This window comes from Collinsella sp. HCP28S3_E9 (genome assembly GCF_052065455.1).
In the GTDB taxonomy this organism is placed as follows: domain Bacteria; phylum Actinomycetota; class Coriobacteriia; order Coriobacteriales; family Coriobacteriaceae; genus Collinsella.
In genome coordinates this window covers 1-115,343 of record NZ_JBQHTZ010000002.1, presented here as the reverse complement: position 1 = coordinate 115,343, position 115,343 = coordinate 1, and the positions used below count along the sequence as shown (strand labels likewise).

The window sequence follows — 115,343 nt, the reverse complement described above, 5'->3', positions numbered from 1 at the left end:
CGTCTTAGCGGCCTCGCGACCGTTGCCGAGTTTGTCCTCACCATAGGCAAACCAAGACCCCATCTTTTTGCATATGCCGCACTCGACAGCCATATCCAGAATCGAGCCCTCTTTAGAAATGCCGGTGCCATACATGATGTCAAATTCGGCCGAGCGGAACGGAGCAGCCACCTTGTTCTTAACGACCTTGGCACGTACGCGATTGCCGATAACCTCGTCCTTGAGCTTGATGGTATCGATCTTGCGAATATCGATACGCACGGAAGAGAAGAACTTGAGTGCGCGGCCGCCTGTGGTGGTCTCGGGGTTGCCGAACATGACGCCGATCTTCTCGCGCAATTGGTTAATGAAGATGCAGGTTGTGTTGGACTTGGCAAGCGAGCCGGCGAGCTTGCGGAGCGCCTGACTCATCAAGCGAGCCTGCAGACCCACCGTCGTGTCACCGATCTCGCCCTCGATTTCGGCACGTGGAGTCAAAGCGGCAACAGAGTCGACGACGATAGCGTCGATGGCACCGGAACGCACAAGCATGTCAACGATCTCGAGCGCCTGTTCGCCCGTATCGGGCTGGGAAATCAGCACCTCGTCGATATCGACGCCGATGCGCGCGGCGTAGGTGGGATCAAGCGCATGCTCAGCGTCGATAAAAGCCACGACACCGCCCATGGCCTGCGCCTCTGCAAGAATCTCGAGCGAAAGCGTTGTCTTACCGGAGGACTCGGGGCCATAAATCTCAACGATACGGCCGCGCGGCACGCCGCCGATACCCAAGGCGGCATCGAGCGCCAGAGAGCCCGTCGGAATAGCCTCGACCTCGAGCTCGGGACCGCCGTCGCCATACCTCATAATAGAACCCTGGCCGAACTTCTTCTCGATCTCGGCCTTGGTAGTGGCGATCATCTCGTCGCGCTCTTTACCCGTCGTGCGCGTATGAACGGTACGTACGGGACCTGAATTCTTGGCCATGAATAGCCCTCCTCTTAACAACCTGAATCGATGATAAACGAACGGCTGTTCGTGGTCAACCGTTCAGGTTCATCATATGCACCCGTCCATTCCAAAACCCGACCAAACGCCGACCAATCACCGACCAAACGCTTGACCATGCCAATCGCAAATACGAGTGTTCGTACAAATTAAAGACATGTGCCAGCGCAAGCGCATTCCTTGCCAAAGGTCCCTATCTCCACAATTAAGGGGCCCTAAGGCCCCTTAAAACACGTCTATTCCATGGAATTGAGCACGCGGACAATGCGTTCCAAAGCCTCAGCGACCGCATAGGCACGGACGCACGACCGATCACCCTCGTAGTGACAGCGCGCAGACTCAACGACCGTCGCTCCCCCATCGGCCGCACGATACGCCCAGCCGATATAGAACGTGCCGGCGGGGTCTTGCTCGGTACCGCCGCCGGGCCCAGCGTAGCCCGTTGCGCTCACGGCGACATCGCTCTGATAGAGGTCCAGCGAGCCCGCGGCCATCTCACGCGCCGTCTGATGCGACACGGCGCTAAACCGATCGAGCGTTTCCTGCTCGACGCCGAGCACGCGATGTTTGATCTCATCGCAGTAGGTCACCGAACCGCCACGAAGCACCGCCGAGGCACCCGGGATATCGGCAATCGTCGAGGCGATCATGCCCGCCGTCAGCGACTCCGCCGTCGACACCGTCACGCCACGGGCACTCGCGCGCTCGACAATATCGCGCGCCAGCTCCTCGTTGTTTGCGGCGATCTGCAAATAAGGCTCCGTCATACCCACCAGGACCTAGACCGAAAAGACGATCTTACGGCAGTTCCAGAAGTACTGGGCACCCGAGATAATGGTCAAAATGACGGCGATGACGTACAGGAAGCGCGACACCGAATAGACACCGAGCAGCAGCGACGCCGGCCCCAGCTGAAGACCGGCCATCGCAAAGACGCACAGATAGCCACAGATGGAGACCATCGTGGTCGCCGTCTTGTACTTGCCGAGCTTATCGGCGGCAACGACCACACCGGCAGCACTCGCGACCATGCGAAGTGCGCTCACCAACAGCTCGCGGAACAGGATAATGAACACGGACCACACGGTCACCGCGCCAAAATCCAAGAACAGCAGCAAGGCCGAGAACACCAGCAACTTGTCGGCGATGGGGTCCAAGAACTTGCCGAAATCGGTGATCTCGTTGCGTGAGCGCGCCAGATAGCCGTCGACCTTATCGGTGCACGACAGGATCACATACAGAATGAAGGCAGCGGCGGCGAGCGGGCCGTCGAAGGTGCTCCAGTCCGTACCGGCAACGCTCGCGTGAGACAGGGCCGAGACGATCATGAACACCGGAATAAAGACGATGCGCACGCACGTCACGATGTTGGCGGGCGTCCAAACGCTCGTCAGTTCCTTATTGCTCTCGTTTGCCACGACGCTCTCCTACTCCACAACATGGCCGATAAGCTCATAGCAGAAGCTATCGGTAAACTCGACGGTCAAAATATCGCCCACGGACGCCTCGCTGGCGTCCAGATGCACCGCGCCATCGGAATCGGGCGCCTGGAACCAGGCATGACCGATCAGCTCGGCGCCGTCCTCGGTCTCCTCGATACCGTCGACGATTACCTGGGTGCGCTCGCCCACATGGGCTGCTGTGGCGGCAAAACCCAGCGACTCGGCCAGATCCATGGCCTCCTGGGCGCGCTCGAGCTTGACCTCCTCATCGACCTGGCCCTCCATATTGGCGGCCAGGCTGCCCTCCTCCCGCGAGTAGGCAAAGACGCTCGTATAGTCAAAGCCGACGGTGTCCATAAAGTCGATAAGATCACGGAACTCGTCGTCGGTCTCGGTCGGAAAGCCGACCATGGCCGTGGAGCGAATCACGATGCCGGGGATACGATCACGAAGATCGCGGAACAGTTCCTCGAGCTCCTGACGCGAACCGGAGCGACGCATGGCCTTGAGGATGCGCGCGTCGCAGTGCTGCACGGGGATATCGATATAGGGCAACACCTCGGGCGTATCGCGAATCGTCTCGATAAGCTCGTCGGTCATGCCCTCGGGCTGCAGATAGAGCACACGAACCCAGACGTTGTGCGGGCGTACAGCCTCGGCGACGGCACGCAGCAGCTGGGCCAGATTGCGCGGTGAGGCCTCAGCGGCGTCCTCATCGGCAAAGTCGGTGCCCCAAATGCCCGTGTCCTGGCCGATCAGCACGATCTCGCGCACACCGCCGGCAACCAGGTCGCGCACCTCGGAGATAATGCTTTCGGCATTGCGCGAATGATAGCGACCGCGAATGTAGGGAATCATGCAGAAGCTGCAAAAACGATTGCAGCCATCGGAGATCTTGACGTAGGCGACAGCGCCCTCGACGGTACGCTTGACCTGCGGGATATAGGCAGCGATTTCACGCTCCACACCAAGAACGCCATCGATGACAGAGACGATACCGTCTTCCTCATCGGCCTTCACAAATGCCGCGACCTCGGGCAGCTCGTCGGGCAGGTCGTCGCCGTAACGAGACGGCACGCAACCGCACATGACAATGGGGCAGGAGCGAACGCCGTCCTGTACCTCGTTAGCGAGCTCGAGCGTGGTCTCGATGCTCTCAGACGTCGCCGAGGTAAGAAACGAGCACGTATTGACAATGGCGATATCGGCATCCTGAGGATCGAATGCCTCCTCGTAGCCCGCAGCGGTCAGCAGCGAACGCATGCGGTCGGTATCGACCTCGTTCTTGGCGCAGCCAAGCGTGATATAGAGTACGGAAACCAACGGAGTATCCATGTTGGAGAGCGGTCCTTTCGAGTAAATTAGCGGTAGTTGGTAAACTGCAGCGGCTGGCCGTAGTCCTGGTCGCGCAGGAACTGAATCACCGTCTGTAAAGCGTCCTTAGAAGCCGAGGAAACGCGCAGCTTATCGGCCTCGATGGTCACCTTGACCTTAAGCTTTTGATCCTTGATGTCTTTATTGATCTTCTTTGCGGTCGCCTGGTCGATGCCCTCGACGATATGACCGAGCACGCGCACGGTACCGCCCGAAGCCGCCTGCGGGGTGTCCCAAGAGACAGCCTTGAGGTCGATACCGCGCTTGATGAGCTTGGAGCTCAAAACATCGATGATCTGCTTGGAGACAAAATCGGCCGGAGCGCTAATCGTAAAGAGCTTGTCGCCCTTCGAAAGCTCGATGGTGGCGCCGGAGTCTTTAAGGTCATAGCGCTGGGAAATCTCGCGGGCGGTCTGCTGGAAGGCGTTATCGACCTCCTGCATGTTAACCTCGGACACAACGTCAAAGCTGGAATCTTTAGCCATGGTTCTTCCTTTCGGTACGGGGAGCCTTAGTAGCTGTCGTACGAATAGTCATCTGTATCGTTCACTGTCTGGTCGTCGGATGCCGTGTCGGTGCCGACGGTAGACTGGGCATCGGTGCCGTCGGCATTATCGGCACCGCCGGCATTATCGCCGTTCGCGGAGTCAGCGGTCTCCTTCTTAGGAACGGTAATGGTCACGCGCGCCACACCCGATGTCTTGGTGTCATAGCGAACCTTTTCACCATTCTTGGTGACCGTGACATCGGAGGGCTTGGACGTGGTGATCTCAATCGAGGACTCGGGCGTGTACTCCTGCTCAAAAGGACCGGTCGCTTGAGCGCCATAGACCGATTTACCGTCGACCTTGACCTCGATCCAGGCGGTCTTGCCCTTGGCAACAGAGACCTTGACCTTGGTGACCTCGTCCTCTTCCGTTTTGACCGTCGCCTTGGCGGCATCGGAACCGGCCGCATCCGTCGCCTCGTCGGCGTCTTCGTCCTCGTCAGTGGAATCGGTCTTCTTGGAAGATTTCTTAGTCGTCGTCTTGGTAGCCACGGGTGTCTCGGGCGTCGGCTCGGGTGCAGCAGAGCCGCAACCACGCAGGAGTACCACGATGAGCAAAATCAACAGCAGCACCACGGCACCGATGCCGACGTAAATAATGCGCGGATCGATCGTGTTGTATTGAGAGGCGCGCCCAACGCCGCGTCCGCGATTGGAGCTACCACGACCATTACCCTGCGGTATGCGGCCGCGACCGCTATCGGGACGACCACGATAGCTACTCTGGCGCTGCGAACCCCGCCGGCCCGGACGCGGCGCGAGCTCGCCACGGCCCTGATAGCCGCGCTGGCCAGAGCGAGGCACCGAAGAGCGCTGCCCATAGGGCTGGGATTGCGAACGGAGGCGCGGCGTCACCTGCGTGGTATCGGCGTCGGAATAGCCATCGCGGGAACGCCCGGCGGGTACTCCGCGATAGCTACGACCGGAGTATCCACCGTCGCCGTAACCGGCGCGAGGATCGCGACTCAACCCGCGAGCGGCGGGAAGCGCACGGTCATCTGGCAGGGGCGTACTGCGAAAACGATCTCGCTGAGAACGAATTTCCTCGCTGGAGCCCGTCTCGGTGATATAGCCCGCCTGCGGAGGGCGCTGGCCGTACCGTGTCGTACGACCACCCTGAACCATCAAAAAACGACCGTTATCGACCGAAGAACGCGAGTTAACGTAGCCGGCAGCATCCTGAAAACGACCGCCCTGCTGCGAGGTATCGCGTTCATATGCCATGAGGTCGTCAAAATAAGCGTTGACGACCTCGCGCGGGTTAAGCCCCAAAAAGCGAGCGTAGCTCGAAATCATGCCCTGCGCATAGCCACGCGGGGGCATCGATGCAAAGTTACCAGTCTCGAAAAACTCGATGATCTGCGGCCTGATTTTGATGGTGTTGGCGACCTGCTGGATGGAAAGGCCCATCCGGCGACGCTGCTCGAGCAGCATGTCACCAAAGCGTGCAGCCATCAGAATCCTCCAAACTCACGATCTTCACGTACCATCTCGGCGTCGACAGACTCCAGCGCGGCAAGCCCTTCGTCATCCAGCAGGACCTCGCGCGGCTTGGAACCGTCGGGCGGGCCGACGACGCCCTTTTCTTCCAGCATGTCCATAATACGCCCGGCGCGCGCATAGCCAACCTTGAGGCGGCGTTGCAGGCCAGATGTGGAGCCAAGCTGCGATTCCACCACAATATGGGCGGCCTCCCAGATAAGCGGGTCGTCATCCTGCGGCTCGGCAACGCCCGTGCGAACAATGCCGCCACCAGCCATGGACATGGAAGCAGGCGCCACGGCAGACAGAATCTCCTCGTGATAGTCGGGCTCGCTTTGCGACTTAACGAACTCGACGATCTCGTTGATCTCATCATCCGAGACAAAACAGCCCTGGATACGGCGGGGCTTGCCCCAGTCGACCTTGGAGAACAGCATGTCGCCCAAACCGGTGAGCTTTTCGGCGCCCATCTGGTCGATAATGACGCGGGAATCGATGCCCGTGGCCACGTTAAAGGCGATACGATTGGTGATGTTGGCCTTAATGAGGCCCGTCACCACGTTGGAGCTGGGGCGCTGCGTAGCCACGATAAGGTGAATACCGGCGGCACGGCCCAGCTGGGCGATACGAACGATCGAGGCCTCGACATCCTTGCCGGCAACCATCATCAGGTCCGATAGCTCGTCGATGATAATGACCAGATAGGGCATCTTTTGCGGCGGGTTATCGTAGTGTTCGAACTCGCCGGCGGCCTGCTTTTCGTTATACGTCGAGATCTTGCGAACGTTGAGGCGCTCGAAGACCTTCAGGCGACGCTCCATCTCGGAAACAGCCCATTGCAAGGCACTCGCAGCCTGCTTGGGTTCGGTCACCACGGGCACATAGAGATGGGGCAGGCCGTTATAGCCGGCAAGCTCAACGCGCTTGGGATCGACCATGATCAAGCGAACGTCCTCGGGAAGCGCGCGCATGAGCAGGGTCGTGATGATGGAGTTGATCATGACCGACTTACCGGAACCAGTGGTACCGGCAATAAGCAGGTGGGGCATCTTGGCGAGGTCGGCGACGACGGGCGTGCCCTCGGCATCGCGGCCGATGGCCAGCTCGAGCGGACCGCCCTTCACATAGGGAAGCACGTCGCCCAGGTTAACGTTCTGGCGCTTGCGATTGGGAATCTCGATACCCACAAGCGAGGTGCCGGGAATCGGCGCAAAGATACGCACCGACTGGGCGGCAAGCGAAAGCGCGATATCGTCCTCGAGGCTCGAAATCTTGCTCACGCGCTCGCCCTCGCCGGGCTGCAGCTTAAAGGTCGTCACCGTGGGACCGGCAATCCAGCCGACGACGCGAGCGCTACGGCCAAACTCCAGCAACGTGGACTGCAGCGACTCGGCAGTCTGCTCCAACTCCTTGTCAGAAGACGCGGCGGACGCCGACTGCGGGTTGGCGTGCAGGATTTCGAGCGGCGGGAGTTTGAGGCCATCCTCTTGCTCGCCCTCGACATCGGCAGCAGTGCCGTCAGCTCCCCCATCGCCGGCTGCAACAGGAGCAGCGGAAGCCGTTGGGGTGGAGGCGTCGGCAACCTTGGGGTGTTTCAGGAAATCGGGGATCTGCGGAGCAGCAGACACGGGGTTCACGGCAAACGGCGGCTCGGACTCGTCGACCTTGTCCGGGTCGTCTTCCATCGAAAGCTGTCCGGTGACCTGTCCGCGCCTGTCTTGGCGACGCGGAAGCAAAGTTGTCTTGGCGGTATCGAGCGGACACTCGTCATCCTCGTCATCGCCCGCGGTGAGTTCGATTTCGCTATCGGACCAAGACGGGTCGGGCTCACTCGTGTTGAGCTTGGGCGCGGACTTGCCATTCTTGGCATGGCGACGCGGCAGCAGCGTAGTCTTGGCGCGCTCGGCCTCCACGGCCTCGGACACGTCGACAAACGGATCATCGTCCTCGTCGTCATCGTCCAAAACCGGGTCCGCGTCATTGCCCATGACCGTGGTCACGGCCATATCGGAGCCCTTCTGACGAAGAATGCTCAGGTGCGGACGGGCGACGCCGGGAACCGACAGGGCCTCTTCGTCGCCCCACGGGCTCGCATTGACATCGGCACGACGGCGCTCGGCAAAATCGGCAGCGCGATCGCGCGCAGAGCGCAAAACGCCACCCACCGAAAAGCCGATGATGACAAAGCCAACGACGGCCAAACCCAACAGGACCACCATCGCGATAGGTTTACCCAGGGCATTCTGCAGCGCACTCGCAATAAACGCACCGATGTAGCCGCCCGAAGCGGACAGGTTTTGCGGCACAAACATGAGGTCGCACGAATCGCTCGTGCCCGGCACCATCAACGAAAGAATGGAGACGACGGCGATAAAGACAACGGCGCCACCCGCGACCGAGCGAATGTTGAGCGGCGAGTCCTCACCCAAAAAGAGCGTGGCGGCAAACAGCAAAATGACGATCGGCAGCACGTAGGCGCCCAGTCCAAAGCCAAGATGGTAGAAACCGGCAACCACTGCCGTCACGGGTGCCGTTGCCGGAGAAATCACGGCAATGAAAGACGCAATCGCCAAAACGGCAATAACCACGCCGGCGATATCGCGGTTGGCCGAAGGCTCGACCAGGGGCTCAACATCGTCGAACTCGGCCTCGTGGCCCTTATTGGCACGAAGATGGGAACCGGCACCCTTAGTAGATGCCGGTTGGTTGTTGGCTTTATTGCCTTTGGCGTTTTGTGCAGATCCGCGCGCCAAACTAAACCTCCATGACGACCGGGATGATCATCGGACGGGTGCGCGTACGGCTCCAAATGAAGTTGGAGAGCGAATCGCGCACGGCCTTGCGAATGGCATCGGAGCCGCTGCTCGTAAAGCTAAACTTGCCCTTCTCGATCGTCTTCATGATGGATGCGGAGGCATCCTCGGAGAACTGATCGTCGATGGCAAATGAAACACCACGGCCCGAGAACTCAATAGCCTCGATCTTCTTATGCTTGAGCGAAACGATGGCGACAGCCGTGACCATACCGTCATTGGCGAGCTTCTGACGATCGCGCAGGACGATGGGGTCGGTATCACCGATGCGCAGGCCGTCGACGTAGACGACGCCGGACTCGACGGGCGTGCCGCGCTTGACAATACCACCGCGCATCTCGAGCGTGTCACCGTTATCGAGGATAAAGATGTGATCATCCTTAATACCCATCTTACGGGCAAGCTGGGCATGGGCACGCAGGTGCACGGCCTCGCCGTGAACCGGCATAAAATAGGTGGGCTTGGCCATGGCCATCAGAAGCTTGAGCTCTTCCTGGCTGCCGTGACCCGAGACATGGACGAGGGCGCGGTTCTTGTCCCACACGTCGCAGCCAAGCTTGGCCAGGCTGTTGACGACCTGCTGGACGGCCTTCTCGTTGCCGGGAACAGGGGTCGCCGAGAGGATGACGGTATCGCCCTCGTGGATGGAGAGCGTCTTGTGCTCGCCGTTGGCCATGCGGGACAGCGCCGACAGCGGCTCGCCCTGAGAGCCGGTGCACATGACGACGATCTTGTCGTCAGGCAGGTTATCGATATCGAAGGCATCGATGATATCGGCATCGTCGATGTTGAGGTAGCCCAGCTCGCGCGCCACGCGGGTGTTGGTGAGCATGGAACGTCCGGTCACGACGACCTTGCGGCCGCACTTGCGGGCGGCGTCGCAGATCTGCTGCAGGCGATGGATATGGCTCGAGAACGACGCGACGAACACGCGGCCCGGGGCATTCTTGATGGCGTGCAGCAAGTTGGGACCGACCTCGGCCTCGGACTTGGTAAAGCCCGGAACCGTGGCGTTGGTGGAGTCGGAAAGCAACAGGTCGATGCCCTGCTTGGCAAAGCGACTGATGGCGGCATAATCGGGCGTGACGCCATCGATGGGCGTCTGGTCGAGCTTAAAGTCGCCCGTGTGCATAACGGTGCCCTGGTTGGTGCGAATGAATACGCCCAAAGCGCCCGGAATTGAGTGCGTCATAGAGAAGAAGTCGAGCGAAATGCCACCAAGATTGACATGGCTACCGCCCTTGACCTCGCGGAACTTGGGCGCGCGGATGCGGAACTCGGAAAGCTTGCCCTCGATGAAACCAAGCGTCAGCTTGCTCGAGAAGATGGGCACCTTGTTGTTGAGGTCCTGCAGCAGGTACGGAAGCGAACCGGTATGGTCCTCGTGGCCGTGGGTGACGATGATGCCGCGGAGCTTCTCCTCGTTCTCCAGAACATAGGTGTAGTCGGGAAGCACCAGATCAATACCGGGCTGGGAGTCGTCGGGGAACATAAGGCCGGCGTCGACGAGCACCATGTCGTCGCCGCACTCGAAGACCGTCATATTCTTACCGATGCCGTCAAGGCCTCCGAGCGGAATGATCTTCAAGGGAGATGATTTTTTAGCTGCCATAGGTTCGTGCGGTTTCCTTTCTTCGAAACGGGTCTGGAACAACCGACGGGGCGCTTCTGGCAAACCGACCGCCGGGAACGTACAAACATGCATCACGGAGTCGATGCAGTAACCGCATTATGATACCCATTTGCCCACCAACAGACCACCCATGCATCAAAGCCCCATCTGAAGCCGTGTATCCCGCCGGTCTGGGGCCATCGGGGGCCGGGGCGGGTTAAGTTTGCTGCTCTACAGTCCTGCGCAAGACGGAAAGCACATTAAGTGCTTTCCTTTGCGTGCGGAACTCGCGACAAACTTAACTCGCCCCGGCCCCCGATGGCCCCAGACCTGCCAAAAAGGGACAGGTTTATTTTGGTCGGTTTTATCTGGGGTAATGCCGCACATGCGATTATCTAAAGATCTGAATTCAGATAACTGAATAGACTATCTGACAAAATCGAAACCCGCACCCACCAGCCCTTTTGCTATTCCCGGCGGGGGCCGCGGGTAAAGTTTATCGCGAGTTCCGCACGAGCCGGAGAGCACTTAATGTGCTCTCCGTGCGAGCAGGACTGTAGAGCAGGAAACTATACCCGCGGACCCCGCCGGGAATAGCAAAAGGGCGACCCCTGTCCGGAGTCGCCCTTGTTGAGCCGCTTATGTGTAGCTGTTACTCGGCGTCGTGGTGACGGCGGGGCTTACGGCCTCCGTTGTCACCGGGACGGCGCGGACGGTCGCTGCGCTCGGAGCGCTCGCGACGCGGACGCTCACGGCGCTGGAAGTGCTCACCGTCGCCCTCGGAGGCACCCTCGGCACGAGCCGGGGCCTCGGGCTTATCCAGACGATCGAGCGAGATCTTGCCGCGATCGTCGACCTCGATGACGACAACCTTAACCTCGTCGCCCACGTTGAGGACGTCCTCGACCTTCTCCACGCGGCCCTTGGCGACGCGGGAAATGTGCAGCAGGCCGTCCTTACCGGGCAGCAGGTTGACAAAGGCGCCAAAGGGCTGGATGGAGACCACGCGACCGGTGTACTCCTCGCCCGGCTCGGGAACCTTGATGATGAGCTTAATGCGCTCGACAGCCTGGTCGACGGACTCGCCGGTGCCACCGACAAAGACAGTGCCGTCCTCCTGGATGTCGACCAAAGCACCGGTCTCGTCTTGGATGCCGCGGATGACCTTGCCGCCGGAACCGATGACGTCGCGGATCTTGTCGGTCGGAACCTGGATGGAGACGATGCGCGGAGCGGTGCTGCGCGTGGTGTGGCGCGGCTCGGGGATCACATCGAGCATCTTCTGCAGAATGAAGGCGCGACCCTCCTTGGCCTGCTGCAGGGCGCGGGCCAGGATGTCGAAGGTAAGGCCGGTGGCCTTGTTGTCCATCTGCAGAGCGGTAATGCCCTCGGTGGTGCCGGTGACCTTAAAGTCCATATCGCCCAGGAAGTCCTCAAGACCCTGGATGTCAGACAGGACCACGGTCTTGCCCTCCTCCTGGATCAGGCCCATGGCGATACCGGAGACCGGGCGCTTAATGGGCACGCCGCCGTCCATAAGGGCGAGCGTGGAGCCGCAGGTCGAAGCCATCGAAGAGGAGCCGTTGGACTCCATGACCTCGGAGACCACGCGGATGGCGTAGGGGAACTCGTTCTCGTCGGGGAGCACCGGAAGCAGGGCGCGCTCGGCCAGGTTGCCGTGGCCGATCTCGCGGCGCTTGGGGCTACCCATGCGGCCGGTCTCGCCGGTGCAGAACGGCGGGAAGTTGTAGTGGTGCATGTAGCGCTTGCCCTCGGTGGGCTCGATGGTATCCAGACGCTGGCCCTCGTTGAGCATGCCGAGCGACAGGACGGAGAGCACCTGGGTCTGGCCGCGCTGGAACAGGCCGGAGCCATGAACGAGCGGCAGGTAGTTGTCCTTCACCATAATGGGGCGGATCTCATCGGCGGCACGGCCGTCGACGCGCTCACCGGTCTCGACGACCATGGTGCGCATGGCCTTCTTCTCGAGCTTCTTGAGTGCCACGGGGATCTCGCGCTCCCAAGCGGCCTGCTCCTCCTCGGTGAACTCGGCACGGATGGACTCCTTCAGAGCCTCGACCTTGCCGATACGGGAGAGCTTGTCGGCGTCGCGAAGGGCGGCTGCCATCTCGTCGTAGTGGGCGAAGATGCGCTCCTGGACCTCCTCGACAGGCTGGTCAAGCGGGTACTCCTTCTTGACGATAGCGCCGTTGACCTGCTCCCACTCGGCAACGAACTCGTCCTGAGCCTGGCAGAAGGCAGCGAGGGCCTCCTGGCCAAACTTCATGGCGGCGAGCATATCGTCCTCGGAGATCTCATCGGCGCCGGCCTCGACCATCGAGATGAAGTCGGCAGAGCCGCCCAGCTCCAAGTCCAGATCGGAGTTCTCGCGCTCCTCATAGGTGGGGTTGACGATAAACTCGCCGGTCTCCACGTTGCGGCCGATGCGCACGCACGCAAGCGGGCCCTCGAAGGGCACGCCGCCGAGCGTCATGGCCAGGGAGGCACCCATGACGTTGATGACGTCGAAGGGGTTGACCTGGTCGGCAACGAGCGAGGTGGCGACGATGTGCACCTCGTTGCGGAAGCCGTCCGGGAAGCTCGGGCGAATAGGACGGTCGATCATGCGGGCCGTGAGCGTGGCCTTCTCGCTGGGACGGCCCTCGCGCTTGAGGTAGCCACCCGGGATACGGCCGGCAGCGTACATCTTCTCGTTGAAGTCGACGGTCAGCGGAAAGAAGTCGTAGTTCTTGCGCTCCTTGGAGACGACCACGGTGTCGAGCATCGTGGTGTCGCCCTGCTTGACCAGACAGGCGCCGGTGGCCTGCTTGGCAAGTTCGCCCGACTCAAAGGTGTAGGTCTTGCCGTACAGCTCAAAGGTCTTGGATACGAGTGTCATTGTTCTCCTTTACCCCGCAGGCCCCTTGCCTGCGGGCTTCTCATGTGACGCGGGCCCCCTGCCCCCGCCACGCTTCAGAGCGTGATTGTTCACGCCCTTACACAAAAAGAGCGCCCCGCTGCGCAGGACGCTCTTAGCATGTACAAATCCTTACTGGATATTGTCGCGGATGCCCAGAGCCTTGATGAGCTCACGATACTCGACGACGTCGTTCTTCTTGATGTAGGAGAGAAGACGACGACGGCGACCGACGAGCATGAGCAGACCACGACGGGTGTGGAAGTCCTTCTGGTGGGACTTCATGTGCTCGGTCAGCTCCTTGATGCGCTCGGTCAGGATGGCGACCTGAACCTTGGGGTTGCCGGTGTCGACCGGGGTGTTACCGAACTGGGCAGTCAGCTCCGCCTTGCGCTCTTTGGAAACAGTCATTGTTTCACCTTTCGTTTCGCGTCGCCCGCGGGCGACTCTATTCGCCTCGGACTGGGAAGCCGCCGGTGGAGCGAGCATCCAAGGTCGAGGTACCAACAGGTCGGTATGTTACCACAAGCGGACCGCGTATGCCCATCATCACCGACCCAACATGAATTCCATCGCGCGAAGACGCTGATCGGTGTGCGTCGCAGCCCAAACATGCGAAAGCCCCAGCAAAAAGGCGGCAGTATGGGGATCGACCCTCTCGGCCATGAGCGCATCGAAGGTCATGGACATGAGGGCGCGCAGCCATGCGACCTCGCCGGTCGACACCAGCTCGGCACCCGGAACGCTCGACGCGCACGACCCGCACATGAGCCCGCCCGCCTGGGGCGAAAAATACGACAGCATGGGGTCTCCGCACAGTACGCAGGCCGAAAAATCGGGTCGATAGCCAACGTGCGACAGCAGCTTAAAGACATATGCCGCCACAAGCAGATCCATATGTGCCGTATCGAGCCTGCTGCCCACCAGGGCAAGTGCTCGCTGCGTAATGGCAAAGGTAAACGGGTCCTCAGCGTCCTCGAACGAGCACACGCGCGCGACCTCGGCGATCGCGCTTGCGGCGCAGGTCGTCTCGTAATCGGGCGCGGCGCCGAGCGGCGCCTCCATAAGCTCGGCCTGGGAAACCACGTCGAGCGACCGTCCGTGCGCGAGCAGCATATCGACGGTACAGAACAGCTCGCAGCGCGCCGCCAGGCGCCCGCCGGGTTTGCGCGCGCCCTTTGCCACGGCACGGACCTGCCGACCCCGCTCATCAAGCATCGTCAAGATCAGATCGGTCTCCTTGAGCTTGGTCTTATCGAGGACGAGTACCTTTGTGCGATATGTCCGTGAGCCTGCCATGAGCGCCGCGCGCCCTTAGTCCTCGGCGTTGTAGCCAAAACGGCGAATCTGGGCCTCGTCGTCACGCCAGCCGGCCTTTACCTTCACGTCCAGCTCCAAAAAGACCTGCGTGCCAAAGATGCGTTCAAGATCGCGACGGGCGTCGATGCCGATATGCTTGATCATCTCGCCGCCCTTACCGATGATGATGCCCTTTTGGCCCTCGCGCTCAACGTAAATGGTGGCATGCACGCGCAGCACCTTCTTGGTCTGTTCGAGCGCATCGCAGATTACGCCAACGGAGTGCGGAATCTCATCACGGGTGCGGCGCAAGACCTTCTCGCGCACAAACTCGGCAACGAGCGTCTCGTCGGAAGCGTCGGTACCCATGTCCTCGGGGAACCAACGCGGGCCCTCGGGCAAAAAGTGCGCAACGGTCTCGATGAAGGCATCGACGTTAAAGTTCTTGACCGACGACGTCACGATCTCATCGTCATATTCCATAAGCTCGTGGGCGGCCTTAAGCTGCTCCATGACCTGTGCGGGATCGGCTTCATCGGCCTTGGTGAGCACCAGGACCTTCTTGGAACGGGCGCATCTGACGCGCTCGGCAACCCAGGCGTCTCCCCTGCCGATCGGTTTGGTGGCATCAATTAAAAACGCGACGACATCGACATCGTTTAGCTCGAACAGCGCGCTCTTGTTGAGCTCGGACCCCAGACCGTCCTTGGGCTTGTGGATACCCGGGGTATCGACAAAAACCAGCTGGTAACCGGGGCGATTGACGACGGCGCGCATGCGACGGCGGGTCGTCTGGGCCACCGGCGAGGTGATGGCGACCTTTTTGCCATAGCAGGCGTTGAGCAGCGTGGACTTACCGGCGTTGGGGCGGCCGACCAGGGCCACGAAGCCGCTGCGAAAACCGGGCTCAACGTCGCCAAAGCCCGCGAGGCTGTCGCCCTCGTCGCACAGGGCGTCGAGCTCCTCGTCACTCATGCCCTCAAACGGGTCGAACTCCTCGACCTCGCAAGCCTCAGTCGCTTCGGCATCCACAGCATCCAGGGGCTCGTCGTCCAGCGTTTCATCGATAGGCTGCATATTGTCGGACATGAAAATCCCTTTCTAAATAAAGCCGAGCGCGTGGGCAAATACCAACAAGCCCACAATCGCGGCGGTGATGGAAAGAACGTATACGGAGGCGGCGGCGATATCCTTTGCACGCTTTGCCAGCGGATGGAACTCCTGGGTCGCCAAATCGACAATCGCCTCCATGGCGGTGTTGCACAGCTCGCCGTGAATCACCAGGCCGCAGCAAATGATAATCGTAGCCCACTCGGCAATGTCGAGCCCCACGATGCAGCCGGCAATGACAGTGCACACACCCGCCACGAGCATGACCTTAATGTTACGCTCGGTCTTGACGGCGGTAACGAAGCCCTCCATGGCGTAGGAGAACGACTTTAAAAAGGACGGATGGTCCTTGTTCGATCCGGGAATCATAGACGGCTCCTAGTCGTGGGCATGGTTGGTGATGGGGCCGACGTGAACCAGCTTGGGGTCCTCGCCGCGCTCGAGCGCCAGATCGCGCAGGATGGCGTCCTCGCGGGCCTCCATGACCTCGGCCTCGTCGTCCTCGATATGATCGTAGCCCAGTAAATGCAACATGCCATGCACGAGCATCAGGCGGCACTCATCGGCAGGGCTATTGCCAAAGCCGGGGGCCTGACGGGCAATGACCTGCGGGGCCAAGATGATATCGCCGAGCTCGAGCGTCTCGTCGGCTGGGATATCCTCGTCAAAGACCGAGTCGCATTCGAACGAGAGGACATCGGTGGTACGGTCGATACCGCGCCACTCGTGGTTGAGCTCGCGCATCTCATCCTCATCGATATACGAAAGGGAAATCTCGACTTTTCGCTCAACGCCCTCGGCAGCAAGCACGACCTCGCAGATGTGCTCTACCTCCTGCGCGTCAAGCAGCGTATCGAGCTCGGCATCGTTGCTGATCAATACACTCAACGGGACTCCTTTCGGTCGCGCACGCGTTTCTCGCGCACGTCATCATAAGCATCATATGCCTCGACGATTCGCCCCACCAAGGCGTGACGCACCACGTCGGCACGCTCGAGGTGCGAAAACGCAACATCGTCGACACGACCCAAAATCTGCTCAACGTCGGCAAGACCGCCGCGACGACCTACCAAGTCACGCTGGCTCAGGTCACCGGTAATCACAAACTTGGAGTTAAAGCCCAAGCGCGTCAGGAACATCTTCATCTGCTCGGGCGTGGTATTTTGAGCCTCGTCGAGCACCACGAAGGCATCGCTCAGCGTACGACCGCGCATGTAGGCAAGCGGGGCGATCTCGATCACGCCACGCTCCATAAGCTCATCGGTGCGCTCGCGATCCATCATGTCAAAAAGGGCGTCGTAGAGCGGACGCATGTAGGGATCGATCTTTTCCTCGAGGGTACCGGGCAAAAAGCCCAAGTTCTCCCCCGCCTCGACAACCGGACGCGTCAAGATCAGACGGCCCACCTCGTGACGCTTGAGCGCGGCAACGGCAAGCGCCATGGCCAGATAGGTCTTACCGGTACCGGCAGGACCCAAGCCAAACGTGATGGTATGCGAGCGGATGGCATCCACATAGCGCTTTTGACCGAGCGTCTTGGGGCGAATGGCACGACCTCGATACGACAGCAGCACATCATCGCGAAGCGACGTAGCCCCGTACTCACCGTCGCGCAAGACGGCCAGGCAGCGAGAGACATCGTCGACAGACAGCGTCCGTCCGGCGGCAGCCTCGCGAAAAGCATGCTCGAAAAAGCGCGCCACGAGCTCGACCTCGTCCGGGTCACCGCACACGGCGATACGGTCGCCACGGGCGACCACGTGGGCGCGAACCAAGCTCTCGAGCGCACGAAGGACGCCGTCGCCGGCACCCAAAACGCGCGAGGGATCAATTCCATCGGGAACGGTAAGTCTAATCTTCGAGGCTTCCATGAACCTCCCTGCGTGCATGGACCAAGCCGGAATCATCGACTCCGATGATAGCAACATCGAGCAGGCACGGGGCTGTGAGTCCGCAGGTATCGTCAAGACGGGCATGATGGAACGAACCGAGCGTCAGGTTGTCGCCACACTCGAGCACGGCACGCTCGACGGTGCCCACGCGACGGCGGGCGTCGGCAATGGCGAGTTCCTGCGCCGCGGCTCGCATACGACGGCTGCGCTCAGCCATAACCTCGGGCGGCACCTGGTCGGGCATATCGGCAGCAAGGGTACCGGGACGCTTGCTATAGCGGAAGACATGCATGCGCGAAAAGCCCACGCGACGGCACAACGCCAGCGACTCCTCAAATTCCTCGTTCGTCTCGCCGGGAAAACCGACGATGACGTCGCACGAAAGGGACGCCTGAGGCAAGTTGGCGCGGATCATACGCACCGTCTCCTCAAATGCCTCGGCGCTATAGGGACGGCCCATGCGATGCAGGGTCGCCGTGCAGCCAGACTGCACGGGTAGGTGCAAAAACGGGGCGATGCGCTGCGGATAGCGCGCCATGACCTTAAGCAGGGGCTCGGAGATATCCATGGGCTCGACCGAGGAAATGCGCACATGAGGAATAGACGTACGCTCCATGATGGCCTCGAGCAGCTCGTCGATCTCGACGTGTTCATCGGTCGCACTCTTGCCATCGTAGGCGCCCAGGTTCACGCCCGTCAGCACCACCTCGGGCACGCCGGCCTCCTGAGCCTCACGAACTTGTTCGAGCACAGACTCGACCGGCACGGAGCGCTCGGGGCCGCGGGCCTTCCACACAATGCAATAGGTGCAACGATGGTTGCAGCCGTCCTGGATCTTCACACCCAGACGCGAGCGACCGAGCGCGTCGACCACGTCGCCGTCGCTGCAGGCGGCCACGCTATCGGACTCAACGCCCAGCACCTCGCAGACGCGTTCGGCGACATCGATCTTAGACGGCTCCGCGATCACGCGGTCCGAAAGCTCCAGAAGCTCCTCGGGGTGCAAATTGACAACGCACCCGGTCACGACCACATAGGGCTCTTTTGGATGAGCCAGCGCATGGCGGACGGCCTTACGGGTCTTGGCCTCGGCCTCGCCCGTAACGGCACAGGTGTTAATGACGATCAGCTCCGCATCCTGAGGCTCCACCATTGCAAAACCCAGGCGCATAAGATCGGCAGTGATACGGTCGGACTCAACCCGGTTGACACGGCAGCCGAGGTTGACAACAGAGATATGAGGTGCGAGCACGCGGGCTCCTTAATCGAGGATGTCGTCGAGAGCGCTCTTAATGCGATCGGTCACCGATTTCTTGCCGGAAGCGACATCGTCGCCCGACTCGGCGGCGAAAGCCTCGAGCAGCTCGCGCTGCTTGGCGGAAAGGTTCGTGGGGACGAGCACGCGCAGCTGAACGATCAAGCGTCCACGCGAGCCGCCACCGCCGATACGGGGCATACCGTAGTTGTTGACACTCACGGTGTCGCCGTACTGCGTACCGGCGGGGACGCACACCTTGACGACCTCGTCGGGTAAAATGCCCTCAACCTTAATCTCGCAGCCGAGTGCAGCCTGCGCAATCGAGATATCGCTCACGAGGTACAGGTCGTCGCCGTTGCGTTTAAAACGCTCGTGGTCGGCGAGGCGCACGTTGACGATCAGGTCGCCCGAGGGTTCACCACGAAGGCCTGCCTCGCCAAAGCCGCTCACGCGCAGCTGGCGACCGGTCGAGACGCCGGCAGGGATATCGATGTCGATCTTTTCATGCGAAGGCGTGCGGCCCTGACCGTCGCAGGTCTCGCAGGGATGGTCGATGACCGTGCCTTCGCCATGGCAGTCGGGGCAGGGCGAAGAGGACTGAACCTGACCCAGGAACGAGCGCTGGACCGTTGTGACATAGCCCGTGCCGTGGCAACGGCTGCACTGCTTTTCAGCCGCACCCTCGGCCCTTCCGGTGCCATTGCAATCATCACAGGGGGCAAGGCGGTCATAGCTGATCGTCTTTTTGCAACCGAGCGCCGCCTCCTCAAGGGTCACCGAAAGGGAGATGGCCATATCGCGGCCGCGACGACGCTCGCGGCGATTTCGGGCGCCACCGCCGGCACCGCCGCCAAAGAACGACGAAAAGAGGTCGTCCATGCCCATGCCGCCAAAGATATCGTTAATGTCGACATAGCCGGAGCCACCGGGGCCGTCGGGCGAACCGTAGCGATCGTAGTTTGCACGCTTCTGCTCGTCGGAAAGAACGGAATATGCCTCGTTGAGCTCTTTGAACTTGGCCTCGGCATCGGGGTCGTCCGAAACGTCCGGGTGTACGATACGGGCCTTCTTTAGAAACGCGCGCTTAATCGTCCGCGCGTCGGCATCCTTGTCGACGCCAAGTACCTCGTAGTAATCCCTATTTTCCGACACGACCGAATCCTTCCGACTTTCATTATTGTCACAGTGCGTCCTATACCCAAGCTGGGCCGACCGCAAACAAAGGGTTTGATGTTATTGCATTGCGTAGGGCGAAAGCATGGCACGTTGCGAGCAGCTCGCAAACCAAACCGACACGAGAGCAAACATAAATCCGTTGGCAAAACCGTTGGCAAACTGCATCGCGCCGCGCTTCCACCACAGCAGGCTGCGGTGAAGCACGCCGTCCGAGAGCACCATGAACAAGCCCATGGCAAACGGAACAAAGCACATCATGGCAAAGGCCGAGAACACGCCCGAGATGGCCGACAGCACCAAAAAAGGCGCCACGATGCCCATCAGGTAAAAACCGGTACGAGCCTTGCCCTCCAGGCGTTCGGCCTCGACATGGGCGCGCCCGACCAAATCGCCGCCCGAGGCACCGTTGGTGCCGGCGTGACCCATGCCGTCAATATGGACCTCGTCGCCATCATGCGTGCCGGCGGGAAACTCAATCGTCTGCTCGGAGGTCACACGGGTCCGTCCGCTGCCACCGCAATCGGGGCAGGGGTCGGCGACGACCTTACCGGAACCGCCGCACTCGGGGCAGACCGACTGGAACGTGCCGGCACCAAACAGGAAGGACAGGTCGACGTCGATGTGGCCGCGACCGCCGCAGCTCGGACAGGTATGTGCATGCTCGGACGAGATAGAGCCCGAGCCTCCGCAATGACCACAGGTATCGAAGCGCGTATAGCGGACGGTCTTGCGGGCACCGCCCTTGGCCTCCTTGGCGTCGAGCTTAATATCGACGACCACGTTGGCGCCGTTCTCGGGATTATAGGCAGCCTGGCTGCGACGCTGCTGGCCCCAGGCGCCACCAAAGGGAAAGCCGCCCTCAAAGGGATTGCCATAGCCCGCGCTGCCGGCGTAGCCGCCGCCATAGGGCGAAGCAGAAGGAGCGCCGGCGAAGGGATTGCCCGAGCGCATGGCATCATAGCGCGCACGCTTCTGCTCGTCCGAAAGCACGGCATAGGCCTCGGAAACCTCTTTAAACTTTTCCTCGGCATCCGGCTCTTTGTTGACATCCGGATGGAGCTTGCGGGCCTTTTGCTGAAAGGCCTTCTGGATATCACGCGAGGTGGCGTCCTTGGAGACACCCAAGATCTCGTAGTAATCTTTTTCGTTCATCGTCGCCATGCGCGGCAACCTCCTGCTCACAGCAGCGTATATATTGCGGTAATTCTACCCGAGCGGCCTAAGCTAGACCCCAAAACAGCTCGAACAGCATATTTCCATCGAGCCAGCCCAAGTGGGTGGGCGCTAAACGGGCGCGGGCGCGACCTGCTACAACATCTTTTGAGGTGATGCGCCCCGCATGCCCCCCGACATCATCGGGTACCCAGGTGGCAAGGCCCAACTCGAGCGCACGGTCACAGGACGCCGCCAGCTCGTCTGCAGGAATCACGCTTGCCGAGCGAACCAACAGGTCGGGCCCAATGCCACGCGTCATGCGGCAGGCAAGCATCAAATCCTCCGCCGCCGCCTCGCGCCGCGACAGATACTCGGCATCAAACGTCGTCGCGGCATCGTCGCGTTGCACCAGACGCACGCGATACGCATCGCCGCGACCGGGCACGTCGGGATAAAGCCCGGCCAAGCGATCGAAATCCTCGGCGTCGAGCATACCGGCGGCAGAGCGACCCAGGCCCAGATAGCCCCGTCCGGTCCAATAGGCGATGTTATGCGAGCACTCATGTCCGTCGAGTGCATAGCTTGCCACCTCATACGGGTGATAGCCGGCCGCGCCCAGACGCTCGCGCGCCGCTTCCATGCACGCAGCCTGAAAATCCTCGTCGGGCTCGAGCGACTCGTCGTAAAACGCCATGCGGTAGAGCGGCGTGCCTTCCTCGAGCGTGAGCGGGTACACCGACACATGATGCGGCGGCGCCGTCAGCACGCCATCGAGCGTGCGCTTCCAACTCGCTGCGGTCTGCCCGGGAAGGCCGCACATAAGGTCGCACGACACGTCGAGCCCAGCGTCCTTAACGATCGTGATGGCAGCGAGCGCCCGATCGGCATCGTGAATGCGGCCGATGGCGGTAAGTTCGGCATTATCGAGCGTTTGCACGCCCAGAGAGACGCGTGTGACACCAACCTTGGCAAGCGCAGCGGCAAGCTCGGCGGTCAGCGACTCAGGATTAGCCTCGCAGGTAAACTCAACGGGCTTGCACCACATGCAAATACGCCGGGCAAGCTCCACCAGACGCTCTCCCGCCAGCGACGGTGTGCCGCCGCCAACATAGACGGTGCGGACCTGTGCAAGCGCCCCGGTGTCTCCAAAGGCATCAAGGCGCGCATACAGCTGCTCAAAATAGGCATCGAGCGCTGCGCTCAGGTCGCACGGAGCAAAACCGCGTGAGTCAAAGTCGCAGTACCGACACTTTTGAGCGCAAAACGGCACATGCACGTACAGCGCGGTAACGGCCACCGTTAGGCCTCCAGCGGATGAGCGGGCACCGACTCGCCAGCGGCAAGCGCGGCCTCGCAGGCCACCACATCGCGCTCGATATCATCGACCAATGCCATGAACTCCTCATATGTGGAGCAACGCACCACCTGGGCACGCCAGGCGGCGGCATGGGGCATGCCCTTTAGATACCAACTCGCGTACGTACGGGCACGCGACATGAGCGGCAGAAGCTCATGCGTCAGTGTGAGATGCTCGCGCAGGGCGTCCAGGCGCTCGACAGAGCTGCGCACCGGCACCGGTACGCCATTGAGCGCAAGGGCGCGAGCATCACCAAAGACCCAGGGATTACCGTAGATACCGCGTGCGATAAACACCGCGCTGGCACCCGAGTTGCGCAGATGCTCCGCGGCATCCTCGGCCGAGAACACGTCGCCCGAACCGATGACGGGAATCTCGACGGCATCGGCCACCTCATCGACGACCGACCAATCGGCCTGACCCGTATAGAGCTGCGTGGCACAGCGACCATGCACCGCCACAGCAGCGGCGCCCGCCCCCTCGAGCATCTGGGCAAACGTCGCGGCATTGCGATCTTCGGCATAAAAGCCTTTGCGAATCTTAACGGTCACGGGCACGTGCGCCGCTCCCACCGCCGCCTCGACGATCTTCTCGGCCAGCTCGGGCGTGCGCATGAGCGCCGAGCCCTCGCCTTTGGTGACGACCTTGCGAGCCGGGCAGGCCATGTTGATATCGATCAGCGACAGGCGATCGCCCACACGCTCCTCGACGGCAGCGACGGCGCTCGCAAATTGATCGGGCTTGGAGCCAAAGAGCTGCACGCAGATCTGCCGCTCCTCGTCTGCCGGCAGCACCAGGCGCCACGTCTTATTGCTGGCATAGGCAAGGCCCGCCACGCTCACCATCTCGCTGTAGGCAAGATTGGCGCCGCGGCGGCGGCACATGATGCGATAGGCGGGATCGGTCACGCCGGCCATGGGAGCCATAAGGAACGGCTGCTCGGCATAGGCACCCAGCAGCCGCGTACTGTATTCGGAAAGCGCCATGGAACTACTCGTCCACCTTGAGGATAGCCATAAAGGCCTCTTGCGGGACCTCGACCGAACCGATGGCCTTCATGCGCTTCTTGCCCTCTTTCTGCTTCTCGAGCAGCTTGCGCTTACGCGAGATATCGCCGCCATAGCACTTGGCCAAAACGTCCTTGCGGCGCGCCTTGACGGTCGAGCGGGCAATGATCTTGTTGCCGATGGCACCCTGAATGGGCACCTCGAACAGCTGGCGCGGAATAATTTCCTTAAGCTTGTCGCACAACCCGCGGGCCAGGCCATAGGCCTTGTCCTTGTGCACGATAAACGAAAGCGCGTCCACCTCGTCGCCCGAAAGCAGGATATCGAGCTTGACGAGCTCGGAGGGACGATACTCGTTGAACTCATAATCGAGCGACGCATAGCCCTTGGTGCGGCTCTTGAGCTGGTCAAAGAAGTCCAGGATGAGTTCGGCGAGCGGCATGTCGAAGCGCATCTCGACCGATTTGCTCGTGAGGTGGATCATGTCGGTCGTAATGCCGCGGTGCTCGATAGCGAGCTGCATGACGGCTCCCGTATACTCGGGCGGGCAGATAATCTTGGCCTTGAGGTAGGGCTCCTCAATGCGCTCGATGCGCGTAGCCTCGGGCAGATCCTGCGGGCTGCGGACATCAAGCATCTCGCCGTCGGTCTTGTAGACGTGGTAGTCCACCGAAGGGCTCGTGGCGATGAGGTCCAGGTTGAACTCGCGCTCCAGGCGCTCCTTGACGACCTCCATATGCAGCAGGCCCAAGAAGCCAACGCGGAAGCCAAAGCCGAGCGCCACCGAGGTCTCGGGCTCCCACACCAACGACGGGTCGTTGACATGCAGCTTATCGAGAGCGTCACGCAGGTTCTCATAATCCTTGTTGTCGATCGGGAACAAGCCCGTGTAGACCATGGGCTTGGCCTCACGGTAACCGGGAAGCGGCTCAGGGCAGGGATTCGACGCCCACGTGAGGGTATCGCCCACGCGAACGGCCTCAGGGTCCTTCAGGCCCGTGACCACGTAGCCCACCTCACCGACCGTCAGCGAGTCGACCGGAGTCTCGGCGGGACGCTTGACGCCCACGCCATCGACCAAAAAGTCGCCCTCGGCCTGCATCATGCGCAGGGTATCGCCCTTCTTGATGGAGCCGTCAAAGACGCGGACCGTGGCGACGACACCGCGGTACTCGTCAAAATACGAATCCAGGATGAGCGCCTTGAGCGGCGCCGTCGCATCGCCCTTGGGCGGTGAGATCAAAAAGACGATGGACTCCAGCAGATCATGGATGCCCTCGCCGGTCTTGCCCGATACGCACACGGCATCGTCGGCAGGAATCGCAAGGTCATCCTCGATCTCGGTCTTAACCTCGTCGGGGTGTGCCGACGGCAAGTCGATCTTGTTGATAGCGGGCACGATATCCAGGTTGGCGTTCATGGCGAGCGTCGCGTTGGAGACGGTCTGCGCCTCGACGCCCTGCGTGGCGTCGACGACGAGCACCGCACCCTCGCAAGCGGCAAGCGAACGCGAGACCTCGTAGGTGAAGTCCACGTGGCCCGGCGTATCGATCAGGTTGAACTGATACGTCTCGCCATCGTCGGCGTCATAGGAAACGCGAACGGCATTGGACTTGATCGTGATACCGCGCTCGCGCTCGATATCCATGGTGTCGAGCAGCTGCGATTCCATGTCGCGCTCGTCGACGGTATGGGTGAGCTCGAGGATACGATCACTGATCGTGGACTTGCCATGGTCGATATGCGCAACGATCGAGAAGTTGCGGATGTGGGAAATGTCAATTGAAGTATTCATGCGGACTATCTTACCCGAGCGGTACAAAAAATGGAGCCTGTTCCATAAAACAGGCTCCATTTATGCGCGTAATCTATGTGGTGTGAAATTTACAACTTAGGCGTTGATGCTGTTCACGAGCTTGGCAAGACCGGACTTGCGGTTGGAAGCCTGGTTCTTGTGGATAACATGCTTGGCGGCAGCCATGTCGAGACGCTTAGTGACGGTCTTGAGGGCAGCCTGGGCCTTCTCGGCGTCGCCCTCGGCGACGGCGGACTGGACGTGCTTGGTCAGCGTCTTGAGCTCGGACTTGACAGCCTTGTTACGCATGCGAGCTGCCTCATTGGTGCGGATACGCTTCTTCTGAGACTTGATGTTTGCCACTTCTGGAGTTCCTTTCGAGTTCCTTGCAAAAAATGTATGACACCTCTGAGACACGGTGAGGTCATGCAAGCGCCTACTATAGCACGCTCCCCCTCAAAGGGATAGAACGAATTTGTCAAATAGACAGGTATCATCACGATTTTCTCAAGATGTTCGTAATCCAGAGCAAAATCGCGTTCTGAGAATCGGCCGAACCCTTAAGAGCGAGCTCAACATCGACCGCGCCCTCGAGCGCCGCGACGAGCTCCGCCATCGAAAAGCGGCGTGCCCAGGTCAGGTGATTCTTAACCTGCCAGGGTTGAAGCTTGAGCGTCGCGGCAAGCTCGCGACCCTGCCCACGCGCATCGAGCGCCTTGGCGACGATAAGCTCGCGAATGCGTCCGCACAGCAGCGTGTAGGTCCACACATAGCTCTTGGCGGGTAGCAGCCCAAAGAGCTCAAGCGAGCGGCGCATATCACGAGCCGAGACCGCGTTGAGAAAATCCCAGGGCTGAACTTCGGCCGTGCGCACGATCCAGCGTTCCACATCGGCAAGCTCAATTTGCGGCGCATCGACCATCTGGGCAAGCTTGGCCAAGTCGTTATCGAGCATGCGAGTGTTTTCACCCGAACGCGAGACGAGTTCCTCGGCGGCCGCCGTCGAGATCGACTTGCCGTGCTGCGTCGCCATCTGCTGCACGCGGCGCGGTAGCTCCCAGCGCTTGGTGCCGGAGCAATCGATCACGGCCTTCTTGTCGATCTTGGCGATCGCCTTATACAGGCGCGTGTTCTTGGCAAGCGAGTCGGCGATGATGAGACAGACCGTTGTGGGGCTTGGACTCGCTAAATACTCGACAAGCGGCTCCGAGACCGCCTTGGCGAGCTTTGAGCAGCCGTCAAGGATTACCAAGCGAAACTCGCTGCCCATGGGAAAAGTGTTGAGCGATCCGATAATGGACTCGATATCGGGGTCCTTGGTCATGTCGCGCTCGTCGAGGTTGAACTCGACCATACCCGACTTTTCCAGACGTGCTTTCATACGCGAGACGGCGTGGTCGCGCTTGACTCCGTCGGTACCGACGATCAGATATGCCGGCAGCAGACCGGTTTCAGACATCGCGCTCCCCTCCCGCAGGCTCTCCTGTTCGTACCGTGCCATTCTATCCCACGGGTTGGTCCCGCGCCAACGGCAGCATCACGGTCGCTGACATCGCATGGCAAAACCGGCCGCAGTCGGCGAGACGGTAATGTCGCCTCTCTCGATAGTGCATGCGAACGCGCCGCCCGCATCGCTAACGGCATCGATGCAGGCATCGGATGGATGGCCGTAGCGGTTGCCCTCGCCCGCGCTCGCAATAGAGAGCTCGGGCTTAAGGGTTTCCAGCAAGTCTGTATCGACAGAATCTTTTGAGCCGTGATGCCCCAGCTTGAGCACATCGATATCACCCACCTCCTGTACAAACTCGCGCTCCTGATCGAGCTCGGCATCACCAGTGAGGAGCATACGCAGGCTTTTGCCTTCCTGAGCATAGGAGAGCAGCAAGACAAGCGAGTCCTCATTGCCCTCACCGTCAACCGTATCAAACGGCCACATCACACGAGCCCGAAATGCGCCGATATCGACTGTGTCTCCGCGAGCCACCTGCCGATACGTGACGCTTGGGCGATTCAGGACCTCAGCAGGCGCACTGCCCAGCGCATCCGCCGCAACCGCAATGGTTCCTACCGAAAACCGATCGAGTACGTCGGGAAGACCGCCCCAATGGTCTTCATCCCAATGCGTCACGAAGACGGCGTCGATATGGTGGACGTTATTGCGAACCAACGCCGACACCACGCGCGCGTCGAGCCCACAGTCGACGAGCGCCACGGCGCCACCCTGACGAACCAGAATCGCATCGGCCTGGCCAACATCAAGGACTGTCACCGAAGGCGGCGCACATCGATCCCAATAAACATACGGAACGCCCGCCGCAAGCATCAAACACAGCAGCCCCACTGCCATGGGCCGCGCGCTGGGGCGTGGCCACAAGACCAAGAGGACCACCAGCGAAAAAGGCACCACGTATACCAAGGGCGTATCGGGCGGCACGCTTACGGATGCGCCCGGAACGGCAGCAAAGAGCTGCTCAAAGAACAGGGCACAGCGAGCGATAGCCATGGGCACCACAAGCGCCCCGTGACGCAAGAGCGGCACAAGCGAGCAAGGCACCAGCACAACCGAAGATGCGAGCAGCACGCTTATCACCGGACCGATCACGGCATTTGCAAGCGGGGCAATGAGCGAAAACATCCCAAATGCGGGAATGGTTACGGGAAGTGTCGCGATCTGCGAGCACAGCGTGACGGACAAAATACTGGCAACCCCCGATGGCACGCCCAGCTCGCCCAAGGCGTAGGTAGCGTAGGGGCAAAAACAAAGGATGGCAAAAACACTGGCGCACGATAGCTGAAAACCCATCTCGAACAATACTGTCGGCCGCAGCAACATAAAGATTGTCATGGTCAAAAATAGAGCCGAAAGGCCATGCCGACGACGTCCGGCGCCGTTGACGACAAGCGTCACCGCCACCATACAGCACGCGCGCACGGCCGAGGGCGAAGCGCCCGTAAAGACGGCATAGGCAGCGAGGGCCAGCACCAGCAGCCCTCTCTGCAGCCCACGAGAGAGGCGAGTCTTTTGCAGGGCGCTCTCAATCACAAACCCAACGATGGCAAGATGGCTGCCCGAGACGGCGATAAGATGTGCGGTGCCCGTTACCGAAAACAAATCGCCCGCCGGCTGAGCACGCAGCTCGGAGGAGCGTCCGCAGACAACGCCGGCAATGAGCGAGCGCGCCGGATCGGTCTCGGGCGCGATAGTGGCAAGGAGCTCGTTTCGCAGCCAAGGCAACAGCCCCGGAAAGCCCTCGTCAACCGATACCAACCGGATGACCTTAACTTTTCGAAGCTCGCCCCGAAGCACGCGTGAGCGCCCATACGCATCATTCTCAAAACGCGAAATTCGACCGACAGCATGCACATGCGAACCGGCACCGAGCTCACGATCACACGACAGCCGTATCTCGCCCAAGCGCTTTCCACCCGCATATGAATCACAGGTATAGGAGTACGTCCCGTCATTGATGGATGGATCACCCTGTACAACAAACTCGAGACTGCTCGCAGCTCGATTATCCAGTGCCGTCGAAGCACGCAACGCCCCTATCGCCCAACCCGCGGACACGACCGCTCCCGCCAGGAGGCCGAGGGACGCGGCATACAGCCATCGCCTCCACCGCACAAGACGCATACAAAACCGAGCCAATACGATGCACGCGGCAGCCGCAACGGGAATGGCCATAAGCAATGTGACGGGCGCTGCCCGCTCTCCCAGCAGCAAATCGGCTGCCACGTTAAGTACCAGGCCGCAGCTCGCACACAAACCAGAACAAAGGGCCATCGTCCACGGCATCAGGGGCCGCGGCGGCATCACATGCTCGCGCTCGGACACACTCATACGCAGATGCAATCTTTAATTTTGGCGAGCTTTTTCTCACCGATCCCCGATACGCGCATGAGGTCATCGACCGAGGCAAAGGCCCCGTTTTGAGTCCGCTCATCGATAATCGACTGGGCCGTAGAAGGCCCGATGCCCGAAAGCGTCTGCAGTTCCGCCGCACTTGCCGTATTGATATTCACAAGCCCCGACGAAGACCCCGCACCAGGAGCCATGGCAGCACCGCTTTCGACCCCGCCGACCGCCGCAGCCGCTTGTTGCTCCCCCACCATCGGAACATAGATTTTTTGACCATCTGTGATCTTGGACGCACGATTAAGCCCTGTCACATCCGCCTCAGCCGTGAGCCCTCCGGCGGCATCGATCGCTTGGGACACCCGCGCTCCGTCTTTGAGCCGGTACACGCCAGGCCTCGCAACGGCGCCATCGACATCGACGTACACCTCAGCAGCAGAAGAACTCTTGGCAGACGACTCATCGGCATCATCAGGTAACCCATCCCCGGCCCCGCGCACATCCGAGGCGCCCGCCTCATCACTACGCTCAAACGACACGCCGCTGGAGCGGCTACCAAAACTTGCCATCGACAAGCCGCTCGCGGCGGCAATGACAATCAGAATCGCCACGACCATCGCCTTATGGCCGAGCAGCTTTTCTGCCCAGCGGTCCATCCGTTTAACCCGTTCGTGTTGCTCTCGTTGCGCCATAGCAAACACCTCCCAACACCATCGTGTCAGGAAACGAGCGCCGTAGCCTCCGCACGCCCACACCGGTTATCGAAGTCAAACCAAAAGCTGACCAAAACCTTGCAGGATAGTGTCCATTTATTCAGATACACGTCGACAAATGAACCGTTTATCGCCTAATGACCAGATAGAAATAGACCGACGATGCAAATGCACCGCCGGTCTATACACAACATTATTCGTGATCTTGGTAAATCTCACGTGGAGCAAGCTGAGGATGTTTACGTTTTAAGGTCTTAGGGGCCTTGTACGTGTTGCTCTCGAAGTCGATGTACTCGGTCTGTTTGAGCAAGCGCTCAATCATCTCCTCGTGATCGAACAGCTCCCACGCCTCATGCACGGCATCGAGTTTTGCGTGCGTCTCGGGGCGGCGCGGCATAAAGAGCGTGCAGCAATCGGGAGCAGCCTCGGTCGAGATATCGAAGGTACCGATTTCCTCGGCACGCGCGATGATCTCCTGCTTGTCCGAACCGATCAGCGGGCGGAACACGGGGATCTTGACGGCCTCGTTGACGGCCATAATGTTCTCGAGCGTCTGGGAGGCAACCTGACCGAGCGATTCACCGGTCACGATAGCCTTGGCGCCCTCGATATGCGCAATGCGCTCGGCAACCGAATACATAATGCGGCGATACATGATCACGCGCAGGTTGCTGGGGCAGGCCACGGAAATCTCACGCTGGCAATCGCCAAACGGCACCACGTACAGGCGGCCGATCTGGACGCCCGGCGCAAGCGCACGGATAATGTCCTGCACCAAATACTCGCTCGTATCGGGTGTCTGCGGACGACCGGAGAAATGTACCGGCACGCACACCGCGCCGCGACGCGCGAGCATCCAGGTCGCCACCGGAGAATCGATGCCCGACGACAGGAGCGTCACAACCTTGCCGGCGGAACCCACCGGCAGACCGCCCACGCCGCGCTCGGAGCGCGCATACACGTAAACGCTACCCTGGACCACCAGTACGTGCACCATCGCGTCGGGGTCGTGCATCTGGACCCTTTTATCGGGGAAGGCCTCGCACAGTACCTCGCCAACCTGACGATTGATATCAATCGAGGTGAGCTCGTAGTCGGTGTTAGAGCGTTTGGCATGCACCTTAAACGAATCGAAAGGACCAAACTCGCGCAGCGCCTTCACGGCGGCGGCGCAGTACTCCTGCGGGTCGCGGTTGGTGTGATATGCCAGGGACACGCGGGCAACGCCGGGGACGGTGCGAATGACACGCGCCGCCTCGTCGGCCTGATGCTCGTTAAAGGTCACGAGGATATAACCGGAAATTCGAGACACGGCATTCACGGAAAAGGCGGCCAAGGCCGCCTTGATGTTATCCATGAGGATATGCTCAAAATGTGCGCGGTTCTTGCCCTTCAGTCCAACCTCGTGATAGTGGACCAGGCAGACGCGAGCTGCCATTTAGGCTTCAGCAACCTTGTGACCGAGCGCCTTCTTGTAACGAGCCTCGTCGTAGGAGATATCGCCGTCGACAATCTCGTCCATAGCCATCGAGATGGTATCGGCGCCGGAGAGGCCAATGGTAATGTCATCGACATCCTGAACGGCAAGCACGCGGTTGTGCTGGCCACGCAGCATGCTGTTAATATCGCAGGCGCGCTTGGAGGCAAGCGAGGCGAGCAGGAAGCGGTTGTGATCGGTCTTCTCCAGAAGATCGTCAATACAAGGCTTTACAACGGACACGGACCTCAGATCCTTTCATGCATATCGAGAACGCGAACGAGTTCATCGGTCGCGCGGTCGAGATCATCATTCACCACGACGTCGTCGTAGCGGTCGGCAAGGGCAAGTTCATCGGCGGCGTTTGCCATACGCAGCTCGATCGTCTCGGGCGTCTCGGTACCGCGACCGACCAGGCGATCGCGTAACACCTCAAGCGAAGGCGGCTTGATAAAGATCAACACGGCCTCGGGGAAACGCTCCTTGACCTGCAGGGCACCCTGGACATCAATCTCCAAAATCAGAGACGAGCCAGAGGCGAGCTTGGATGCGACCTCGCTCACCAACGTGCCGTAGCAGTTACCGTGGACCTCGGCCCACTCAACAAACTCACCGTTTGCCACGCGGCGGTCGAACTCCTCGCGCGTCAGGAAAAAGTAGTTGACGCCGTCGACCTCACCTTTACGTGGCGCTCGCGTGGTAGCCGAAACCGTCAGGCCCAGGTTCGAGCGGCGCTCGCGCACACGAGTGACGAGCGTGCCCTTGCCTGCACCTGACGGTCCAGAAATCACAAAGAGCTTTGAATCCTGAGCGCTCACTTATTTGGTCAGCTGCTCGAGGAGCTGCTCGCGCTGACGGACGCCGAGGCCCTGGACGCGACGGGTAGCGGAGATGCCGAGCTCCTCCATGATCTTGGCGGCCTTGGCCTTGCCATAACCGGGCAGAGACTCGATGAGGGTGGAAACCTTCATGCGGGAAGCGATGGGGTCATCGGAGTTGAGCACGGACTCGAGAGACTTCTCGCCCTTCTTGATCTGCTCGCGAAGCTCAGCGCGGGCGTGACGTGCGGCGGCAGCCTTCTCAAGAGCCTGCTTACGCTGCTCGTCGGTAAGCTGAGGGAGTGCCATTCGAACCTCCAAATAGTTGGGTTATATCTGATGCAATAATTGGCATTTTAGCACGTCAAACGCACTAAATGCCCAATCGACGGCTCCATAGGTTAGACGATACCTGCGAAAAGTGCAATATACGGAGGTCAAAGTTGAGCCCCTGACCTGTGATTCCACACAAAGGATGGGAAAGTTTTCGCAGGCACAAGGGCTAATTTGTGCTAATAAGACCCAAAAGTGGTGACTTGAGGGAATCTTTTACGCGACGTTTTCGACCAGCTCGGCGACGATGGCGTCAAAGGCCGCAACCGGATCGTCGGAGCCGGTAATAGGACGGCCCACCACGATGTGGCTCGCACCGCGCTCGATAGCCTGGGAAGGTGTCGCCACACGGGATTGATCGCCCAGGGCGGCACCCACCGGACGCACACCCGGAGTCACGATCAGCGCGTCGGGGCCGAGCAGCTCACGCATGTCGTGAGCCTCCATCGGCGAGCACACGATACCGTCGATGCCGTTGGCCTGAGCGAGCTTTGCCAGGCGAGCGGCCTCCTCGGCCACGGGCGACTCGACGCCGATCTCCGCCAGCGCATCCTGATTCATGCTCGTAAGTACGGTGATGGCGACGAGCTTGGCGCGGTCCTCGCGCGCCTCCTCGGCACCCTCGCGGCAGGCAGCGAGCATGGCGCCCGAACCCAAGCCGTGGACCGAGAGCAGGTCGGCACCGGCAAGCGAGGCCGAGCGAACGGCACCGCGCACCTGATGCGGAATGTCATGGAACTTGAGGTCGAGGAAGACCTTAAAGCCCAAATCCTTGAACGTCTTGACGATCTCGGGACCCTCGGCGTAATAGAGCGTCATGCCCACCTTGAGCCAGGCGGCATGGCCCGAAAGCTCGTGAGCGAGCTCGAGTGCGCGCTCACGGTCGCAGTCGAGGGCAACGATAACACGGTCGCGGGCATCGGTCTCTAGCATTCGAACGCACCTACCAGCTCGTTGATGTCCTTTACGCCCTGGGACTCCGCCCAGGCCTCGAGCTCGTGCGCGATCTTAAGCGAAGCACACGGGTCGACGAAGTTGGCCATGCCGACCGACACGCAGGTGGCGCCGGCCAGGATAAACTCGGCCGCATCCTCGCCGGTCATGACACCGCCGACACCGTTGATGGGGATATCGACGGCCTGGGCGACCTCCCAGACCATGCGCACGGCGATGTGGTGGCACAGCGGGCCCGAAAGGCCGCCCTTGGGCTTGGCCACACGGGACTTGCGGGTGTGCACGTCAATGGCCATGCCCTGGATGGAGTTGATGACCGAAAGGCCGTCGGCGCCGGCAGCCTCGAGGGCGCGGGCGATCTCGGCGACGTTGACCGGAGCCATCTTAACGAACAGCGGCTTATCGGTCACCTTGCGGCAGGCAGCCATAACGGAAGAGGCGCCCTCGGGCGTGGAGCCCATGGCGGCACCGCCGGCGGCAATGTTGGGGCAGCTCACGTTGATCTCATAGCCGGCAGCCCAGGGGCACAGCTCGACATACATCTCGAGCGCGCGCACGAACTCATCAACGGAGTGACCGGCAACCTGGCAGATGACCTGGCAACCGTCCTTGGAGAGCTGCTCGAGCCACGGACCGGACTCGCGGGCGAAAGCGGCCACACCGGGGTTCTGCAGGCCCACGGAATTGATCATGCCGCCGGGGATCTCGGCCATGCGGGGTGCAGGATTGCCGGGCCAGGGCTCGGCAGCGCAACCCTTGGTGGTGATGGCACCCAGCTGGGAGACATCAAAGAAGTTCTGGAACTGCCAACCGTAGCCAAAGGTACCGGCTGCGGTGTTGATGGGGTTCTGCATCTTGACGCCGCCGAAATCGACGGACATGTTCACGGTACCCACTAGAAGACCACCACCTTGGAAGCATCAAACACGGGGCCGCACATGCAGGCACCCTTCATACCGTCGACCGTCTCGACATTGCAGGTGTTGCAGGCGCCAAAGCCACAGCTCATCATGCGCTCGAGCGACACCTCGCAGTACGCGCCGGCCTCGGCGGCAGCGGCGGCGACTTTCTTCATCATAGGGGCGGGACCACAGCTGGCGACGTAGTCGTAACCGCCCTTGCCGAGCAGCTCAGCGGCAGGATCGGTGCAAAAGCCGTGCGTACCCAACGAGCCGTCGTCGGTGCACACGTTGACCGCGGCTCCCAGCGCGCGGAACTCATCGACGCCCACGACCTTGGACGCAGTGCCAAAACCCAGGCACACGTCAACGGCCACGCCCTGCTCGGCAAGCATGCCAGCGAGGCACAGCACGGGCGGAACACCGATGCCGCCCGCCACGAGCAGCGCCTTCCTGGTGCCCTCGGGTACCAGCCAGCCGCGGCCGCCAGGGCCCAACAGGTTGGACTTGGAGCCGGGGCCCATCTGCGACAGACGACGGGTGTCGTCGCCCACGACGGCGTACCACAGCTCGACGGTACCGGCCTCGGCGTCAGAGCGATAGAAGCTCAAGGGCACGCGAAGCAGCGAAGAGGCATCGCCGGGCACGGCGATGTTCACAAACTGACCGGGCTTGAGCGCACTTGCAAGCTTGGGGGCCGAAATAACGAGCGAGAAGATGCCGTCGGCGATCTCCTGGTTCGAGACGACCTCGAAGTCGTGCATGCGTGCAGTGGAAGGTGTGGGCATAGACGCTCCAATCCCCCATGCAGTTGCATGGACCAAACGAACAGAAAGCGCGGCACCGCAAGGGCACCGCGCGCAAAAGCGATAAGGCTATGCTAGCAGATGCAGCCGTCGGCAAGCGTCTGTTTACCGCCGACAAACACATCGGTGGCACGACCGGTGAGCGTGCGGCCGGCAAAACCGGAGTTCTCGGCGCGCGACTCGTAACCGTCCTCGCCGACCGTCCAGGTGACAGACGCGTCGAAGACGGTCAGGTCGGCAACAGAGCCCGCCTTGACCTGAACCTGATCAAGGCCCAGGATCTCACGCGGCTTAATAGCCATGAGCTCGACCATGCGGCCCATACCCATCTTGCCCGTGTTGACCAGCTCGGTGAGCACGAGCGACAGCGAGGTCTCGAGGCCGATCATGCCAAAGGGCGCGAGCTCGAACTCACGGGCTTTCTCCCACGGCGTGTGGGGAGCGTGATCGGTGACGATGACGTCGACGGTGCCGTCGATGACACCCTGGCGGATGGCCTCGGCATCCTCGTCGGTACGCAGCGGCGGGTTAACCTTGAGCGAGGTGTTGTAGGTCTCGTCCAGGTCGTTCTCGGTCAGGAACATGTGATGCGGGGTGGCCTCGCAGGTAACCTGAACGCCAGCGGCCTTGCCGGCACGCACGAGCTCCAGGCCATGGGCGGTGGAGATGTGCTGGATGTGCAGCTTGGCACCGGTCAGTTTTGCGATCTCGATGTCGCGGGCGATCTGGAGCTCCTCGCCGGCAGCCGGCCAGCCCTCGAGGGCCAGACGAGTCGAAACCTTGCCCTCGTTGATCTGGCCGTGGCCGACCAGGTCCTCGTCCTGGCAATGGCTCATGAAGACCTTGCCGAACATCTTGCCGTAGTCCATGCAGCGACGGAGCATGCCTGCACCCTGCACGCCGCGACCGTCGTCGGTGAAGGCGACGGCGCCGTGGGCGACCATATCGCCCATCTCGGACATAGCCTCGCCCTTAAGACCGCGGGTCATGGCGCCGGAAGGATAAACGCGGCAGTGGCCGACCTCGGCAGCGCGGGACTTGATGAACTCAACAACGGTACCGTTATCGGTAACGGGGTCGGTGTTGGGCATGGCGCACACGCCAGTGAAGCCGCCCTTGGCAGCTGCGCGGGTGCCGCTCTCGATGTCCTCTTTGACCTCGTAGCCGGGCTCGCGCAGGTGGACGTGCATGTCCACCAGGCCAGGGACAAGGTACTTACCGGAAAGGTCGCGGACCTCGGCTCCCTCGGCGGCGAGGTTCTCGCCGACCTCGGCGATCTTGTCGCCGTCGATCAGGACGTCAACGACCCCGTCAAGCTCGACGGACGGATCGACGACGTGGGCATTCTTAAGAAGCAAGGCCATTATCGGCACCTCCAAGCAGCAGATACAGGATAGCCATACGCACGCAGATACCGGCGTAGACCTGCTCCAGGATGACGGAGCGTTGCGGGTGGTCGGCCATATAGGAGTCGAACTCGACGCCGCGGTTGATGGGGCCCGGGTGGCAAATGATCGCGTCGGGCTTCATGAGCTTCTCACGGTCCTTGGTCAGGCCGAAGAGCTTGTGGTACTCGCGAATGGTCGGGAACGGGGCACCCTCGAGGCGCTCCTGCTGTACGCGCAGCATGTAGACGACGTCCAGCTCGGGCAGGACGGAATCGAGGTCGCTCGTCACGTGGTCGCAGCCCAGAACCTCGGGCGCCGGCGGCAGCAGCGTGCCGGGGGCGACGGCGTAGGTCTCGCAGCCCATGATCTTCAACGCGGGGATCAGCGAGCCGCAGACGCGGGAGTGGGCGATGTCGCCGACGACGGCGACTTTCAGACCATGGAAGTCACCCTTGTGCTCCCAGATTGTGTACAGGTCGAGCAGAGCCTGCGTGGGGTGGTTGTGCTTACCGTCACCGGCGCAGATAACACTCGCAGGCGAATTCTGCGTGACGATGTAGGGAGCACCGGCATGTTTGTCGCGCACGACGATGCAGTCGATCTTGTAGGCGTTGAGCGTCTCGACAGTATCGACGAGGCTCTCGCCCTTGACCGTGGAGGTCGAGGAGCCGCCAAAGTTGAGGCTGTCGGCCGAAAGACGCTTCTCGGCGAGCTCGAAGGAGCTGCGGGTACGCGTCGAGGGCTCGTTGAACATATTGACGATGGTCTTGCCCTTGAGCGTGGGGACCTTCTTGATGGCACGCTCGTTGACCTCGGAGAACGCCTTGGCGGTCTCGAGGATGAGCTTGATGTCCTCTTCGGAGTACTCGGTAATGTCGATCAGGTGCTTATGATTGAACGCCACGGTACTACTCACCTCCCAGCGGCGCGGAGCCCACGTGGGAACCCGGCGCGACGTCGTTGATCTCGACAGCGGTACGGCCGTCGACTTCCTTCATATATAGGTGCACGTTCTCCTCGTGCGACGAGGGAACGTTCTTGCCGACAAAGTCCGGCGAGATAGGGAGCTCGCGGTGACCGCGGTCAACGAGAACTGCCAGCTCGATGCGGCTCGGACGGCCCAGGTCCATAACGGCGTCCAGAGCGGCGCGGATGGTGCGGCCCGTGTACAGGATGTCGTCCACCAAAACGACGCGCTTGCCGTCGACGCTGAAGGGAATGTTGGTAGCGTGGATCGCGGGAGCGAAGTTAGTCGCATAGTCATCGCGATAGAAGCTGATGTCCAGGCTGCCGAGCGGAACGTCAACACCCTCGATCTCCTTGATCGCCTCGGCGAGCTTCTTTGCCAGAAGGTCGCCGCGCGTGACGATGCCGACCAGAGCGAGGTCTTCACAGCCCTCGTTGCGCTCGAGAATCTCGTGCGCGATGCGGGTCATCGCTCGGTTGACGGCGGTCTCGTCCATGATGACCGCCTTGGGGGAAGTCGTGCCCATCGATCTCCTTCCTCACATGTCTTGACTGCTGATACAGTCAAAAAAATAGATGCCCGACCGCTCAAAGCGGACCAGACACCCACAGGAAGAACTGCTCTATGGCAGCAATATAAATCCATGTGGGTATCTCGTACCCCTTTAATGGTCAAGGGATAGTGTAGCCAACCCCGAGCTTAATTGCGAGCATTAATACGGAGCAATCCGCAAACGGACTCAACGCTCCATAAACCTATATATATTTGCGGGACAAGCTTGAAAACGTCGATGCGAGCTGGCATAATCCCCTCTGCTACACGCAAATCGGATCTACGTCCAGGGCCGTAGCGTGGGCACTATCGCCATAAGAGAAATATCTCTGTGTAGATTACGCACAGGGAGCTGCTTCTGTGCTATAGTTCAGGCTTGTTTGTTAACGCGACATGTTCGTTTGTCGCCCAAGGAGGGTCAGTTATGTCCAAAGTTTGCGAAGTTTGCGGTAAGCACCCCGTTGCCGGTCGCTCCATCAGCCACTCTCACCGCGTCACCAACCGTAAGTTCCGCCCCAACATCCAGCGTGTCTACGTCGTCGTCGATGGTCACCGTCGCAAGATGAACGTTTGCTCCACCTGCCTTAAGTCTGGCAAGGTTGCGCGCTCCTAAATAAGGTCTTACCAACAAGTACCTCGGACTCTCCGGGTCAAAGACCTCGCGTTCACATAGAACTTACCAAAGGCGTCCTCTCTTGTGGAGGGCGCCTTTTTGCACTCATTGGGGACAGACTTACATGGGTGTTTTCACTCATTGGGGACAGACATGATGCATGTCTGCGGCGCCCCGACTAGCTCCGGCCCCTGCCTCACGCAGCTTCCTTCCAGCCCGCGGTGGCCTTGGTCACACTTGTAGCGCCGATACCGGTGATACGGGCAATTTGCTTGACCGTGAGATGTGCCTGCCGGAGCCTCAGCAGGCAGGCATCGCGTTCGGGGCGTGGCAGGGCCTTAAGCAGCGTAGGATCTATGCTCGGCAGGACTTCGCGCGCAACGGAAAGGGCCTCCTCATCGGGGATCCGACGGCGTGGAAGAACCTCCACCGACCAAGTGCGCCCGGCAGCTTCCTTGAGATGTTCGCAATAGCAACGGGAGCCTCCGACAATATCGAGCATAGGGGCCGCATCACAAATGTCAAAGGGATCGTAGCCCAGCTGATATGCCTTGAAGCTTGACCATCGGTACGCCTCGAGTGAGTCGAGCGAACCTTTCACAGGATTGAGATGGATATAATCGAGCAGCTGCACCGCCATAACAGGTCCAGAACAGCGAAATGGCAAAACTATGTCTGTCCCAAATGAGTGAAAGCACTCATATAAGTCTGTCCCCAATGAGCGGGCCGATGCAAGGCTGATATTTTTAATTAAAACGCTTCAGTAGATTGAAGCGTTTTAGTGTGCCTTTTACGGGAATCTTACCGTTCGCCGAATAATTTCTTGCTATCATGCAACACGTAGGGTAAATCTCCGATCGCAAGGAGACACAAATGGTGAAAAAGTCACCGGAAAACACTACTCCCGCAATTGTGGACAACGTAGAGGCGCTTGAGGCTAAGCTCGCTCAGATGCGAGAGGCCCAGGCGCTTTTTGCTACGTACACGCAGGAGCAGGTCGACAAGATCTTCTACGAGGCCGCCATGGCCGCCAACAAGGCTCGTATCCCGCTGGCGAAGATGGCCATCGAGGAGACCGGTCGCGGCGTTCTTGAGGACAAGGTCATCAAGAACCACTATGCCGCAGAGTACATCTACAACGCTTACAAGAACACCAAGACCTGTGGTGTCATTGAGCGCGACGAGGCCTACGGCATCACCAAGATCGCTGAGCCCATCGGCATCGTGGGCGCCGTCATCCCGACGACCAACCCCACCTCCACCGCGATCTTCAAGACGCTGATCAGCCTGAAGACCCGCAACGCCATCATCATCTCCCCGCACCCGGCTGCCGCCAAGTGCACCATCGCCGCCGCCAAGCTCGTGCTTGACGCCGCCGTCAAGGCCGGCGCCCCCGAGGGCATCATCGGCTGGGTCGATGTCCCCTCCATCGAGCTGACCAACATGGTCATGCGCGATGTCGACATCATCCTCGCCACCGGTGGCCCGGGCATGGTCAAGGCCGCCTACTCCTCGGGCAAGCCCGCCCTGGGCGTTGGCGCCGGTAACACCCCGGTCGTCATCGACGACACCGCCGACGTGCTGCTCGCCGTCAACTCCATCATCCACTCCAAGACCTTCGACAACGGCATGATCTGCGCCTCCGAGCAGTCCGTGACCGTCATCGACACCATCTATGACCAGGTTAAGGCCGAATTCCAGAAGCGCGGCTGCTACTTCGTCAAGCAGGGTGCCGAGATGGAGGCCCTGCGCGGCGCCATGTTCAAGAACGGTGCTCTCGATCACCGCATCCCCGGCATGGCTGCCGCCAAGATCGCCGAACTCGCCGGTATCGAGGTTCCCGCCAAGACCAAGATCCTGATCGCCGAGGTCACCTCCACCGACCCCGCCAAGGAGGAGTTCTCCCACGAGAAGCTCTCCCCTGTCCTGGCCATGTATCACGCCAAGGACTTCCAGGAGGCCGTCGACAAGGCCGAGCACCTGGTACTCGCCGGTGGCCCGGGCCACACCGCCTCTCTGTACGTGCATCCCGCCCAGGCCGAGAAGATCAGCCTGTTCGAGCATGTCATGAAGGCCTGCCGTATCGTCATCAACACCCCGTCCTCGCACGGCGGCATCGGTGACCTGTACAACTTTGGCATGAAGCCGTCTCTGACCCTGGGCTGCGGCTCCTGGGGCGGCAACTCCGTCTCCGAGAACGTTGGGGTGAAGCACTTGATCAACGTTAAGACTGTGGCCGAGCGCCGTGAGAACATGCTGTGGTTCCGCGCTCCCGAGAAGGTCTACTTCAAGAAGGGTTCCACGCCCGTCGCTCTCGACGAGCTGGGCAGCGTCATGGGCAAGAAGCGCGCCTTTATCGTCACCGACCAGTTCCTCTTCAAGAATGGCAACACCCGCGCCATCGAGGCCAAGCTCGACGAGATGGGCATCGCCCACGACTGCTTCTACGACGTCGAGCCCGATCCGTCGCTGCAGTGCGCACGTCGCGGCGCCAAGCAGATGGCTCTCTTTGAGCCGGACGTCATCATCGCCGTCGGCGGTGGCTCCGCTATGGACGCCGGCAAGATCATGTGGATGATGTACGAGCACCCCGAGTGCAAGTTTGAGGACATGGCCATGGACTTCATGGACATCCGCAAGCGTATCTTCACCTTCCCCGAGATGGGCAAGAAGGCCTACTTCGTCGCCGTCCCGACCTCTTCGGGCACCGGTTCCGAGTGCACGCCGTTCGCCATCATCACCGACAAGGAGACCGGCATCAAGTGGCCGCTCGCCGACTACGCGCTGCTCCCCAACATGGCTATCGTTGACGCCGACAACTGCATGACCGCCCCGCGCGGCCTGACCGCCGCCTCCGGCATCGACGTCATGACCCACGCCATCGAGTCCTATGTCTCCATCATGGCCTCCGACTACACCAAGGGCCTCTCCGAGCGCGCTGCCAAGCTCGTCTTCGAGAACCTGCCCTCCAGCTTCGAAAACGGCGCCAAGGACCCGCATGCCCGCGAGGAGATGCACAACGCCTCCTGCATGGCCGGTATGGCCTTCGCCAACGCCTTCCTGGGCCTCAACCACTCCATGGCCCACAAGCTCGGTGCCTTCCATCACCTGCCCCACGGCATCGCCAACGCCATCATCCTGACTCGCGTCATGCGCTACAACGCCGCCGAGGCCCCCGTCAAGATGGGCACGTTCTCCCAGTATCCTTACCCCAACGCGCTGCACAACTACGCCGAGATGGCCAAGTACTGCGGCATCGAGGGCAAGGACGACAAGGAGGTCTTCGAGAACTTCATCACGAAGCTCGAGGAGCTCAAGGACTTCATCGGTGTCAAGAAGACCATCGCCGACTACGGTGTTGACGAGCAGTACTTCCTCGACACCCTCGACGAGATGACCGAGCAGGCATTCAACGACCAGTGCACCGGCGCTAACCCGCGCTACCCGCTCATGAGCGAGATCAAGGAGCTCTACCTGGACGCCTACTATGGCCGCGAGCCCCAGGACTACGCCGTCTGCTAGTTTTTAGCACGGTTATTTCGGCGGGGGTGAACGGGCGCACGCACGCCCCCGCCGCCGCTTCTATCGCATCGTTGAAAGGATGCAATCATGCTGCTCCCCGAATCCAAGACCGAGCTCGTCCGTCGCGGCAACAAAGTCGTTTACGACCTGGGCGACAAGATCGTCAAGGTCTTTAACGAGACCAAGCCCGTCTCCGACGTGTTCAACGAGGCTTTGAATCTTGCCCGCATCAATGAGTGCGGCATCCGCAGCCCCAAGGCTCTCGAGGTTTCTCAGCTCGAGAACGCCAACGGCTGGGCGCTCGTGACCGAGAAGGTTCCGGGCACCACCCTTGCCGAGAAGATGACTGCCGAGCCCCAGCGCTTTGGTGAGTACCTCGAGATGTTCGTCGACCTCCAGATCGAGATCCACGGCTACACCTCCCCGCTGCTCAACCGTCAGCGCGACAAGTTCGCCCGCATGATCGACAGCCTCGATCAGCTCAATGCCACCACGCGCTACAACCTTCAGGAGCGTCTGGACGGCATGACCAAGGAGTTCAAGGTCTGCCACGGCGACTTCAACCCCTCCAACGTCATCGTTGGCGACGACGGCCAGCTGTACGTCTGCGACTGGGCACACGCCACCCAGGGCTCCCCTGCTGCCGACGTTGCCACCACCTACCTGCTCTTTGCCCTCAACAGCAAGGACCAGGCCGAGGCCTACCTGGAGCTCTACTGCGATCGCGCCGACATGCCCATGCAGGTCGTGCGTCAGTGGACGAGCATCGTTGCCGCTTCCGAGCTCGCTCGTAAGCGCAACGTGAACGATGAGTTCCTTAAGAACTGGATCGACGTCGTCGATTATCAGTAATATCTGAGCGATTTATTTCGCATCGGAGGCACAAAGGAAAACCCCGCAGCTCGCATGGGCTGCGGGGTTTTCCTTTTAGCAACAACTGTCCCTTAGACGCAAAAGCGGCCCTGCATCTCTACCTCGAGAGACGCAGGGCCGCTTAACAAGTGCACTAAACGCAGCGGGCTCGATTAACGGCGTGCTGCTTTCACAAGCTCAGCGACCTTGGCGACAACCTCATCGATCGCCACATCCTCGCGCTCGCCCGTGGCACGATCCTTGAGCTCGACGGTGCCGTTCTTAAGGCCGCGCTTGCCGAGCACCACCTGATAAGGGAAGCCCATAAGGTCGTTGTCGGCAAACTTAAAGCCGGGACGCTCGTCACGGTCGTCTACGACAACCTCGATACCCTCGGCGCACAGACCCTCGACGATTTGATCGCAAACAGAAGCGCACTCCTCCTTCTTGGGGTCGAGCGGAATCACCGCAACCTCGTACGGGGCAACGGAGACCGGCCAAACGATACCGTGCTCGTCGTTGTGCTGCTCCACGACGGCAGCGAGCGAGCGGGAAACGCCCACGCCGTAGCAACCCATGATAAGCGGCTTCTCCTTGCCGTCCTCGTCCATAAAGGTGGCACCCATGGCCTCGGAGTACTTGGTGCCCAGCTGGAAGACCTGGGAAACCTCGATGCCGCGAGCAGCGGAGAGCGGCTTGCCGCAGTGCGGGCAAGGGTCGCCGGCAACGACGGTAACCAGGTCGGCCCACTCGTCGACGGTAAAGTCGCGCTCGGGGCAGGCACCGGTAAAGTGATAGTCGACTTCGTTGGCACCGCAGGCCCACTGCTTGGACTCGCGCAGGCTCTCGTCGCAGACCAGACGAATGCCCTCGGGCAGGTTAACCGGTCCGATAAAGCCCTTATGCAGACCGTAGGTCTGGAGCTCCTCGTCGGTCATCATGCGATAGCCCTTGCCAAAGACATGCTCGGCCTTGCAGTCGTTGAGCTCATGATCGCCCGGAACGATGGCCACAACCGGCTTGCCCTCGGCGTCGATGAGAGCCAGCGACTTGCGCGTACCGTTCTCGGGGAAGCCGAAGAACTTGGCGACGGCCTCGATGGTGCCCATACCCGGAGTCTCGACCTTGGTGAGCGTGCCGTCGCCGGGGCCCTCGGTCACAACGACCTTGGTGCTTGCCGCCTCGTCATCGGCAGCAAAGCCACAATCGTCGCAGTAGACCAGCGAAGCCTCGCCGGCATCTGCCAGCGCCATGAACTCGACGGAGGTGTCGCCACCGATCTCGCCGGAATCGGCGACGACGGGCAGGGCCTTAATGTAGCAGCGCTCGCAGATATTGGCGTAGGCCTGCTTCATCTTGTCATACTCCTCCTGCAGGCTCTCCTGCGTGGCAGAAAAGCTGTAGGCGTCTTTCATGATGAACTCGCGACCGCGCATCAGGCCAAAGCGGGGACGGAACTCGTCGCGGAACTTGTCTTGGATGTGATAGAGATTCACCGGCAGTTGCTTGTATGAACGCAGCTCGTTGCGCACCAGGGCAGTCACGGTCTCCTCGTGCGTGGGGCCGAGCACGAACTCGCGGCCGTGGCGGTCATCAAAGCGCACGAGCTCCTTGCCATAGGCATCGATACGGCCGGACTCACGCCACAGCTCGGCATCGACCATGATGGGCATCATGAGCTCCTGGGCACCGGCGGCGTCCATCTCGTCGCGCACGATGTTCTCAATCTTGCGAATCGAGCGCCACGCGAGCGGCAGATAGGAATAGAGACCGGCGGCCTCCTTGCGGATCATACCGGCACGGAGCAGCAGGCGATGGCTCGCAAGCTCAGCGTCGGCCGGATCCTCTTTGAGCGTCGGAGCATACAGCTTAGACATATACATTGGTCGGGTCATTTATTTCTCCTCAATAAGCTTGTCGACCTCGGCCATAAGCGCGTCGACAATTTGGTCCTCCGCTACTTTACCAATGATCTGGCCGTGCGAAAAGAGCAGGCCCTGACCACGTCCGCAGGCAACGCCCAGGTCGGCATCAGAAGCCTCACCGGGGCCATTGACGGCACATCCCATGACGGCAATCGAAAGCGGCGCGGCATAGTTCTTAAGCCGCTCGGTTACTTCCTCGGCGATTGCGATCAGGTTAACCTGACAGCGGGCGCACGTGGGGCACGAGACAATCTCGGGGCCGCGGCGACGCAGGCCCAGCGACTGCAAAATTCCCCAGGCGACCGGCGGCTCCTCAACCGGATCGGCCGTGAGCGAAACGCGCATGGTGTCACCGATTCCCTCGGACAGTAGGATGCCAAGGCCCACCGAGCTCTTGATGGTACCCTGCAGCGTGGTGCCCGCCTCGGTTACGCCCAGGTGGAGCGGAACGTGGGGAATCTCACGCGACAGGGCACGATAGGTGTCGAGCGTCGTCTGCACGCTATGGGCCTTGGCCGAAAGCACAATGTTCGTAAAGCCGCGGTCTTCAAAATGCTTGACAAAACGTTCGCTCGACATCACGAGCTTTTCGGGCTGCGTGAGGTCGTCGCGCTCAGCGATATCCTGCTCAAGCGAACCAGCATTGACGCCGATACGAATCGCACAGCCCGCGGCACCCGCAGCATCGATCACCGCGTCAACCTTGGCCCAATCGCCGATATTGCCGGGATTGATGCGCAGCTTGGCAGCACCGGCCTCAACGGCACCAATGGCGAGCTTATGGTTAAAGTGGATGTCGGCAACGATCGGCACCGGAGACTCGGCGCAGATGGTGCGGAAACCCTCAAGCGCGGCCTCGGTGGGCACGCTCACGCGCACGATATCGCAGCCAGCCTGCGCCAACGCGCACACTTGCGCAAGCGTTGCCTGGGTATCAGCGGTATCGGTGCAGGTCATGGATTGGACCGCCACCGGCGCGCCTCCACCGATCTGCACGCCGCCCACATGCACGGGGCGCGTCAACTCGCGAGGCAAAGGATGGGATAAAGACAATCCAAACACTCCCCTACAGAATAAATCGAAGGATGTCGGAACGAAGCATATAGACAAACAGCAGCGCAAAGAGCGCGATGCCCACATAGCTCACGATCGTCTGGACCTTGAGCGGAAGCTCGCGGCCCGCAATCTTTTGAATGATCTCGATGACCAACTTGCCGCCATCGAGTGGTGGGATGGGCAGCAGGTTCATAAAGCCAAGCGAGAACGAAATGAGGGCAGCAAACGAAAGGAACGTGGCAGGGCCGGCAGCAGCAGCTTGCGAGGACATAACGCTAATACCCACGATCGAAGAGGACTGATCGAGAATCTCCATCGTATGCTGAGGCTGGAGCAGGCGCATCACGCCCTGCGCTGTCTGCACGACATAGGAGAACGACAGGCGAGCCGACGTGATGGGGTCTAAACGGACCACCTGCGTAGAGACATACACACCTAGGCGTTCGTCCTCTTTGAGCGCAACCGTGGTCGAATGCTTCTTGCCGTCACGCTCGTACTCAATGGCGATATCGTCCTTACCGGCAGCCTTGCCAATGGCATCGTAAACGTCCATCCAGGTAGAGCACGATACTCCGTCGACCGAAAGAATCGCGTCGCCATCCTCGATTCCCGCCGCGGAGGCAATCGAGCCTTCGTCAACCTGGCCGATCACATTGGTGTCCACCGGCACCGTGACACCCGCGATGGAATAGATGCTCATAAGGAGCAAAAAGCCCGTCAGGATATTGACGATAATGCCCGCAAGCAGCATAAAGGCACGCTTGACAAAGCCCTGACCCAAATAGGTGTGCGAGCGCTCGCGTGCAAGGAATTCGGTCTCGCCGCACGGCAGTTCCCATACATCGCCCTCGGCAGTCGCGTGCTCGCGATCGAACCGACGGCCGTCAAAGGTGGTATAACCCGCCGCGTCACGCGGCAGGGTCTGGTACTTGGTGGGATAGTAACCAGGCGAAGGCTTTTCCCCTTCTTCATACCAGGGAGCTATGGATCCCCAACCCAGCAGCAAAGCACAGGCCTCGAGCACATCCTCCTCGGACAGCTCAAGCTCGACGGCAAGATCGGCCACCGTCACACGGCCGTGGCGATAGATGGCGGCAAGCACGCGATCGGCATACGAGACATCGGTCGGATCCATGCCACAGATGGCAGCATACCCACCCAGCAACAGCGGGGTCACGCCAAACTTGGTGCCGATCCGACGAGACGTATGGTGAATATCAAAGCGACACGGCAGGCCCAAAAAGAACTCAGTCACCCGGACGCCGCAGGCACGCGCCGCCAAAAAGTGGCCGCCCTCGTGCAAAAACACGAGGACGGAAAGCATCAGCAGGCCCCAAAAGACCGATGAGAGAACGCTCAGAACAGTTTCCATAAAACGAAAAAGCAATCCTTATGGGTTAAAAACGGGTTGCGGCGAGCACTTGCGCGGCCTTTTCACGCGCCCACGCATCGATACCGCGAAGCTGTTCAAACGAATCGACCGTCTGCGCATCATGCGCATCCATACAGGATTCCACAATGCGATCGATATCGGTAAAACTGCAGCCATCATGCAGGAAGGCATCGACGGCGACCTCGTTGGCAGCATTGAGCACGCACGGCATGGTGCCGCCCGTCTTGCCCGCACGCTCGGCCAGCGCCAGGCAGCGGAACGTATCCATGTCGGCCGTATCAAAGGTAAGCTGACCCAACTCGCGGAAATCGATGCGCGGAGCCGGAGTATCCCAGCGCTCGGGATACGAGAAGGCAAACTGGATGGGAATGCGCATGTCAGATGCCCCGAGATGCGCCATCACGGAGCCGTCGGCAAACTCGACCATCGAATGGATCTTTGACTGGCGCTGAACGACCACGTTGATAAAGTCGAGGTCGCAACCGAACAAGTGCATCGCCTCGATACGCTCCAGGCCCTTGTTCATGAGGGTAGCCGAGTCGATCGTGATCTTGGCACCCATAGCCCACGTAGGGTGCGCCAGGGCATCGGCGCGCGTCACACGGTCGAGTTCCTCGCGCGAACGGCCAAAGAACGGACCGCCCGAGCAGGTAAGCCAAATACAGTGAGCCTCGCGCGGATTCTCACCCAGATAGCACTGGTAAATTGCAGAATGCTCGGAATCGACCGGGATAAGCTGACCGGGCTGTGCCAACGGCATCAGCAGGTCACCGCCAACAACGAGCGACTCCTTATTGGCAAGGGCAAGGCGCTTATTCGAGATCAAGGCAGCATGGCTTGCCTCGAGACCAGCCGCGCCAACAATGGCTACGAGCACGCAGTCAACATCGTCGCGACGCGCGAGCTCGCAAACCGCTTGCGCACCAACGCCGAGCTCCGTTCCCTCGGGCAACTCCTGCAGCACGGCGTCATCGCCATGAGCGACATCGGCCACGGCAACCGCCGGAACCGAGAACTCGCGGGCAGCGGCAACGAGCTCGGAGGTGCTGGAACTAACGGAAAGAGCCGTCACCTGCAGACGATCGGCATGCTGACGGCAAACATCGAGCGCCTGGGTACCGATGGAGCCCGTACAGCCCAGGATGGCAACACGGAGACGTCCATCGGAGCCATAGGTCGTCTGGAAGGACATTACAGCACGCCTCCGATCATCAGCATCAGCTGCGCGGTGATGCAGCCGAAGATAAGCGAGTCGCTACGATCGAGCATGCCGCCGTGGCCCGGGATAAGGTTACCGGAATCCTTGACGCCCACACCGCGCTTGATGCGCGACTCGATAAGGTCGCCGATAACGCCCAGGATGGACACAACCACGCCGCAAAGCAGCGCATAGGGCAAGCTCAGCTTATAGAGATGCGTCACCCACAAAATGAGCCAGATGAGAACCGAGCCCAGAATGCCGCCGACAAAGCCCTCCCAGCTCTTGTTGGGAGAGATCTTGGGGACCATCTTGTGTTTGCCGATACGGCTGCCCACGATGTAGGCAAACGAATCGGAGACCCAAAGGGACGCGCAAACACCCACTGAAAGCAGGGCGCCGGCAAAACCGGGCACGGCATCGCGCAGCAGCACAATAGCCGACAGCATAAAGCCTGTGTAAATGGGACCCATGAGCGTCACGGCCACATCAGAGATGCGGGTACGCGGCGACCAAACATACCAAATGCCCACCGCGAGCATCAGTGCAAAAAGCAGGGCGTTCAGCAAAAGCGAATCGCCAAGCGCCGATAACGGAAAGAGCACGGCGGCAATAATGCCCAGATGCTCGTTGGCGACCTTGCCATCGAGCCTCGTCATACGGAAAAACTCAAAGCAGCAAAGCCCGCTCATGACAGAGACAAAAATGGCGGTGGGCACGATACCCAAAACCAGGCACAGGATAAAGACGACGGCGTAGACGATACCGGCGGCGGCACGGGTAATAAAGCCCGCAAGCCACGAACCGGTGCCGCTCTTCGCTGCAGGCGCTCCCGCAGTGGCAGCTTTGCGCGCAGGCGTCTTGGGAGCAGATGCCTTGGGACGATCGGACACGATTAAGCCTCCTCGGTCTTGCTCAGTCCACCAAACCTACGGTCACGGCCCTGATAGGCCAAAATGGCGTCGACAAGGCCCCAACGATCAAAGTCAGGCCAATAGGTATCGGTGACATAGAACTCGGAATAAGCCACCTGCCACAGCAGATAGTTCGAAAGGCGAAGCTCACCAGAGGTGCGAATGACCAGCTCGGGATCGGGAAGACCGGCGGTGTACAGGTGCGAAGCAACCATATCATCGTCGATAGCAGCAGGGTCGATCTTGCCGGCGGCGGCATCGAGCGCAAGCTGACGGGCGGCACGGGTAATCTCGGCACGAGCGCCGTAGTTGACGGCAAGCGCCAGCGTCATACCGGTGTGATCGGCGCACTCGGCAAGACCGCATTCAAAAACGTCGCGGGTCTTCTTGGGCAGCGCAGAAATATCGCCCAAAAAGACAACACGCACGTTTTCGCGCTTCAGAAGCGGCAGCTCATCGATAAACGTCTTGGCAAACAGATGCATCAAGACGTTAACCTCATGCTGCGGGCGGTTCCAGTTTTCGGTTGAAAACGCATAGGCGGAAAGCACGTCGACGCCCAGACGCACGCAGGCGGTAATGACCTCACGAAGGGAGACGATACCCGCCTTGTGGCCCTCGGTACGGGCAAGACCTCGCGCCGTAGCCCAGCGACCGTTACCGTCCATGATGCAAGAGATATGGCGCGGAATGTTATTGAGGTCAAGGTCGGAAAAACCGACGCCCGCAGGGGCGTCGGCAAAGTACTCGACCAGCTTGTTCTCGTCGTATTGCACCTTAGATCTCCATGACCTCGGCTTCTTTTTCCTTCAGAAGCTCCTCGACCTTGGCGACATACTCGTCGGTATGCTTCTGCACCTTGGCCTGTTCGCGACGGACGTCGTCCTCGGTGAGCTCCTCATCGCGCTCGAGCTTGTTGTTAAAGTCGCGACGGATGTTACGGATAGACACCTTGGCCTGCTCGGCGTACTCGCGGCACTCCTTGACGAGCTCGCGACGGCGCTCCTCGGTGGGAGCCGGGAACGGAAGACGAACAACGGTGCCATCGGAGTTGGGGGTAATACCCAGATCGGAAGCGCCGATGGCCTTGACGATGGCGTTGATAAGCGCCTTATCCCACGGCTCGATGAGCAGCATGTGGGCCTCGGGGGTCTTTACGGCGGCAACCTGCGTGACCGGCGTGGGAACACCGTAATAATCGACGGTGATGTCGGACAGAATGTTAGCGTTGGCTCGGCCGGTACGGACCTTGGAGAAGTTATGCTTGAGGGACTCGAGCGACTTGTCCATGTGGGCGGTGATGTTCTCTGCCATGCTTAATCCTCCTGATAGACGAGCGTGCCGACGGGCTCACCCGAAAGCGCGCGCTTGACGTTGTCCTCGCCATCGATGTTGAGGACCAAAATGGGCATACGGTTATCCTGGCACAGGGCCGTAGCCGTGGAATCCATAACCTGCAGGCCGCGGACGAGCACCTCGTGATAGGTGATCTTGTCAAAGCGGACGGCATCGGCGCACTTGACGGGATCCTTGTCGTAGATACCGTCGACCTTGGTGGCCTTAATCAGAATCTCCGCACCGATCTCGCAGGCGCGAAGGGCCGCGGCGGTGTCAGTCGTAAAGTACGGATTGCCCGAGCCGGCCGCGAAGATAACGACATTGCCCTTGGAGAGGTGATTGATGGCGCGACGACGAATATAGGGCTCGCAAATCTCGTTCATCTGGATGGCACTCATAACGCGGCAGGGAACATCGTTATGCTCGAAGGCATCCTGCAGGGCGAGCGCGTTCATAACGGTTGCAAGCATGCCCATGTAATCGGCCTGAGCACGCTCCATACCGCCGGCAGCTCCAGCCATGCCGCGGAAAATATTGCCGCCGCCGACAACGATGCCGACCTCATGGCCAACGGCGAGCAGCTCCTTGACCTGCTTGGCAAGATGGTCGGTAACCTTGGGGTCGATGCCATAGTGGCCATCGCCCATCAGTGCTTCGCCGGAAAGCTTCAGAAGCACGCGTTTATATCGGATGTCGGACAAAGCGATCCTCCTTTAATTAGACTCTCAATATGATATCAAAGGCTCTGCTTGGAGCCATGAAAAAGCAGGCTGTGAGTAAAACCCACAGCCTGCTCATTACCAGCTACAAGAGCTTATTTACTCGCCACGGACCAGACGGTCGAAGGCAACGACGGTAATGGTATCGCCGAGCTCCTTGGAGACCTGCTCAGCGTACTTCTTGATGGTGAGGGAGCTGTCCTTGATGAACTCCTGCTCGGTGAGCACGGACTGCTTGTAGAACTTCTCCAGACGGCCAACAGCCATCTTCTCCTGGATGGCCTCGGGCTTGCCGGACTCGGCAGCCTGAGCCATGTAAATCTGCTTCTCATGCTCGACGGTCTCGGCCGGAACCTGATCGCGGGTAGCGCAGATCGGAGCGACAGCGGCAACCTGAAGGGCAACGTCGTGGGCAAAGGTCTTGAAGGACTCAGCCTGAGCGGTCTCAGCCTTCTCGAAAGCAAACTCGACGAGGACGCCGATCTTACCACCCATGTGGATGTAAGAAGCGAGAGCGCCGTTCTCGACCTTGCGGGCGGCGAAGCGGGAGATCTTCATGTTCTCGCCCATGATGTGAATCATCTCGGTGAGCTCGGAGGAAACGGTCTCCTCGCCCATCGGCTGCTCGAGCAGAGCGTCGACATCGGCCGGCTCGGTGGTGGCGACAACCTCGGCGACCTTGGAAGCAAAGCCGGTGAACTTGGCGTTGGAGCCGACGAAGTCGGTCTCGCAGGAGAGCTCGAGCAGAGCGCCGGTCTTGCCATCCTCGGAGACGAACGCGGCGACAGCGCCCTCGTTGGTCTCGCGGCCAGCCTTCTTGGCAGCCTTAGCGAGGCCGTTCTTACGCAGAACGTCAACAGCGGCGTCCATGTCACCGTCAGCCTCGACGAGAGCCTTCTTGCACTCCATCATCGGGGAGTCGGTCATCTCGCGGAGCTGCTTGACCATAGCGGCGGTAATCTGGGCCATTGTGGTTCCTTTCAAAGAGATGAAAAAGACTTAATTAGGACTGATTTACTCGGCCTTGGGCTCAGCGGCCATCTCGGCCTCGGAGACCTGCTCCTTGCCGGAGCCAGCGAGGCAAGCGTCGGCCATGAGCTCGCACATAAGGGTGACAGCGGAGATGGCGTCATCGTTGCAGGGGATGCCGTACTCGACCTCGTCGGGATCGGAGTTGGTATCGATCAGAGCGACGACGGGGATGTTCAGGCGCTGGGCCTCCTTGATGGCGTTCTCCTCGCGCTTAGTGTCGATGACGAAGAGAGCCTGGGGCAGACCCTTCATGTCGCGGGCGCCACCGAGGTTGGTCTGGAGCTTAGCGAGCTCCTTACCCAGAACAGCCTGCTCCTTCTTGGGCAACACTGCCATGCGGCCGTCCTCGACCATGGCCTCGAGCTCCTCCATGCGGTTGATGCGGGAGCGGATGGTGACGAAGTTGGTCAGCATGCCGCCGAGCCAACGCTGGTTGATGTAAGGCATGTTGGCGCGCTCAGCGGCGTTCTTGACGGCCTCCTGAGCCTGCTTCTTGGTGCCGACGAACAGCACGTTGCCACCCTTGGCAACGTTCTTGACGAAGGTGTAAGCCTGGTCGGCGTCAAGAATGGTCTGCTTGAGGTCGAGGATGTAGATGCCGTTGCGCTCACCGAAGATGAACGGCTTCATCTTGGGGTTCCAGCGACGGGTCTGGTGACCGAAGTGGCAGCCGGCCTCGAGCAGGGTGCGGATATTAATCTTGGTAGCCATGTTAAACCTCCTGTGGTTTGCCTCCGCGCGGGGTCATCCTCCAAAACCAACCCGGACATGTGCTACCAAAGCCCGGGCACCACGGTATGAAGTAGCCGCGCGTGCGTGATAAAAACCTGTTGCCGTGAAGCAACCCGATGAATGATAGCAGGATTACATCTTTCTGCCAACCCGAAATCAAAACCACGCACACGGACGCGCGATCGATTGGATAGAACCCCTCTCCTGCCTTACTCGCCGCGCGGAAGGGCTTGGGTAACGGCGCGTTTGAGCCGATCGGGCGTGAGATGCGTATAAATCTGCGTGGTGGACAAGCTTGCATGCCCCAGCAACTCCTGGACAGAGCGCAAGTCCGCTCCGCCCTCGAGCAAATCGGTCGCAAAAGTATGGCGCATCGCATGCGGGGCGATATCGGAAGGGATACCCGCAAGCGTCGCCAACATATGAAACCGTCGCCTAAGCATGGCGGCGCTCATACGGTTGCCGCGTGCCGAGATAAACAGCGGATGCACACCGTTCGTACCGTCGCCACGCTTTGCCTGAGCAAGAAGCTCCGGTCTTCCTTCCTCAATATAGCGGTGGGTCACATCGAGAGCACGCCGATACAGGGGCACGATACGCTCCTTGCTCCCCTTACCCCAAAGCCGCAGCGTTCGCTCGGACCAAGCAATGGACTCAACATTGAGTGCCGCAAGCTCAGAGATGCGAGCCCCAGATGCATAGAGCAATTCGAGCATCGCCGCATCGCGCAGTCCCGCAGGCGTTGAAACGTCTGGCGATGCAAGCAGTGCCTTAACCTGCTGGGTGGTCAGCACTCCGGGCAAATCGCGTGGAAGCTTGGGCGAGGCAATCGCAGAGACAGCGTCTCCATCGATAAGACCCTCGGCAGCCATCCATCGATAGAACGAACGAATGGCAGACAGGTGCGCCGCAATCGTCCTGGGCGCCACCTGCTCGCGCGACAGCTCTGCCAGATACATGCGAACGGTACGTACGTCCGCCGTGCGTGCATCGATATCCCCACGCTCGCACCAAGCGGCAAAACGCTCCAGACGAGAGCCGTAAGCGATAACAGTGTTAGAAGAAAGCCCCTCGACGCGTGCAATATAGGCTATGAACGAGTCGACGGCACCGTACAGGTCAAAGGCTATGGCCGGTCGCCCCCAAACAGGTCGGAGCGTGATTCCAGATAGGAATCCAAGGCCTTAAGGGCGCGATCCGCATAGGCCTGATAGCGCTCACGTTTGCTGCGGCGTTTACCGTCCTCGAGGGGAGGCACCAGGCCAAAATTAACATGCATGGGCTGATATCCGACCGTAGCAGGATCGGTCGCATAGCCCACGAGCGCGCCGAGAGCGCCCACGCGCGGCAGCTCGACAGGAGCAACCTCGATAGCCTCGGCATAGGTATTGAGCGCAGCGAGGAGACCCGTCGCGACCGCTTCCATGTAACCCTCCGTACCGGTAATCTGTCCGGCAAGGCGCACGCCCGTGCCGGGCACGGCGAAGGTCCCATCGAGCACATGGGGAGCATCGACAAAGGTATTGCGATGCATGACGCCATAGCGGAAAAACTCGGCATTCTCCAGACCGGGAACCATATGAAAAACGCGCTTCTGCTCGCCGAAGGTCAGGTTGGTCTGAAAACCAACCAGGTTATAGGCGGTCTTCTCCTTGTTCTCGGCGCGCAGCTGAATCGCCGCCCAGGGACGGCGACCGGTGCGCGGGTCGGTGAGCCCGACGGGCTTCATAGCGCCAAAGCGGATGGCATCCTTGCCCGTGCGCGCAACCTCCTCGGCTGGCTGACAGGCCTGGAAGAGGTCCCCGCCCTCAAAGTCCTTGAGCACCACGCGATCGGCCGTGGTAAGCGCCTCGATAAAGGCCTCGTACTCCTCCTTGTTGAGCGGGGCATTGAGATAGTCGCCACTCCCCTGCTCCTCGTAGCGCGACTGCGAGAACAGCACATCCATATCGAGCGTCGAGGCATCGACAATCGGGGCCGCGGCGTCAAAAAACGCCAGGGAATCACCACCGACGAGCTTCATGACCTCCCCGCTCAACGCCGGCGAGCACAAGGGACCCGCGGCGATAACCACATGGCCCTCGGGAATCTGGGTGACCTCGCCGTGAACGACCTCGATATTGGGACGGGCGGCAACCTCGGCCTCGACGAGCTCGGAGAATTTAACACGGTCGACCGCCAAGGCGCCACCAGCGGGAACGGCAGCGCGATGAGCGCAGTCGAGCAGCACCGAACCCATACGCTCGAGTTCGGCCTTCAACAGGCCGGCGGCGGAATCGGGTCGGGTCGACTTAAACGAATTGGAGCAGACGAGCTCCGCCAAGTGATCGGTATGGTGGGCAGGAGAGGTCACCAGCGGCCGCATCTCGCACAGCTTTACGGCAAACCCGCGATCTGCCAGCTGAATCGCGCATTCCGATCCCGCCAGACCGCCACCGATAACCGTCACTTGATCAAACAGCATCTGCAAACACCTTTCTAATTGACACGCTTTCCATTGTGACCGAAGGGCGTCTGAGCGTGAAGCGCAAACTTTGAGGGCGCATACCTTCCATCCATCATGCGCTCGATGAGTCCCTCGAGCTCGAGTGAGCCCAGGAGTTTGAGCACGCCGACGGCATCGAGGGAGACGAGCGCGGCAATGTCATCGACCTTGAGCGGCGAGGCAATGAGCGCGTGCATCACGGCCTGCTGCGTGGGGTCCAGATCGGCGATACCGGGCGCATCGGGACGTGAATAACGCAGGGTGCCGTATATTCGCGAGATGGCCATCTCAATAGACTCCTCGTCAACAATGCAGCAGGCCCCGTTGGCGATGAGGTAGTTGGTCCCACGCGACTCTGGTGACAAAATGGAGCCCGGTACCGCGAGCAGTTCGCGCCCCAGGTCCATGGCGGCCTCTGCTGTCGAGAACGTGCCCGAGGGCATGCCGGCCTCCGACACGAAGAGCGCCTGCGAAAGCGCGGCAATCACCCGGTTACGCCGCGGAAAGGCAAACTTGCGTGGCCCCATACCCCAAGGCGAGATGGACACGACCGCGCCGCCCGTATCGATCGTGCGCGCGATGAGCCCTGCACTCGAGCGCGGGTAAACCACGTCGGCGCCCGTACCCAACACCACGACGTGCCTGCCACCAGCGTTGACCGCGGCCCAACCCGAGGCCTGGTCGCAGCCGACCGCACCGCCCGAGACCACCGTCACCCCCGCCTCGACCGCAACTTTCGCGGCCAGCTCTGCCACGGCAAGGCCGTACGGCGAGGCCTTGCGAGCGCCGATGATGGAGAGCGCGGGCGTCGACAGTGCGGCGGGGTCGCCACGCACATAAAGCGTCTGGGGTACATCAGAGAGCTCCAAAACGGTAGCTGGATACAACGCATCACCAGGATGCAGCTCAAAAGTCTCCTCGGGCATTACTGGTCCCTCCTCCCCTGGTACATCGCCGCCTCGAGCACGTGGTCTTGGGTTACCCGCTCACTTTCGGCGACATCGGCGATCGTGCGCGCGATACGCACCAAGCGCACGATGCCGCGCCCTGTGAGATGTGTGCGCCTCGACAGGCCGAGCACGCACTTTTCCGCCGCCCCATCGAGCGCAAAGGTCGAAACGACGCCGTCGATGGAACGTGACTCATCGTCCTCGGCCTCGGCATCTGCATCGTCCATACGGGACTCACGCCAGGCACGAAATGCCCGACCCCGCACAACATAGTCACGTAGTTCAGCTGACGACATACCCTCGGCGCCCTCGATAATTACCTGCGGGTCGGGTCGGGTCACGTCAATCATAAGGTCAATACGATCGGCCAAGGGACCACGTAGCTTAGACCGATAGCGCTCAACCATCGAAGCCGAGCAGCGGCACGGTACCTCGCGATCGCCCAAAAAGCCGCAGGGACAGGGATTGCTCGCGGCAAGCAGCTGGAACCGCGAGGGAAACGTGAAAGCTCCATCGACGCGTACGATCTTGACGTAGCCGCGCTCTATGGGCTGACGGAGTGTCTGCAGCACGCTGTTGGGAAACTCGGCAAGCTCGTCTAAAAAGAGCACGCCGCCGTGCGCTAGGCTAATCTCGCCCGGGTGCACCGGCCGTCCGCCGCCAATAAGGCCCGCAGTCGAAATGCTGTGGTGGGGGCTACGGAACGGCCGGTGTCCCGCCAGCAAACCATCGATGTTCTCGCCCAAGACCGAATGGATGCACAGCGCCTCTTGCTGATCCTCGAGAGAAAGCTCGGGCAAGATACCCGTCATGCGGCGTGCGAGCATGGTCTTGCCCGAACCCGGCGAGCCAATCATAAGCAGGCCGAGCTCCCCCGCCGCCGCAAGCGCAATGCCGCGCTTGGCAACCTCCTGCCCCAGCACATCGGCATAATCAAGTTCTGGCTCAAACGACGCCTCGACACCCTCGGAATCCAGATAATGCCGAGCCGCCTCGCCCATACCGCGGGCGAGCTGAGACAGATGGTCGATAAAGCCACAGTCCACACCGGCAAGCGGTACATGTTGATCCGACCTTCCCGCAATAAAGGACAGGCCCATATCACGCGCCAACAACTGAAACGCAACCTCGCCTTTTACGGGCAGCACGCTACCATCCAGCCCAAGCTCACCGGCAATAAGGCAATGGTCTAGATGGTCGCGGGGAATCTGCCCATCGGCCGCCAGTACCGCGATGGCAATCGGCAGGTCAAAACCACTGCCCGTTTTACGGATGTCGCCCGGAGCCAAGTTGACGGTAATGCCCGCCCGTGGAATCTCAAATCCCGCCGAGCGCATTGCGCAGCGTATGCGGCCACGCGACTCCATCACCTCCATACTTGGAATGCCAAGCATTTGGATACCCGGAATACCGCCGGCAAGCGAGACCTCGACCGTGACGGGAATCGCCTCGACGCCACGAATACATGCAGCGTGGACGGCAAAGGTGTCAAACGCCATCACGATACCTGCCAATCGAATGCGTTGTATTGATGCTCAATCTCCGCAATATGACCGCCGCGGATAGTAACGCCCACCGCGTCGAAGCGAATCGCCTTAAGGGGATAGTGATCCATAAGGTAACAACTCGCGATACGGCGGTAGCGACGCTGCTTTTGGGCGTCCACCGCCTCCTCGGGAAAGACCCGCGTGTTGCAATCTAGGGCGACGCGCCTTGTCTTGATCTCAGCCATCACCACGACATCATCAAGTTCATCAAGAAGTACCAGATCGGCCTCACCCTCGGGACACCGGTAGCCCTGTTCCAAGAGGGCATAACCGCGCTCGCGAAAGTAATCGATTGCAATAAGCTCGCCCAGCATGCCCAGTTCTCGAGGACTGAGGCCCTTAATGAACCCAGGCGTAATCGACGCGCAATCAATCTCCCCGTTCTCCCAAAGCTCTTTGAGCTGTTGCGTCTTGCTCTTTGCACTTGCGGCGCACATGGGGTCTCCTTTCCCGCGCACGATATTGACCCGATCATGGGGCCGCCTTTCTTGCGGGTAAGCACCAAAAGAAAACCAAAGTCCAACCAAAAACAAACAAAAAAGGGACCGCATGCAACAATTGCGTTGCATGCGGTCCCCACCAGCTGGTTTATAAAATCCCAGAAGTCCCTGTCTCCATATTTGCCTTAAAAAAGACGCTCCGTCTGCAAAAAATTTCCGCAGAAGCTCACACGATGCAACGGAGAAAGGCCATGTTTACGAATAGCCTCAATGTGCTCGGGGCTCGCATAGCCCTTTGACTCAGCAAGATGATATTCGGGATACTCGGCATCGTACTCGACCATCATCTCGTCACGCGTGACCTTGGCCATAATGGAAGCAGCGGCGATGCAGGCGATTTTGGCATCTCCCTTGACCACATCGCGCTCGTTGGGGACGGCGCCCAAGGGGTTGCCGTCCATAAGCACGCAATCGGGCTCGAGCCCCGTATCCGCCACCGCACCCGCGACGGCAGCGCGGATGGCGCGGGCCATGCCCATCTCATCGATGTCCGCAGGCGCGATATGGCAAAAACCAATGGCCGTAGCCACCTCGGCAATCTGCACCGAGAGCAGCTCACGACGGGCAGGCGTGAGCTTTTTGGAATCGTTAATGCCCCAAACGCGCGGCTCCATGGGAAGGCAGACAGCGCAGACCGTCAACGGGCCGGCGACAGAGCCGCGCCCCACCTCGTCAACACCAACGACCACGCCATCGCCGCCGAGCTCATGCATAAGCTCGTACATGCCGTTGACGCGCTCGCGCTCGGAAAGTTCCTTGGCATGGCGCTTAAGTGCGCGTTCGCAAGCCTTGATCACCTGCTGGCGCGGATCCTCGCGATAGTGCTCTACGAGGGCGGGAATCTCCTCGAACGTGGCACTCGCCAGCTCGCCGGCAACCTGCGATGCCGAAATCGAGCTCGTCATATTGGCCATACCAGGCCCTCCTTGCATGGAAATCAGATAAAAAGAAGGGCCACCCGAAGGTGACCCTTGTGTCCAAACGAGTGGACAGACGCTGCGATCTTCTTAGCGCTTCTCGGGGATGCGAGCAGCCTTGCCCACCTTGTCGCGGAGGTAGTACAGCTTGGCGCGACGGACGCGACCATGACGGACGACCTCGAGCTTGGCGATCTTGGGGCTGTGAAGCGGGAAGGTACGCTCAACACCGACACCGAAGGAAATCTTGCGGACGGTGAAGGTCTCACGGGCACCGGCGCCGGCCATGCGGATGACGTCACCCTGGAAAACCTGGATGCGCTCGCGGTCGCCTTCCTTAATGCGGTAGTGAACCTTGACGTTGTCGGCGACGCGGACCTGCGGGATGTCCTCGCGGATCTGCTGACGCTCGATTGCGCGGATGTAATCCATGTGCAATTCCTTACTCTTCTAGAGGTGCCGTACCACCTTGGCCGGCACGTAGTTGAACAAACGTATTCGAGTATACACGCCACGACCTTGGCTGCAAGAACTATTTTGCCCGTAAGCAAAAAGACAAAAATACGCACTCTTTCTGCACTTATGCGCCGTCCGCAGCATCAGTCGTCGGCGTCGTCACGGTCGTTCCGGGCGCGATATAACCGTATTCGAGCAGCACCGAAAGCGCATGCTGCTTCCAGGTGGCAAGCTCTTCGTCATTATAGTTGTCATGAGCCCATTCATTCATCGCATCCTCGGCGTCTTGGGGCACCAGGTCCTGGCTGTCCGCCATCAGATACAGGATGCCTAAGATGTCGAAGTCCTGCTTGGTCATCTCTTCCTTGTTTGATGTGCCGATGAGGCCGTGATCGATACCGTAGCGGCAGATGTCGGTCAAAACGGTAACGAGGCCCGTAGGAATCGGCGAGGCATCTTTTGCGGCAGCGGGCGCGGTGTCGTCAGTCACTGCAGTGGCATCGTCGCTCGCCGGAGCAGGCTCGGACGCGTTCGCATCGGAAGCCGCCTGCTCTCCCTGGGCAGGAGCCGCGCTATCCGTCGTTGCCGAAGAATCCCCCGAAGAAACGGACGTAACGCTCACCGGTGTCTCGACCACGGTCGTCATCGGGTCGACCGGTGCGGGTGCGGCGATGACCTCGGCCCAATCGGAATACACGCCGTCAATAAAGGCGCGAACATGGAAGGTGCCCGGTTGCGAGATGGTCATCGTGCCGTCCGTCGCGACCGAAATGCCCTTGCTCTCGAGCTCCTGGGCCTCCCAGCTGCAGACCCTATCGACTTCCTTGCCCGTCGTGTCATAGACCGTAGCCGTTAGGCCGTCGATGCCGTTGAGATTCTCCTCGACTCCGACGACAGTCTGTGCCGAGCCCTCGAGTTTGATGCTGCCGTTAAACGACTCGGGCGCCACGTCGCTTACCTTATATTTGTAGGCCGCGGCGTCGATCTCGTCATTGGTCGAAACATGCCCGTTCACGTCCACATAGGTGTCCTCGGGGATAAAGTACTTTACGTAGGCGGTGCCGGCCTTTTTACCCACCACGACTTGCTCGTGGGTGACAGGGTCGGTCTGGATCTCGATGACGTCGGACTTGCATTTCTTGCCGTTTTTATCGACCACGCGCCAGTCGCCCGACGACTTCACAAAGCCGTAATAGTCAACATCGTCCTCGTCCCTTGCACGCACGCGATAGGAAGAGATGGGGTCTTCGTCTCCCACCGTAAGCCTTCGGGTCTTATCGGTCTGCAGCGATACGAGAATCTTGGAAATAGGCTTAATGGGCTGCGGCGTGCCCAACTGGGTATCGACCGTCACCGACTCAAACGACAGATTGGAACCCGTAATGGACATGAGGTAGGTGGCGGCCATGTCGTTGAGCACATTGCACGTGCGCGGGGCGCCGCCGTTGCGCGAAGGCACCTCGCGATCGGCCAGGACAGAATTCCAATCGATGGCGCGCACCATGTGGTTGTTGGTGCGATGCGACCAGCTCGTAACGTTTCCGGCGGTGGTATCGTAGCCGTCGTCGCCACGATGGGCGATTGAGCGCAGGAACAGGTTCTGCACGGCGTCGGTCGACTGATCCCCAAAGGTGGTGTAGAACGAGCGCTGGTCATAACCGGCGGTATGGAACTCCTGCACGGCGGCGTTGTCGTCGTAGCACTCGCCGTTCATGTTAAAGATAATCACGTCGAACGTCACGCCCACCGGCTGGTCATAGTCCTCGGACAGCGTCGTGGTAGAACTCGTCTGCTTGCTATTGACCTGCGTGTGCGCAGGGATCGTCATTTCGACGGTGACCGACTGATTGTCCGTTGTGGTGATCGACTGTTCCTCGGTCTTGCTCGCCTCCCACAACTGGGACATCGTGGCTTCGGCCGAAAACGAGGTCTCGATCTCCTCGCTCGCTGTTGCGGGCACGCCCAGCGACTCCTTGAGGCTCACCGATGCGCCCCACGAGCCGCCTTTGGAATACGATGCGGATTCAGAAGTGCTCGTGCCGACCGTCTCCTCGGTACCGCGGGCGAGCGTGATGCTCTGCGAGGCGTCCTCATAGCCGACGTTAAGAGCCGAGGTAACGAGCTCCTGCTCAGTCTTAGAATTGACAAAGGAATAGCCCGGCGCGTCCTCGGGCGCACAGTTAAGCTTGTTCATGCTGTTGAGCTGCTGAACTCTAAAGTTATAGAACGCGATGCCAAAGCCATTGAAATCATACTGATAGGTGCCGCCGAGCTTGTCGACACAAGCAATGGTGGCATAGATGACGTCCTGCTCGGTCGTGTCTTTCGACAGTCCGTCGAGCGGCACGTTTTTACGGAAATCGGAGCCCTCCAGCTTGTGACCGATACAGCCGGCGATATCATCGGTCAAGCGATCGTAGACAGCTTTGAGGCTTTTTGCAGATGTCAGACCACTCTGTTTCGATTTGTCGGCGCCGTCGGAATGCTCACCGTTGCCGCCCGAAAGCGCATCATACAGATAGATGTAGTGACCCTTACCGAAGTCCTTCTCAAAGCCCTTGCCGGCGTGGTCCCAGTACAAAAAGTCCCCGGAGTCGTCGCCTCCACCATAGCCAAGGATGTTATAGGCAAGCGATGCCCAGTTGGGCAACACCTTTTTGACGGCGGCCGTATAGAACGAGACGTTGTCGTACATCGAGGTACGGCCCTCGAGCTTGCCGTCATCGATATCTACAAACGTGCAGTCGCGATCGTTGACCGTAATGGTGAGCGGGTTGACCACGTCACCATAGAGCTCGTCGCGCGATTCATCCTGAAGGGCAAAACCGGCCGTCGGCATCCCGCAAAGCGCCGTGACCGCAACGACCACCCAGCACAGGGTCATCTGTGCTCCCCGACACGCTCGTTGCAAATACCTGGTGAGGTTTTTCATCGCAGTCCTCCCGTCAGTTGCCAATGTATTGAACCAACAGAATCAATATAAAACGCCGCCGCGTCCACAGGGGGCGCGGCGGCGCGAAGGGGGGCGTAAGAGGCGCAAATGGAACGCGACTCAGTTAAGCGGAACGCTTGGCCTCGAGCTTGGCCTGGGCGGCAGCCAGTCGTGCGAGGGGTACGCGATAGGGCGAGCAGGACACGTAGTCCACATCGGCCACGTTGAACAGGCCCTTGATGGACTTGGGGTCGCCGCCGTGTTCGCCGCACACGCCAAAGTGCATATCGGGGTTGGCGGCGCGACCCTTCTCGACGGCCATACGCACCAGCTCGAGCACCGCCGCGTCGATGGTCTCGAAGGGATTATCCTTCAGGATCTTCTTGTGCATGTACAGCGGGATGAACTTGGCCTCGGCGTCGTCGCGCGAGAAGCCGAAGGTTGTCTGGGTGAGGTCGTTGGTGCCAAAGCAGAAGAAGTCGGCATGGTGGGCGATCTCGTCGGCGACCATGCAGGCGCGCGGCAGCTCGAGCATCGTGCCCACGGGAATATTGAGCTCGACGCCCTCCTCGGCGGATACCTCGGCGATCACGCGCTCGATGACCTCGCGGGTCTGGACATGCTCGGCTGTGATGGAAACGAGCGGGACCATGATCTCGGGGCGCGGGTCGACGCCCTCCTTGATAAAGCGGGCAGCAGCCGTGGCGACGGCGCGAACCTGCATGAGCGGCAGATCGCCAAAGACAACGGACAGGCGCACACCGCGCAAGCCGAGCATCGGGTTGGACTCAACCATGCCGTCGATTCGACGCAGGCGGGCACGCAGGGTGGCAAGCTCTTCCTCGCTGGCGCCGGCGGCTTCCTTCTTGGTGATGGCGACCTCGAGCTCGCGAGGATTATCCAGGAACTCATGCAGCGGCGGATCGAGCAGGCGAACGACCACATCGCGACCGAACATGGTCTTAAACATCGCCAGAAAGTCCTCGGTCTGAACCTTGAGCAGGTCGGCCAGGGCCTGCTGCTTCACGGCCTCGTCGTCGGACAGGATAAAGCTCTGGATAATGTTCTTGCGGTCGCCCAGGAACATGTGCTCGGTGCGGCACAGGCCGATGGCCTCGGCGCCAAACTCGAGTGCGAGCGCGGCATCCTCGGGGTTGTCGGCGTTGACGCGCACGTGGTTGGCGTGACCGTCGGTCTCGTCCAGGCGAATCTCGTCTGCCCAGGACAGAATGGTGTCCAGATCGCCGGTGAGCTCGGCGGAGACCAGATCGACGGCGCCGTCGACGACAATGCCCTGGGTGCCGTCGATGGAGATGATGTCGCCCTCGTGCAGCACGCGATCGCTGCCCTCGATGCGCACGACCTTCTCGGCGGCGTCAATATGGAAGCGCTCAACGCCGCAGACGCAGGGCGTACCCATACCGCGGGCGATAACGGCGGCGTGGCTCGTCTTGCCGCCGTGGCTGGTAAGGATGCCCTCGGCAGCGACCATGCCCTTCAAGTCGTCGGGGTTGGTCTCCCAGCGGACCAGAATGACCTTATGGCCCTCGGCAGAACGTGCGACGGCATCGTCGCTCGAGAACACGACCTCGCCTACGGCGGCGCCGGGGCTGGCGTTAAGGCCGCAGGCCAGGGCCTCGTACTTCTTGGAGGAGTCGAACTGCGGATGCAGAAGCTGGTCGAGCTGCGCGGGATCGATGCGACTCACGGCCTCCTCGCGGGTGATGAGACCCTCCTCGACCATCTCGATGGCGATGCGCAGCGCGGCGGTTGCGGTACGCTTGCCCACGCGGGTCTGAAGCATCCAAAGTTTACCCTGCTCGATGGTGAATTCGATATCGCACATATCGCGGTAATGATCCTCGAGCGTCAGGAAAACGCGCTCGAGCTCCTCACCAGCGGACTCGAGGCCCGGGGTGGTCTTGAGGTCGGCGATGGGCTCAGTATTGCGGATGCCGGCGACGACGTCCTCACCCTGGGCGTTAACCAAAAAGTCACCGTAGAACTCTTTGGTGCCATCGGCCGGATTGCGCGTAAAGGCGACGCCGGTCGCAGAGGTCTCGCCTTTGTTGCCAAAAGCCATGGCCTGGACGTTGACGGCAGTGCCGAGCTCGTCGGAAATGCCATGCTGTTTGCGGTAGATACAGGCGCGCTCGTTCATCCAGCTACCAAAGACGGCCTGGATGGCAAGGCGCAGCTGGAGCTCCGGATCGTGCGGGAAGACGGGCTTGCCGTCGACAACCTCGAGCTCGGGATACAGGGCAGCCTCGACGTTCTCGGAGAAGATGCCCTTGAAGGTCTCGACGAGCTCCTGCAGGTCCTCGGCCGAAAGCTCGGAATCGACGCGAACGCCGGCGACCAAGCGAGCCTGCGTTAGGGCGTTCTCAAACAAGTCGGCATCGACACCCATAACGACGTTGGAGAACATCTGGATAAAGCGGCGGTAGCTATCCCAGGCAAAACGCGGGTTTTGCGTCTGGGCAATGAGGCCCAGAACGGAGTCGTCGTTAAGGCCCAAGTTGAGGACCGTGTCCATCATGCCGGGCATGGAGAATGGAGCACCCGAGCGAACCGACACGAGCAGCGGGTCGGATGCGTCACCAAGCATCTTGCCGCAGCGGGCCTCGAGATCGGCCTCGGCGGCAACGATCTCATCGAGTGCACCTTCGGGCCACACGTTGCCGGCACCGGAGTACTCGACACAGGTTTGGCAGGTAATGGTAAAGCCACCGGGAACCGGCAGGCCGATGCGGCTCATCTCGGCAAGATTTGCACCCTTGCCGCCAAGCACGAAGTTCATGGACTTGTCGCCCTCAGTGACACAGGTGCCCTGGGCGTCGGTTCCAAAACGGTAAACCCTCTTGCAATCGCTCACGATACTCCCCTTCCATGCGCTGTCGCGCACGACCGTGGTAACGAATCGACCCGCCGGATGCGAGCCGTGAGGGTACTATACGGTGGGTATTGGAAGTGCTTGCGTAGAGGGTGCGAGGTTTGGTAAACGTGGTAAAACTGACGGTAAACGGTAGATAAAGGTGGTTACCTTATGAAGATACCAGTGTAGGAGACTTGCAGGTCAACTGAAAGAACTTTGCTAAATCGCTTTACCATAAGTAGCTAATTTGGGACGGGGCTTTTTTAGCCACCCCGTCGGCAATCGGCCAAAAAGCTCGCGGCCTCAGCCGGGGTAGCTAAAAAAGCCCCGTCCCAAATTAGCTACTTTTGTTGGGCTCGGCGAGCGGCACGACGGGCTCGAGCTTCTTGGATTTCCTCCAAATGACCGATGATCTCGGATGCACTCTCCTCAATCGCCTTACCGTCGGTACGCACCACAAAGCAGCCTAGGCGCTTCATGAGGGCACGGGCTTCCTCAAGCTCGCTGCGCACACTCTCGGGCTCGGCATAGGAGCCGGCGACGGCGCGGGCGTAGTCATCGCCCAAGCGGCTGTCGCGAATCTCAGAAATTACGTCAACGGTCGAAATCAGGCCGAACAGGCGCATCGGGTCGACCTCGTAAATCGACTTCGGCGGCTCCATGCCGTGCGCCAGCGGAACGTTTGCGACCTTGTAACCCTGATAGGCCAAATACATCGACAGCGGCGTTTTGGACGTACGCGACACGCCCAGCAGCACGATATCGGCACCCGACAGATCGTCGCAACCGCGCCCGTCATCGTGCTCAACGAAATACTCCATAGCCTCAATGCGGTGGAAATAGCGGTCATCCGTTTTGTGAATAACGCCCGCAACGCCCTTGGGCGGCACACCGACGAGCGACGACAATACGGCAAGGGTCGGACCGATCAGGTCGACAGAGCGAATATGCAGCATACCCAGGTAATCGAGCACGCGGGCGCGAAGCGCCGGATCGACGATAGTGTGGAACACGGCGATATCACGATGGTCCGCATCGACGCGCGGGCCCACAAACGACTTGACCTGCTCCACCGAGTTCACTTTGGGCAAGCGCAAGAGACGAAAAGCCCCTTCATCAAATTGCCCGGACGCCGCAAGCACCACCTCACAAGCGGTATCACCGAGCGAGTCGGAGATAACGATAACGGTGGGACGAGCGGTGACCGGGCAATCCATGCGGGGCTCCTTTTGCGCTTATGCGCAGGCTAGTTTACTTTTTGCGGGCAAGCTCACCGATGTTGGCGATGCCAGAGAAAACGGCCTCGAAGCGGTTGAGCAGCTTAAGGCGATTATCGCGGAGCTGCTCGTCCTTGTCCATGACCATAACCTCGTCGAAGAAGCGGTCGATGGGGGCACGCAGGGCGGCAAGGGCGGCAAATGCGGCCGGGTAATCCTCGGCAGCAAGGGCGCCATCGACAGCGGTCTGAGCAGCCTCGGAGGCATCGGCAAGCGCGAGCTCGGCCTCACCCATCAGGCTGCGATCGTACTCCATACCCAGCTCGGGCTTGGAGATGTGCGCGGCGCGGGCATAGGCAGTAGCCAGGTTGTCGAAGGTCTCGGCATCGTTCTTACGAGCCTCGTCGAGCGCGGCGCAGCGGGCGAAGAAGACGGACGGAGCGATGATGTGCACCGCGGAGACGGCGGCGACGGTATCCGCCGGAATCTTCTCGTCGCGGGCCATGCTCACCAGACGGCCGTGGAAGAAGTCACGGACCTGCTGGGCGACCTCGGCGGCGTCGAACTCGATGCCCTGCTCGCTATAGAGCTCAAGGGCAAAGTCGATGAGCGTCGTGGGGTCGATCGGCAGACGATCGCGCAGGATGTTGATAATGCCAATAGCGGCGCGACGCAGCGCGTACGGGTCGGAAGAGCCGGTCGGGGGCTCACCGATGGCAAAGATACCGGCAATGGTATCGAGCTTGTCGGCACAGGCCACGATGCAGCCAGCGATGCCCTCGGGCAGCTCATCGCCGGCAAAGCGGGGACGATAGTGATCGCGAATGGCGTGGGCGACCTCGTCGTTCTCCCCCATCGCAGTTGCGTAATAGCCACCCATCACGCCCTGCTGGCTCGTAAACTCGACGACGGCGTTGGAAACCAGGTCGGCCTTGCACAGGTGCGCGGCGCGAGCGGCATCGGCAGCGAGGTGGGCGCCCAGATGGGCCTCGCGGGCAATAGCGAGCGCGAGCTGCTCAATGCGCTCGGACTTGGCGAGCACGCTGCCGAGCTTCTCCTGGAAGGCAACCTTGGCCAGACGCTCACGGAACTCGTCGAGGGAGATCTTCAGGTCCTCCTCGTAGAAGAACTTGGCATCGTCCAGACGGGCGCGCACGACGCGCTCGTTGCCGTCGATCACACGCTCGGCATTCTCGGGCTTGCTGTTGGAGACGACCACGAACTCACGTGTGAGCTTGCCCTCGCCGTCATAGATCGGGAAGTAGCGCTGGTTGGTGAGCATGGACTCGCAGATGATCTCGTGCGGGACCTTGAGGAACTCCTCGTCGAAGGTACCGACGAGCACCGTCGGCCACTCGCAGAGGTTAATGACCTCCTCGAAGACCTTCTTGGGCGTATCGACATGGCAGCCAGGGCGAGCGGCCTCGACCTCGGCAATACCGGCAAGGATGGCCTCACGACGACGCTCGGCAGAGAGCACGCCGGCGTCCTCGAGCACCTGCTCGTAGACGGCGGGACTGGCGACAACATGGTCACCGGCGCCCAGCACGCGATGTCCGCGCGTGGTGTTGCCGCTCGTCACATCGGCAAACGTCACGGGCACAACGTCCTCGCCCAGAAGGCAGCAGATCCAACGGACTGGACGCACAAACGTGGCGTGCTCGTGGCCCCAGCGCTGGCTGCGGTAGTTGGGCCACTGCAGGCCTGCGATCGTCTTCTCGCACAGGGCCGTCAGAATAGGGGTAGCCGGCACGGAGGGAATGTTCTTCTCGGCGAATACGTACTCGCGACCGTCGGTGTCCTCGCGACGGATCAGGTCCTCGGCAGCCACACCGCACTTGCGGGCGAAGCCCTGGGCGGCCTTGGTGGCGTTGCCGTAGGCATCGAAGGCAATGTTTGCCGCAGGGCCGCGCTTGACCTCGTGGACCTCATCGGTCGCGGTGGCGACGTTGGTCACGAGCGCAGCCAGACGACGCGGGCTCGAGATCACGCGGACCTCGCCATGGGCCAGGCCGGCCTCGTCGAGGCCCTTGGCGATCATATCGCCAAGCTGCTTGACGGCATTGTTCAGCGGTGCGGAGGGCATTTCCTCCGTACCGATCTCAAACAGGAAATCCTTAGCGTCTGCCATGGCTTACGCCACCTCGCCTTCCTGGTCGGCATTCTCGTTAACTCCGGCGACCTCGGCCATATAGGCCTCGCAGCACGCCTTGGCGACGGCGCGGACGCGCAGGATGTAGTTGGCACGCTCGACTGCGGACAGGGCGCCGCGGGCATCGAGCAGGTTGAAGGCATGGCTGCACTTCATGACGCAGTCGTATGCGGGCAGCGGCAGCTTGCGCTCCAGACAGGAGTGGCACTCGGCCTCGTAGTCGTCAAACTTCTGACGCATCATCTCGACGTTAGCGACCTCAAAATTGTAGGCGCTAAACTCGCGCTCGTTCTCCAGGAACACGTCACCGTAGGTCATGGGCGTGCCGTCGGGCAAATAGCTCCACACCAGGTCATAGACGGAGTTGGCACCCTGGGCGTACATGGCGATGCGCTCCAGGCCGTAGGTGATCTCGACGGGCACGGGGTCGACCTCGATGCCGCCCACCTGCTGGAAGTACGTAAACTGCGTGACCTCCATGCCGTTGAGCCAAACCTCCCAGCCAAGGCCCCAGGCGCCGAGCGTCGGGCTCTCCCAGTCGTCCTCAACAAAGCGGACGTCATGGTCGTTGGGGTCCAGGCCAATGGCGGCAAGAGACCCCAGGTAAAGCTCCTGGGCGTTGACCGGCGAGGGCTTGATGAGCACCTGGAACTGATAGTAGTGCTGCATGCGGTTGGGGTTCTCGCCGTAGCGGCCGTCGGCGGGACGGCGGCAGGGCTGCGCATAGCAGGTGCGCCACTCGGCAGGACCGAGCGAGCGCAGCGTGGTCGCGGTATGGAAGGTACCGGCACCGACCTCGGAGTCATAGGGCTGCATAATGACGCAGCCCTGCTCGCCCCAGTACTGCTGGAGGCGCAGGATGATGTCTTGGAAGGAAAGCGATGAAGCGTTCATGCCTCTAATATCCCCTCGTCGAAACGATTACACGGTTAGGTACTGTACTATAGCGGTTTTTAGTCGATAGCGCCCAGACGGTTGAGCGGCCAGTAACGCACGAGCGCCACGGCGATCAGGTCCGAACGGTCGACCGGGCCAAAGTAGCGTGAGTCGGCTGAGTTCTCGCGGTTGTCGCCCATCACCCACACGCAGTCGTCTGGGACGGTGTAGGGATAGCTCACCTGAGCACCAGGCGCCTGGACCGACAGTGGCCAGCTCATGCCCGTCGTATAGTCCTCGTCGAGCGCTTGGCCGTCAACGATCACCTTGCCGTCCTGCAGGTTGACCGTCTGGCCGGCCGTAGCGATGACCCGCTTGACGAGCACATCGTGCTCAGAGGTGCCATCGGGGTTGTGGAACACCACAATATCGCCCTGTTTGACAGGCTGGCCGAGCTCAAGCGTCACCTTTTGCGCTAGGATCTGGTCGCCAATCTCAATCGTGGACTCCATGGAACCGGTGGGAACCACAAAGGGCTCGACCACAAAGGTGCGAATCAAGAAGGTGGCCACGAGCGCGATCGCGACGACCACGACCCACTCAAACGCGCCCTTTAGCATGGAATGCTGCGACGGAACCATTCTCACTCCTCGCTCTGCGAATACGAAGCGTCCAAAATCTCCTGCGCGTACGCACGCTCCTGGGGCGTAAGGCGCGCCGTCTCAATTAAATCGGGACGCCAGCGACAGGTGCGCTCGATGGCGTTCTTGCGGCGCCAGGCGTCAACCTTGGCGTGGTCACCACTTACAAGCACGGAAGGCACGCCCTCGCCGTTAAACTCGGCAGGACGGGTGTACTGCGCGTACTCGAGCAGCCCACCGTCCTCGGCGGTCGAGAATGATTCGTCAACGTTGCTCATCTCGTCACCAAGCGCGCCGGGAATCAGACGCACGACGGCGTCAGCAACAACCATAGCAGGCAGCTCGCCGCCCGTGAGCACATAGTCGCCGATCGACAGGCGCTCGTCGGCATAGGCATACGCGCGCTCATCGACACCCTCGTAACGGCTGCACACAAACAGCAGGCGCTCGCTTTGGAGCAAGCGCTCGGCTACATGCTGCGTAAAAGGCTCACCGCAGGGCGTAAAGAACACCACGGTGGGCTTGGGGCCCTCAGAGCTGATGGCCTCGATTGCCTCGGCAATAGGCTCGACCTTCATGAGCATGCCCTGACCGCCGCCGTACGGCTCGTCATCGACGGTACGATGGCGATCGTGCGTCCAGTCGCGCAGGTTATACGCCTTAAAATCAAAAAGGCCGGCCTTGCGGGCACGGCCCAAAATCGATGTGGACATGACGGGTTCAAACATCTCGGGAAAGACCGAAAGGGTCTCGATCAGCATGTTGTCCTCCCTACTTGTCCATATCGATCAAGCCGTCCATAACGTGGACGGATATTGCCCCCCGATCGGGAAGATCGAGCACAACTTGCTCGATCACGGGAATCAGCACCTCGCCATACCGATCACCCTCGACAACCCAAACGTCGTTGGCGGGCGTCGACATAATCTCAACGATCGTTCCGAGCGACCCAAAGCGCTCGTCAACCACCTCGCGACCCATAAGGTCGGTATAGGCGGCATCGAGTGAATCGAGCTCAAAGTCATCACGGTTCGCCAGAACGAAACAACCCGTGATGCCCTCGGCGGCCGTCAAGTCGTCAATGCCCTCAAACGAAACCAGATCGCCATCGCCCGTATCGGTAACGGATGTAACCGTGCAAAAGCGGTCACGCTTGAGCGCCGGTGGCGTCAGAGCGACACGCATACCCGGCTCCAATACAGAAGGAAGCCCCCGCAGCGGCTGCGCGAGGACCTCCCCCTTCCTTCCGTGCGGCTTAACCACACGGGCGATGTTTTTGTACTGGGACCTCAAGGTCCTAGCCCAGAACCTCTACCTCGACGGAAGTGTCGAGGCGAGCGGCCAGTGCACGGGCGAGCGTGCGAATGGCCTTGATGGTACGGCCGCGACGGCCAATGACCTTAGCTACGTCATCCTCGGCAACCGAAACCTCAATAGTTGAGGCATCGTCGCCATCGATAACTTCCAGGCTCACGGAATCCGGGTCGTCGACGATCTGAACAACGAGATATTCGACGAGATCGGCGATGCGATCTGAGAGCATTGCCTCACCCTCGAGCTGTGCAGCGTCAACCTCAGGCACGATTTACTCCTCGGCGCCCTCAGCGGCCTCAGCGGCCTCAGCGGCAGCCTTAGCGGCCTCGGCCTCTTTGGCGAGCTGCTTCTTGGACTTCTTGACGACGGTCTCGGTCTTCTCGCCCTCGTTGGCGGCCTTGACCAGGGCGGCGACAGCGTCGGTGAGCTGAGCGCCCTTGGACTGCCAGTCAGCAATCTTCTCGAGATCGAGGTTGATGGTCTTGGGGGCGGTCATCGGATTGTAGCGGCCAACCTCCTCGATGATACGACCGTCACGCGGGGCGCGGGAATCGGCGACGACGACACGGTAGTACGGACGCTTCTTAGCGCCGTGACGAGCAAGGCGAATCTTGACTGCCAAAGGAAACTCCTCCAACCAAGCAGCTTTAGGCTGCAACTACAAACAAACAGTTGAACATAATACGCCATCGACGCGGGCAGGTGAAGTCCGTGAGACCAACTTCTTCGGTGTAGTCGAAGGCAAATCCATATCTTAGACAAGAATTCGCGATTTGCAAGCACATCCACGCACCCCACATGAGCTGCGCGGTATACTCATGCCATGAAAAGATGCGAACATACATACGGTTATGAGGATACTGCGGGCGTCACGCCGCCGCCCTGGACGGGTCCGGCGGTGGGTCTGATGGATCTCGATGCGTTTTTTGCGAGTGTGGAGATGCTCGATCATCCCGAGTGGCGCGGCAAGCCGCTTATCGTGGGCGGAGACGCCGAATCTCGCGGCGTCGTCTCCACCTGCTCATACGAGGCACGTCGCTTTGGCGTGCACTCCGCCATGCCCTCGGCCGAGGCACGCCGCCTATGTCCGCAGGCCATTTGGACACACGGGCATTTCGATCGCTACCACGAGGTCAGCGCACAGGTCATGAATATTCTTGCCGACGAGACACCACGCGTTGAGCGCGTGTCCATTGACGAGGCCTTTATCGACATCACGCCGGGCCGCTTTGCGCCCGAGGACCCACTGCTCGTCGTACGACGCATCAGCGATCGCGTGGCGGCACTGGGGGTGACCTGCTCCATCGGCGTCGGTTGCAACAAAACGGTGGCCAAGATTGCAAGCGAGCGAGACAAGCCGTTTGGGCTTACGGTCGTACGCCCGGGAACTGAGCAGCGTTTTCTGGCGCCGTTACCTGTTTCTGCCATGAGCGGTATCGGGCGCTCGGCCGAGGAGCGGCTGCGCCGCATGCGGATTTACACGCTGGGCGAGCTGTCGCGCGCACCGGAATCCACGCTGTCTGCGATTTTTGGCGTTAACGGCGAGCGCATGCGCCAGCGTGCGTTGGGGCTCGAGGTTTCCGAAGTCACGAGCCTCGATGAAGAGCGTGAGGTCAAGTCGGTAAGCAATGAGCGCACCTTTGCGAAAGATTTGACCGAGCGCGGGGACATCGAAGCGGCGATTGCATTATTGGGCGAATCCGTCGGACGTCGCCTGCGCCGCCAGGGACTTACCGGCGCCACGGTGACGCTCAAACTTAAGTACTCGTACGGCAGCGGTCGCTCGGCACAGCGACGACTCCCCCATCCCACCGACGACGAGAACATCTTTGTGGCGGTAGCGATCGAGTTGCTCGACAACATCTGGCAGGAAGGAATGCATGTACGCCTTGCCGGCATAGGCATGAGTGACTTCAATCATCAAGGCGGCATACAGACCGACCTGTTTTGCGAAGTCGACGACCGCGGAGCCCAATCCAGCGACCGCCGTGACCTCTCCGTCGCCATCGACGCAGTCCGAGACAAGTTCGGCGACACCGCCCTATCCTTCGGCCGCCAATCCCGCTTCTCCTCCCACTAAGTAGTCAATTTGGGACGGGGCTTTTTTAGCTACTTTAGATTGTCAGGGTAGTACGGGGCAGCTAATTTGGGACGGGGCTTTTTTAGCTACCCTTCAGCTGGCAGCGAATCACCCGGGGCCGGAATAAAACTCAACCGATTTGTAGGGTTAGCTAAAATAGCCCCGTCCCAAATTAGCTACCCAACTCATACCTGACGCGGTCGCAACACAGACCTCGTCCAAAATGAGCTATTTTTTGACTTTGACCTTTTGTATGGTGCAGTGTCCAATGCCCGTAAGACGGACGATCTGTTTAATCGAAAAGCCCTCGCTCTTCAAAGTACGAATGCAGGCATCGCGCGCCCCCTTTGGCAAAGCCTTAAGGTGATGAGGCTCGTACGGCTTAAGAAGAGCCTGCGCAAACTCCAGCGCATCTGTGTCGCTCACATGAGCGCCGTCACGGAAGCAATAGCGATTGGGCTCACCCGAGGTGCTGAAGGCAAAAAATCTCTGAGAGTCACCGAGCAACCCGAGAACGCAATCCGTTTTACAGATACCCGGATATCCCATATACTCGCGAAAGCTGCTCCATCGATACAGCGAAGCGGTCCCAATCCTCGCCTTCGCGGGATTGTCGTGAATGTATCTCACGCAGTTGAGCAGCTGATCATCATCGAGGATCGGCACACTCTTAAATCGATCCTGGAAAACAGGCCCCTTCCTGCCTGTCTTTGAGTTGAAATACATGGCATACGCCGTCGTAATCGAATGCATGCAATCGCTCAGATGAACATGCTCGTCGTCAAGCAGAAGATGAATATGGTTATCCATAAGGCACCACGCGATGACATCCACTTTAAACTTCTGGCATTTCGAAGCAATCAGCCGAATCAGATAGAGCCGATCTTCGTCATCCTCAAATATGAGTTGGTCGGCACATCCCTTTTGGACGACATGGTAAAAACCATATACAGAGATTTCTCGCGCAGTCCGAGTCATACGCATCCCCTCCTCTACAGATGACAATTACGTTACCCGAGCCAGAGTAGAAAAAAACGTACTGGGAGCTATAAATCGCGATGTTCGGCGAACGGTAGGTAGTAGCTAAAAAAGCCCCGTCCCAAATTAGCTACTTTTGGGCAAAAAGAAAGCCGGGCGGCCGCGGAAAAACGCGACTGCCCGGCGAAATACTTGAGGGTAGCTAAAAAAGCCCCGTCCCAAATGAGCTACTAGAGGAGGTCCAGGGAGAGCTGGGGAGCGTCGCCCCAGAGCTTTTCGAGGCGGTAGAACTCACGCGCCTCGGGAGTGAAGACGTGGACGACAACCGAACCGTAGTCCATGAGCATCCAGGTCTTCTGCTCGCGGCCCTCAATGGAAAACGGGTGCTCGCCGCAAGCCTCGGCGACTTTCTCCTCAATCTCGTCGACGATGGAATCAACCTGGCGGTTGTTGGTGCCGGTAGCAAGGACAAAGTAGTCGCAAACATCGGAAAGCTCAGTCAGATCGAGCACCTGAACGTCCTCGCCTTTCTTGTCGTAGGCGGCCTGCGCGGCAGCGCGGGCGACATCCTCGGCGGCGACACCGCTGGCGGAGAGCGTCGCGGCAGTGCGGTCGGACGTGGCCACGAAACTCTTGTGCTCCGCACCTTCAAGAATCTGCTCGTCGGTCATGGTCTCATCGGCCATGGAATACCTCTTTCTAGACGCACCCGAGCTAGCGCAGCTGGGCGTAATGGTTGTAAATCGTAATAGCCGTGGGATAAAGATAGCGCCCGGACTGGATCACATAGACCAGACCCTGCGCAAAACAGGAGAAGAACAACTCGTCGAGCGAGGACTTCCCCACCATCTTGCGCAGCGCATGGGCATAATCGCCGTGGCGGTTGGGTTCGATGGCATCGGCCACAAAGACCACCATATCGAGTGGCGTCATGTCGCAAGCGCCCACGGTGTGACGGTCGACAGCCTGAAAGACCGCCGGCGACAGCTCGGGAAAAAGCTGCAGAAGCTCATAGGCGGCAACCGGGCCATGCAAAAGCGGCGTCGCGGCAGACGGAGAGCCGGCAATCTTAATGCCGTAATGCAGAGCGCGCGTGACCAGCTCGTCGTCGGAGAGCACTTTGTCCCAGTCATGGATCAGGCCGGCGGCGGCGGCATCAAAACGGTCGACACCGTATACCTCGGCTAGGTGCAGCGCCGTCTCGGCAACCCCGAGCGAATGCACGTAGCGCTTACGCTTATCCTTCATGCGCACATCGAGCAACTCGTGGATACGCGTCAAGAGCGCGCGCTCGTCGCCCTCAAACTGATCTTCTACCGACAACGTTTCCCCCCGTCAATCAAAATCGTCTTGCCCAAGATCGGCATACAGGCCGCGTTTACGGATATAGCCGAGCACGGACTCGCTCGTAAGATAGCGCACGCTCATGCCGCGGGCAACCCGCTTGCGAATGTTGGTCGAGCTAATTGCCAGCGCCGGAATCTGAATATAGCGCACATCGAATGGCAGCCCCGATTCCTTAATCCTCGCCCGGGCCGTATCGATGTCAAAGCCGGGACGTGTCGCAGCGATAAAGGTTGCCAGTTCGGCAATCTCATGAGCATTGTGCCAGGTCACAATATCGATAATCGCATCGGCACCCGTAATAAAGTAAAGCTTCACCTGTGGAGGGTAAAACTCGCGAAGGGCACGCAGCGTCTCGGCTGTATAGGTGACACCGGCACGATCGATCTCGAAGCGGCTTGCCAAAAAGGCCGGGTTCGCGGCAGTCGCGAGGACTGTCATGGCATAACGGTCCTCAGCAGGCGTCACCGGTTTGTCGAGCTTAAAGGCAGGAGAGCCGGCCGGCATAAAAAGCACAGCGTCCAAGTCGAGCGACTCGCGAGCCTGCTCGGCAGTCACCAAGTGCCCGTAATGAATCGGGTCAAAGGTGCCGCCCATAATGCCAAGCCGAAACTCGTGCCCATCCTTGATGGGCAGCTCAGGCAATCCGATTCCACCGCGCAGCGACATGGCTTACTCGCCCTCCGGGGTCTCAATAACGTCGACATCGGTAGCGCCTTCGGAGCCCTCGGTGACATGAGCCACGTCCGCATCCTCGGCCGCTACGTCAATAACCTCAACGCCAGCATCCTCGAGCTCGTCCTCGTATTCCGAGAAATCCTCGGCGCCCTCAAAGTCAAAGGCGCGCTGGCAAATGCGAACCTCGTCGCCCGCACGGCAGCCGGCCTTCTCGAGCGCGTCGTCAACGCCCATGCGCGCAAACTTATGCTGCAGGTAGATGACGGCTTCCTCGTTTTCCCAGTCGGTTTGGATAACCATGCGCTCGATCGCGCGACCAACCACGCGGAAAGCACCCGGCTCTTCCTTAACAATGCGGAAGCGCTTCTCGCGCTGCAGGCGGCGACGCTCCCACTCCTCGTCGCGCAGATCGACCGGCTCATCGGAAACCGCAAGCTCCGCGCGGAGCTTAGCCACCTGCTCGCCCACGGCAAGCATCAGCGTGTTGAGGCCGGCACCCGTCACGGCGGAAACGGCAAAAAACATATGGCCGTCGTCGAGCGCCGCGCGCTTAAGGTCGGCAATCTTGTCGGCCGTGCCCGGCGCATCGCACTTGTTGGCGACAACGATCTGTGGGCGCTCCGAGAGCTCGGCACCATACTGCTCGAGTTCGCGGTTAATGATGCGATAGTCCTCAACCGGATCGCGATCCTCAAAACCGCCCGTCATATCGACAACGTGCATAATCAAAGCAGTGCGCTCAATATGGCGCAGGAACTGGTGACCCAAGCCCTTGCCTTCACTCGCACCCTCGATGAGACCGGGGACGTCGGCAACGACGTAAGAATATTCGCCGGCACGCACCATGCCCAGATTGGGCACGAGCGTGGTAAACGGGTAGTCGGCGATCTTAGGACGGGCGGCGCTCATACGGGCAATGAGCGAGGACTTGCCCACCGAGGGAAAGCCCACGAGCGCGGCATCGGCCATAAGTTTCATCTCGAGCTCGATCCAGTGCTCCTCGGCAGGCTCACCCAGCTGGGCAAACGCGGGCGCGCGGCGCACCGACGTCACAAAGTGGGTGTTGCCCAGACCGCCGGCCCCACCGGGCGCCACGACAACGCGCTCGCCATCGTGCACCAGGTCGGCAATCTCGAACATCGGGGTCTGCGTCTCGGGATCGAGCTCGCGGACTACGGTGCCCATGGGAACTTTCAAAATCAGGTCCTCGCCGCTCTTGCCATTGCGACGGGCACCCTGGCCGTGCGTGCCGCGCTCGGCACGGAAGTGATGCTTAAAGCGGTAATCGATCAGCGAAGACAGCTGAGCATCGGCCTGGATGACGACATTGCCGCCACGGCCGCCGTCGCCGCCATCAGGGCCGCCCTTGGGAACAAATGCCTCGCGCCTAAACGACATGCATCCGGCTCCGCCGTCGCCGCCGCAAACGTTAATGCGGCTGATATCGGTGAACTGTGACAACAGAATCGCCTCCTACAAAAAAGAGGGAGACCCTTGAATCCTAAAACTCAAGTGCCTCCCACATATGTGCTCTATGAAGGGTGAATTACGCGTTCGCGAGCGGGCGTACGCTGACCCTGTGCTTGATACCCTTGTGGAACTCAACGGTACCGTCGACCAGCGCGAACAGCGTGTCGTCCTTGCCACGGCCAACGTTCGCACCCGGGTGGATGTGCGTGCCATGCTGACGGACGAGAATCGTGCCCGTGGTTACCGTCTGGCCGGCGAAGCGCTTCGTGCCAAGGCGCTGACCGCGGGAGTCACGGCCATTACGGGAGGAACCGAGTCCTTTTTTGTGTGCCATTGTGTATACCTACTCTTTCGTTACGAGTGTAATCTACTCGGCGACGGGAGCCTCGGCAACAGCCTCAGCCTCTGCCTTGACAGCCTTCTTGGCGCGGGAGGTAGCCTGAACCTTCACGATCTTCAGCTTGGTGAGCTGCTGACGGTGACCCTTCAGACGACGATAGCGCTTACGCTTGTGGAACTTGAAGACCAGCTGCTTCTCGCCCTTGAACTGCTCAACGATCTGAGCGGTAACCTTGGCCTTGGCCAGCTTGTCGGGATCGGTGACGATCTTCTTACCATCGTTGAGGAAGATGACCGGCAGGGTGACCTTGTCGCCCTCATTGCCCTCGATCTTCTCGACGGTGATGACATCGTCGGTGGCGACCTTGTACTGCTTGCCGCCCGTGTTAACGATTGCGTACATGTTTACTTGCCCTTCATGCATCAGTTAGTGCAACAGCCGAATATAGTAGCAGGCGATAATACCCCCGTCAACGAGTATGTGGAGCAAATCCACAAGTTCGCACAGGTATGGGGCTGACGAGTCGGCCCTCGTCGTCTTCGCATGCTTGATTCTGACGCTCGACATCGTAGGAGCAGATGGTCACGAGGTCTTGCATACCGGTGGAAACAATAGGTGCATCGACGCCCGGGGTCAAGCCCTGCAACAAAACATCAGCAGCAGAAAGCAAAATTTCCGGACGCATGGAGCCCTCGTTGTCGGCATGGGTGTCGAGTATGAGCACCAGATGGTCCGGGCACTCCCCCGCCTTAAGCTCGTAGCCCACGAGCGTATGGTCCAAGTCAAGGCGCTTGCTCTTTTTGCCGCGCGCATAGTCGATGCCGTGGGCCGCACGCAACGTGTCAATCGCGGCGCGCACCTCATCGGCGCTCACGGGTGACTCAGGGTCCAGGTGCAGGTCGATGCGGTACGACAGGCGCGTGAGCTGGGCCGTGAGCGCCGGCGTGCGCACGTCGATGTATGCAGCCTCGATGGGCGCCAAATCGGCCGGAGATGCCGCGGCCAGGCGCCCAAAGGCCTCGTCGAGCGCGACGAACTCGGTCATAAACAGGTCATACCACTCGCAGGTCGACGACGTGCCCACGGGCAACGCCGACGAAAAGCCCACACGCATATGCGGCGAGAAACCCTGCGTCACGGCATAAGGCAGGCCCGCGCGACGCACGATACGCTCAATGGTATGGATTAGTTCCAAATGGCCCAGGTACTTAAGGCGGTCGCGCTTGCCGTAGCGAACGCGAAGCCTAAAGAGCGTGGGGTTGTCGGTCAAGCGCTCACTCATGCGCGATCACCCACCAATACGTTCTTGGCGTGGAGCGTGGGGCAGATTCCGCAGCCGGTGCACGACGTGCGGGTGCAGTCGGGCGTCGTGACACCCTCCAGCGAGCGACGGTATTCGCGCTCGAGGAAGCCGCGCGAGCAACCGGGGCTCACGTGCTCCCAGGGCAGGTGCCAGTCTAGCTCGTAGGGCAGGTGCACGAGCTCGTTGAGGTCGATGCCGTTTTTGGCCGCGGCCTCCTTCCAGTTATCGAGCGAAAAATGCTCCACCCAGGCGTCAAAACGCGAACCGGCACGCCAGGCATCGATGATGACCGGCGTCATGTCGCGGCCTGCACGAGACAGCGCCGCCTCGATAAGCGAGGTCTCGGCATCGTGGTAGTGCACGCGGACCGCACGGTTGCGAACGCTCGTAATGAGGAGCCTCTGGCGGCGTTTGACGTCGTCGTAATCGAGCTGCGGGCACCACTGGAAAGGCGTGGCGGCCTTGGGAATAAACACCGACACCGAGATGGACACCGAGATGGAACCGCGGCGCGCCTTGGGCACCACGGAGCGGCCGAGTTCCAGCACGTGATCGGCCAGGTTGGCGATGGCCACGATATCCTCATCGCGCTCGCCGGGAAGACCCATCATAAAGTAGAGCTTCATGCGGTTCCAGCCGGCCTCGAAGGCCGCCTTGGCCGCGCGGTCCACGTCCTCCTCGGTCACGTTCTTGTTGATGATGTCGCGCATGCGCTGGCTACCGGCCTCGGGGGCAAACGTCAGGCCGCCCTTCTTTTCGCCGGCGACCGACTCGGCCATATCCACGCCAAACGAATCCAGGCGCTGCGAGGGAATGGACACGCGAATGCCCGTATCTTCCAGGCGGCGGTTAAGGCGACCGAGCACGTCGCGGATGCAGGAGTGATCGGTGGTCGAAAGCGAGGTAAGCGACACCTCGTCATAGCCGGTCTTTTCCAGGCCCTGGATCACCGAGGACACGATCTGGTCGGCCGAACGCTCGCGCACTGGGCGATACGTCATGCCGGCCTGGCAAAAACGGCAACCGCGAGCGCAGCCGCGCAGGATCTCGATAGACAGGCGATCGTGAACGAGCTGCGCATAGGGCACGCACGACTGCGACAATGGATTGGTAGCTCCAAAGTCCTCGACGACGCGCTTGTAGACCACCGGCGGCACGTCCTTACCCTCGCGCGGCACGGTGTAGCCATGCGGTGAGCAGGGTTCGTCATAGCGCACCTCGTACAGCGACGGCACATAGGTACCGGAGACGGTCGCGAGCCGCTCGACAATCTGGGCGCGCGGTACGCCCTCGTCACGCAGGCGGCGATGCAACTGGCAGATCTCGAGCAGCGACTCCTCACCCTCGCCAATCAGGATGGCATCGAAGAAGGCCGCATACGGCTCGGGGTTATAAACCGAAGGTCCGCCGGCGACGATGATGGGATCGTCCTCGGTGCGGTCGGCCGCCAGCAGCGGAATGCCGGCTAGATCGAGCGCCTCGAGAAAGTTTGTCACGGCCATCTCGTGCGGCACGTGCATACCGACGATATCAAACGAGGCCACGGGCGCTGCGCCTTCGAGCGACAGCAGCGGGATACCGACCTCGCGCATGGCATCGCCCATATCGGGCCACGGCACATAACCGCGCTCACAGGAGATACCCTCGGCCTGGTTAAGGATGTTGTACAGGATGGCGATACCCTGGTTGGGCAGGCCGACCTCGTACACGTCCGGGTAAATCATGCAGCAACGATAGTCGGCATCGGCCTTGGAGAGCGTACCCCACTCGTGGTCGATATAGCGACTCGGCTTTTCGACCTTCGCGAGCAGCGGCTCGATCAAATGAAAACAGTCTTGGTATGGAACGCGCAAAAGAAACCCCTAAGCAGCGAGATCGGATGCATCCTCAAAAGGATTCATGGGACGGGTAGCGCCGGCAACCGTAGTCACCAGGTCGCGGACGCGCGAGAACGTGGCGGCAACCACCTCGTTGGCACGGCTGTAGTCGATATCGCGCTCGTAGAGAGACACGAGCGCACGACCCATGCCATAGGTGCCGACGGCGGCGGAGAGTGCCTTGACGGCAAAGCCGATATGCGGCGTCTGCTTTACCAGGGCGCGAGTGACAGCGCGCATTACCAAGCCGCCGGCAAGCACGCCCGCGACCTCGTAGCCACGCTCGGGCTTAATGCCGCGTCCAAAGATGGCCGCAAGCTCAAAGAGCATGCCAACCTGCGCCAGCGCCATAACGGGATAATCGGCCCCCGGCAAAAACACCAGCGCGCCCGTCGCCATATTGGTAAGCGCGCACGAGGTGATGATGCGGTTGGCGGCGGCAATGCGCATAAAGGCAAAGTTCGCCGCAAAGGCCGTCTCCTTTTCCGTACGGTCCAGGATCCAGCGGGCGAGCGTCTCGAGCAGATACGTCTTATCGGTGGCCGCTACCACGCCGAGCATGGGCGTGGACTTCTGGATAAAAGGCACCTCGACAGCGGACTCGGCAAGCACGCACACGGGCGCGCCGGCAATGACGAGCTCCTGCACGGCGCTATCCAGGCGGTCGGAACCGCACGAAAGCACCAGCACCACGTCGGTATCGGTCTTGGGGACGATTCGCTCCTCACCCAGGCGCTCAACGCGGACAATGCCCGAGGTCGTCTGCGGCACAAAGGCATCGCGCACCGTCTCGACCAAAAAACGCGAGGCGGTCGAATCCAGGTAGACCGAAACGCGCACCGGCGTATCGGAATCCCTCTTGGTGGTCGCGCCCATTTTAAAAGCGCGGGTCAGCTTTTCCACGGGAATCTTCATGGCAAACCCCTCCAGCGGTTACGCGGCGCCCGAACGATGCCGCCATATGGATTGTACGATACCCACCGTCAACAACTGGATCATCATCGACGACGAACCAAAGCTAATGAACGGCAGCGGAATACCGGTAATCGGCATCATGCCAATGCACATGCCGATGTTCTCAAACGTCTGAAATGCCCACATGCCGACAATACCCACGCATGACAAGCGTAGAAACAGAGACTCGCACTTAAAGGCGACGCGGATCGTCGAGAAGATGAGCAGCACGTACAGGCACAGCAACAAAAAGGAACCGCAGAAGCCGAACGTCTCTGACAAAAAGGCGAAGACGAAGTCGGTATGGAACTCGGGCAGAAAGCCGCCGGCCGACTGCGTCGCATGCCCCAGGCCCTTACCAAAGAAACCGCCCGAGCCGACCGCGATCAACGACTGCTGCAGGTTGTATGCATCGTCCGAATCGGCGTTGTCGGGATCGATGAAGACCGTCAGACGATTCATCTGGTACTGCTTAATGAGCACATCGTGGCCGAGCAGCGAATCGAAGACCGAATCGAGCGCCAGGACGAGCGCCACCAAACCCACGAGCAGAGCCAAAGTCGACAGCACCCATTCGCGGCGCGCACCGCTCATGCAGATGACAATGGCGCCCGACACCAGCACGACCAGTCCCGAGCCCAAATCGCCCATGGCGACGACGGCCAAAAACGGAACGGACAGCATGCCGCAGAGCTTAATGTAGTCGCGAGCGGTATCGATGCGCCCGTTGTACTGCGAGCCAAGCGTGGCCATAAAGAAGATGGTGATGAGCTTGGCAAGCTCAACGGGCTGGAATGTTAAACCGATACCGGGAATCTTGATCCAACCCGTCATTCCCAAGCCGCCCGTGTAGGACAGGCCCGGAATCTTAGGCGAGAAGATCACTATGAGGTCGATGACGAGCAGGGCCGTCGAAAAATTGGAAATGCCGCGCAGGTCGGTGCACCAGACGAGCACCGCCAGCACCGCGCCAATACCGATACCCAGCAGGTGACGCGAGAACGAGGCGTCGGCTTTAAACTGCGAGGCGGACCAGATAATAATGGCGCCATAGGTGACGAGCGCCACAGTCGCCAACAGCACGCCGACGTGCACCTTTTGGCGAAACGTTCCGCGCGATGCGGAAATCTGCTTGTTGACGCGGTCCAGGCTGCTGCGAGAGCCGGTTTTGGTTGAGCGGAACAGGTCCGCCGGCGAAAAGTCCATCGCAACCTCCTATCGAACCGAGGAATCGCCCGTGGCCGTCGACGTGTCGGGCTCGTCATAAATCGCACCGAGGACATCGCGCACAACGTGCAGCGCGGTATCGGAGCCGCCACCGCCCTGTTCCAAGACAGTGGCGATCACGTACTTGGGGTCATCGGCCGGCGCGTAGGCGCAAAACCACGCGTAATCGTCCTCGCCGCTCTTCTCGCCCGTGCCGGACTTGCCGTAGACCGTAGGGGTCAGGGAGTTAAAGTGCGCGGCGGTCGAAGTCGACGCCGAGTAAATCACATCGTGCATGCCGTTGCGGACCAGCGCAAGATCGGCATCGTTGTTAATTTGGGCCTCAAGGCGCTTCTTTTTGCCCTTGCCGTTGTACTTATAGGCATCGCCGTCGCCATCACGCGAGACAGCAGATAAGAACACATGCGGCACATACTGTTTGCCGCCGTTGGCAATACCCATGTAGGCGCAGGCCATCTGCAGCGGTGTCACCAGAATGTCGCCCTGGCCGATGGCGATGTTGGTCATATCGCCGGCATTCCACTTGCGGTCCTCGGCCGAGGCGTCGGTAAAGTACGACTCTTTCCACTCGGCATCGGGAATGCGGCCCGCACCCTCACTCGGCAGGTCGATGCCGCAGGTCTTGCCCAGGCCCCAACGGCGAAAGACCTCTTGCAGGCCTTCGGGATGCTGGTCGTTGTAGAAAAAGGCCTTGCCCATATCGTAGAACACGGGGTCGCAGGAGTTGGCGATACCGGACTGCAGCGTCATCGTGCCGTGGCCGGAGTGCAGCCAGCAGTACTTTCCCCAAGATTTGCCCAAGCCGGTCCAATATCCCGTGCAGTTGGTCGTTTGACTCGAAGTGTACGTTCCAAATTCGAGGCCAGCCAACGCCGAGAGGGGTTTGATGGTCGAGGCGGACATGTACTGGCCGCTAATGGCGCGGTTGAGCAGCGGATGCGAGCCCTCGTCATCGTTAAGCTCGGTCCACACGTCATTGGAAACACCGCCGATAAAGACAGAAGGATCAAACTTGGGTTCGCTTGCCATGCCCAAGATCTCGCCGTTGTTGGGGTCAAGGCACACCACGGCACCGTTGCCGGCATTGCTATGGCCCGTAGTCTTGGCAAGCTCAATGGCATTCGCCAGAGCCGTCTCGCAGGCCTGTTGAATCTTAAGATCGAGCGTAAGCTTAATGTCAGAACCGGCCTTGGCGGGAACGGCGCCGGCTTGACCGGTAACGTTACCCGAGGCGTCAACTTTCACGGTCTGCTCACCGCGAATGCCCTGCAGCAGATTTTCGTAGTAAATCTCTACGCCCGCCTGACCCACAATATCGCCCGATTGATACGAAATCTGGCCAGCCGCGCTTTCGTTGCCGTCCGACGACTTCTTGTTCTGCGCCTCGAGCTGCTCGGAGGTAATGGTGCCGGTATAGCCCAAAATATGGCAGGCGGTCTCGCCATACGGGTACTGGCGCTCGGTGCGCTCGGCGATCTTCACGCCGGGAAACTCACCGGCGTGCTCCTGAATGTAGGCGACGGTAGAGCGGCGCACGTCAGTCGCGATCGTATGCAGGCTCTGCGCGCCCTCGGAATTGTCCTGGATGTTGCGCAGCACCGCGACATACGGCATGCCGAGCACGTTGGCAAGATGACGCACCAGCACCTTGTCGTCGGCAAGATCGCAATAGGCGACGACGGCGAGCGAGGGGCGGTTTTGCACCAGTGCGACGCCGTTGCGGTCCAAGATGCGGCCACGCACGGCCGGCGTGGTAACGGTACGGGTCTGATTGCTCTTGGCCTGCTTGTCGTAGTAGTCCGACGAGACCATCTGCATGCCCCACAGCTTAACGGCAAGCGCGGCAAACATGGCACCCACGCCCGTGGTGAGGATGGAAAAACGGCCCTTGAAGGCCGTGGCGGCCGTATTGCCCTCGCCCTCGGTGGCGCGCGGGGCCGTTCCGTGCTGTGTGTCGTAGGTAAAGCGGGAGTCGCCGCGGCGCATGATGACCAGCGCGACCACAATGGCCACGACCAGCGCGATACCGGCGACAACAACCGTCAACTGGGAAGACATCTTGAGGCCTCCCCTATTTGAGCTTACGGGTCTTGGGCTTAAAGCGCATGCCCGTCTGACGCCCACCGCGCGCGGAGAACCCATAGCCAGACTGCGGAGCGGCGCCGGACATCAAAAACGGAATGGCAATCAAGCCCGTCAGGATCGAGGACGGCAGAGCGTGCCCAAAGATGGCCACCACAAAGCTCGTCTCCAGACCCATAAACAGCAAGATGATGCTGTAGACCACGTTGATGGCAAGCGCAAAGGCGCCCACGGTAATTCCGCGCGCGCTCGGCGAGCCGCCCGTCTGACCAGCCGCGCTGTGCACCAAAGCAAAACTGCCCACGGTCAGCAGCAGCGACATAACGCCCACCGGCACGGCGGCGGAAAGGTCGTAAAACAGACCGCTGCAAAAGCCGCACACGACGGCACGCGTAGGGTCGCCCGAAAACACGCTCAGACACACCAAGATGATCATAAAGTTGACGCGACCGCCCGCGATGGAGATTTGCGGTGCCAGTCCCGCCTGCAGCAGCACGCAGACGATAGCGGCGATTGCAAAGGCGCGGGAGCCAGTCCCCTGCTCGTGTAGATCCATGGACATGCCTCCCTATTCGCTCGATCCAGAATCGGACGCTTCGGCCGTGTCGGAATCATCATCCGATTTCTCGTCCTTAGACTGAGTCGCAGCATCGCGCGACGTGCCCTGCGGGGCACTATTGGCCGAGCTCACATCATCGTCCGAAGCCGACTGCTCGTCGGTGAGCGAGGTGATGACGAGCACTTCCTCGTTATTTTCGGCCGTGGTCTGCGCACGCACCACAATGGTGTAGTACACGTCGTTAGCCGACTTCTCGACCGAAGACACGGTGCCGAGCGGCAGTCCCTTGGGGAACACGCCACCGATGCCCGAGGTCACGATGATATCGCCAACCTTAACATCGGAGTCGACGCTCACGTACTCAAGACGCAGCGTGCCATCGGGCTGGCCCTGTAGCATGCCTTGTGCGCGCGTGTCCTGCACCATGGCGGACACACCAGAGTTCTCGTCGCCAATCAGGCGCACGGTCGATGTCTTGGCCGAAACCTCGATAATCTGGCCGATGACGCCGGCCGAGCTCGTCACGGGCATGTTGATGGTAAGCCCGTCGGCAGAACCCTTATCGATGGTGACGGTCGACGTCCAGGCGTCACCCGAGGCTCCGACAATACGAGCCGCAGTGGACTTGAGGTTATAGGTCGACTGCAGGCCCACAAGACCCTCAAGGCGCTCAGCGGTCTTTTGGGCCTCGGAAAGCTCCGCGACCTTGGAAGTGAGGACCTCGTTTTGCTTTTTAAGGTCGTCGAGCGACTCCTGCGAAGCGGTGAGGTTGGAGAAAACGTTGCCGATGGCATTGAATGGCGCCGCCACCGCCGAGCCAACAAAACGCACCGGAGAGGTGATTGTCGTGACGCCCGAACGCACGGCATGTATCGGCCCGGCCTCGCCCTCTCGAATGTAAAACGTGAGCAGCAACACAGAAATCAGGCTGAAAACAATCAACGGGCGCATACCCGTTGATTGTCGTTTGGTATTCAGATTTGAAGAGAAACCCGAAGATCGTGCCAAATGGAATCCACCTTTTGGAAATTAAGCATTGGTCTGGACGAAACCGCCGTCAAACGCGTTGGCCTCGAGCACGCGGGCGCAACCGTTTACGACGTTGTCGAGCGCCGTGGGGCTCACGTTGACCGAAACGCCTGTCTCGTCGCGCAAGCGGACGTCGAGGCCGCGCAGCAGCGCTCCGCCGCCGGTCAGCAGAATGCCGTAGTACATAAGGTCCGAGGCAAGATCGGGCGGCGTGGCGTCGAGTGCGTCCTTGACGGCCTTGGCCATCTCGTCGAGCGGCTTATTGAGCGCACGACGAATCTCCTCGCTCTCGATGCGCACGGTCTTGGGCAGGCCCGTGATCACGTCGCGGCCATTGACCTCGACGTCGAGCTCGTCCTTGAGCGGCACGGCAGAGCCGACCTTAATCTTAATGTCCTCGGCCGTGCGCTCGCCGATGGCCAAATTGTAGGCATCGCGAACATGTGTGAGGATAGCCTGATCGAACTCGTCGCCGGCAATGCGGATGGACTGCGACACGACGATACCGCCCATGGCGATAACGGCAACCTCGGTGGTGCCGCCACCGATATCGATGACCATGGAGCCGGTCGGCTCCTCGACAGGCAAGTCAGCACCGATAGCGGCAGCCATGGGCTCCTCGATCAGATAGGCCTGGCGAGCGCCAGCCTGAATCGTAGCCTCGAACACGGCGCGCTTCTCGACCGACGTGACACCGGAGGGAACGCATACGACGACGCGCGGACGAGGGGTCCACGGATAGCGCTTCTCGGAAGCCTTATCGATAAAGTAGCGAAGCATGGCCTCGGTGACATCGAAGTCGGCGATGACGCCATCCTTAAGAGGACGCACGGCCACAATGTTGCCGGGCGTACGGCCAAGCATACGCTTAGCCTCGATACCGACTGCAAGGATGCGCTCATCGTTTTTGTCGATAGCGACGACGGAAGGCTCGCGAATGACGATGCCCTTGCCGCGCACGGAGACAAGCGTATTGGCGGTGCCGAGGTCGATGGCTAGATCGCCCGCATAGCTACCGAAGAACATGTCCATCAAAGAAAACAACGCAACTCCTGATGTGTTGGATGATTGCTGGAAACTACTAGCCCATCATACTAGCGCAAGCCCGGCACCTCACTTGCGGTGAAGCACCGGGCAGCGCCAAATCTCATAAGGTCACTACTGGTTGTCAGCGGCCGAGAAATCGATGTCGAGCGAAGATACCGCCCAGCCGATATGGTTATCGGAGCGCACGAATTTGACGGTATATTCCTGCTCGCCGCCCTTGGACAGCGAAGCCTTCACCTTCGCGGTGGTCTCGGTCATGGACTGATCCATACCTTCAACGGAGACGGTGGCGCCCTGCGGGATCGAGGAGATAATCATCGCCTTGGCGTCCTCGGACAGGCTGGAGGCCAGGCAGGACTCGGCCTTGGCGGTATCACCGTCGCCGGCAGCCTGGAACAGATCGGTGATGACGGACTCCTGCGAGGGGATACCCATGCCGCGCGTGTAGGCAAAGCCCAAACCGCCCGCGGCAAGAACAATCAGCAGAAGCAAAACCAGGAAGACCTTGAGGCCCGTATGGCGATGGCGACGACGGACCTTGGCCTGCTTGCGGTCCTGACGATCCTGCTGGACCATCTCGGACTCGGACAGCGTAAAGAAGCCCGTGTCGGACGGATCGGGCATAAACTGGCCAGTGGCACCCGTGGGATCGAGCGAATCGACAGCAGTCGTATCCATGGCGGGCGCCGGGGCCGTGGCCATGGCGGTCTGGGCCGAAAGCGCGGCAAGTGAATCGTGCACGCGGGCAAGCTCATCGGCCTGCTCGGGTGTGAGCTGATAGATGCCGTCGGCGGTGGCGGCATTAAAGGCATCGAGCGCCTCGGAAGGACGACCCGCGGCAGAAAGCGCCTCGCCCATACCCGCGTTAAGCGCACGCGTGTCATCGCGCGGACCGGCAAAGTCGATGGCCGTGCGATAGGTCTCCACGGCGTCCGCCGGTCGGCCAAGTTTGATGAAGCAGCGGCCGAGTTCGCCAAGGGCGGCCGCGGGGGCTGGATTGGCGCCATCGATGGCGGCCTGGCGGAAGGCAGTGCCTGCATTGGCGAAATCGCCCGACTGGAACAGCGCGTTGCCAAGACCCAGATAGGCCTTAAACGGCGTGGCATAGGAAGCATCCTGCGTTGCGGCGGAGAACGCCTGGGCTGCGGTCACATAGTCACCCACGGCAGCGAGCGCCTTGCCGCGGTTGGTGAGCAGCGCGCCGCGCTTTCCATAGGTGCCGTCGTTGAGGGCAGCCGCGTACGCCTCGGCAGCCTCGGCATACATACCCAGGTGCATCAGAGCGTTGCCACGCAGATGGTCGGCCTCGCCCATGATCTCGCTGGGGGTCTTTGCCGCACCGAGCATCTGAGCGGCTGCAGAAAAGTCGCCCGCACGATAAGCGGCTCGACCCTGTTGAATCAGCTGGCTATTCAAGGAAGTCCCCTTTTACTCGTGAACGATCTCGACATGGACGATCTCGTCGCCGGCACGCAGCTGCGAAATCACGTCGAGGCCCTCGACCGTGGTGCCAAAGACGGTGTAACCGGAATCCAGATTGTGCTGGGCACCCAGACAGAAGTAGAACTGGGAGCCCGCAGAGTCGGGGTCCATGGAACGTGCCATGGCAAGCGCACCGTCCACATGGCTGTTGCGCGGGTTGGTGGCAAACTCTCCCTTGATGCAGTAGCCGGGGCCACCGGTGCCGGGCATACCGTCGGGGCCCTCAAGGCCGGCGGCGACGTCAGCGCCGGACATATCGCGGGTATTGGGGTCGCCGCCCTGGATCACAAAGCCGGGCACATAGCGGTGAAACTTAAGGCCGTCATAAAAGCCCATGGTGGAAAGCTCGCAGAAGTTCGCCACATGGATGGGAGCGCCCTCGCCGTCAAATTTGACCTTGATCGTGCCCTTCGACGTCTCGATGATCGCGCACTCGTCACCAGCGAGCTGGTACTCGGGCGTATAAAGCTCTTTCTTAAAACCAAACATGTGGTTCCTTCCTCGTGCGTTTAAAGCATATTTGTACGAATTGTAGCAATAAGCACGGGCTTCCATCAATTGCGCACGCAGGTTATGCCGTCGGAGGGCAACAAATTACGAACGCGGCTGCGGCTTCCAGGCGCTCACATTGGCATCGTACTGGTTAAGGGCGCTGTTGCCGCCCTGTGCGATGGGAGCCAAGATTTCACTCTGGCGTGCACTCAGCGACTCGCCATCGGGAATGGACAGCGAGATATCCCAGCTCTGGCAGATCATGTCGACGCGCTCGTACATCCACTCGGCAAGCTGCTTGAGGTGCTCGATATCCTCCGCGTAGACGGTATCATCTTGCACCTTAAGGTTGTTGAGCTCGTCTTGGGTCTTTTTGATCTGGTCGCGCAGGGCATAAGCGCTCTGCGACAGCTCCTGACGCGTGGAGAGCGGCGTGCGCAGGTACCCGCTGTTAAACGAGTCGACAACCTCGCCGATCTGATCATCGTCGCCATACGACACGATGGTCTGATACAGACCGTCGAGCTTGGTATAGAGCTGGTCGTCGGAAAGGACGGTCTCCTCCTGGACCACCTCGGCGGTATCGTCGGACTTGGTCTCTTCCTCGGTAGCCTCGCCCTTCTGGCGCGAGGGGAACGTCGTCTTGGCGGCCTGGCCAAACTGGTCGTAAAAGCCCGGCATAACGCCCATGGGGTCCGACGTCACAAACCAATAGGCACTGCCGCACACGGCAGCGAGCAACGCGATGACGATGAGCGGCTTGGGAATACGGCGCTTGTGCTTGTGGTAGGCATCCTCGTCCGGATGCACCTTGCGCTTGGGTTTTTGATTTTTGGACTGAGCGTCGTCACGAAGGGACACCGGCAGCGGGATATCGACCTTGGGAATGCCAAAATCCCTGTCGAAAGCCGGCAGCACGCAGGTCTCATTGGGATCGGCGGCATCGGAAAGTACCGCGGCGGCAGAGGCCGGCGCATGGGGCACCTCGGTATCGATCTGCTCCTGCGTCAGGCGGGGAAAACCAGCCGTGCGCCCAGCAGCCAGGTCGGATGCGGCCGCATCCTCGGATAGAATGCCCGGGGCAGGGCGCCCGCACTTGGAACAGGTACGGTCATGAGGCGACAGACGGGCACCGCAGCCTTCGCAGAACACAAACTCGGTGTGCTCGGGGCCATCGCCCGGGCCAACATAGGTATTGCAATAGGGGCAGAACGAGGAGCCGTCCTCTATGGTCTTGAGACAATGCGGGCAAATCACGGCATCCTCTTTTCGGAATCATTCGAACAATCGAGGTTAGAGCATAACATCGCTACGCCCCTAAAGGCACAGGGCACCAATTCAACATCGCAGGGTAGCTAATTTGGGACGGGGCTTTTTTAGCTGCCCTGGCCGCCAATCGGCCAAATAGATCGCGCCATCAGCCGGGTAGCTAAAAAAGCCCCGTCCCAAATTAGCTACCCTGTGAGGTGCGGTTACTTCTTCTTTTTGCTCGGCATCGAGACCTTAATGCCCTGGGCGGACTTGGTCACACGCGAGCGCTTGACGCCCGCGCCCTTCTTTTTCTTGGGCTGGGTCTTTTCCACGCCCTCGAGCGCGCGGGCTTCGGCCTCACGTGTCGTACGCTCCTCGCGGCGCTGCGCCATGTCGGCGGCGACGCGCTTGGCAAAACGCTCGGCCGTCGAGCCCGTCGAGCTCACCTTGCCGCCACCGCGGCCCAAGCGAACGCGCACGCCGCGGCCAAAGCCAGTGGCGGCATGGCGGCGACGCGGCTTAAGCGAATCCATCATCGTGGCGAGTTTAAAGAACACGCCGCAAGTAAAGACCACAATCACCAGAAGGATAATTGCCTCGCCCATCGACAAGTTGGCGATAGACAGCAGCTCGGGGAATCCGATAACGCCCACCAAGATGCCGACGACGACAAATACAAAGAGCATCACGCGCAAGGGTGTGAGCGGCTGCGAGATACGCCAGATCAGGCTCACGCTTGCCGCGCACGACGTGAGAAGGCACATCGTCGACAGCGTGAGCTGGCTAAAGCCAAACACGCGCGCCACAAAGATGTCGAGCGCCGCGGCCAAAATGACTGCAACCGACGCCGGCAGCGCACGCTTGAGCACGTTGGTCAAGAACGACCCCTTCACGCGGGCATTGTTGGGCTCAAGGCCCAGCACAAAGCCCGGCGCGCCGATGCAGAAGAAGTTAATGAGCGTCATCTGGATAGGCTCAAAGGGATACGGCGGCAGCGCGATGCACAGCGCCGCCAGGCCCATCGAGAACAGCGTCTTGGTCAGGAACAGCGAGGCCGAACGCTGCAGGTTGTTGATGGAGCGACGGCCCTCGGCCACCACGGCGGGCATCGAGGCAAAGTCGTTATCGACCAGCACGATCTCGGCCACGTTGCGTGCGGCGTCGGAACCGGCGGCCATGGCCACGGAGCAGTCCGCCTCCTTGAGTGCCAGCACATCGTTGACGCCGTCACCCGTCATGGCAACGGTATGGCCACGACGCTTGAGCGCCTGCACGAGCTCGCGCTTCTGCTGCGGGGTCACGCGGCCAAAGACGTGATAGCGGTCCACCGCCGCATCAATCTTGGTCGGCGTATCGAGCGTCGTGGCGTCCACATAAGCGTCCGCCCCCGGCACGCCCACCACGCGTGCGATCGACGACACCGTGCGCGGGTCGTCGCCACTGATCACGTTAAGGGTCACACCCTGCTCGTTAAAGTAGCCGATGGTCTCGGCGGCCGAAGTGCGAATCTCATCGCGAATGGTCACAAAGCCCACGGGCTCGGCCTCGCCCACCATATCGCCATCGGGCGTAAAGCCGTCCACACGGGCCACCACGAGCACGCGGCAGGTGTCGGCAAGCTCGGCCACACGATTTTCGACCTGCGCAAAGATACGCTCCGAAAGCACAAATTGCGCCGCGCCCATCACATAAGAGCCCTGCGCAAACGAGGCGCCGCTCCACTTTTTGGAGGACGAAAACGGAATGACCGACAGCGGCTCGGACACCTCGACCGGGCGGTCGGCGTAGTAGTTGAGCAGCGCCTGGCAGGTCTCATTGGCATCAGCCGAGGTCGCGCGCGCGACATTGGCAAGCGCAAAATCGAGCACGGTAGTATCGACGGGGACAGGTGCCTCGTCCGGGGCCAAGCCCACACCCTCAACGGGCAACGGATAGGTGCCCTCGACCTCCATGCGACCCGACGTGATAGTGCCCGTCTTGTCCAGGCACAGCACGTCGACGCGCGCGAGCGTCTCGATGCAATAGAGCTGTTGCGCGAGTACCTTGCGGCGCGCCAGGCGCACCGTCGCGATGGCAAGCACCGATGAGGTCAGCAGCACCAGGCCCTGCGGAATCATGCCCAAAAGAGCGCCCACCGTGGACAGCAGCGCCGACGAAGGCACGCGACCGGCCAGCAGCTCGGAAAAGCACCACGAAAGCGCGCTATCGCCCGGCGTACCGGCGGCATCCCATAGCCCGCTCACACTCGCGGCAAACAAGGCCAGACCGAGCGGAATCATGATGACGCTCGCAAAGCGCACGATGGCGTTGAGCGCGTTCATGATCTCGGAATTGACCTTTTTGACGTACTTGGCCTCGTTGTTGATCTTGGCCACATAGTTATCCGCACCAACATGGACCACGCGGGCACGCAACAGGCCCGAGTCGATAAAGCTGCCGCTCATGAGCTCGGAGCCAGGCTGCTTTTTGATGAGGTCGCTCTCGCCCGTCAGCAGACTTTCGTTAACGAGCGCCTCGCCCGATACCACCACGGCGTCGGCAGGTATCTGGTCCCCGCGCCCCAGGCGAATGATGTCGTCGAGCACGATCTGGTCCAAGTCGAGCTCCACCTCGGCGCCGTCGCGCACCGCGATGGCCTTCTTAGAGGTCAGCAGTGTGAGCTTATCGACCATCTTCTTGGAGCGCATGGACTGGATAACGCCAATGGCGGTATTGAGGAACACCACGAACAGGAACGTCAGGTTCTTAAACGATCCGGTCATAATGACCAAAATCGCTAAAATCACGTTGATCAGATTGAACAGCGTGCAGAGATTTTCGATGATAAGCTCACGAACCGATTTGGTCTTGAGCTCCATGTTGCGGTTGATCTTGCCGGCGGCAATGCGCTCCTCGACCTCGGCGGTCGAAAGTCCGCGCTCGATATCCGTCGTTGCCATACCACGTCCTATCACGTCGCGTCGGTATAAGAAAAACCGCCCGGACCATGCGAGGTTCGGACGGTCTTACGTTCGATGGTGCCCCATGTTGGATTCGAACCAACGGCCTTCTGCTCCGGAGGCAGACGCTCTAATCCCCTGAGCTAATAGGGCCAACGGTTGGCATTATACCCAAGTGCACCACGAGCTGACAACATAATAGAAAAAGCTCTGCAATTACGTGGGAGACGAAGCGCAGCAGCTCACTTTAGGACGCAAAAGTGAAATAATTAGTATAAACTCTCATGCACCATATGATACGGCTCGCACTGCGGGCCGTTTTTGCAAGGGTTATCCATCGAGGTGAGAGGCACGCCATGATTGCAATTTTAAAGCAGAGCGCAAGCGATGAGGCCATCGGCCACATCGTCAGCTGGATTGAGAAGAAGGGTCTCAAAACCGACGTGTCGCGCGGCGAGAACGAGACCATCATCGGCCTGGTGGGCGATACAACCAAGATCGACCCGTTCCTGCTCGAGTCCATGGACGTCGTCGAGCGTGTGCAGCGCGTCTCCGAGCCGTTCAAGCGTGCCAACCGCAAGTTTCACCCCGAAGACTCCGTCATCGACTGCGGCCACGGCATCAAGATCGGCGGCGACCAGTTCCAGGTCATCGCCGGACCCTGCTCCGTCGAGGGCGAAAACCTCATTCGCATCGCACGCCGCGTAAAGGCCGCCGGCGCCACCATGCTGCGTGGCGGTGCCTACAAGCCCCGCACCTCCCCTTACGCCTACCAGGGCATGGGCCCCGCCGGCCTGGACCTGCTATGCGAGGCATCGGCCGAGCTCGACATGCCGATCGTCACCGAGATCATGGACCCGCGCGACGTGCAGGTCTTCTTGGATAAGAAGATTGACGTCATGCAGATCGGCGCCCGCAACGCGCAGAACTTCCCCCTGCTCAAGGAGGTCGGCAAGACCAAGACCCCGGTCCTGCTCAAGCGCGGCATGTCCGGCACCGTCGACGAGCTGCTCATGGCTGCCGAGTACATCATGAGCGAGGGCAACGACAACGTCATCCTGTGCGAGCGCGGTATCCGCACCTTCGAGACCCGCACCCGTAACACCTTCGACCTCAACGCCGTGCCGGTGCTGCACCACCTGTCGCACCTGCCCGTCGTGGCCGACCCCAGCCATGCGACCGGCTACACCCGCTACGTTGAACCCATGGCGCTCGCCGCGACCGCCTGCGGCGCCAACGGTCTGGAGATCGAGGTCCACGACGAGCCCAGCCGCGCGTGGTCCGACGGCGCTCAGGCCCTCACCCCCGACCAGTTCGACGACACCATGCGCCGCATCCGCGCCATCCGCGAGGTCGTCTGCCAAGAGACCATGGAGTAGCCCATGGGTACGGTGAGAAACGCGCGCGTTAACCAGGGCGGCCCCAAATGCGCCGGCATTGTGGGCCTGGGCCTGATCGGCGGCAGCTTTGCCCGCGGCTATGCGCAGGCGGGCGTCCGCGTGCTGGCCTGGGACCCCGACGATGACGTCATGACGGCCGCCAGCATGGGCACCGTCGCCGGCAAGCTCAACGACGAGACGCTCGGCGAGTGCGACATCATCGTGCTGGCCTGTTACCCCGAGGCCTGCATCGAGTGGCTCGAGGCGCACGCCCAAGCGCTCGCCGACGCCACCGATACCGAGGCCATCATGGGGCCCGTGGTAATTGACACCGTGGGCGTGAAGGGCATCGTGTGCGAGCGTGCCTTTGAGCTTGCCCGCGAGTACGGGTTTTACTTTGTGGGCGCGCACCCCATGGCGGGCACCCAGTACTCGGGCTACGCTCACTCCCGTGCCGACCTGTTCCAGGGCGCGCCACTCGTGCTCGTGCCGCCCGCGGTGGACGATGCGCTCAAGCTGGAGCTTTTAGGCCAGGTGCGCGAAATGGTGCGCCCCTTAGGGTTTGGCAAGTTCAGCGTGACCACCGCCGCCGAGCACGACCGCGTGATCGCCTTTACGAGCCAGCTCGCGCACGTCGTCTCAAACGCCTACGTCAAAAGCCCGACTGCCCAGGTTCACCACGGCTTTTCGGCCGGTAGCTACCGCGACCTTACCCGCGTGGCGCACCTCAACCCCCAGATGTGGTCCGAGCTCATGATTGACGACGCCGACGCGCTCGCCTTCGAGATCGACCACCTGATCGAGTCGCTCGGCGCCTACAGCCGTGCGCTCAAGGACCGCGACCAGCGTTATCTTGAGAATCTCCTTGCCGAGGGCGACCGCATTAAGCGCGCGCTCGACGACGAGGCCACCCACTAGACCACCTATCACGCCAGGTCGAAAGGACCAAAGCTTATGGCGATTACCATCGATATCGACACCGCACGCCCCTACCAGGTGCACGTCGGCACGTTTTTGCTGGAGCAGGCGGGCCCGCTCGTCCGCGCCACCGCCGGCGGATCGCGCGCCGTCATTGTGACAGACACCAACGTGGGTCCGCTCTACCAAATGCCTGTTAAGCAGAGCCTGGAGGCTGCGGGCTATACGGTGAGTGTCTGCACCTTCGAGGCCGGCGAGGCACACAAGCGCGCCGAGACCTACATTGCCATCTTGGAGTTTGTGGCCGAGCACGAGCTCTCGCGCTCCGACGTGATCGTGGCACTCGGCGGCGGCGTCGTAGGCGACGTGGCTGGTTTTGTGGCCGCCACCTACATGCGCGGCTGTAAATTTGTGCAGATCCCCACGAGCCTGCTCGCCATGGTGGATTCGTCGGTGGGCGGCAAGACGGCCATCGACCTAGCTGCCGGCAAAAACCTGGCCGGCGCCTTTTGGCAGCCGAGTGTTGTTATTGCCGACGTGGGGTGTCTCGCCACCCTCACGCCCGAGCAGTTCGCCGACGGCTGCGGAGAGGTCGTCAAACACGCCGTGATCGCCGACCCCGAGCTTTTCACCGAGTTGGAGAAGACCCCGCTCACGCTGGAGCTCCTCAACCGCGACGTGGCCCGCGTGGCGCTCATCATCGCCCGCAATATCGACATCAAGCGCGCCGTGGTTGTCGCAGATGAGCGCGAGACCAACCAGCGCAAGCTCCTCAACTTTGGACACAGCGCCGGACACGCTGTCGAGGCCTGCGAGCACTTTGAGCTGGGACATGGCAACTGCGTGTCGATCGGCATGGGCATCATCACGCGCGCCGCAGCGCTTCATGGCATTTGCGATGCCGCGCTGCCCGCACGTATTGAGGAGCTCTGCGCCCGCCACGGCCTTAAGACCCACTGCGAGCTTTCCGCCGACGCCGTCTTTGCCGAGGCGCTGCACGACAAAAAACGAGCCGGTGACACCATCGACCTGGTAATTCCGCACGACATTGGCCGCTGCAGCATCGACCGCACGCCGCTTTCCACCTTCCATGATTTAATTGCCGAGGGCCTCGGCCAGAAGGGAGACGTCTCCGCATGCTAGCCCGCATCACTCCGTCCCCACTCAAGGGCACCGTCCCCGCTATCGCATCCAAGTCGATGGCGCACCGCCTGATCATCTGCGCCGCCCTTGCCAACGGAGAGACGCATGTGACCTGCAACACCACCTGCGCCGATATCGAGGCCACGGTGCGCTGCCTCACGGCGCTCGGCGCCCGCATCGAGACCGTCGAGGATGGATTCCAAGTCCATCCCACTATGAAAAGTATTGAGTTCGGCCTGCTCAAGGCACTTGCCGGCGGCACGCTCGACTGCGGCGAGAGCGGCTCCACGCTCCGCTTTATGCTGCCCGTCGCCTGCGCGCTGGGGGCAGAGGCCACGTTTGTGGGCCAGGGCCGTCTGGGCGCCCGCCCGCTCTCCCCGCTCTCGGACGAGATCATCGCCGCCGGCTGCGACCTGCAGGGCCTGGGCGGCTTTCCGCTCAAGACAAGTGGCCGCATGCGCCCGGGTACTTTTATCCTGCCGGGCAATGTGAGCTCACAGTACATCTCCGGTCTACTGTTGGCGGCCCCGCTGCTGGCCCAGCCCTCCTGCGTGCAGGTGACCGGCCTTATCGAGAGCCGCCCCTATATCAACCTGACCATCCAGGCCATGAAGGCGTTTGGCATCGAGGTCAACGTCGAGCGTATCCCCGCCAAAAACGGCAAGCCCGAGGTCACAAACTTCCGCGTAAGCAGCGGCTCGTACCGCACGCCCGGCAACGTAGCCGTCGAGGGCGATTGGTCCAATGCGGCCTTTTGGCTGTGTGCCGGCGCCATCGGCTCCGACCCCATCACTGTGGAAGGCGTGTCACTGAGCTCCGCGCAGGGCGACCGCAACGTGCTTGCCGCGCTTTCGCGCTTTGGTGCCCGCATCGTGCGCTCCACCAACGCCGCCACCGTGCAGTCCGACAAGCTCGCCGGCTTTGAGATGAGTGCCCACGACATCCCCGACCTGGTGCCCGTTATCTCGGCCGTAGCATCGCTGGCACAAGGCCGCACGTTCATCCGCGATTGTGCCCGCCTACGCATCAAGGAATCCGACCGCTTGGCCACCACCACCCGCGAGCTCACCGCACTGGGCGCGCAGGTGCGCATTGCCGGCGACGACCTCATCATCAAGGGTGTTGACGCCTTTACCGGCGGCGAGGTCGATTCGCACAACGACCACCGCATCGCCATGATGGCAGCTATCGCCGCGAGCCGCGCCACCGGCGAAGTTGTGATCCACGGCGCCGAGGCCGTCAAAAAGTCCTATCCCGATTTCTTTGACCATTACCGCCTGCTGGGCGGCAAGGTCACGCTCGAGGAGGAATAGCATGTCCTCGACCTTTGGCAACGTTTTGCACTTAAGCATCTTCGGCCAGTCGCACTCCCCCGCCATCGGCTGCTCGCTCGACGGCATTCCGGCTGGTATCGCCGTTGACCAGGAGCAGCTACAGGCGTTTTTGGACCGTCGCGCCCCCGGTCGCGACGAGACCGCGACCAAGCGCCGCGAGGCCGACGCCGCGCACATCATTGCCGGCGTGGTCGATGGGCACACCACCGGCGCGCCCATAGCCGCGATTATCGAGAACACCAACACGCGCTCAAGGGACTACTCCGAGTTGCGCCGCAAGCCCCGCCCGGGCCATGCGGACTACCCCGCGCGCGTGAAGTACCACAACATGCACGATGTCGCCGGCGGCGGACATTTCTCCGGCCGCCTGACGGCACCCTTGTGCATCGCCGGCGGCATTGCACTGCAGGCACTCGAGGCCCGCGGTATTCGGGTGATGGCTCACGTGGCTCAGATTGGTGGCATCTCGGACCTGCCCATGGACGACATGGTCTATCGCGAGGCCGACCGCAAGGCGATCCTTTCGAACGACCTACCGTGCATCGACGCGGCAGCTGCCGGCCGTATGCGCGAGGAGATTCTCGCCGCACGCGACGAGCTTGATAGCATCGGTGGCATCGTGGAGTGCGGCATCTACGGGCTCCCCGCGGGCATCGGCGACCCCATGTTCGACGGCATCGAGAACCGCATCGCGCAAATCGCCTTTGGCATTCCCGCCGTAAAGGGTGTGGAGTTTGGTATGGGCTTTGCCGTGGCCGCCATGCGCGGCAGCGAGAACAACGATCCGTATCGCGTTGATGCCGAGACCGGCGAGATTGCGGTCGAGTCCAACAACGCCGGCGGCATCCTGGGCGGCATCTCCACCGGCGCACCCGTCATGTGGCGGATGGCCGTAAAGCCGACGCCCTCCATCGGTCGCGAGCAGCAGACCGTGGACATGGATGCCATGGAAAATGCGGAGCTCTCGGTCCACGGCCGCCACGACCCCTGCATCGTCCCGCGCGCCGTCCCCGTAGCCGAGGCAGCCGCGGCGCTCGCCATCTGGGACGCCCTCCTAGAAGACGCCGCCCAGCTTTAGCCCACCCACCCCGAGGGTAGTTAATTTGGGACGGGGCTTTTTTAGCTACCCTTTGACTGGCGGCGAATCGATGGGTGCCGGGGCAAATACTCACTGGCATATGGGGGTAGCTAAAAAAGCCCCGTCCCAAATTAACTACCCCAGGCAACGATTCACGAAAGGGGTCTCCATGGACCTTGCCGATATTCGCAAGACCATCGACGGCATCGATACCACGCTCCTCAACAGCTTTGTCGAGCGCATGGACATTGCCACCGAGGTCGCCAAGTCAAAAGTCGAGATGGGCAAGGCCGTCTTCGACCCCGCCCGCGAGCGTTCCAAACTCAACAACCTCGCCAGCCGAGCACCCGAGCGCTACGAAGCTCAGACCATCACCCTGTTCCGCCTTCTCATGAGCATGAGCAAGGCCGAGCAGCAGCGCTACATCAACGAGCTCAAGGGCATCACCGTGTCGCAAAAGGCTCATGCCACAGCCACGGCCTTTGACACGCCCTTCCCCCAGACGGCCACCGTCGCCTGCCAGGGCGTTGAGGGCGCCTACAGCCAAATCGCCGCGTGCAAGCTCTTCGACGTGCCCGATATTGCGTTCTTCGAGACCTTTGAGGGCGTTATGCGCGCCGTACGCGACGGCTTCTGCGAGTTTGGCGTGCTGCCCATCGAAAACTCAACCGCGGGCTCGGTCAACGCCGTCTACGATCTTCTCGCCCAGTTCGATTTCCACATCGTGCGCTCGCTGCGCCTCAAGATCGATCACAACCTGCTCGTCAAGCCCGGCACCAAGCTCGCCGACGTGCGCGAGGTCTACAGCCATGGCCAGGCCATCGCCCAGTGCGCCGGCTTTATCGAAGCCCACAACCTGCATGCCACCAAGTACCCCAACACTGCTATGTCGGCCGAGATGGTCGCCAACTCCGATCGCACCGACGTCGCCGCCATCGCCTCGCGCAGCTGCGCCGCGCTCTACGGTCTGGAGGTGCTGGAGCCCAACATCCAGGACTCGGACAATAACTACACACGCTTTGTCGTCATCTGCCGCGAGCCGCGCGTCTACCCCGGCGCCAACCGTACCTCGCTCATGATCACCACGGCCAACGAGCCGGGCGCCCTCTACCGCGTACTCGAGCGCTTCTACGCGCTCAACATCAACCTCATCAAGCTTGAGAGCCGCCCCATCCCCGGGCACGACTTTGAGTTTATGTTCTACTTTGACCTGGACTGCCCCTTTGGCAGCAAGGCCCTCGACGGCTTGCTCGACTCGATTGACGACGTGTGCGAGAGTTTCACCTACTTTGGCAGCTACACGGAGGTGCTTTAGATGACCGATACCGCCGCAACCCGCCCCTACGGCGTGCTGGGCCGCGTGCTGGGCCACAGCTACACCCCGACCATCTACAAGGAGCTCGCGGGGCTGGAATACGTGCGCTTTGAGCGCGAGCCCGAGGACCTCGAAGCCTTTATGACGGGTGACGAATGGGAAGGTACCAACGTGACCATCCCCTACAAGCGCGCCGTCATGGACTACCTGGACGAGCTGAGTCCGCTGGCCAAGCGCATGGGCAACGTCAACACCATCACGCGCCTACCCGACGGCCGCCTGCGCGGCGACAATACCGACTACTTTGGGTTTCAGTGCCTGGTCGAGGAGCTGGGCGTTGAGGTTGCCGGAAAGAAGGTCCTCGTGCTCGGCGCCACCGGTGGTGCCGGCACCACGGCCAGCATGGTGCTCGGCGACCTGGGCGCGGTCGTTGTACCTGTCGGCCGCACGAGCGAGGTCAACTACGATAACATCGCACAGCAGTCCGACGCGGCGCTGCTCGTCAACTGCACGCCCGCCGGCATGTTCCCTCACTGCCCCGACGCGCCTTGCACGCTCGAAGGGCTCGATGCGCTCGAGGGCGTCATCGACATTGTCTACAATCCCGCCCGCACGGGCCTGATGCTCGAGGCCGAGCGCCGCGGCATCCCCTGCATCGGCGGCCTGCTGATGCTCGTGGCCCAAGCGGCACAGGCTGTCGAGCGCTACACCGGTCGGATTACACCGCGCGAGCGCATCCTGGATGTGACGGAGCGCTTGTCTCGCCGCGAGCAGAACATCGCGCTCATCGGCATGCCGGGTTCGGGCAAGACCCGCGTAGGCGAGCAGATAGCCCAGCTCACGGGTCGCGAGCACATCGACTTGGACCGCGCGCTTGAGGAGCGCCTCGGCATGCCCTGTGCCGACTTTATCGTCGAGCGCGGCGAGGCGGCCTTCCGCGAGCAGGAGACGTCGGCACTGGCCGACATCTCCAAGCGCAGTGGCCTGGTGCTCTCCACCGGCGGCGGCGTGGTCACACGCGACGAGAACTATCCGCTGTTGCACCAGAACAGTCAGATTGTGATGCTCAACCGCAAGCTCGAGGAGCTCGCCCACAAGGGTCGCCCCATCACCGCCCGCGACGGCATCGACAAGCTCGCCGAGCAGCGCATGCCGCGCTACCGCGCCTGGGCCGACTACATCATCGACTCACGCGACTGCGCCGCCAACACCGCCCGCGCCGTCCTCGACACCCTCTAAAACCTGCCAAAAAGGGACAGGTTTATTTTGGCAGGTTTTATCTGGGCAAACGCCGCAGACAGCAAGCTCCGCCACCAACCAGACCACAAAGGAAGCAACCATGAAAGCACTCGTCATCAACGGCCCCAACCTCAACATGCTCGGCATTCGCGAGCCGGGTATCTACGGCAGCGACAACTACGACCGCCTGGTCCAGATCTGCCAGGAGGCAGGCGCCGCACAGGGCTTTGACGAGGTCGAGGTCTTCCAGTCCAACCACGAGGGTAGCATCGTCGACAAGATCCAGGAGGCTTACGGCAAGGTCGACGGCATCGTCATCAACCCGGCTGCCTACACGCATACGAGCGTGGCGATTCTCGACGCCCTCAAAGCCGTCGCCATCCCCGCCGTTGAGGTCCACATCAGCGCCGTCGAGACGCGCGAGGACTTCCGCCAGGTGAGCTACGCCCGCCTGGCTTGCTTCGCCACCATCACCGGCGAAGGCCTGCAGGGGTATGCCCACGCGCTGGAGCTGCTGAGGGAGCGTCTGCTACACTAACCCCCCCTGGTACGAACACATCAGGAATATTTGTCCCTAAACTAAAGTAACTGTCCAATTGACATACAAAGGAGCATATCCATGTCCCAGTTCGATTACCTCGTCGTCGGTGCCGGCCTCTCGGGCGCCGTCTTTGCCAACGCCGCCAAGCGCGCCGGCAAGTCAGTCCTGGTCATCGACCGCCGCGACCACATCGCCGGCAACATCTACACCGAGGACGTCGAGGGCATTCAGGTCCACTGCTACGGCGCGCACATCTTCCACACCTCCATGAGGGACGTCTGGGACTACGTCAACCGCTTCGCCGAGTTCAACAACTACGTCAACTCGCCGGTCGCCAACTTCCACGGCAACATGTACAACATGCCCTTCAACATGAACACCTTCGCCAAGATGTGGCCGGGCGTCGTCACGCCGGCGGACGCCAAGGCAAAGATCGCCGAGCAGGTGGCCGCCGAGAACATCGGCGAGCCGCAGAATCTTGAGGAGCAGGCGCTGTCGCTCGTGGGCCGCGACATCTTCGAGACGCTCGTGAAGGGCTACACCGAGAAGCAGTGGGGCCGCGACTGCCGCGACCTGCCCGCAAGCATCATCAAGCGCCTCCCCTGCCGCTTTACCTACGACAACAACTACTTCAACGATCGCTACCAGGGCATCCCCATGGGCGGCTACACCAAGATGGTCGCCAACATGCTCGAGGGGATCGAGGTCCGCTGCGGCGTGGAGTACAAAGAGCTGATCGCCGCCGAGCCCGATATCGCCGCCAAGACGATCTACTGCGGCCCCATCGACGCGTTCTACGACTTTAAGCTGGGCACGCTCGAGTACCGCAGCCTGCGCTTTGAGACCGAGACGCTCGACGAGCAGGACCACCAGGGCGTGGCCGTGGTCAACTACACCGAGCGCGAGATCCCCTACACCCGCATCATCGAGCACAAGCACTTCGAGTTCGGCACGCAGGACAAGACCGTCATCACGCGCGAGTACCCGGCAGATTGGAAGCCCGGCGACGAGCCCTACTACCCCATCAACGACGCCAAGAACGAGGCCCTCTACAAGCAGTACGAGGAGCTGGCGGCGCAGGAGGGCGACGTGATCTTCGCCGGTCGCCTGGGCGGCTACAAGTACTACGACATGGACAAGGCCATCGCCGCAGCCTTCGAGCTCGTCCGCAACGAGCTGGGCGTGGAGCCGACTGAGGCGTAAACAAGGCGGTCATAAACACACAAGCAGGAAGCCCGGCACAGTTCATTGCTGTGCCGGGCCTATTTATGGAGCGATCAAAACGCACCATTTCCATTTGAGAAAATAGGCTGCAAGTCATCCCCATGTCTTACAGCCTATCTTTAGACAATACCACGCCCATGAGACGCTAAAAGCAAAGACCCGGCATTATTACCGGGTCTCCTAAAATTCATATGGTGCTCCATGGCGGATTCGAACCGTCGACCTTGGGATTAGAAGTCCCCTGCTCTATCCAACTGAGCTAATGGAGCAAATAACCGCACGCCAAGCAAGCGCGAGCCCGCCAAGCGCAAATAAGTATAACCTACTTGAACTGTTCGCGGTATGCCTTGCATACCTCATCGACCGGGCCGTCCATACGAAGGTCGCCCTTCTCAATCCAAACGCACGCTGGCAGATGCGCTCAACCTGCTCCATGGAATGCGACACGAACAAAACCGTCACTCACCGCTCTGGATAAAGTGCTGAATACGGGCCTCGCACTTTTGCTGGAAGAACACGTCGCCGACGGAAAGCATCTCATCGACGATCAGGATATCGGGCTCGGTAATGGTGGCGATTGCAAAAGCAATGCGCGCAACCATACCCGAAGAGAAGTTCTTGAGCGGCATGTCGACAAAGTTCTGCAGCTCAACGAACTCGATAATGCCACCAAGGTCGGCATCGATAAATTCCTTGGTATAGCCGACTAGCGCAACGTTCGAATAAATGTTCTCGCGTGCCGTCAGCTCGGGATCAAAGCCAGCTCCAAGCTCAATCAGAGGTGCAATGTTGCCATGAACCTTAACGCTGCCCTCGCTAGGCTCGAGCACACCAGCGATAATCTTGAGCATCGTGGACTTGTCGGAACCATTAGTACCGACCAAGCCCACGACCTCACCGCGGTGAATATCAAACGAGATGTGCTTAAGCGCCCTAAACTCCTCAAAGAACAACTCATGCTTAGCGAGCTAAATAAAACATTCTTTGAGGCTGGTCAGCGAGTCAGACGCCATGTTAAAGATCATGGTGGTGGCGTCGGCCTTGACAGCCAGAGGCTGCTCGTTGTAATCAACAACAGATTCAGTCATCACAGAATTCCTTTAGATGTAGAAGATGAATTTGCGCTCGGACTTGTGGAAGACGGCTACATCTCAGGATGCCAGGGCCAAACGGCTATACTTTCTACGATTGAATATCAAAGGAGCATTGAGTGAATTCTGAATCTATTGCCGTCATTATCCCCTGCTACAACGAAGCCCTCACGATCGGCAAAGTCATTGACGACTTCCACCGCGAGCTTCCGCAGGCAACGGTCTATGTATACGATAACAACTCGTCAGACGATACCTCGCGCATCGCAACGGAACACGGCGCCACAGTGCGCTTTGAGCCCCGACAGGGAAAGGGCAATGTCTGCCGTCAGATGTTCCGCGATATCGACGCCGATTGCTACCTCATGGTCGACGGCGACGACACCTACCCCGCCGAAGCGGCAAAAGCCCTCTGCGAGCCCATTCTTAATGGTACAGCCGATATGACCGTCGGCGATCGCCTGTCCAACGGCACCTACGCCGAGGAAAACAAGCGCGCCTTCCACGGCTTTGGCAACAATCTGGTTCGTGCCATGATCAAATGGATTTACGGATACAGCTTCGATGACGTCATGACGGGCTATCGCGCCATGAGCCGCCCCTTTGTCAAAACGTTCCCCGTGCTTTCCGAGGGCTTTCAGATCGAAACCGAGCTCTCCATCCATGCCGTCGACCACCGCTGGCGCATCAAAGATGTGCCTATTGAGTACCGTGACCGCCCCGAGGGTTCCGAGTCCAAACTCAACACCGTCAGCGACGGCATCAAAGTTGTCGCCATGATCGGCACGCTGTTCAAGGACTACCGCCCGCTCAAATTCTTCAGCCTCGTTGCGCTCCTGTTTGCAATAATCGGTCTTGCCCTGGGCATTCCCATCATTGTCGAGTATTTCCAGACCGGTCTTGTTCCGCGCTTCCCAACCGCCCTGCTCGCCGCATCGTTTATGTTCCTGTGTGGCTTAAGTCTCGCGACTGGTTTTATCCTCGACTCCGTGGCAAAGGTCGAAAAAAAGCAGTGGGAAGTCAATGTGTATAGCAAATACGCCTTCGGTGACTATCGCAACGACAACCCGAACGCAAGGTAAACCGCCATACCGCGCATTTCCATCATCGTGCCGTGCTACAACGAGTAGGCGCAGACGGCGCTTGGTACGAGCTCGACAACACCGAAAGCCTCTACGCCGCTACGATGGACAAGTGGCGCTGCGCGCAATACCTGGAGTTCGCCGAGCGCGTCTCATAACCAGTACTCCGGATGTGACCCAGGATGGCGGAAAGGCAAAGCCGCAACCGCCATTCTGGGTCAAATCGAGGCTGCACATAACGATGTGCAGCCCGCTCGAGACCACAATCTGCGCAGCCTCGGGGTCGTCCCATATGTTGAACTCGGCGTACACGGTCGCGTTTCCGCCAACCGTGGTGCCGCCCATGAGGACGATGCGGTCGATACGATCGGCACGCCCCGAGTACGTACGTGGGAACAGCGTGATGTTCGTCAAGGGACCGGTTGGAACGAGCGTCATCTTGGTATCGTCGGGCAACCCGGAAATAGAGCGGGCCATCTCCACGATTGCCGGCTCATCGGACAGCTTGCGGTCGGTCGCCCCCTCAAGCACGGCCTCGCCCAACCCCGACACACCATGCACTCTCCTATCAGTCCGAGTATAGGACGAGCACGCCTCACGGGGGCAATCTACTTCGTGCGCTCGGCGATCAAACTCCGAATGAGGTCGACGGTCGCCTCGTAAGAATGCGGGCGGTCGAACTGTGCCGCCGCGAGCTCACGCGCCACGCGACCCATGCGCGCGCGTCCTGTCTCGTCCTCGACAAGCTCGCAAATCACCCTGGCGAGCCCCTCGGCGTCACCCGGCACAACGTTCACACCAAAGCCATCGCGCACGACCTTCTCACGAAACTCGGCGTTCATGGACGTGTTGATCATGGGACGTCCCGAGGCCAGGTAATCGCCGATCTTGGTGGGCACGCTCTGAGGCGCGTTCGCCACCAGCGAGTTGACCACAATGTCGGACGCCTTGAGCCAAGCCGCCATGGCGCGGTACGGCATGTAGCCCAAAAGCTCAGCAGGCGCCCCGGTTCGCTCAACCGCCCCGTCGACAGAGGCGCGCTCGGGGCCATCGCCAAGAATCTTGAGCCTGAGCTCGGGATGCGCCTTGGCAGCTATCGCCACAGCTTCGACGAGCGTCTCCAAGTCGTAGAGCGCCGAGATATTACCCGCGTAGGCAACCCAGACCTCGCCCTCGGGCTTTTTCACGGAGCCGGCGTTCTCAGCGGCGCCCGCGTCGAACTCATCGAGGTCGTTACCCACGTACACCACGAGCTTGGGGATATCCTCGGCGCGGTCGCGGAAAGGGCGCGCGGCGTACTCGTCGGACGTACCCACCACGGCGTCCGCCAACGCGTACGCGCGGCGAGCTTGGCGCTCGAACGGAGCGAACGCTATGTCGGAGAGCACCGGAACGTCGAGCGCGATACGGAAGGCCTCGGGCCACAGGTCGTTCACGTCGACCACGAAGGGGATGCCGTAGCGTTTCGCGGACCGTCCCACGGCGAGCGTCACATCGTTGGGCGGAATCTGGCAGTAGATGAGGTCGTAGTCGTGGTCCGCATCGAAGTACGCCGTCACGCGCTTGGCCATCACATGGTGCGCCCAGATGCGCTGGGGGCACATGTTGGCGGGATAACTCGGCTCGGCAATGAACTTCACGTTGAACGCGTGCATGCTCGTGTCGAATGTCGCCAAATCACGCTGGCGCTTCTCCCAGTGCTGGAAACCGCTCGTGATGAAGTCGACATCAAAGCCGCGCTCTACGAGGAGCGTCGCGAGGAACGTGTAACGCGTGGCACCCTTGACCTCGTGGCCAAGCTTGGCGTCGGCGCTGAATATGGCTATGCGCGGTTTACGGCTCATGGATCATCCCTTGATAGCGTGCTAGTGACGGCGCTTGGAGACCAAGCGCTTGATGGAGTTGTACGAGAAGCTCAAGCGGTTGAGGAGCATGGCCATACGGTAACGCTGCTCGCCGCGCGCCCACTGGTCTATGTCCGCGCGCCTCAGCTCGCGTCGGAACGCCTTGGCGCGCGCACGCCCACGGCGGCGGTCCTCATCGAACAGCAACGCGATGTTGTAGTGCGTGTCCACGATGAGGTGGACCTTCTCGCGCACGTAGTAGACGGACTCATCCGAAAGCCTCTCCCCGCTCGCGGCGCATACCTCGCCATGCTCGCAGCGCTCAAGGTAGTCCAGGAGCTCCATGACCACGCGGTCGTGATCGTCCCAGCGGCGCACGTAGTTCGCCTGGCTCACGGACTGGTTCTCGTTGCCCACCAGGTACTGGTACACCTCGATATCGAGGTAGCAGATGGTAGAGGCGGGCACGCTTGCCTTGACCACGTACTCATAGTCCTCGTAGAAGGTGTGCTCGAGCAGGCTGATGCCAATACCGCGTAGGTAGTCCGTACGCGCGGTGAGCGTGTGGATCATGATCTGGAACACGGTGTCGCCGTTGGTGAGAACGCTGGAGAAGTCGAGCGCACGACCCGTGACAACGCCCTTGGCGAGCGGGAACGGACGCTCCTCGCCAGAAGTCATGTCAATCTCGCGCTTCTTGTCTACCACAAGGTCGCAATCGAGGTCGGCAAGACGCTCGAGTAGCTCGGCCATACCGTCCGTGTTCACCCAGTCGTCGCCGTCCACCACGCGGAAATAGCGCCCGCGCGCCTCGGCCAGGCCGGCGTTCACAGCCGAGCCGTGGCCTCCGTTCTTCTTGGAGATGACGCGGATCACGCCATGGCTGCGCGCGGCGAACTCCTCCGCAAGCGCACGGGTGCCGTCGGTAGAGCCATCGTCCACCACGACGACCTCGAGCTTGCCCACGAATCGCGGGTCGAGGTAGGACTCAAGACCTCGCGCGAGGTAGCTCTCGACGTTGTACGCGGGAACGGCAATGGTAAGCTGCGGCGCAGATGTATCAAACGTGCTCTTGGACACGGGAGCTCCTAACGGGAGAACGTGGCTTTACGGTACGCGAGGCCGGCACGCGACCTCATGAGGTGGATGATGCGACCGACGGCGCACCACACCAGGGCGCTGCGCGTCTTAAGGAGGCCCACGACCACACGGGCTGCCCCGCCCCGAGGGCGCGCACTCAGGACAAGCGCACCAAAGAGATCGTCATCCATGACGCTGCGGCAGAAGGCCACGCGGCCCGCATGGTTTAGCCCCGCGCGCGCATCGCAGTTGCGCTCGAGCGCGGACAAGATGTAGCGCGCATAGCGAGCCCCGAGGCGGGAGCGGACATCGGCGGAATCGAGGCCCCACGACACCTGCTGGCGGTATACATCGTCGATGCGGCGGCGATGCACCTCGTAGTACTCGGGCACGAATTTGGCCGTCAGGTTGGCGGCCACGCGCTTCTCGTAGCGGTACAAGGGACGCGCAACGAGCGCAAGGTTCTCAACGCGATTAAAGACCGCAACGTTAAAGACGATGTCCTCGATGAGGGGAACGGTCTCAAAAGCGATGCCGTCCAGCACCTCCGCACGGTAGACCTTGTTCCACGCATAGCCCAGAAGCGTGCGGTCCTCGAGGTCGAGAACCTGCGCGTGCGCATCGGAGCCCGAAAAAACCCCGTCGAGCGCCGGCACGATGTCGTGCGCACCGCATACGGAACCGTCCGCATCGAAGAGCTCCTCGGTAAGTCCGAACACCACGACGTCGGTCCTGGCCTCCGCATCGGCCTGGGAACGGATCTTCTCGGCACAGCGCTCGAGCAGGTCGGGAGCGTACGCATCATCCGGATCGGGCATCCAAACGTAGCGTCCGCGGGCGGCGAAGATGCCGGTGTTGCGAGCATCGGCGAGACCATGGTTAACTTTATGACGCACGAGGCGAATGCGCGGATCCTCGGCGGCAGCATACTCGACGAGCTCCGCGACATTATCGGGAGAAGCGTCGTCCACGCAGATGAGCTCCCAGTCCGTACACGTCTGCGCGCGGATGCACGCGATGGCGAAGGGTAGGTAGGCCGCGACTCGGTAGCATGGCATAATGATCGAGAACAACGGCCGGGCGCCGACGCCCCGCTCCGCCGGCTTGTCGCACGTGCCGGACATGCTAGTCGAACTGTGCCCTATATGCCGAGCACACCTCGTCCACAGGACCGATCATGCGCTCGTGGCCCTTCTCGATCCACACCGCGGAGGTGCAGATGCGCTCCACCTGCTCGATGGAATGGCTCACGAACAACACGGTCACGTTGCCGGAATCTATGAAGCTCTGGATACGGCGCTCGCACTTCTGCTGGAAAAACACGTCACCCACGGAGAGCGTCTCGTCGACGATGAGGATATCGGGCTCCACGACAGTGGCGATGGCGAACGCGATGCGCGCAACCATACCGGATGAGTAGTTCTTCATGGGCATGTCGAGGAAGTCGCGCAGCTCGGCGAAGTCCACGATCTCGTCCAGGTGCTCCTCCATGAACTGCTTGGAGTAACCCAAAAGCGCACCGTTGAGAAAGATGTTCTCACGCGCGGTGAGCTCGAGGTCGAAACCAGCGCCCAGCTCGATGAGGGGCGCGATGTTGCCACGAACCGTCACGGTGCCCTTCGTGGGCTCGAGCACGCCGGCGATAATCTTGAGCATGGTGGACTTACCGGAACCGTTGGTTCCCACCAGGCCGATGACCTCGCCCTTTTTAACCTTAAAGCTCACGTGCTCCAGAGCATGGAACTCCTTGAAGAACAACTCGTGGCGCACGAGCTTGATGAAGTACTCCTTGAGGGAGTTGAGCTGCTCGCTGGCCATGTTGAAGACCATCGTGACGTCGTCGACCTCGATGGCGTACTCGGTGTTGTTAGCGTCTTCCATGGTGCCGCCTTAGACGTAGAGGATGAACTTGTGCTCGGTCTTCTTGAACACGAAGATACCGATGATAAGCGCGATGATGGCCCACGCGATGCACATGAGGAGCACCGTGGGCATGGGGTTCTGCTGCCACAGGAAGATGTCACGCATGAACTCGAGATAGTTATACATGGGGTTTATCTTCACCAGCATGATGATCCAGTGCGGGGCGCCCTTGTTGATAAGCAAGGAGAGGTCCCAGAAGATGGGCGTGAGGTAGGTCCACGCGATGATGACGACGCTCCACAGATGGATGATGTCGCGGAAGAAGACGGAGAGCGCGCCGATGGCCATGCCCACGCCGATGCAAAAGAGCATCAGCAAGAACAGGCACAGGGGCAGCCAAATGAAGTGCCACGTGGGCATAACCTGAAAGAACAGCATGACGATAGCCACGGCGATGAGCGAGAAAGCGAAGTTTACGAGCGCGAACAAGACCTTCTGCACCGGGAAGATGTACCGGTTGACCTTTACCTTCTTGAGCAGGGGCGCGGCGTTGATGATACTCGTAAGTGCCGCGTTGGTGGAGTCGCTCATGAGCGAGAACGTGACGTTGCCCACGATGAGGTAGAGCGGGAAGTTAGGGACGTTGCTGCCAAACATGTAAGAAAACACGATGGACATGACGATCATCATGAGCAACGGGTTGAGAACGCTCCACAACACGCCGAGGAAACTACGGCGGTATTTGAGCTTGAAGTCCTTGGTGACGAGCTGCTCGAGGATGAGCAAGTCCTTCTTATACGGACGCGGGGCTTTTTCGGTTGCGAGAGTCTGTGAGGACACCGACGACGCCTCCCTATTGATTGCACGTTAGCGGCAGATGCCGCCCTTGCCGAACAACGTATGATAACACAGGGGCGCTTGCGCGATTTCTCACCTCGACGAGCTGCATACAATCAGGAGAGTCGGGTGCGCGCTCATGAGAACACAAGCAGGACCCCTACCCCTTTGCGTTCTCCTTGGCTCGACGGGCGGCGACGGCCTTGCCGTTCGCAAAACCACCGACCTTGCGCAGCAGGCCGCGTACGCCATTGCTTTTCACGAAGAAGCGAGTCTCACTCGCGAAGTACTTCACGCGCGGCCACACTGGCACGCGGCACCCGGCAATGCCCATCTGCTCCAGGTAAAAGCGCTTACGTTTGGGCGAAAGCTTGGGATGACCCAGCACGATGTCGGTATCCATCCGCGAGAACACGCGATGGGTTCCGTCCTGCACGATAGGATTCTCCCAGCCATCGTCCACAATACCGCCGTGGATGTAGTTGAAGCCGCGCATGTAGTGCGCTTCGAGAATTCCGCGATCTGTCACGTTCAGGCGTTCGAGGATATCCGTCATATCGCACCAACGGTCGAAGGGCAGAGCAACGGCCGCGTCCTTCTTGTGGTTGTACGTAGCGCCAGGAAGGTCGTAGCGGTAGTGGTAGAAGGCCTCGTCGAACGTCATGATGGCCTTGGCCTGGCAGAACGCCTCGATGAGGAACGGGTTGTCCGCCCAGCCGGCACCCGGATACGGCACGAAACGGATACCGCACTCATTCAAAAAGTCACGACGGTAGATGGCGCTCCAGATGCTGGGGTGCTGCTCCACCATAATGGGCAGGTCGGCAAGCGTAATCGGATGCGTGGTGTTGGGCAGGCGGTGCGCTAACACGCACTGCTGCTCGTATTGCGTGTCCGGGTTGTCCCAATCGTGCACATCGATCCAAGGACACTTTACAATATCCACGGGGACGTCCACCAACGCGGCGCGGCCGAGCATGCACTCGTACATGGCCGGGTCGATCCAGTCATCCGGCTCGACGACAGAGACCCACGCGCCATGGGCCATCTCCAAGCCGCGATTACACGTGGCGCCGTAGCCCTCGTTTGGCTTATCGACAACGATCACGCGCGAATCGCGCGCCTCGAACTCGCGCAGGATAGCGAGGGAGCCGTCCTTTGAGCCGTCGTTTAAGCAGATAACCTCCAGCTCGCGGTGCGTCTGCGAGCAAATGCTCTCCAAACACTGAGCAAGGTACTTTTCCACGTTGCATACGGGGATGATGACGGAAACGAGCGCGGAAGCATCGGATTTCATGCAGAGCGACCTTTCAGGGACACGGCGGCGAAGCGCATCACGCACCAAGACGCATTCTTATCTGAACAAGGATACCAAGGCGAGCAGATCGTTAGTCGCGTCATTCGCCCTGAACCCAAATTACCAGACAACCCACTACTGTACCAAGGCCCTATACCGGGCCTCGGTAGCGGCCTTGACGGGCTCCCACCAGGCGCGGTACTCGGTGTACCAGGCGATGGTCTGGTCCAGGCCCTCGGAGAAGTCCGTGTGCTTGGGCGCCCAGCCCAGCTCGCGGCGGAGCTTGGCGCTGTCGATGGCGTAGCGGCGGTCGTGGCCGGGGCGGTCGCGCACCCAGTCGAAGTCGTCGACCGGCCTCCCCATGCTCTCCGGGATCGCGCGCAGCACGTCGATGTTGGACTTCTCGCCGTCGGCGCCGATGAGGTAGGTTTCGCCCATCTCGCCCTTGGTGAGGATGGTCCACAAGGCGCTCGAGTGGTCGTCGGTGTGGATCCAGTCGCGCACGTTGCGGCCGTCGCCGTAGAGCTTGGGGCGCACGCCGTCCAGGATGTTGGTGATCTGGCGCGGGATGAACTTCTCCACGCGCTGGTAGGGGCCGTAGTTGTTGGAGCAGTTGGAGATGGTGGAGCGCACGCCGAACGTGCGGTGCCAGGCGCGCACCAGGTGGTCGGAGGCAGCCTTGGTGGAGCTGAATGTTAGCGTCAATCTATTTTTCACCAGTTTCGCTAAACAGGCGCGCCGTTCGCGCAAAGGCGGTTTCACCGGTTGCGCTAACGTATTTTCACCGATTCCGGTCACGGCTTG

At 60.7% G+C, this 115,343-nt stretch carries 103 protein-coding genes, 2 tRNA genes and 2 pseudogenes (1 of these 107 running past the window's edge); 14 read left to right on the top strand and 93 right to left on the bottom strand.

Annotation, left to right across the window (positions count from 1 at the left end; translation table 11 throughout):
* From recA to pyrR, 35 genes are all read right to left on the bottom strand, one after another.
* Positions 1–966: the 5' portion of a recombinase RecA gene (gene recA / locus ACTNA2_RS01615; protein WP_154516331.1), read on the bottom strand. Its footprint begins 183 nt before the window's first position; 966 of the gene's 1,149 nt are visible here — the first part of the coding sequence; it begins with the start codon at positions 964–966; the stop codon falls past the left edge of the window.
* Between the two features lie 257 nt (positions 967–1,223).
* The gene (locus ACTNA2_RS01610; protein WP_441048398.1) at positions 1,224–1,739 is read right to left on the bottom strand and encodes a CinA family protein; all 516 of its coding nucleotides are present in this window, start codon (positions 1,737–1,739) and stop codon (positions 1,224–1,226) included.
* 27 nt (positions 1,740–1,766) lie between these two features.
* Positions 1,767–2,315 (bottom strand): CDP-diacylglycerol--glycerol-3-phosphate 3-phosphatidyltransferase, encoded by a 549-nt coding sequence (gene pgsA, locus ACTNA2_RS01605; protein ID WP_229770672.1) that lies wholly within the window; start codon positions 2,313–2,315, stop codon positions 1,767–1,769.
* Between the two features lie 99 nt (positions 2,316–2,414).
* The gene (rimO, locus tag ACTNA2_RS01600; protein WP_441048397.1) at positions 2,415–3,764 is read right to left on the bottom strand and encodes a 30S ribosomal protein S12 methylthiotransferase RimO; all 1,350 of its coding nucleotides are present in this window, start codon (positions 3,762–3,764) and stop codon (positions 2,415–2,417) included.
* Between the two features lie 26 nt (positions 3,765–3,790).
* A complete protein-coding gene (locus ACTNA2_RS01595) occupies positions 3,791–4,288 on the bottom strand; it encodes a YajQ family cyclic di-GMP-binding protein (RefSeq protein ID WP_441048396.1) in 498 nt (165 codons plus the stop codon).
* Between the two features lie 26 nt (positions 4,289–4,314).
* The gene (locus ACTNA2_RS01590) at positions 4,315–5,805 is read right to left on the bottom strand and encodes a RodZ domain-containing protein (RefSeq protein WP_441048395.1); all 1,491 of its coding nucleotides are present in this window, start codon (positions 5,803–5,805) and stop codon (positions 4,315–4,317) included.
* Entirely contained in the window at positions 5,805–8,585 is a 2,781-nt protein-coding gene (locus tag ACTNA2_RS01585) for a DNA translocase FtsK 4TM domain-containing protein (protein WP_441048394.1), read from the bottom strand. The genes ACTNA2_RS01590 and ACTNA2_RS01585 overlap by 1 nt, the downstream gene beginning before the upstream one ends.
* Before the next feature lies 1 nt (position 8,586).
* A complete protein-coding gene (locus ACTNA2_RS01580) occupies positions 8,587–10,257 on the bottom strand; it encodes a ribonuclease J (protein ID WP_117654800.1) in 1,671 nt (556 codons plus the stop codon).
* Positions 10,258–10,909: 652 nt separating this feature from the next.
* On the bottom strand, positions 10,910–13,156 hold the full coding sequence (locus tag ACTNA2_RS01575) for a polyribonucleotide nucleotidyltransferase (RefSeq protein WP_427794772.1): 2,247 nt from the start codon (positions 13,154–13,156) through the stop codon (positions 10,910–10,912).
* 150 nt (positions 13,157–13,306) lie between these two features.
* Positions 13,307–13,585: a 30S ribosomal protein S15 gene (rpsO, locus tag ACTNA2_RS01570; RefSeq protein ID WP_154516313.1), complete on the bottom strand. Its 279-nt coding sequence runs from the start codon at positions 13,583–13,585 to the stop codon at positions 13,307–13,309.
* Between the two features lie 138 nt (positions 13,586–13,723).
* Positions 13,724–14,473 (bottom strand): DNA repair protein RecO, encoded by a 750-nt coding sequence (gene recO / locus ACTNA2_RS01565; protein ID WP_154516310.1) that lies wholly within the window; start codon positions 14,471–14,473, stop codon positions 13,724–13,726.
* Between the two features lie 15 nt (positions 14,474–14,488).
* Positions 14,489–15,562 (bottom strand): GTPase Era, encoded by a 1,074-nt coding sequence (era, locus tag ACTNA2_RS01560; protein WP_441048393.1) that lies wholly within the window; start codon positions 15,560–15,562, stop codon positions 14,489–14,491.
* Positions 15,563–15,574: 12 nt separating this feature from the next.
* Complete coding sequence (locus ACTNA2_RS01555; RefSeq protein WP_427726826.1) at positions 15,575–15,952, bottom strand: diacylglycerol kinase family protein; 378 nt, start codon at positions 15,950–15,952, stop codon at positions 15,575–15,577.
* 9 nt (positions 15,953–15,961) lie between these two features.
* Positions 15,962–16,471: an rRNA maturation RNase YbeY gene (ybeY, locus tag ACTNA2_RS01550; RefSeq protein ID WP_441048392.1), complete on the bottom strand. Its 510-nt coding sequence runs from the start codon at positions 16,469–16,471 to the stop codon at positions 15,962–15,964.
* Positions 16,468–17,454, bottom strand: coding sequence for a PhoH family protein (locus tag ACTNA2_RS01545; RefSeq protein WP_441015490.1), 987 nt, complete (start codon positions 17,452–17,454; stop codon positions 16,468–16,470). Before ACTNA2_RS01545 ends, ybeY begins: the two co-directional genes overlap by 4 nt.
* On the bottom strand, positions 17,435–18,727 hold the full coding sequence (locus tag ACTNA2_RS01540) for a MiaB/RimO family radical SAM methylthiotransferase (RefSeq protein ID WP_441048391.1): 1,293 nt from the start codon (positions 18,725–18,727) through the stop codon (positions 17,435–17,437). Before ACTNA2_RS01540 ends, ACTNA2_RS01545 begins: the two co-directional genes overlap by 20 nt.
* A 9-nt stretch (positions 18,728–18,736) precedes the next feature.
* The gene (gene dnaJ / locus ACTNA2_RS01535; protein WP_441048390.1) at positions 18,737–19,885 is read right to left on the bottom strand and encodes a molecular chaperone DnaJ; all 1,149 of its coding nucleotides are present in this window, start codon (positions 19,883–19,885) and stop codon (positions 18,737–18,739) included.
* 81 nt (positions 19,886–19,966) lie between these two features.
* Positions 19,967–21,070 (bottom strand): DnaJ domain-containing protein, encoded by a 1,104-nt coding sequence (locus ACTNA2_RS01530; protein ID WP_441048389.1) that lies wholly within the window; start codon positions 21,068–21,070, stop codon positions 19,967–19,969.
* 58 nt (positions 21,071–21,128) lie between these two features.
* Positions 21,129–22,361, bottom strand: a complete 1,233-nt coding sequence (gene hemW, locus ACTNA2_RS01525; RefSeq protein ID WP_441048388.1) for a radical SAM family heme chaperone HemW — start codon at positions 22,359–22,361, stop codon at positions 21,129–21,131.
* A 2-nt stretch (positions 22,362–22,363) separates the two neighbouring features.
* Positions 22,364–23,407: a tRNA dihydrouridine synthase DusB gene (gene dusB, locus ACTNA2_RS01520; protein ID WP_427717514.1), complete on the bottom strand. Its 1,044-nt coding sequence runs from the start codon at positions 23,405–23,407 to the stop codon at positions 22,364–22,366.
* A gap of 4 nt (positions 23,408–23,411) precedes the next feature.
* Complete coding sequence (gene lepA / locus ACTNA2_RS01515) at positions 23,412–25,223, bottom strand: translation elongation factor 4 (RefSeq protein ID WP_441048387.1); 1,812 nt, start codon at positions 25,221–25,223, stop codon at positions 23,412–23,414.
* Between the two features lie 96 nt (positions 25,224–25,319).
* A complete protein-coding gene (gene rpsT, locus ACTNA2_RS01510) occupies positions 25,320–25,586 on the bottom strand; it encodes a 30S ribosomal protein S20 (RefSeq protein ID WP_022094714.1) in 267 nt (88 codons plus the stop codon).
* A gap of 133 nt (positions 25,587–25,719) precedes the next feature.
* Positions 25,720–26,682, bottom strand: coding sequence for a DNA polymerase III subunit delta (gene holA, locus ACTNA2_RS01505; RefSeq protein WP_441048386.1), 963 nt, complete (start codon positions 26,680–26,682; stop codon positions 25,720–25,722).
* Positions 26,683–26,760: 78 nt separating this feature from the next.
* Positions 26,761–29,064 carry a DNA internalization-related competence protein ComEC/Rec2 gene (locus tag ACTNA2_RS01500; RefSeq protein WP_441048385.1) on the bottom strand — a complete coding sequence of 768 codons (2,304 nt, stop codon included), beginning with the start codon at positions 29,062–29,064 and terminating at the stop codon, positions 26,761–26,763.
* Positions 29,061–29,771 (bottom strand): helix-hairpin-helix domain-containing protein, encoded by a 711-nt coding sequence (locus ACTNA2_RS01495; RefSeq protein ID WP_441048384.1) that lies wholly within the window; start codon positions 29,769–29,771, stop codon positions 29,061–29,063. Before ACTNA2_RS01495 ends, ACTNA2_RS01500 begins: the two co-directional genes overlap by 4 nt.
* Positions 29,772–29,985: 214 nt before the next feature.
* Entirely contained in the window at positions 29,986–31,230 is a 1,245-nt protein-coding gene (gene thiI, locus ACTNA2_RS01490; RefSeq protein ID WP_441048383.1) for a tRNA uracil 4-sulfurtransferase ThiI, read from the bottom strand.
* A complete protein-coding gene (locus ACTNA2_RS01485) occupies positions 31,231–31,512 on the bottom strand; it encodes a DNA-directed RNA polymerase subunit omega (RefSeq protein ID WP_370450597.1) in 282 nt (93 codons plus the stop codon). It abuts the gene before it with no gap.
* 5 nt (positions 31,513–31,517) lie between these two features.
* On the bottom strand, positions 31,518–32,087 hold the full coding sequence (gene gmk, locus ACTNA2_RS01480; protein ID WP_370450596.1) for a guanylate kinase: 570 nt from the start codon (positions 32,085–32,087) through the stop codon (positions 31,518–31,520).
* A complete protein-coding gene (gene mihF / locus ACTNA2_RS01475) occupies positions 32,088–32,396 on the bottom strand; it encodes an integration host factor, actinobacterial type (RefSeq protein WP_006236130.1) in 309 nt (102 codons plus the stop codon).
* Positions 32,397–32,636: 240 nt separating this feature from the next.
* Entirely contained in the window at positions 32,637–33,353 is a 717-nt protein-coding gene (gene pyrF, locus ACTNA2_RS01470; RefSeq protein ID WP_441048382.1) for an orotidine-5'-phosphate decarboxylase, read from the bottom strand.
* Complete coding sequence (locus ACTNA2_RS01465) at positions 33,347–34,255, bottom strand: dihydroorotate dehydrogenase (RefSeq protein ID WP_427717595.1); 909 nt, start codon at positions 34,253–34,255, stop codon at positions 33,347–33,349. Before ACTNA2_RS01465 ends, pyrF begins: the two co-directional genes overlap by 7 nt.
* 14 nt (positions 34,256–34,269) lie before the next feature.
* On the bottom strand, positions 34,270–35,037 hold the full coding sequence (locus tag ACTNA2_RS01460) for a dihydroorotate dehydrogenase electron transfer subunit (RefSeq protein WP_441048467.1): 768 nt from the start codon (positions 35,035–35,037) through the stop codon (positions 34,270–34,272).
* A gap of 116 nt (positions 35,038–35,153) precedes the next feature.
* A complete protein-coding gene (locus ACTNA2_RS01455; RefSeq protein ID WP_427717534.1) occupies positions 35,154–36,443 on the bottom strand; it encodes a dihydroorotase in 1,290 nt (429 codons plus the stop codon).
* Positions 36,427–37,371 (bottom strand): aspartate carbamoyltransferase catalytic subunit, encoded by a 945-nt coding sequence (locus ACTNA2_RS01450; RefSeq protein ID WP_035138537.1) that lies wholly within the window; start codon positions 37,369–37,371, stop codon positions 36,427–36,429. The genes ACTNA2_RS01455 and ACTNA2_RS01450 overlap by 17 nt, the downstream gene beginning before the upstream one ends.
* Positions 37,372–37,375: 4 nt before the next feature.
* Positions 37,376–37,960 (bottom strand): bifunctional pyr operon transcriptional regulator/uracil phosphoribosyltransferase PyrR, encoded by a 585-nt coding sequence (pyrR, locus tag ACTNA2_RS01445; RefSeq protein ID WP_138374176.1) that lies wholly within the window; start codon positions 37,958–37,960, stop codon positions 37,376–37,378.
* 450 nt (positions 37,961–38,410) lie between these two features.
* Between pyrR and rpmB the strand changes: the two genes are divergently transcribed.
* Positions 38,411–38,599: a 50S ribosomal protein L28 gene (gene rpmB / locus ACTNA2_RS01440; RefSeq protein ID WP_022094725.1), complete on the top strand. Its 189-nt coding sequence runs from the start codon at positions 38,411–38,413 to the stop codon at positions 38,597–38,599.
* A gap of 196 nt (positions 38,600–38,795) precedes the next feature.
* Here the strand turns inward: rpmB and ACTNA2_RS01435 are convergent, their stop codons facing one another.
* Complete coding sequence (locus ACTNA2_RS01435; protein WP_441048381.1) at positions 38,796–39,239, bottom strand: hypothetical protein; 444 nt, start codon at positions 39,237–39,239, stop codon at positions 38,796–38,798.
* A gap of 233 nt (positions 39,240–39,472) precedes the next feature.
* Between ACTNA2_RS01435 and adhE the strand changes: the two genes are divergently transcribed.
* Positions 39,473–42,121 (top strand): bifunctional acetaldehyde-CoA/alcohol dehydrogenase, encoded by a 2,649-nt coding sequence (adhE, locus tag ACTNA2_RS01430; protein WP_154516260.1) that lies wholly within the window; start codon positions 39,473–39,475, stop codon positions 42,119–42,121.
* 87 nt (positions 42,122–42,208) lie between these two features.
* On the top strand, positions 42,209–42,973 hold the full coding sequence (locus tag ACTNA2_RS01425) for an aminoglycoside phosphotransferase family protein (protein WP_154516259.1): 765 nt from the start codon (positions 42,209–42,211) through the stop codon (positions 42,971–42,973).
* 173 nt (positions 42,974–43,146) lie between these two features.
* On the opposite strand, the gene ACTNA2_RS01420 is transcribed toward ACTNA2_RS01425, so the two are convergent.
* From ACTNA2_RS01420 to rpsP, 27 genes are all read right to left on the bottom strand, one after another.
* Positions 43,147–44,868 carry a proline--tRNA ligase gene (locus ACTNA2_RS01420; protein WP_441048380.1) on the bottom strand — a complete coding sequence of 574 codons (1,722 nt, stop codon included), beginning with the start codon at positions 44,866–44,868 and terminating at the stop codon, positions 43,147–43,149.
* A complete protein-coding gene (ispG, locus tag ACTNA2_RS01415) occupies positions 44,869–45,951 on the bottom strand; it encodes a flavodoxin-dependent (E)-4-hydroxy-3-methylbut-2-enyl-diphosphate synthase (protein WP_441048379.1) in 1,083 nt (360 codons plus the stop codon).
* 13 nt (positions 45,952–45,964) lie between these two features.
* A complete protein-coding gene (locus ACTNA2_RS01410) occupies positions 45,965–47,326 on the bottom strand; it encodes a M50 family metallopeptidase (protein WP_441048378.1) in 1,362 nt (453 codons plus the stop codon).
* 25 nt (positions 47,327–47,351) lie between these two features.
* A complete protein-coding gene (gene dxr / locus ACTNA2_RS01405) occupies positions 47,352–48,539 on the bottom strand; it encodes a 1-deoxy-D-xylulose-5-phosphate reductoisomerase (protein WP_441048377.1) in 1,188 nt (395 codons plus the stop codon).
* The gene (locus ACTNA2_RS01400) at positions 48,539–49,438 is read right to left on the bottom strand and encodes a phosphatidate cytidylyltransferase (RefSeq protein WP_427717552.1); all 900 of its coding nucleotides are present in this window, start codon (positions 49,436–49,438) and stop codon (positions 48,539–48,541) included. Before ACTNA2_RS01400 ends, dxr begins: the two co-directional genes overlap by 1 nt.
* Before the next feature lie 2 nt (positions 49,439–49,440).
* A complete protein-coding gene (locus tag ACTNA2_RS01395; RefSeq protein ID WP_441048376.1) occupies positions 49,441–50,235 on the bottom strand; it encodes an isoprenyl transferase in 795 nt (264 codons plus the stop codon).
* A gap of 1 nt (position 50,236) precedes the next feature.
* The gene (gene frr / locus ACTNA2_RS01390; protein ID WP_006236112.1) at positions 50,237–50,773 is read right to left on the bottom strand and encodes a ribosome recycling factor; all 537 of its coding nucleotides are present in this window, start codon (positions 50,771–50,773) and stop codon (positions 50,237–50,239) included.
* Positions 50,774–50,775: 2 nt separating this feature from the next.
* Positions 50,776–51,498, bottom strand: a complete 723-nt coding sequence (gene pyrH, locus ACTNA2_RS01385; protein ID WP_427717558.1) for a UMP kinase — start codon at positions 51,496–51,498, stop codon at positions 50,776–50,778.
* Positions 51,499–51,615: 117 nt separating this feature from the next.
* Complete coding sequence (gene tsf / locus ACTNA2_RS01380; protein WP_441048375.1) at positions 51,616–52,485, bottom strand: translation elongation factor Ts; 870 nt, start codon at positions 52,483–52,485, stop codon at positions 51,616–51,618.
* Positions 52,486–52,530: 45 nt separating this feature from the next.
* A complete protein-coding gene (gene rpsB, locus ACTNA2_RS01375) occupies positions 52,531–53,259 on the bottom strand; it encodes a 30S ribosomal protein S2 (RefSeq protein ID WP_055285135.1) in 729 nt (242 codons plus the stop codon).
* Between the two features lie 230 nt (positions 53,260–53,489).
* Positions 53,490–54,398, bottom strand: a complete 909-nt coding sequence (locus ACTNA2_RS01370; RefSeq protein WP_441048466.1) for a tyrosine recombinase — start codon at positions 54,396–54,398, stop codon at positions 53,490–53,492.
* Positions 54,399–54,406: 8 nt separating this feature from the next.
* On the bottom strand, positions 54,407–55,744 hold the full coding sequence (gene trmFO, locus ACTNA2_RS01365; RefSeq protein WP_427717560.1) for a methylenetetrahydrofolate--tRNA-(uracil(54)-C(5))-methyltransferase (FADH(2)-oxidizing) TrmFO: 1,338 nt from the start codon (positions 55,742–55,744) through the stop codon (positions 54,407–54,409).
* A 14-nt stretch (positions 55,745–55,758) separates the two neighbouring features.
* Positions 55,759–56,691 (bottom strand): DNA-processing protein DprA, encoded by a 933-nt coding sequence (locus ACTNA2_RS01360; RefSeq protein ID WP_427747922.1) that lies wholly within the window; start codon positions 56,689–56,691, stop codon positions 55,759–55,761.
* Positions 56,691–58,214, bottom strand: a complete 1,524-nt coding sequence (locus ACTNA2_RS01355; protein ID WP_154516248.1) for a YifB family Mg chelatase-like AAA ATPase — start codon at positions 58,212–58,214, stop codon at positions 56,691–56,693. The genes ACTNA2_RS01360 and ACTNA2_RS01355 overlap by 1 nt, the downstream gene beginning before the upstream one ends.
* Positions 58,214–58,699 carry a YraN family protein gene (locus ACTNA2_RS01350; RefSeq protein ID WP_441031093.1) on the bottom strand — a complete coding sequence of 162 codons (486 nt, stop codon included), beginning with the start codon at positions 58,697–58,699 and terminating at the stop codon, positions 58,214–58,216. Before ACTNA2_RS01350 ends, ACTNA2_RS01355 begins: the two co-directional genes overlap by 1 nt.
* A 188-nt stretch (positions 58,700–58,887) precedes the next feature.
* Positions 58,888–59,676 (bottom strand): ribonuclease HII, encoded by a 789-nt coding sequence (locus ACTNA2_RS01345; RefSeq protein ID WP_154516244.1) that lies wholly within the window; start codon positions 59,674–59,676, stop codon positions 58,888–58,890.
* Between the two features lie 93 nt (positions 59,677–59,769).
* On the bottom strand, positions 59,770–60,111 hold the full coding sequence (rplS, locus tag ACTNA2_RS01340) for a 50S ribosomal protein L19 (protein WP_117583231.1): 342 nt from the start codon (positions 60,109–60,111) through the stop codon (positions 59,770–59,772).
* A gap of 148 nt (positions 60,112–60,259) precedes the next feature.
* A complete protein-coding gene (locus ACTNA2_RS01335; RefSeq protein WP_441048374.1) occupies positions 60,260–63,019 on the bottom strand; it encodes a hypothetical protein in 2,760 nt (919 codons plus the stop codon).
* Between the two features lie 172 nt (positions 63,020–63,191).
* Positions 63,192–65,942 carry a pyruvate, phosphate dikinase gene (gene ppdK / locus ACTNA2_RS01330; RefSeq protein ID WP_441048373.1) on the bottom strand — a complete coding sequence of 917 codons (2,751 nt, stop codon included), beginning with the start codon at positions 65,940–65,942 and terminating at the stop codon, positions 63,192–63,194.
* Between the two features lie 341 nt (positions 65,943–66,283).
* Positions 66,284–67,159 (bottom strand): pyruvate, water dikinase regulatory protein, encoded by an 876-nt coding sequence (locus tag ACTNA2_RS01325; protein WP_441048372.1) that lies wholly within the window; start codon positions 67,157–67,159, stop codon positions 66,284–66,286.
* A gap of 34 nt (positions 67,160–67,193) precedes the next feature.
* Positions 67,194–69,290, bottom strand: a complete 2,097-nt coding sequence (gene glyS, locus ACTNA2_RS01320; protein ID WP_441048371.1) for a glycine--tRNA ligase subunit beta — start codon at positions 69,288–69,290, stop codon at positions 67,194–67,196.
* Between the two features lie 3 nt (positions 69,291–69,293).
* A complete protein-coding gene (locus ACTNA2_RS01315) occupies positions 69,294–70,205 on the bottom strand; it encodes a glycine--tRNA ligase subunit alpha (RefSeq protein ID WP_441048370.1) in 912 nt (303 codons plus the stop codon).
* Between the two features lie 59 nt (positions 70,206–70,264).
* Positions 70,265–70,828 carry a signal peptidase I gene (lepB, locus tag ACTNA2_RS01310; RefSeq protein ID WP_441048369.1) on the bottom strand — a complete coding sequence of 188 codons (564 nt, stop codon included), beginning with the start codon at positions 70,826–70,828 and terminating at the stop codon, positions 70,265–70,267.
* Between the two features lie 2 nt (positions 70,829–70,830).
* Complete coding sequence (trmD, locus tag ACTNA2_RS01305) at positions 70,831–71,589, bottom strand: tRNA (guanosine(37)-N1)-methyltransferase TrmD (protein WP_441048368.1); 759 nt, start codon at positions 71,587–71,589, stop codon at positions 70,831–70,833.
* Between the two features lie 10 nt (positions 71,590–71,599).
* Positions 71,600–72,091 carry a ribosome maturation factor RimM gene (rimM, locus tag ACTNA2_RS01300; protein ID WP_427717603.1) on the bottom strand — a complete coding sequence of 164 codons (492 nt, stop codon included), beginning with the start codon at positions 72,089–72,091 and terminating at the stop codon, positions 71,600–71,602.
* Between the two features lie 34 nt (positions 72,092–72,125).
* Entirely contained in the window at positions 72,126–72,371 is a 246-nt protein-coding gene (locus ACTNA2_RS01295; protein WP_154516529.1) for a KH domain-containing protein, read from the bottom strand.
* 42 nt (positions 72,372–72,413) lie between these two features.
* Positions 72,414–72,764 (bottom strand): 30S ribosomal protein S16, encoded by a 351-nt coding sequence (gene rpsP, locus ACTNA2_RS01290; protein WP_427717582.1) that lies wholly within the window; start codon positions 72,762–72,764, stop codon positions 72,414–72,416.
* 201 nt (positions 72,765–72,965) lie between these two features.
* On the opposite strand from rpsP, the gene dinB reads away from it, so the two are divergent.
* On the top strand, positions 72,966–74,222 hold the full coding sequence (gene dinB / locus ACTNA2_RS01285; protein WP_427717584.1) for a DNA polymerase IV: 1,257 nt from the start codon (positions 72,966–72,968) through the stop codon (positions 74,220–74,222).
* Positions 74,223–74,450: 228 nt separating this feature from the next.
* On the opposite strand, the gene ACTNA2_RS01280 is transcribed toward dinB, so the two are convergent.
* The 20 genes from ACTNA2_RS01280 to ACTNA2_RS01185 all read right to left on the bottom strand — a co-directional run bounded on the left by ACTNA2_RS01280 (position 74,451) and on the right by ACTNA2_RS01185 (position 95,427).
* A complete protein-coding gene (locus ACTNA2_RS01280; RefSeq protein ID WP_195838550.1) occupies positions 74,451–75,200 on the bottom strand; it encodes a transposase in 750 nt (249 codons plus the stop codon).
* 230 nt (positions 75,201–75,430) lie between these two features.
* Positions 75,431–75,886 (bottom strand): ribosome silencing factor, encoded by a 456-nt coding sequence (gene rsfS, locus ACTNA2_RS01275; RefSeq protein WP_427726898.1) that lies wholly within the window; start codon positions 75,884–75,886, stop codon positions 75,431–75,433.
* A 28-nt stretch (positions 75,887–75,914) separates the two neighbouring features.
* Complete coding sequence (yqeK, locus tag ACTNA2_RS01270) at positions 75,915–76,448, bottom strand: bis(5'-nucleosyl)-tetraphosphatase (symmetrical) YqeK (protein ID WP_441048465.1); 534 nt, start codon at positions 76,446–76,448, stop codon at positions 75,915–75,917.
* An 87-nt stretch (positions 76,449–76,535) separates the two neighbouring features.
* Positions 76,536–77,213, bottom strand: coding sequence for a nicotinate-nucleotide adenylyltransferase (gene nadD / locus ACTNA2_RS01265; RefSeq protein WP_441048367.1), 678 nt, complete (start codon positions 77,211–77,213; stop codon positions 76,536–76,538).
* A gap of 3 nt (positions 77,214–77,216) precedes the next feature.
* Positions 77,217–78,683, bottom strand: coding sequence for a GTPase ObgE (gene obgE / locus ACTNA2_RS01260; protein WP_441048366.1), 1,467 nt, complete (start codon positions 78,681–78,683; stop codon positions 77,217–77,219).
* Positions 78,684–78,768: 85 nt separating this feature from the next.
* Positions 78,769–79,026 carry a 50S ribosomal protein L27 gene (gene rpmA / locus ACTNA2_RS01255; protein WP_154516202.1) on the bottom strand — a complete coding sequence of 86 codons (258 nt, stop codon included), beginning with the start codon at positions 79,024–79,026 and terminating at the stop codon, positions 78,769–78,771.
* 33 nt (positions 79,027–79,059) lie between these two features.
* Positions 79,060–79,434 (bottom strand): 50S ribosomal protein L21, encoded by a 375-nt coding sequence (gene rplU, locus ACTNA2_RS01250; protein ID WP_035138585.1) that lies wholly within the window; start codon positions 79,432–79,434, stop codon positions 79,060–79,062.
* Between the two features lie 67 nt (positions 79,435–79,501).
* On the bottom strand, positions 79,502–80,314 hold the full coding sequence (locus tag ACTNA2_RS01245) for a TIGR03936 family radical SAM-associated protein (protein ID WP_441048365.1): 813 nt from the start codon (positions 80,312–80,314) through the stop codon (positions 79,502–79,504).
* Positions 80,311–82,188 (bottom strand): TIGR03960 family B12-binding radical SAM protein, encoded by a 1,878-nt coding sequence (locus tag ACTNA2_RS01240; protein ID WP_441048364.1) that lies wholly within the window; start codon positions 82,186–82,188, stop codon positions 80,311–80,313. Before ACTNA2_RS01240 ends, ACTNA2_RS01245 begins: the two co-directional genes overlap by 4 nt.
* 9 nt (positions 82,189–82,197) lie before the next feature.
* Positions 82,198–83,127, bottom strand: a complete 930-nt coding sequence (locus ACTNA2_RS01235) for a YcjF family protein (RefSeq protein WP_441048363.1) — start codon at positions 83,125–83,127, stop codon at positions 82,198–82,200.
* Positions 83,128–83,145: 18 nt separating this feature from the next.
* On the bottom strand, positions 83,146–84,372 hold the full coding sequence (locus ACTNA2_RS01230) for an FtsW/RodA/SpoVE family cell cycle protein (protein WP_441048362.1): 1,227 nt from the start codon (positions 84,370–84,372) through the stop codon (positions 83,146–83,148).
* 9 nt (positions 84,373–84,381) lie between these two features.
* Positions 84,382–86,451 (bottom strand): penicillin-binding protein 2, encoded by a 2,070-nt coding sequence (gene mrdA, locus ACTNA2_RS01225; protein ID WP_441048361.1) that lies wholly within the window; start codon positions 86,449–86,451, stop codon positions 84,382–84,384.
* Positions 86,452–86,464: 13 nt separating this feature from the next.
* Positions 86,465–87,031, bottom strand: coding sequence for a hypothetical protein (locus tag ACTNA2_RS01220; protein ID WP_154516184.1), 567 nt, complete (start codon positions 87,029–87,031; stop codon positions 86,465–86,467).
* 12 nt (positions 87,032–87,043) lie between these two features.
* Positions 87,044–87,985, bottom strand: a complete 942-nt coding sequence (gene mreC, locus ACTNA2_RS01215; protein WP_427794828.1) for a rod shape-determining protein MreC — start codon at positions 87,983–87,985, stop codon at positions 87,044–87,046.
* A 78-nt stretch (positions 87,986–88,063) separates the two neighbouring features.
* Positions 88,064–89,095, bottom strand: coding sequence for a rod shape-determining protein (locus tag ACTNA2_RS01210; RefSeq protein WP_006236061.1), 1,032 nt, complete (start codon positions 89,093–89,095; stop codon positions 88,064–88,066).
* A 126-nt stretch (positions 89,096–89,221) separates the two neighbouring features.
* A complete protein-coding gene (locus ACTNA2_RS01205; RefSeq protein WP_441048360.1) occupies positions 89,222–90,526 on the bottom strand; it encodes a tetratricopeptide repeat protein in 1,305 nt (434 codons plus the stop codon).
* A 12-nt stretch (positions 90,527–90,538) separates the two neighbouring features.
* A complete protein-coding gene (locus ACTNA2_RS01200) occupies positions 90,539–91,081 on the bottom strand; it encodes a peptidylprolyl isomerase (protein WP_154516178.1) in 543 nt (180 codons plus the stop codon).
* Between the two features lie 105 nt (positions 91,082–91,186).
* Positions 91,187–92,341 carry a zinc ribbon domain-containing protein gene (locus ACTNA2_RS01195; protein WP_441048359.1) on the bottom strand — a complete coding sequence of 385 codons (1,155 nt, stop codon included), beginning with the start codon at positions 92,339–92,341 and terminating at the stop codon, positions 91,187–91,189.
* Between the two features lie 215 nt (positions 92,342–92,556).
* Positions 92,557–95,274: an HAD-IC family P-type ATPase gene (locus ACTNA2_RS01190; protein WP_441048358.1), complete on the bottom strand. Its 2,718-nt coding sequence runs from the start codon at positions 95,272–95,274 to the stop codon at positions 92,557–92,559.
* 76 nt (positions 95,275–95,350) lie between these two features.
* Positions 95,351–95,427 (bottom strand) — tRNA-Arg (locus ACTNA2_RS01185).
* A 203-nt stretch (positions 95,428–95,630) separates the two neighbouring features.
* Here ACTNA2_RS01185 and aroF point away from each other — a divergent pair.
* The 9 genes from aroF (at position 95,631) to glf (ending at position 105,424) form a co-directional block, all read left to right on the top strand.
* Positions 95,631–96,653, top strand: a complete 1,023-nt coding sequence (gene aroF / locus ACTNA2_RS01180; protein WP_154516169.1) for a 3-deoxy-7-phosphoheptulonate synthase — start codon at positions 95,631–95,633, stop codon at positions 96,651–96,653.
* A gap of 3 nt (positions 96,654–96,656) precedes the next feature.
* A complete protein-coding gene (locus ACTNA2_RS01175) occupies positions 96,657–97,571 on the top strand; it encodes a prephenate dehydrogenase (RefSeq protein WP_441048357.1) in 915 nt (304 codons plus the stop codon).
* Positions 97,572–97,607: 36 nt separating this feature from the next.
* Positions 97,608–98,714, top strand: coding sequence for a 3-dehydroquinate synthase (aroB, locus tag ACTNA2_RS01170; protein WP_441048355.1), 1,107 nt, complete (start codon positions 97,608–97,610; stop codon positions 98,712–98,714).
* Entirely contained in the window at positions 98,708–100,027 is a 1,320-nt protein-coding gene (aroA, locus tag ACTNA2_RS01165) for a 3-phosphoshikimate 1-carboxyvinyltransferase (RefSeq protein WP_441048353.1), read from the top strand. Before aroB ends, aroA begins: the two co-directional genes overlap by 7 nt.
* A 1-nt stretch (position 100,028) precedes the next feature.
* Complete coding sequence (gene aroC / locus ACTNA2_RS01160) at positions 100,029–101,126, top strand: chorismate synthase (protein ID WP_441048351.1); 1,098 nt, start codon at positions 100,029–100,031, stop codon at positions 101,124–101,126.
* Positions 101,127–101,295: 169 nt separating this feature from the next.
* Positions 101,296–102,441 (top strand): prephenate dehydratase, encoded by a 1,146-nt coding sequence (pheA, locus tag ACTNA2_RS01155; protein ID WP_441048349.1) that lies wholly within the window; start codon positions 101,296–101,298, stop codon positions 102,439–102,441.
* Entirely contained in the window at positions 102,442–103,680 is a 1,239-nt protein-coding gene (locus tag ACTNA2_RS01150) for a shikimate kinase (protein WP_441048347.1), read from the top strand. It begins immediately after the preceding gene.
* 100 nt (positions 103,681–103,780) lie between these two features.
* The gene (aroQ, locus tag ACTNA2_RS01145; protein WP_128620624.1) at positions 103,781–104,218 is read left to right on the top strand and encodes a type II 3-dehydroquinate dehydratase; all 438 of its coding nucleotides are present in this window, start codon (positions 103,781–103,783) and stop codon (positions 104,216–104,218) included.
* Positions 104,219–104,299: 81 nt separating this feature from the next.
* A complete protein-coding gene (glf, locus tag ACTNA2_RS01140) occupies positions 104,300–105,424 on the top strand; it encodes a UDP-galactopyranose mutase (RefSeq protein ID WP_441048345.1) in 1,125 nt (374 codons plus the stop codon).
* Positions 105,425–105,637: 213 nt separating this feature from the next.
* Here the strand turns inward: glf and ACTNA2_RS01135 are convergent.
* Positions 105,638–105,714 (bottom strand) — tRNA-Arg (locus tag ACTNA2_RS01135).
* A 53-nt stretch (positions 105,715–105,767) separates the two neighbouring features.
* Positions 105,768–106,533, bottom strand: a pseudogene (locus tag ACTNA2_RS01130) (ABC transporter ATP-binding protein).
* A 122-nt stretch (positions 106,534–106,655) separates the two neighbouring features.
* Between ACTNA2_RS01130 and ACTNA2_RS01125 the strand changes: the two are divergent.
* Positions 106,656–107,618, top strand: a complete 963-nt coding sequence (locus ACTNA2_RS01125) for a glycosyltransferase family 2 protein (protein WP_441048343.1) — start codon at positions 106,656–106,658, stop codon at positions 107,616–107,618.
* Between the two features lie 99 nt (positions 107,619–107,717).
* On the opposite strand, the pseudogene ACTNA2_RS01120 reads toward ACTNA2_RS01125, so the two are convergent.
* From ACTNA2_RS01120 to ACTNA2_RS01085, 8 genes and pseudogenes are all read right to left on the bottom strand, one after another.
* Positions 107,718–108,185 (bottom strand): annotated as a pseudogene (locus tag ACTNA2_RS01120) (nucleoside hydrolase); the annotation flags it as partial.
* Positions 108,186–108,226: 41 nt separating this feature from the next.
* The gene (locus ACTNA2_RS01115) at positions 108,227–109,462 is read right to left on the bottom strand and encodes a glycosyltransferase family 4 protein (protein ID WP_441048341.1); all 1,236 of its coding nucleotides are present in this window, start codon (positions 109,460–109,462) and stop codon (positions 108,227–108,229) included.
* Positions 109,463–109,483: 21 nt separating this feature from the next.
* On the bottom strand, positions 109,484–110,542 hold the full coding sequence (locus ACTNA2_RS01110; RefSeq protein WP_441048339.1) for a glycosyltransferase family 2 protein: 1,059 nt from the start codon (positions 110,540–110,542) through the stop codon (positions 109,484–109,486).
* Positions 110,543–110,550: 8 nt separating this feature from the next.
* Positions 110,551–111,600, bottom strand: coding sequence for a glycosyltransferase family 2 protein (locus ACTNA2_RS01105; RefSeq protein ID WP_441048464.1), 1,050 nt, complete (start codon positions 111,598–111,600; stop codon positions 110,551–110,553).
* A 67-nt stretch (positions 111,601–111,667) separates the two neighbouring features.
* The gene (locus ACTNA2_RS01100) at positions 111,668–112,423 is read right to left on the bottom strand and encodes an ABC transporter ATP-binding protein (RefSeq protein ID WP_441048337.1); all 756 of its coding nucleotides are present in this window, start codon (positions 112,421–112,423) and stop codon (positions 111,668–111,670) included.
* Positions 112,424–112,432: 9 nt separating this feature from the next.
* A complete protein-coding gene (locus ACTNA2_RS01095) occupies positions 112,433–113,245 on the bottom strand; it encodes an ABC transporter permease (protein ID WP_441048336.1) in 813 nt (270 codons plus the stop codon).
* A gap of 157 nt (positions 113,246–113,402) precedes the next feature.
* Complete coding sequence (locus ACTNA2_RS01090) at positions 113,403–114,539, bottom strand: glycosyltransferase family 2 protein (protein WP_441048335.1); 1,137 nt, start codon at positions 114,537–114,539, stop codon at positions 113,403–113,405.
* 135 nt (positions 114,540–114,674) lie between these two features.
* Positions 114,675–115,244, bottom strand: coding sequence for a dTDP-glucose 4,6-dehydratase (locus ACTNA2_RS01085; RefSeq protein ID WP_441048334.1), 570 nt, complete (start codon positions 115,242–115,244; stop codon positions 114,675–114,677).
* Between the last annotated feature and the right edge of the window lie 99 nt (positions 115,245–115,343).

Coding starts and splice junctions, on each gene's coding strand:
- ACTNA2_RS01420 (WP_441048380.1), bottom strand. CDS start 44,868: ATGACCCGACCAATGTATATGTCTAAGCTGTATGCTCCGACGCTCAAA.
- glf (WP_441048345.1), top strand. CDS start 104,300: ATGTCCCAGTTCGATTACCTCGTCGTCGGTGCCGGCCTCTCGGGCGCC.
- ACTNA2_RS01325 (WP_441048372.1), bottom strand. CDS start 67,159: ATGGATTGCCCGGTCACCGCTCGTCCCACCGTTATCGTTATCTCCGAC.
- pyrF (WP_441048382.1), bottom strand. CDS start 33,353: ATGCTAGAGACCGATGCCCGCGACCGTGTTATCGTTGCCCTCGACTGC.
- ACTNA2_RS01335 (WP_441048374.1), bottom strand. CDS start 63,019: ATGACCCTGTGCTGGGTGGTCGTTGCGGTCACGGCGCTTTGCGGGATG.
- ACTNA2_RS01580 (WP_117654800.1), bottom strand. CDS start 10,257: ATGGCAGCTAAAAAATCATCTCCCTTGAAGATCATTCCGCTCGGAGGC.
- lepA (WP_441048387.1), bottom strand. CDS start 25,223: ATGAATACTTCAATTGACATTTCCCACATCCGCAACTTCTCGATCGTT.
- mrdA (WP_441048361.1), bottom strand. CDS start 86,451: ATGTCTTCCCAGTTGACGGTTGTTGTCGCCGGTATCGCGCTGGTCGTG.
- holA (WP_441048386.1), bottom strand. CDS start 26,682: ATGTCTGAAACCGGTCTGCTGCCGGCATATCTGATCGTCGGTACCGAC.
- adhE (WP_154516260.1), top strand. CDS start 39,473: ATGGTGAAAAAGTCACCGGAAAACACTACTCCCGCAATTGTGGACAAC.
- recO (WP_154516310.1), bottom strand. CDS start 14,473: ATGGCAGGCTCACGGACATATCGCACAAAGGTACTCGTCCTCGATAAG.
- ACTNA2_RS01530 (WP_441048389.1), bottom strand. CDS start 21,070: ATGGCGACGATGAACGAAAAAGATTACTACGAGATCTTGGGTGTCTCC.
- aroF (WP_154516169.1), top strand. CDS start 95,631: ATGATTGCAATTTTAAAGCAGAGCGCAAGCGATGAGGCCATCGGCCAC.
- ACTNA2_RS01245 (WP_441048365.1), bottom strand. CDS start 80,314: ATGAGTGAGCGCTTGACCGACAACCCCACGCTCTTTAGGCTTCGCGTT.
- ACTNA2_RS01460 (WP_441048467.1), bottom strand. CDS start 35,037: ATGCACGACTTCGAGGTCGTCTCGAACCAGGAGATCGCCGACGGCATC.
- ACTNA2_RS01360 (WP_427747922.1), bottom strand. CDS start 56,691: ATGCCCGAGGAGACTTTTGAGCTGCATCCTGGTGATGCGTTGTATCCA.
- ACTNA2_RS01495 (WP_441048384.1), bottom strand. CDS start 29,771: ATGGCGCAACGAGAGCAACACGAACGGGTTAAACGGATGGACCGCTGG.
- rplS (WP_117583231.1), bottom strand. CDS start 60,111: ATGGATTACATCCGCGCAATCGAGCGTCAGCAGATCCGCGAGGACATC.
- ACTNA2_RS01545 (WP_441015490.1), bottom strand. CDS start 17,454: ATGGAAGCCTCGAAGATTAGACTTACCGTTCCCGATGGAATTGATCCC.
- ACTNA2_RS01595 (WP_441048396.1), bottom strand. CDS start 4,288: ATGGCTAAAGATTCCAGCTTTGACGTTGTGTCCGAGGTTAACATGCAG.
- dxr (WP_441048377.1), bottom strand. CDS start 48,539: ATGTCCTTCCAGACGACCTATGGCTCCGATGGACGTCTCCGTGTTGCC.
- ACTNA2_RS01455 (WP_427717534.1), bottom strand. CDS start 36,443: ATGGCCTTGCTTCTTAAGAATGCCCACGTCGTCGATCCGTCCGTCGAG.
- tsf (WP_441048375.1), bottom strand. CDS start 52,485: ATGGCCCAGATTACCGCCGCTATGGTCAAGCAGCTCCGCGAGATGACC.
- ACTNA2_RS01575 (WP_427794772.1), bottom strand. CDS start 13,156: ATGACACTCGTATCCAAGACCTTTGAGCTGTACGGCAAGACCTACACC.
- ACTNA2_RS01230 (WP_441048362.1), bottom strand. CDS start 84,372: ATGGACTTTTCGCCGGCGGACCTGTTCCGCTCAACCAAAACCGGCTCT.
- aroQ (WP_128620624.1), top strand. CDS start 103,781: ATGAAAGCACTCGTCATCAACGGCCCCAACCTCAACATGCTCGGCATT.
- aroB (WP_441048355.1), top strand. CDS start 97,608: ATGGCGATTACCATCGATATCGACACCGCACGCCCCTACCAGGTGCAC.
- ACTNA2_RS01410 (WP_441048378.1), bottom strand. CDS start 47,326: ATGGAAACTGTTCTGAGCGTTCTCTCATCGGTCTTTTGGGGCCTGCTG.
- ACTNA2_RS01345 (WP_154516244.1), bottom strand. CDS start 59,676: ATGGCCAATATGACGAGCTCGATTTCGGCATCGCAGGTTGCCGGCGAG.
- rpsB (WP_055285135.1), bottom strand. CDS start 53,259: ATGGCTACCAAGATTAATATCCGCACCCTGCTCGAGGCCGGCTGCCAC.
- lepB (WP_441048369.1), bottom strand. CDS start 70,828: ATGGTTCCGTCGCAGCATTCCATGCTAAAGGGCGCGTTTGAGTGGGTC.
- rplU (WP_035138585.1), bottom strand. CDS start 79,434: ATGTACGCAATCGTTAACACGGGCGGCAAGCAGTACAAGGTCGCCACC.
- rimO (WP_441048397.1), bottom strand. CDS start 3,764: ATGGATACTCCGTTGGTTTCCGTACTCTATATCACGCTTGGCTGCGCC.
- ACTNA2_RS01150 (WP_441048347.1), top strand. CDS start 102,442: ATGACCGATACCGCCGCAACCCGCCCCTACGGCGTGCTGGGCCGCGTG.
- dinB (WP_427717584.1), top strand. CDS start 72,966: ATGAAAAGATGCGAACATACATACGGTTATGAGGATACTGCGGGCGTC.
- ACTNA2_RS01435 (WP_441048381.1), bottom strand. CDS start 39,239: ATGGCGGTGCAGCTGCTCGATTATATCCATCTCAATCCTGTGAAAGGT.
- ACTNA2_RS01295 (WP_154516529.1), bottom strand. CDS start 72,371: ATGCTCTCAGATCGCATCGCCGATCTCGTCGAATATCTCGTTGTTCAG.
- ACTNA2_RS01175 (WP_441048357.1), top strand. CDS start 96,657: ATGGGTACGGTGAGAAACGCGCGCGTTAACCAGGGCGGCCCCAAATGC.
- ACTNA2_RS01100 (WP_441048337.1), bottom strand. CDS start 112,423: ATGGAAGACGCTAACAACACCGAGTACGCCATCGAGGTCGACGACGTC.
- ACTNA2_RS01500 (WP_441048385.1), bottom strand. CDS start 29,064: ATGAGTGTGTCCGAGCGCGAGCATGTGATGCCGCCGCGGCCCCTGATG.
- thiI (WP_441048383.1), bottom strand. CDS start 31,230: ATGGCAGCTCGCGTCTGCCTGGTCCACTATCACGAGGTTGGACTGAAG.
- ACTNA2_RS01555 (WP_427726826.1), bottom strand. CDS start 15,952: ATGATTCCCGGATCGAACAAGGACCATCCGTCCTTTTTAAAGTCGTTC.
- ACTNA2_RS01105 (WP_441048464.1), bottom strand. CDS start 111,600: ATGCCATGCTACCGAGTCGCGGCCTACCTACCCTTCGCCATCGCGTGC.
- pyrR (WP_138374176.1), bottom strand. CDS start 37,960: ATGGGCACGACTTCCCCCAAGGCGGTCATCATGGACGAGACCGCCGTC.
- pheA (WP_441048349.1), top strand. CDS start 101,296: ATGGACCTTGCCGATATTCGCAAGACCATCGACGGCATCGATACCACG.
- mreC (WP_427794828.1), bottom strand. CDS start 87,985: ATGCGCCCGTTGATTGTTTTCAGCCTGATTTCTGTGTTGCTGCTCACG.
- mihF (WP_006236130.1), bottom strand. CDS start 32,396: ATGGCACTCCCTCAGCTTACCGACGAGCAGCGTAAGCAGGCTCTTGAG.
- rpsO (WP_154516313.1), bottom strand. CDS start 13,585: ATGACTGTTTCCAAAGAGCGCAAGGCGGAGCTGACTGCCCAGTTCGGT.
- ACTNA2_RS01190 (WP_441048358.1), bottom strand. CDS start 95,274: ATGGCAACGACGGATATCGAGCGCGGACTTTCGACCGCCGAGGTCGAG.
- ACTNA2_RS01210 (WP_006236061.1), bottom strand. CDS start 89,095: ATGGACATGTTCTTCGGTAGCTATGCGGGCGATCTAGCCATCGACCTC.
- ACTNA2_RS01200 (WP_154516178.1), bottom strand. CDS start 91,081: ATGTTTGGTTTTAAGAAAGAGCTTTATACGCCCGAGTACCAGCTCGCT.
- ACTNA2_RS01315 (WP_441048370.1), bottom strand. CDS start 70,205: ATGAACGCTTCATCGCTTTCCTTCCAAGACATCATCCTGCGCCTCCAG.
- nadD (WP_441048367.1), bottom strand. CDS start 77,213: ATGTCGCTGCGCGGTGGAATCGGATTGCCTGAGCTGCCCATCAAGGAT.
- rsfS (WP_427726898.1), bottom strand. CDS start 75,886: ATGGCCGATGAGACCATGACCGACGAGCAGATTCTTGAAGGTGCGGAG.
- ACTNA2_RS01350 (WP_441031093.1), bottom strand. CDS start 58,699: ATGTGCGCCGCAAGTGCAAAGAGCAAGACGCAACAGCTCAAAGAGCTT.
- trmD (WP_441048368.1), bottom strand. CDS start 71,589: ATGCTGATCGAGACCCTTTCGGTCTTTCCCGAGATGTTTGAACCCGTC.
- yqeK (WP_441048465.1), bottom strand. CDS start 76,448: ATGAAGGATAAGCGTAAGCGCTACGTGCATTCGCTCGGGGTTGCCGAG.
- rpmA (WP_154516202.1), bottom strand. CDS start 79,026: ATGGCACACAAAAAAGGACTCGGTTCCTCCCGTAATGGCCGTGACTCC.
- ACTNA2_RS01465 (WP_427717595.1), bottom strand. CDS start 34,255: ATGTCCGTCGATTTCGGCGGCGTCAAGATGCAGAACCCCATCAACACC.
- frr (WP_006236112.1), bottom strand. CDS start 50,773: ATGGCAGAGAACATCACCGCCCACATGGACAAGTCGCTCGAGTCCCTC.
- pgsA (WP_229770672.1), bottom strand. CDS start 2,315: ATGATCGTCTCGGCCCTGTCTCACGCGAGCGTTGCCGGTACGGACTGG.
- glyS (WP_441048371.1), bottom strand. CDS start 69,290: ATGGCAGACGCTAAGGATTTCCTGTTTGAGATCGGTACGGAGGAAATG.
- ACTNA2_RS01425 (WP_154516259.1), top strand. CDS start 42,209: ATGCTGCTCCCCGAATCCAAGACCGAGCTCGTCCGTCGCGGCAACAAA.
- dusB (WP_427717514.1), bottom strand. CDS start 23,407: ATGGCGCTTTCCGAATACAGTACGCGGCTGCTGGGTGCCTATGCCGAG.
- ACTNA2_RS01355 (WP_154516248.1), bottom strand. CDS start 58,214: ATGGCGTTTGACACCTTTGCCGTCCACGCTGCATGTATTCGTGGCGTC.
- ACTNA2_RS01590 (WP_441048395.1), bottom strand. CDS start 5,805: ATGGCTGCACGCTTTGGTGACATGCTGCTCGAGCAGCGTCGCCGGATG.
- aroA (WP_441048353.1), top strand. CDS start 98,708: ATGCTAGCCCGCATCACTCCGTCCCCACTCAAGGGCACCGTCCCCGCT.
- ACTNA2_RS01220 (WP_154516184.1), bottom strand. CDS start 87,031: ATGGATCTACACGAGCAGGGGACTGGCTCCCGCGCCTTTGCAATCGCC.
- trmFO (WP_427717560.1), bottom strand. CDS start 55,744: ATGCTGTTTGATCAAGTGACGGTTATCGGTGGCGGTCTGGCGGGATCG.
- ACTNA2_RS01090 (WP_441048335.1), bottom strand. CDS start 114,539: ATGAAATCCGATGCTTCCGCGCTCGTTTCCGTCATCATCCCCGTATGC.
- aroC (WP_441048351.1), top strand. CDS start 100,029: ATGTCCTCGACCTTTGGCAACGTTTTGCACTTAAGCATCTTCGGCCAG.
- ACTNA2_RS01235 (WP_441048363.1), bottom strand. CDS start 83,127: ATGAAGATTCCCGTGGAAAAGCTGACCCGCGCTTTTAAAATGGGCGCG.
- rpmB (WP_022094725.1), top strand. CDS start 38,411: ATGTCCAAAGTTTGCGAAGTTTGCGGTAAGCACCCCGTTGCCGGTCGC.
- ACTNA2_RS01115 (WP_441048341.1), bottom strand. CDS start 109,462: ATGAGCCGTAAACCGCGCATAGCCATATTCAGCGCCGACGCCAAGCTT.
- ACTNA2_RS01280 (WP_195838550.1), bottom strand. CDS start 75,200: ATGACTCGGACTGCGCGAGAAATCTCTGTATATGGTTTTTACCATGTC.
- era (WP_441048393.1), bottom strand. CDS start 15,562: ATGTCCGACAATATGCAGCCTATCGATGAAACGCTGGACGACGAGCCC.